The organism is Noviherbaspirillum agri (genome assembly GCF_054780595.1).
Genome location: NZ_BAAGWA010000003.1, coordinates 456701 through 569569 on the forward strand (window position 1 = coordinate 456701; position 112869 = coordinate 569569).

A 112869-nucleotide genomic window follows, 5' to 3' on the forward strand; every position below is an offset into this window, starting at 1 on the left:
CAGACCTCGTCAACACCATCAAGAAGGTGCATGCCAAGCTCAACCCTGACCTGAAAATCATCGGCCTGTTGCGCGTGATGTTCGACCCGCGCATGACGCTGTCGCAGCAGGTATCGGCGCAGCTCGAGCAGCACTTCGGCGACAAGGTCTTCAAGACCATCATCCCGCGCAACGTGCGCCTTGCCGAAGCGCCGTCCTACGGCATGCCCGGGGTGTCCTTCGATCCCGCATCGAAAGGCGCGCAAGCCTATATCTCGTTTGGTGCGGAGATGGTCGACCGCATCAAGTCAATGTAACCGGTAAAGAAGATGGTCACGAAAAAATCCAAGGGCCTCGGGCGCGGACTCGAGGCATTGCTCGGCGGCTCCTCTGACATCAATGAAGCGGTGCCGAGCGTACCTGGTGCGCCGTCATCGCTGAACGTCACGCAAATGCAGGCCGGTAAATACCAGCCGCGCACACGCATGGACGAAGGCGCACTGAACGAACTTGCGGCATCGATCAAGGCGCAAGGACTGATGCAACCGATCCTCGTGCGTCCCCTCGCAAATGGCGCCAACAAATACGAGATCATTGCCGGTGAGCGGCGTTTCCGTGCAGCCCAACTTGCCGGCCTGACCGAGGTCCCGGTATTGGTCAAGGATGTCGATGACCAGGCTGCTGCTGCGATGGCGCTGATCGAGAACATCCAGCGTGAAGACCTCAATCCGCTGGAAGAGGCGCAGGGTATCCAGCGCCTGATCACTGATTTCGACTTCACCCATGAACAGGCAGCCGGTGCTGTGGGCCGCTCACGCAGCGCCGTCTCCAATCTCCTTCGTCTGCTGAACCTCGCCAAGCCGGTGCAGACGATGCTGATGGCCGGCGACATCGACATGGGTCATGCCCGCAGCCTGCTCGCCGTCGATTCCGCGACACAGATCACGCTGGCCAACCAGATCGTCGCCAAGCGCATGTCCGTGCGCGAAGCGGAGAAACTGGTCGCCCGCGCGACGACGGAGCAAGCCTCCGGCAAACCGCGCGCCGGAAAAGAAAAGTCGCGCGATCTCACCCGCCTTGAAGAGGAGTTGTCCGACGCCCTCGCCACACAGGTCTCGATCAAGCTCGGTGCCAAGAACAAGGGCCAGCTCGTCATCGACTTTGCCGATCTCGATGCACTCGACGACCTGATCGCAAGGCTGCGCGCGGAAAGCTCTCCGGCGTAAACCTCACAAGATGAACCACACCATCCTTATCCTGCCCGGCCTCTACAACTCCGGCGAAGGCCATTGGCAGACGGTGTGGGAATCACTGCTTCCCAATGCACAACGCGTGCACCAAACGGACTGGAATACCCCGGATTGCGCACGCTGGGTCGCGACCCTCGATGCCATGATCGCTGCAGCCGACCGACCGGTTGTTCTTGCCGCCCACAGCCTCGGTTGCGCACTCACCGCGTGGTGGGCGAAGGAATGTGGCACCCGGCCTCATGCGGCAAAAGTGAAGGGTGCGCTCCTAGTCGCACCACCTGACGTCGAGCATCCTTCCTTCCCGGCGTTCGTCAGCGGTTTTGCTCCCATGCCGCGAGCGGAGCTTCCTTTCAGGTCCATCGTTGTCGCCTCCTCCAACGACCCCTGGTGCGTCCAATCGAAGGCGCAGCACTGGGCTGCCGAATGGGGCGCGCAGTTCAACGACATCGGCCCGCGCGGTCATATCAATGCCGACAGCGGACTTGAAAACTGGCCTCAGGGACTGCTCTGGATGAACGCATTGCAGGACGTCCTACCGTAGTTTTACCGTATGCCGTCAAGGGATTACGCGACCTGTCGGCGTTTGACGATGACTGTGGAAAACACTTATAATCCCGTGGTTTGACAAAACGCACCACCCTGAACACCGCGGCCCGTAGCGGGAGCCAAAAGCCCGACGGATTGCATGACTCTGGACCGATATGCTTCGCGTTGTCCTGCTGCAATTTACGACTACGGTGATTGCCGGCCTTATTGCTGGCTTGCTCGGTGGCGTTCATGCGCTGATATCAGCGCTTCTCGGTGGGCTGTGCTGTGTAGTGCCGAATGGCTTGTTTGCCTTGCGTCTGTTTGTAGGCGCGCGCAAGCCGGGCGCTATCAATCCGATGACGTTTTTCATCGGTGAATTTATCAAGATTGCATTAACGATTGCGCTTCTGGGCGCAGTGGTTTGGCTGTACCGCGATTTGAACTGGCTGGCGCTGATCGCCGCCTTCATCGTGGCGCTGAAGAGTTACATAATCTTATTATTTAGGCACTGACATGGCATCCACAGGACACGCTCCGACACCATCAGAATACATAGTCCACCACCTCGGACACTTCTCCACCAAGCACCAGGACAAGATCGTCGATTTTTCGATCATCAACATGGACACGGTTTTCTGGTCCGTCGCGATGGGCGTACTCGGCTGCTTCATCATGTGGCTCGCAGCACGCAAAGCGACCTCGGGTGTGCCGGGCCGTTTTCAGGCCTTCGTCGAAATGGTCGTCGAAATGGTCGAAGACCAGTCCAAGTCCATCGTGCATGGTGACCGCCGCTTCATCGCTCCACTGGCATTGACCGTGTTCGTGTGGGTTGCACTGATGAACTCGCTCGACTTCCTCCCGGTCGACATGTTCGCATCCCTGTTCGCGCTGCTCGGCCTCGAAAACGTCATCCCATATCACCGCGTCGTTCCGACCGCTGACCTCAACGGCACGCTCGGCATGTCGCTCGGCGTCCTCGCTGTCGTCATCTATTACAACCTGAAGATCAAGGGTGTTGGCGGCTGGCTGCACGAGTGGCTCGCAGCACCGTTCGGCATCTGGATGGCACCGTTCAACGTGCTGCTGAATGCAATCGAATATCTGGCACGTACCGTTTCCCTCGGCATGCGACTTTTCGGCAACATGTACGCCGGCGAACTGCTGTTCCTGCTGATCGCGCTGCTCGGCTCCATGGCGACGGCCTTCGGTTTCATTGGCCACGTGATCGCCGGTTCGATGTGGGCAATCTTCCACATCCTGATCGTATTGCTGCAAGCCTTTATTTTCATGATGCTGACCCTGGTGTACATCGGCCAGGCACATGAAGCTCACTAAGAGCACGAAAGAATCGAAAGATAGTAGTAGTAAAGAAGTTCGTTTTTAGCTTTTCAATTTTGTTTTAACTTAACCTTTTAAAGGAATTCAAATGACTGACGTATCTTTTGTTGCTCTGGCTTGCGGTTTGATCATCGGCCTCGGTGCTATCGGCGCATGTATCGGTATCGCATTGATGGGCGGTAAATACCTGGAAGCATCGGCACGTCAGCCTGAGCTGATGAACACGCTGCAAACCAAGATGTTCCTGCTGGCTGGTCTGATCGACGCGGCGTTCCTGATCGGTGTTGGTATCGCAATGTTGTTTGCATTCGCGAACCCGTTCGTTGCGGGGTAATTCGGCTCCTTAGCCGACTCTCAACTGCCGAACCTTCGTGTTCGGCATTCGTTACTCTGAGAAGGAAAACACCGTGAACTTAAATGCAACCTTGTTTGCGCAGTTCGTGGTCTTCTTCATCCTCGCCTGGTTCACGATGAAATTCGTGTGGCCACCGCTGATGAAGGCGCTCGACGAACGCGCCGAGAAGATCGCGAATGGACTGGCTGCCGCTGACCGGGGCAAAGCAGAAATGGCGGCCGCAGAAAAGCGCGCGCAAGCCGAACTGGCTTCCGCCCGCGACGAAGGCCAGAAGCGCATTGGCGACGCAGAAAAGCGCGCCGCAGCGATTATCGAAGAAGCCAAGAAAACTGCAGCTGACGAAGCCGCGCGCATTATCGCCGCCGCCAAAGCTGATGCAGAACAGCAAGTTACTCGTGCACGTGATGAACTGCGCGGCCAGGTCGCGAGCCTCGCGGTTCGTGGTGCCGAGCAGATCCTGAAGCGTGAGGTGAATGCAGCGGCACATGCCGACCTGCTGAACCAACTCAAGACCGAGCTGTAATCATGGCCGAACTCGCAACGATTGCTCGTCCTTACGCAGAAGCACTCTTCCGTGTCGCCAAGTCTGGCAATCTCGCTGCCTGGTCTGACCTCGTGTCGGAGATGGCAGCAGTTGCTGCCCTCCCTGACGTCAAGTCTTTCGCCAGCAATCCGAAGCTGACGGATAAGCAGGTTTCCGAAACGTTCCTGTCCCTGTTGAAGTCCAATGTCTCCCCCGAAGCGAAAAACTTCGTCGGGATGCTGGTCGAAAATGGCCGCCTGACTCTGTTGCCGGAAATCGGCAATCAATTCCACGCATTGAAGAATGCAGCGGAAGGCGCGGCGGATGCGGAAATCACGAGCGCGTTCGAGATGACCGACGCACAAGTGAAAGACCTGGTGGCGACGCTGGAAAAGAAATTTGGCCGCAAGCTCAATCCGACCGTGAAAGTGGATAACTCCCTGATCGGCGGCGTACGTGTCGCAGTCGGCGACGAAGTGCTCGACACTTCCGTCCGCGCCAAGCTGCAGAACATGTACGTTGCGCTCGCATCGTGATTGATGGCTACGCCAGCGTAAGCAGAGATTAAAAAATTTAGGAGTTAACATGCAACTCAACCCGTCTGAAATCAGCGAACTGATCAAGAGCCGGATTCAAGGCCTTGGTGAAGGCGCTGAGATTCGCAATCAAGGCACGGTTATTTCCGTGACCGACGGTATCTGCCGCATCCACGGTCTGTCCGACGCGATGCAAGGCGAGATGCTGGAATTCCCGGGCAACACCTTCGGCCTCGCTCTGAACCTCGAGCGTGACTCCGTTGGCGCCGTTATCCTGGGTGAATACGAGCACATTTCCGAAGGCGACACCGTCAAGTGCACCGGCCGCGTGCTGGAAGTGCCGGTTGGCCCGGAACTCGTTGGCCGCGTCGTCAACGCACTCGGCCAGCCGATCGACGGCAAAGGCCCGATCAATGCAAAACTGAGCGACGTGATCGAAAAGGTCGCACCGGGCGTTATTGCACGTCAGTCCGTGTCCCAGCCGATGCAAACTGGCCTCAAGGCAATTGACTCGATGGTGCCGATCGGCCGTGGCCAGCGTGAGCTGATCATTGGCGACCGCCAAACCGGTAAGTCGGCCGTCGCGGTTGATGCCATCATCAACCAAAAGGGCCAGAACATGACGTGTATCTACGTCGCGATCGGCCAGAAGGCATCCACCGTCAAGAACATCGTGCGCGCTCTTGAGCAGCACGGCGCGATGGAGTACACGATCGTCGTTGCCGCCACCGCATCCGAATCCGCAGCGATGCAATACATCGCCGCCTACTCCGGTTGCACGATGGGCGAATACTTCCGTGATCGTGGCCAAGACGCACTGATCATTTATGATGATCTGTCCAAGCAAGCTGTTGCATACCGTCAGGTTTCGCTGCTGCTGCGCCGTCCGCCGGGCCGTGAAGCGTATCCGGGCGACGTGTTCTATCTGCACTCCCGTCTGCTCGAGCGCGCAGCTCGCGTGAACCCCGACTATGTCGAAGCGTTCACCAAGGGTGAAGTCAAGGGCCAGACCGGTTCGCTGACCGCATTGCCGATCATCGAAACCCAGGCAGGTGACGTGTCCGCATTCGTTCCGACCAACGTGATTTCGATTACTGACGGCCAGATCTTCCTGGAAACTTCGCTGTTCAACGCCGGTATCCGTCCCGCGATTAACGCCGGTATCTCGGTGTCCCGCGTCGGTGGTGCAGCGCAGACCAAGGTCATCAAGGGCCTGTCCGGTGGTATTCGTACCGACCTCGCACAGTACCGTGAACTGGCAGCGTTTGCGCAGTTTGCTTCCGACCTCGACGAAGCAACCCGCAAGCAGCTCGACCGCGGTGCACGCGTGACTGAACTGCTGAAGCAGACCCAGTACTCGCCGCTGCCGATTTCGCTGATGGCTGTGTCGCTGTTCGCCGTGAACAAGGGTTACTTCGACAGCATCGACGTGAAGCAAGTGCTCGCCTTCGAATCCGGCCTGCATAACTTCATGAAGACCAGCCACGCCGCTCTGCTGCAGAAGATTGAAGATACCAAGCAACTCGATAAAGACGGCGAAGCAGCACTGGCCGCCGCGATTGCCGACTTCAAGAAAACCTTCTGATCACTGGAGCTAAAGGAGTAATTACTCATGGCTGCAGGTAAAGAGATACGCGGCAAGATCAAGAGCGTAGAGAATACGAAGAAGATCACCAAGGCGATGGAAATGGTCGCCGCATCCAAAATGCGCAAGGCGCAAGACCGGATGCGTTCGGCCCGTCCTTACAGTGACAAGATTCGTAATATCGCCGCTCACTTGTCGCAAGCCAATCCGGAGTACACGCATCCGTTCCTCGTCAAGCAGGACAGCGCAAAAACGGTGGGCGTCATCGTCGTTACGACCGACAAGGGTCTGTGCGGCGGTATGAACACCAACGTGCTGCGCCTGTTGACGAACAAGGTGCGTGAGCTCGAAGGGCAGGGCAAGAAGATTGAAGCAGTCGCAATCGGCAACAAGGGTCTCGGTTTCCTGAACCGCATCGGCGCCAAGGTCGTGTCGCAGGCAATCCAGCTTGGCGACACGCCGCATCTGGAAAAGCTGATCGGCCCGGTCAAGGTGCTGCTCGATGCATACCAGGAAGGCAAGCTCGACGCGGTCTATCTGTTCTATACCAAGTTCATCAACACGATGAAACAGGAACCGATGCTGGACCAGTTGCTGCCGTTGTCGTCTGACCGCATGGAAGCTGACAAGAACTCGCACTCGTGGGATTACATCTACGAGCCCGATGCTCAGTCCGTGATCGACGAACTGCTCGTGCGTTATGTCGAGGCACTGATCTACCAGGCGGTTGCAGAGAACATGGCGTCCGAGCAATCGGCGCGTATGGTTGCGATGAAGGCTGCTTCCGACAATGCCGGTAATGTGATCAGCGAGTTGAAGCTTGTGTACAACAAGACTCGTCAGGCTGCAATTACCAAGGAACTGTCCGAGATCGTCGCCGGCGCGGCTGCGGTTTAACTAAAAGAATCTACTTATATTGAGGGAACGAAAATGGCTGAAGGCAAAATCGTTCAGTGTATCGGCGCTGTGGTGGACGTGGAATTCCCCCGCAATGCGATGCCCAAGGTGTACGACGCCTTGAAAATGGAAGGCTCCGCGCTGACCCTGGAAGTGCAGCAGCAGCTGGGTGACGGCGTGGTCCGTACCATTGCGCTGGGCTCCTCCGACGGTCTGCGTCGCGGCATGCTGATCAAGAACACCGGCGCGCCGATCTCGGTGCCGGTTGGTCCGGCAACGCTGGGCCGCATCATGGACGTGCTGGGCAACCCGATCGACGAACGCGGTCCGGTCAACGCAGCAACGACCGCATCGATCCACCGCAAGGCTCCCGCGTACGACGAACTGTCGCCGTCGCAGGAACTGCTGGAAACCGGCATCAAGGTGATTGACCTGGTTTGCCCGTTTGCGAAGGGTGGTAAGGTCGGTCTGTTCGGCGGTGCAGGTGTGGGCAAGACCGTGAACATGATGGAACTGATCAACAACATCGCGAAGGCACACTCGGGTCTGTCCGTGTTTGCCGGCGTGGGTGAGCGTACCCGTGAAGGTAACGACTTCTACCACGAAATGGCGGATTCGAAGGTCGTTGACCTCGACAACCTGGCCAACTCGAAAGTGGCGATGGTGTACGGCCAGATGAACGAGCCGCCGGGCAACCGTCTGCGCGTGGCACTGACCGGTCTGACCATTGCGGAATCCTTCCGTGACGAAGGTCGTGACGTTCTGTTCTTCGTCGACAACATCTACCGTTACACGCTGGCCGGTACCGAAGTGTCCGCGCTGCTGGGCCGTATGCCTTCCGCGGTGGGTTACCAGCCGACGCTGGCCGAAGAAATGGGCCGCCTGCAAGAGCGTATTACGTCGACCAAGACCGGTTCGATTACGTCGATCCAGGCCGTGTACGTGCCAGCCGACGACTTGACCGACCCGTCCCCGGCAACCACCTTCGCGCACTTGGACTCCACCGTCGTTCTGTCGCGTGACATCGCTGCTCTGGGTATTTACCCTGCGGTTGACCCGCTCGACTCCACGTCGCGTCAGCTCGACCCGAACGTCGTCGGTGCAGAGCACTACGAGACCGCACGTGCCGTTCAGGGCACGCTGCAGCGCTACAAGGAACTGCGCGACATTATCGCGATTCTGGGCATGGACGAACTGGCACCGGAAGACAAGCTGGTCGTGGCACGCGCTCGTAAGATGCAGCGTTTCCTGTCGCAGCCGTTCCACGTTGCTGAAGTGTTTACCGGCTCGCCGGGCAAATACGTTTCGCTGAAGGACACGATCAAAGGCTTCAAGATGATCGCTTCGGGCGAACTCGATCACCTGCCGGAACAAGCGTTCTACATGGTCGGCACGATCGAAGAAGCAATCGAAAAAGCCAAGAAGATACAGTAATCGGGCGCGGCGCAGTGCGCCGCCGCAAGTCGCGCACAGTAGGATGTGCGTGGCCTGATAGCGGCGGCTGCATCCAAACGGTCTGGTCTTCAGACGAACAGCAAAGGTTCTAACATGGCACACACTATTCACGTAGACGTCGTCTCCGCCGAAGAAGAGATCTTCTCCGGCGAAGCCGAATTCGTCGCGTTGCCGGGTGAAGCAGGTGAGCTGGGTATCTATCCTCAGCACACGCCGCTGATCACGCGCATTCGTCCTGGTGCGGTACGCATCAAGGTGCCGGGCCAAGCCGAAGATGAATTCGTCTTCGTTGCGGGCGGTATCCTCGAAGTGCAACCGAACAATGTCACCGTGCTGGCCGATACCGCTATCCGCGGTCACGACCTGGACGAAGCGAAAGCGGCTGAAGCCAAGAAGTTGGCGGAAGAGGCGCTGGCGAACCGCGAATCGGAAATCGACTATGCAAAGGCACAGGCCGAGCTTGCGGCCGCCGTTGCACAGCTCGCAGCGATCGAAAAACTGCGCCGGAAACGCTAATTCGGTGCTGGCATTACAATGAAAAGGCAGCTTCGGCTGCCTTTTTTTCTTCGTAGTTCTCTGCAAGCGGAATTGCCATGATCCAAAAAGAAAAATCCATCCCGGACATCCTTGGCGAAAGCCGGACCATCGCCGTCATCGGTCTCTCTTCTCATCATGACCGCCCCAGCCATGAGGTAGCGGAGTATATGCAGCGCCACGGTTACCGCATCGTGCCGGTCAATCCGACCTACGCAGGTACCCATATTCTCGGTGAGCATTGTTATGCGACTTTGACCCAGGCCGCCGCAGCACTCGCCGAGACAGGGAGCAGTATTGATATCGTCGACTGCTTCCGGAAACCGGAACACATCCTGCCGGTTGTGGTCGAGGCCATCGCCATCAATGCACACTGCGTCTGGATGCAACTTGGCGTGGTTGATCATGCTGCCGCCGAGAAGGCAAGGACAGCCGGCCTTGCGGTGGTGATGGACAAATGCATCAAGATTGAGCACGCCGCGCTTCAAGCCTAGCAAGATCGATGTCACCCGCAGAGCGGGAAGCGGCATACGCAGCACGGCGCCCAGTCCATGTGCCAACAGATAGCGCGGCACCAGAACTGAGCGCAGCTCCAGTGTAACTAACAACAGAGCGTTGCTGCAGCCCGCCTTCTCCTCGGCGAAGCCATCGGCTCCCAGCCGTGCGCCCAGGACGCCACGCCGCCTTCGACGTGTTGTACAACCTTATTTCGCAAGTAACTATTTCGCCCGGAATCGCCCAGCCAGACCTGAAATTGTTCTTGCAAGACGATCTTCCTTTCATGCATACGCTCCATGCGTCATTACCTGCCTGAGCTCATCGCGATACCGCTACTCCCGTTTCTGATTGCGCAGGGAAAGTATGTACGTCGAGTCACCCCGCGCCTGCCGGAAGCCATGGGACCAACGACCGGAGTCGCCGGCGAACATCATCCGGGCCGTACGCTTTCCCTGCTCGCGGTAGGCGAATCACCGGTAGCGGGCGTCGGTGTCGATACGCACAACGACGCAATCACCGGGCAACTCGCTCATACGCTTGCAGTGATGCTGTCGCGACCTGTTGTGTGGCGAGCCTACGGCAAGAACGGTGCGACCGCTGCGGAAGTGCTGGAGGAGATTCTGCCGACAATTCCCACGCTGCCGGTCGATGTCGTGCTGGTCGCCCTTGGTGTCAATGACACGACGGCGTTTCGGACGATTACGCACTGGCGCACCGATCTGCATGCCGTGCTGGCTGCAGTCGCAGAACGTTGCACACCGCGACTCATCCTCGTGTCCGGTGTGCCGCCACTTGCGCATTTTCCGGCATTGCCGCAGCCGCTGCGCTGGGTCATGGGCCTTAAGGCACATTCGCTTGATATCGCGGCTGCCGAACTTGCTCTGAAGACGCCACGCACCGTCTATGTTCCCCTCGCGCTCGACACAAGTGATGCCACAATGATGGCGCGTGACGGCTACCATCCGTCCACAAAGGGCTGCACCGAGTGGGCGCGCCTGCTGGGTGACGCCTGTGCCAGCGCCCTTGAGCGTGCAGGACCGGATTCCGCCGTGGTCAGCGGAGCGTGTGATCTGGAACTGGGACAGCGCGACTGAAGTAAACGCCAGCCTGCGATACACAGCGATACGCAGCGATACGCCATAGCGGCATGCGGCAAGGAGGGTAGCGCGCACCCTTTACTAGGTCGTGTTTGACAAGCTACTGCGCGACCCGGATTGATGTCTGCGGTGCTCGGCGTACCAGTCGTACGCGTGCGCTCCTCGACACCACTCCGAACCGCTCGCTACACTTGTCAAACACAGCCTAGCGCGGTTTCGCCCTGACCTGCTCGCCGATGCCGGGCGCCTTACCTCCGTCACTACGTTGCGTGGGGGCCTCCGAGGCCTCCTTGTCATAGCCCGGAGGCACCGAGCCCGCTACGCCGCGTCGCCGCGCCTTGTTACGAAGGCAATCCGCCTCGGCTTCGTTTGAGCCAGTCAGGACGAAACCATTCTAATGCAGACGGATGCTTGTCGGGATGTGGCTTCAGGAACGGCGCATCGCGGTGTTGGAGGCCGCTTGCAGTATCCGTACTGTGAGCCGCGCCGATGGTTGGGCTACGGTAGCCACCGATGGGAGGCAGCCCCGCGCTGGCTCATGAAAGCTTCTGCGCACCGGCAACGGCGATGCCCGCAAAGAACTGTACGATAGCAAGAGCGCACCGGGAGGACGCTATGGAATTCATCATCAATCCTGCTTTCTGGGAAACCGCCAGCTTTGTCGTGACCGTGTTCGGCCTGCCGTTCGCGATCTTCCTTTTCCTGTACGAGCAGCGCAAGGAGCGCGACGCCGAGGATGAGGAGGCGTACCAGTTGCTGCAGAACGCCTATAACGATTTCCTGAAGATCGTCCTCGACAATCCTGACCTTCAGCTGCGCAGTACCGGAACGCGTCTCGACATGACCGACGAACAGCGTGAGCGCACGCTGATCATCTTCGAAATGCTGATTGCACTTTTCGAACGTGCATATATCGTTTCGTATGAGCCGGACCTCAAGGGCGTCGCACTACGCCGGTGGAATTCCTGGGATGACTACATGCGCGAATGGTGCCGCCGGGAGGACTTCTACTTTTTGCTGCCGCAACTCCTGCGCGGAGAGGACCCGGACTTCGCAGCCTACATTCGCCGTTTGGCCGATGAGGAACATCGGAATACCTTGCTTGCGGGGTAAGAAGGCACGCAGTAGGCGAACGTGCGCGAAAACAGAGCAGCGGCTGCTCCCGAGAGCGTCATGAATCGACGCCTCCCAAGCGCAACGTAATCTTCAGCGTTGTCGCTGACGACCACTGCGCAATCACGCTGCCCCGGCCAGCATCACCTCCCTGACCGGCACCATCCATTTCGTACTGCAAGGCTCGCCATGTTGTGCCGCCTGCGTCCTTGCAACCTCCCTGCAACGAAACAAGCGACGCAGGTCAATTTTGCAAACGTCTAGAATTCCGGAGCAAATTTTCCCGATTCAGACGCCGGAACGGCGAGGCAAGCCAAGGCACAGAAGCGACCACGAGTGCATGTCATCGGCGATAATGGCGGCTTACTGAAAGGCGATCCCCATTATGTCCAATCAATTTGCTCCCCTGAAGAACGATACCTTCCTGCGCGCCTTGCTGCGCCAGCCGACTGAATACACGCCGCTGTGGCTGATGCGCCAGGCCGGCCGCTATTTGCCGGAATACTGCGCCACCCGCAAGCGCGCCGGCTCCTTCATGGGACTGGCCAAGAGCCCCGATTTCGCCACCGAAGTCACGCTGCAGCCGCTGGACCGCTATGCGCTGGACGCGGCGATCCTGTTCTCCGACATCCTGACCGTGCCGGATGCGATGGGACTCGGCCTGTACTTCGCCGAAGGCGAGGGCCCGAAGTTCGAGCGCCCGCTGCAAGACGAAAAGGCAGTGATGGCACTGCAGCTGCCGCAACCGGGTTCGCTGCAGTACGTGTTCGATGCGGTCACGCAGATCCGCACCGAGCTCAACGGCCGCGTGCCGCTGATTGGCTTTTCCGGCAGTCCGTGGACGCTCGCCTGCTACATGGTCGAAGGCGGCGGTTCGGACGACTTCCGCCGCGTGAAGACCATGCTCTACAGCCGTCCGGACCTGATGCACCACATCCTCAAGACCAATGCCACCGCGGTCGCGCAATACCTGAATGCGCAGATCGACGCCGGTGCGCAGGCGGTGATGATCTTCGACACCTGGGGCGGGGTGCTGGCCGACGGCATCTACCAGCAGTTCTCGCTGGCGTACATGCGCGCGGTGGTCAGTCAGCTGAAGCGCGAGCACAACGGCGTGAAGATCCCGGCGATCGTGTTTACCAAGGGCGGCGGCCTGTGGCTGGAGCAGATTGCCGACATCGGCGCGGATGCGGTGGGATTGGACTGGACCGTGAACCTGGGCGAGGCGCGCAAGCGTGTCGGGCACAAGGTCGCATTGCAGGGCAACCTCGATCCGAACGTGCTGTTTGCCGGACCGGAGCAGATCCGTGCGGAAGCGACGAAGGTGCTGGAATCGTTCGGCAAGCCGTCTGCACACGCCGGCGGCAGCGGCCATGTGTTCAACCTCGGGCATGGGATTTCGCAATTCACACCGCCGGAAGCGGTGTCAGTGCTGGTCGAGACCGTGCACGAAGTCAGCGGAAAAATGCGCGCCGGCGGCTAATGGCAACACACGTCTTGTGACGCATGTGGAAATCTATCGCAGACGAAACACTTTCCGACGGACTTTACCCGCTTATTCACAATGATGGGCCAGCGGGAGAGAAGAAAAAAATTTATTCGTATAAATTTTTCTTCTCTCCAATGCTTTCGTAAGTCGTTGATTTTAAAGGGTCAAAAAACTGCTTTTCAATTTGGCAGTTTGTCGGAAGCCGCATGAAATCAGGGCTTTTACCGTGTCAAGAGGTGCTTGTCCACAAAGTTATCCACAGACTTTGTGGATAGGTAAAAAAGCACTTACAAATCGGGCATTTAGATCGAATTATTAAGAAATACATTAAGTTTGACATCTTGCATTGCAGGACATTTCTTGATCGACCGGCGCTTGACATTTGCTGCGATGTCAATGCATTCATTTCCATCTCTCAGCTGCTTGACAGAAAGTCAAGCGTTTGATCAAAAAATGGCTGAGTAGAAGGAACCATTTTTGATCCGCTACCCCAACTTATTCACAAAATCAAGTCGGATGGCAACTTGTGCAAAGCAGCAGATTTAGAGGAAAAAAATTTTTCCGAGCAACACTTCTAAAATATAAGCCATTGATTTAGAAGGAAAAGTTTTTTGCTTTTCTAAGCAGCAATTTGTTGAAAGCCGCATGGCGCTTGGGGTTTCTGCCTGTCAAGCGGTATTTCTCCACAAAGTTATCCACAGCTACTGTGGATAGCGAAAAAACTTCTTATGAATCGCGGCCTTAGCCAACTTTTTCAAGCATCACCTTAAGTTCTTGACATCCCGTTACCTGAAACTTGCACTCGATACGCCTCTTGACACCTGTTTCGACTATCGCTGGACGGACGGGGGAAACACGGCGCAAGAAGCGGCTGATCACGCTGTTAGTAATAATGAGCCGCAACCCGGCCAACTCGCGCTCGTACCATTCGGGCGCAGGGAAGTCATTGGGGTCATTGTCGGCGTCAGCGACCGTACCGATGTGCCCGCCGACAAGCTGAAGGATGTCATCGCTGTTCGGAGCCAGCTTGCACCGCTGTCGGACAAGTGGCTGGCGCTGTGCGCGTTCGCCGCAGACTACTACCAACGTCCGCTAGGCGAAGTGACTGTGCCTGCACTGCCCAAGAACCTGCGTGGGGAAAAAACGGTCGCACTCGAGCGAGCAATGAAGAAGCTCGCAAAGACCGACTTCACGCACGACGCCACACCGGCCGATGCGCCGACCCTGAACGCGGCACAGCGCCAGGCCGCGGATGCGATCGCTTCTGCCCAGGGGTTTGCGCCCACGCTGCTGTATGGCGTCACCGGCAGCGGGAAAACCGAAGTGTACCTGCAGGCTGCGGCACAGATTCTTGCGCAGGCGGACGCACGGCAGGAGAGGGCGCAGGTACTGATCCTGGTCCCCGAAATCAACCTCACGCCTCAGCTCGAAGGCAACATCCGTGCACGTTTTCCCGGCGTGGCACTGGCGACGCTGCACAGCGGCCTCGCGGAAGGCGAACGGCTGACAAACTGGCTCGCTGCCCACCTCGGCCATGCACGCATTATCCTCGGCACGCGCCTGGCGATCCTCGCATCGTTGCCGCACCTGAAGCTCATCATCATCGATGAGGAACACGATCCGTCCTACAAGCAGCAGGAAGGCTTGCGCTACTCGGCACGTGATCTCGCCGTATGGCGTGCGCGCCAGCTCGCGATCCCCATCGTGCTCGGCTCCGCGACACCTTCGCTCGAGACCTGGCAACACGCGCAGTCGGGACGCTACAAGAAGCTCGAGCTGCGCGAGCGCGCATCGAAGGATGCGGTGCTGCCGAAGGTGCGCCTGATCGACATGGAGCGCGACAAGCCGGCCGAAGGGATCACATCCACCCTGGTGTCGGCCATCAAGCGACGGCTCGCCTGCGGCGAACAGTCGCTGCTGTTCCTCAACCGGCGCGGCTATGCACCGGTGCTGGCCTGCGATGCCTGCGGCTGGATCAGCAATTGCCCGCGCTGCACCGCGTTCATGGTGCTGCACAAACCGGAGCACCGGCTGCGCTGCCACCACTGCAGCCTTGAAATGCGCATCCCGAGGTCCTGCCCGACCTGCGGCAACATCGACCTGCAGCCGCTGGGACGCGGCACGCAGCGCGTCGAGGAGGGCCTGCAGAACATCTTCCCGCAGGCGCGCATCAAGCGCATCGATGCCGACTCCACGCGACTGAAGGGCAGTGCGCAAGCGGCGTTCGATGCAGTGCACCGCGGCGACGTCGACATCCTGATCGGCACGCAGATGGTCGCCAAGGGCCACGACTTCCGTAACCTGACGCTGGTGGGCGTGCTCAATCCCGATACGGCGCTGTTCTCGCACGACTATCGCGCCAGCGAACGATTGTTTGCGCAGCTGATGCAGGTCGCCGGACGGGCCGGACGCGCTGGGCAGAAGGAGGGCGGCAATCCCAGCGAAGTGTGGATCCAGACACGTTATCCGCAGCACCCGCTGTACGCGGCGGTCATGGCGCACGACTACGACCGCTTCGCCGGTGAACTGCTGGAAGAGCGCCAGCAGGCGGGCATGCCGCCTTTCCTGTACCAGGCGCTGCTGCGTGCGGAAGCGCGCGAGCTGCAGATCGCCATCGACTTCCTGAAGCAGGCAAGCCAATGCCTGGACTCCCCCGGCATCACGATTAACGAACCGATCCCGATGACAATGACGCGCGTGGCAAATGTCGATCGCGCACAGCTGCTGGTCGAGTCGTCATCCAGGCCGGCGCTGCAGGCATTCCTGAAGGCGTGGATGGCGGAACTGCGGGCGATGAAGACGCGGGCGAAGTGGTCGCTGGAAGTCGATCCGGTGGACATCTGAGCATAGGTAGACCACGATCTCCGCGGCAGGCTGAACGTACCGCTGAAGTGGGCGCATACCCACCGTTGCCCGCGACCTCCGCTGCGCCCCGCCCGTCTCGGCAGACATTTCTTGATTGTAGGAAACCAAGTTGGAAATGTAGAATGGTCGAATGTTTCGCCGGATAAAATTCCAGATGCCGATTGCCTGGGCCGTGCTGTTCGCGGTCCTGTTCAATATCGCGCTGCCGACGCTGGCAGCGATCCAGGCGAACACGAGCGACACACCCTTCGTTACGGAGATCTGTACCGCCACCGGTACGAAAAAAGTCGTTGTATCCGGTGCATCGACGTCACCGGCCGACCCGACGAACCTGCTGCATGAAGGGCATTGCCAGCTTTGCCCTTCCGGCGTGGCTGCCAGCCCGGTTCCGGCAACAGCCATCGTGCTGCCGCTGGCATTCCAGCCGCCGCATCAATGGGCTCCGCTACCGCCCACACCCGTCAGCCAGCGTAACGGCTGTCCTCCTCCGCCTTCGCACGCACCTCCCGCTTTTTCCTGACCCGGCCCGTTGCGTCTGCAAGCCTGCCGCCAGCCTGTCCGGCTGCCTGCTCTTGCGTCGCCATTAACGACATGCGCGCATCGCCCTGCGGTGCGTGCCGGCGCCGACCGCATGGTGCGGCGCCTGCCCAACCAGGAAAAAAATGAAACGCCTTACCCTCACTCCCATCGCGTATGCGGCCAGCGCGCTGCTGCACGCCGCGTTTGCCCAAACCGTCCAGCCCGCTCCGGAGCAGCTCGCGCCGGACCAGCTTAAGCGTCTGCCCGACGTCGTCGTCACCGCCCCCCGGATGGAGGCACCGCTGACCGTGAGCACCGACCCGAAAGCGCCGCGCCAGCCAGTGCCCGCGCATGACGGCGCAGACTATCTCAAGACCATTCCCGGCTTTACCATGATCCGCAAGGGGGGAACGGACGGTGATCCTGTCCTGCGCGGCATGGCAGGCTCGCGCCTGAACATCCTGCTCGACGGCCAGCATATCCTCGGCGGCTGCGGCATGCGCATGGATCCACCGACCGCCTATGTCTTTCCCGAAATGTACGACAGCATCACGGTGCGCAAAGGGCCGCAGACGGTGCTGTACGGTCCGGTCGGTTCTGCCGGCACCGTGCTGTTCGAACGCAAAAACAGGCGCTTTGCCGAGCCAGCCGTCAAGTTCAATGGCAGCCTGACGGTCGGCAGCGCCGAGCGCTATGACGGCGTGGCCGATGTCACCTACGGCAACCCCAACCTCTATCTAGACGCCGTTGCCACCCACGCGCAATCGGACGACTACGAGGATGGCGACGGGCGCGAGGTGCACTCCCGCTACAAGCGCTGGAGCGGCAGCGCCGCGCTGGGCCTGACGCCGGACGACAACACGCTGCTGGAGCTGTCGATGATGCGCAGCGACGGTGAGGCCGCGTATGCGGACCGCGCGATGGACGGCGCGAAGTTCGCGCGCGAAAACGTCGGCTTCAAGTTCAGCAAGCGCAATGTCTCGCCGCTGGTCGAGAAGCTCGAAGCGCAGCTCTACCACAACACCATCGATCACGTGATGGACAACTTCAGCCTGCGCACCGCGACAGGCATGCGCATGCTGAACAATCCCGATCGCACGACAGCCGGCGGTCGCGCGGCTGCGACGATGCGGCTCGCCGACACCAGTACGCTCATCGTCGGCACCGATCTGGAGAAAAACGACCACACCCTGCGCAATGGCTTGAACTACCAGAGCCTTCCGCGTGTCGAGGATGCCAATTTCCGCAATGCCGGCGTATTCGGCGAACTCACGCACATGCTGAGCGATAGCGACCTGGTCGTTGCCGGCCTGCGCGCGGACCGCTGGCGTGCCGAGGACCCGCGTTCCTCGGTGCGGGTCACCACCACGACCGGCATGGCGGCGAATGTCGCCAACCCGACGGCTGGTGAAACGCGCAAGGAAACGCTGACCAGCGGCTTTGCGCGCTACGAGCGTGAACTCGGCACGACACCCGTCACTGTCTTTGCCGGACTGGGCCATAGCGAGCGCTTCCCGGACTACTGGGAAATGATCGCGAAGGAAAGCGCGACCAGCGCCAGCGCGTTCCATACCAAACCCGAAAAAACCAGCCAGCTGGACGTCGGCGCGATCTGGCAGAGCGACGCGCTGCATGTTTCCGTCTCCGGCTTCTACAACAAAATCGACGACTTCATCCTGATCCAGTCGATGGTGGCCAAGACGGGGCCGAACCGTAACGCCACCATCGCGCGCAACATCGACGCCACCACCTGGGGCGGAGAAATCGGGGTCGCCTACGCCCTCAATGCGAACTGGAAGGTGGACGGCTCGCTGGCCTATGTGCGCGGTGACAACGACACCGACGACACGGCGCTGGCGCAACTGCCGCCGCTGGAAACCCGCTTCGGTCTGAGCTACGACGACAGCACCTGGTCGGCCGGCGCACTCTTGCGCGTGGTGGCGGAGCAGGACCGGTTCGACACCAACAAGGGCAATGTTGTCGGGCAGGACATCGGCCGCACCGCCGGCTTCTCCGTGTTCTCCATCAACGGAGGATGGAAGCCCAAGAAAGGCGTGCAGCTCACCGCCGGCATCGACAACCTTTTCGACAAGACCTATGCAGAACACCTGAGCCGCAGCGGCGCGATGGTTGCGGGATACACCCGCACCACCCGCGTCAATGAGCCGGGCCGAACGCTCTGGCTGAAAGCACAGCTTGCGCTGGACTGATGTGCCTGAGACGTGCCCGGGCGGTCGCAACATCGCACAGGCGGGCTAATGCAGAAGATCCATTGTGAAAGGTCAACGCGATGCAAAGAACTGGAACAACAGCTTTTGAAGCAAGCCGGCTGCGGCCGGACCTACGGAGTTGCAACCGTGCCCCGCGCCGGGATGCAACATGGGCCTGGGTGGAGGAGAGCATCTGGACGGGGCGCATGCTGGCAGCGCTCGGCAACGGCCGTACACGGGCAAGATGGTACAGCCTGATCGACAAGGTCTACCGCGGCGCCACCCTGCGCGCCGCATGGCAACAGCTGAGGGGCAACCTGGTCAGTACAGACAGTCAAGGCGTGGCGGCATTCGATGCACACGCCGATACCAATCTCACCGAGCTGGAAGACGCGCTGCGCAGCGGCCGCTATCAGCCACCAGCCACCGAAGCCCTGGATATTCCGGGAATCAAGGACCGGATTGCACAGACAGCGCTGAAGATGGCCATCGAGCCGATCTTCGAAGCGATGTTTCTCAATACGAGTTACGGATATCGTCCGACGCGCGGCGCCAGCGAAGCCTTGCGCGATGCGGAGCGGATGTTCAGGGAAGGGCGGACACATGTGGCAGATCTCGACCTGACCAGCGCAGTTGCGCATCTGCCGCATGAGCAGGTCATCGAGCGCGTGCAGGAACGGATCAGCGACAGGCGTGTGCTGGCGCTGATCGACGCCTGGCTCCGCCAGGGCATCATGGCACGGCTGGCGAACGTGACGAATCCGGCGACCGCCGGCCAGCAGCATGGCGCAGTGCTTGCCCCGCTGCTGGCCAACGTGGTCCTGCATCCGCTCGATGTGCGGATGAAGGCGCGTGGTTGCCGGATGGTGCGTCATGCGGGCCACATGCTCATCCTGTGTAGGACCGCACAGGACGCACAGCATGCGCTGCGCGACGTGCATGCCTGGGCGGGGGAGCATGGGCTGGCCCTCGGTTCGGACAGCGCGCTTGTCCGGGACTGCCGGCGCGACGGGGAGGGCTTCCACTTCCTTGGGCAACAGTTTGCAGCGGGGATGGCACGGCTGCCCGTTCAGAACAGGCTCCTGCCTACCCATCCTTTTTTCGAGGGGGCGGATTTGTTCTGGCAGGCAAGGCTGCTTGCACAAGAAAAAGCGATGGCCCTGAACAGTTAGCGCATCTTTCCAGACCGTGGGCGCCTCGCCAGGCAGACGGATTCATCTGTTCCGATGTGCCGCCCCATGCCACGCGGGCAAACCGCTCGCGTGGCGGGTCCGCCTTCCGCACATGCCAACCGCCGGCTGCAATTTGCCGGCGCATCGACCGGAGGCGTCTATCCGTCGCCATCCGTGATCGCCAGTAACGTTGTCGTCTTGTTCACAACGATTCGACGAGATAGACTGCGTGACGGTTCATGGCAGTGCAACCGCATTCGCCATCGACCGCGTCCATTTCCCACGCAAGAAAACATGTTCCTGCTCCTTCTGCTCGTCACGTTTGCAATCGCCGCGGCGGTTTCCATTGCCGTCGCGCGGGCCTTCAACAAGCCGCTCGACAGCATCCTCAAACGCATCATCGCAGACGAGATCAGCACCGCATGGCTCAAGTACATGAAGTTCGCGACCCTGGTCGTTGGCATTTCGGCGGGTGTGCGCATCCATGAACTGGAAAAGTACATCACGCCGCAGCAGCGCTGGCAGAAGGATGCGCAGATCATCGAGCTCACGGCCGAGCGCTGGGTGCTGGAGATCTACCGCACCGTGATCGAAACGCTGCAAGGCATTGCCTGGATGCTGCTGGTGTTCTTCGTGTTCGCACTGATCGCGTATGTCGTCGTGCGCATTGCGGAAATGAAGCGTGCACAGTCGGTCGATCCATCCAGACAATAGCGGCCGGCACGTCGCCGGCTTGCCAACACTGACCAAGGAGGGCACATGATCGAAGTTGCCGGGTTCGACCACATCTACATCACAGTGTCTGACATGGCACGCGCGGAAGCCTTCTATGACCGCGTGATGCAAGTGCTCGGTTTTCGCAAGAACAGTTTCACCATTGGCGGCGATCCGCATATCCAGTACTTCAACCGCCATTTCGGCTTTGTGATCCGGCCCGCGCGCTCTGCCGCCCCGCACGACTCCTATGCACCGGGGCTGCATCATCTCTGCCTGCGCGTGGATTCCGTCGATGACGTGGTGCAGGCCGCAACGGCATTGCGCGCCGCTGGTATCGATGCCAGCGAGGCGAGGCTTTACAAAGAGTACGCGCCCGACTACTGGGCGACCTTCTTTTCTGATCCCGATAGCATTCGCCTTGAGATCACGAATTATCGACAGGAACGCCGTGACCGGCATGATCAGTGGGATCGCGCCTGACGCCATCCGTCATATGTCAGCGAACTCGCCTGCAAAGCGAAGAATGGGGAACCCATGACCGAACATCGCCTGCGCGTTCAGGAAATCCAGCGGACCCGATTAAAGCTGGAGCGAGACGGCTTTCCGCGTGTGCAGATGTTTTTGTTAGTGATGCTCACTGGTGCAGCGGGGTTCCTCGCGTCTTACCTGATGCTGCAGGCTGGCGTGCACCAGATGTGGCTGCGCTATCTCGGCGCAGTTTGCATCGCATACCTGGTTTTCCTTCTGCTGCTGTGGCTTTGGCTGCGCACCAGCGCGGAGGACTATGTCGACCTTTCCAATCTCGTGCCCAGCGGACCCGATTCAGGACAATGTCGTGCCACACGCGGCACGACGGAAACGCGCAGTGCGGACGATGTCCCGTTCAAGGGCAAGGGCGGTGAAGCCGACGGCGGTGGCGCCAGCGGCTGGTTCGATACGCAGGGCGATATGCCGATTGCGGACGACACATCCAATGTGGTGGGTGACGCGCTGGGTGCGGCAGCAGAAGCCGAAGAACTGGCGATTCCGCTCGTTGTCCTCGTGCTGGTTGGTGCGGCGCTGTTTTCCTCGTTGCTGGTGGTGTACTCCGCGCCGTTGCTGTTTGCCGAATTGCTGGTCGACGGCGTGCTGGCTACGAGCCTTTACAAGCGGCTGCGACGCATCGAACGGCGCCATTGGCTGCAGACGGCACTACGTCGCACGATGCTGCCGTTTGCGCTCACAGCAATGTTTGCCGCAGCGTCCGGATTTGCGATGGCACTGTATGCGCCAAATGCGGTGTCGATTGGCGGCGTATTCCATCCCCTTGCGTGGTGACGGGCACCTTGTTTCCGCCTCAACACCAGGCAGGTCGCCACGGACGGTGTGCGTATTTCTTCTCTTCACTTTGCCGTTTGATGTGCCTCAAGCGCGAATCACTCCGTTACACCATGGTGCCAGGCGCTACCTTCCGATACAAAACTGCCATTGAGTTCAACAGGTCGGCCGCGCTACGCTTGGCTGTATACGGCACTGGCCGGCTTTCATCGTAGGGGGATGCCATGCAGCACCGACAACACCGCAAGACTCTTCGTTCCATGCTTACTGTGTTTATCGCAATGGCATCGCTTGCCGTTTCCGGTGCGGCGGAGGCCGGCCCATTGCGGGAGCGCCTTGCCCAGGCTCGGCATGCAGCGGCACAAGCCGACGATGTCGGCATCGACGGCCAGGAGGAGAGTGCAGGAGATGCAGCACTGGCGCCCGATTTACAGGTGGTGCGTGATGTCGCGTATGGCGCAGACAATGAACAGCGCTTCGACGTGTATCTGCCCCGCACAGCGCAAGGACAAAACGCTCCCTTGATCCTCATGGTGCATGGCGGCGGCTGGCACCGCGGCGATAAGGCAATGAAATCGGTGGTCGAAAACAAGGCGAATTATTGGGTCGGCAAGGGATACATATTCATCTCGACCAACTACCGCCTTTTGCCGAAGGCGGCCCCCCTGGAGCAGGCGGAAGATGTGGCGCGCGCACTCGCCGTGGCACAGCGTCGCGCCACCTCCTGGGGAGGAGATCTGTCGCGATTCATCCTGATGGGACACTCGGCTGGGGCGCATTTGGTTGCGCTGCTGGCATCCGAACCGGAAAAGGCCCAGCGGCTCGGTGCACAAGCGTGGCTCGGCACGGTCATGCTCGACAGCGCCGCGCTCGATGTGGTGAAAGTGATGGAGCAACCGCATGCGAAGCTGTTCGACAATGCGTTCGGCAGTGACCCGCAGTACTGGCGTCGCGCATCCCCGTTTCACCAGCTCCGTGCCGGTGCTGCGCCGATGCTGATGGTGTGCTCGACGCAGCGACCGGCAGCCTGCCCGCAGGCGGATCAATTCGCCGCTCGCGCTGCCACGCTCGGCATCCGTGCGCACGTGTCCCGGCAGGACTTGTCGCACCGCGAAATCAACATGCTCCTCGGCGAGCCGGGCCGTTATACCGCTGCCGTGGACGCATTCATCCGCAGCATCCTGCCACGCTGAAGGTTTTCTGCAGCCGTGGGAGAATGGCGGCTTTCCATTTTGATATGACTGAAAACCGCCCATGATCATCGTCCATCATCTGAACAATTCGCGCTCGCAGCGCGTGCTCTGGCTGCTGGAAGAGCTCGGCCTCGACTATGAGGTGAAGCGCTACGAGCGCGACCCGAAGACCATGCTCGCTCCGGAGTCGCTGCGCAAAGTGCATCCACTCGGCAAATCGCCGGTGATCACCGATGGCGACCTGACCATTGCCGAATCAGGCGCCATCATCGAATACCTGGTGGAGCGCTACGGCAGGGACCGGCTAGCCCCGCAACCCGGCACACCGGAACGCCTGCGCTATACCTACTGGCTGCATTTCGCCGAAGGCAGCGCGATGCCGCCGTTGCTGATGAAGCTGGTGTTCGACCGCATCGAGAGCGGCCCGATGCCGTTCTTCGTCAAGCCGGTCGCCAAAGCCATCGCCGGCAAGGTGAAGAGTTCCTTCATCGCGCCTAATATCAAGCGCAACCTCGATTACATGGAGGCGGAGCTCGGCCAGCATGCCTGGTTTGCGGGCGACGCGTTCAGTGCAGCCGATATCCAGATGAGTTTTCCGCTGGAAGCAGCGGCGGCGCGCGGCGGGCTGGACGCGTCGTATCCGAAGCTCAAGCAGTTCCTTGAGCGCATCCACCAGCGCCCGGCTTACCAGCGTGCACTGGAGCGTGGCGGCAAGTACGATCTTTTGCGCTAACAGGCCGTTGAAAAACTACCGCGCAAGCCGGCCTCAGGGATTGCGGTGCTCTGCGTACTCACGTACGCGTGCGCTCCTCATCCCCGATCTCGGCTCGCTCGCGACGTTTTTCAGCAGCCTGCAAAGGCAATGTGTCGGCGACTTGCCGCTGCCACCTCACGAGCGTCTCGCCTACGTTTGGACCGTTGAACTAGTGCAACTGCCTTGCACCAGAAACTAACCCGGTAGCCACGCGTCGAATAGGAATTGCTGCATTTCTTTTCGACACGTGAGCGCACCACTACCAGAACAACATTCCGAGCTCCTTCCTGCATCCACCGGCCTGTTGCAGCCCGGGCGCAACTGTTGGCGCATCGAGCATGCCCACCGTTTTGCCATGCTGGTGGATGCCGACGTCTATTTCCGGGCGGTACGTGCGGCGATTCGCAACGCGCGCCACAGCGTCTTCATCCTGAGCTGGGACATCGACAGCCGTACGCGCCTCGTGCCCGAGGGCGCCAATGACGGCTATCCGGAGCCGCTGGGCGATTTCCTGCACGAAGTCGTCAAGTCGCGGCACGGCCTGCGCGCCTATGTGCTGAATTGGGACTTCGCGATGCTCTACGCACTCGAGCGCGAGTGGTTGCCGGTCTATAAGCTGGATTGGCGCACGCATCGGCGTCTCGCTTTCCGCATGGATGCGAAGCATCCGATCGGCGGGTCGCACCATCAGAAAGTCGTGGTGGTGGACGACTGTGTCGCCTTTGTCGGCGGCCTCGACCTGACCAAGGCGCGCTGGGACACGCCGGCACATGCGGCCAACGAACCGCTGCGCTGCGACAGCGAGGGCAAGCCGCATGCGCCGTTCCACGATGTGCAGGCGATGGTGGACGGGCCCGCTGCGCGCGCGCTCGGCGAACTGGCAAGGGCGCGCTGGAAGCGTGCCACGTCGCAAGCGCCGGCGGCATTGTGCAACACCACGCACGACCCGTGGCCGGAGGATGTCGTGCCCGACCTGACCGACGTCGACATTGCAATTTCGCGCACCGAACCGGTCTTTAACGGCAACCCCGGCGTGCATGAAGTGCGGCAACTGCATCTCGATGCCATTGCCGCCGCGCGCAACCATCTCTTCTTCGAGAACCAGTACTTCACCTCAGGGATGATCGCCGATGCACTTTCGGTGCGTCTGGATGAGCCCGACGGGCCTGAAGTGGCGATCATTTCGCCCAGGACGCAAAGCGGCTGGCTGGAAGAGGCAACGATGGGGGTGCTGCGTGCCCGCGTGCACCGCCGGCTGAAGGCGGCCGACCGGTACGGCCGCTACCGGATGTATTGCCCGCATCTTCCCGGCCTCAACGGCCATTGCCTGAACGTGCACAGCAAGGTGTTTGCGGTTGATGACGAATTGTTCTCCGTGGGCTCGGCCAACCTGTCCAGCCGCTCGATGGCGCTCGACACGGAATGCAACATCACCATCGAGGCGTGCGGCGACGAGCGCATCCGCGCTGCAATTGCGCGTTTGCGCAGTCGGCTGCTGGCAGAGCATCTTGGCACCGAGCCGCATATCGTCGATGCCGAAGTCCGCCGTTGCGACAGCCTGCACCAGGCGGTTGCAGCATTGCGGCAACCGGACCGGTATCTGGAGGTGATGGAGCCGGTCACCACGCCGGAGCTGGATGCACTGATTCCGGAGCAGGCCTTGTTCGACCCGGAGACGCCGATCGATCCGGATGAGCTGGTCAACCAGTTCGTGCCGAGCGACGCGCGCAAGCCGATGCCGCGCCGGCTGATCGGCCTTGGCATGCTGGCCGTCGCGTTGGCATTGCTCGCTGTCGCATGGCGCTGGACGCCGTTGCGCGAGTGGATCAACCTGCCGGCACTGATCGGGTTTGCAGAAAACCTGGATGCATTGCCGTTTACGCCGGTGGCTGTCGTGTTGAGCTACATGGTGGCAGGTTTACTTATGGTGCCGGTGACCTTGCTGATTGCCGTGACCGGCATCGTCTTCGGGCCGGCGCAGGGGACCCTGTTTGCGATGGGCGGCGCGTTGCTCAGTGCATCCGCCAGCTATGGCCTCGGGCACTGGCTGGGCAAGGAAACCGTGCAGCGCATGCTCGGTCCGCGCATCAGCAGATTGTCCAAACGTATTGCCAAGCGCGGCATTCTTGCGATGGTGGTGGTCCGCCTGCTGCCGATTGCGCCATTTACCGTGGTGAATGTGGTGGCCGGTGCATCGCATATCCGGTTTCGCGATTACCTCGTCGGTACGGCGCTCGGCATGTTGCCGGGTATCGTGATGACGGTTACTTTCGTGCATCACCTTGCCGAGGCAGTGCGCAACCCGAGCGTGGGCACGGTGGCGGTGCTGGCAATCGTCGCGGCACTGGTCATCGGGCTGGCCATCGGTTTGCAGCGGCTCCTGCGGCCCAAAGAGGACACTCCGGCGTAATGAATGATGTCATCGCACCCAACTCGTCCCTGCTCACCAGCGATCAGCCCGACCTCGATCCCTGGCCGCTGACGATTGCCACCTACAACATCCATGGCGCCGTCGGCTGCGACGGCAAGTTTTCGCCGGGACGGGTGGCCGACGTGCTGCGCGAGATGTCAGCCGACATCATCGCCTTGCAGGAAGTGCCGCTGGGCGGCACCAAGACGCCGAATGTACTGGCGCAGCTGCAGGAAGCGACGGGATTCGTTGCGGCGGAAGGCCCTGCCTGTGTCCGTCCTGAACGGCGCTACGGCAATGCGGTGCTGAGCCGCTATCCGATCGTGTCGATGCGTACCATCGACCTGTCATTCGGCAGCCGTGAACCGCGCGGCGCGCTCGATGCCGATGTCGACTGCCACGGCCATCTGCTGCGTGTCGTCGCGACCCATCTCGGACTGCGCCCGGCAGAGCGGCGCGACCAGATCCGGCGCCTGCTGCAGGTTTTCGATACCGAAGAAATGCCGGTGATCCTGCTCGGCGATATCAATGAATGGTTCGTCTGGGGCCGCTCTCTGCGCTGGCTGGTCGACCATTTCCAGGCGGTGCCGGCGCCGCGCACGTTTCCGTCGCGGCGTCCGCTGTTTGCGCTCGACCGGATCTGGATCCGGCCGCGGCACCGGCTTGTGCATGTCGAGGTGCATGCGACGAAGCTTGCGCGCATCGCATCGGATCATCTGCCATTAATTGCGCATATTGACGGTTAGAGCATTCTTCTCCTAACCGTACGCGCCTCGCCGGCCGCAACCAGTCTCGAGCCTGCGATGCTCGCCTTATCTCATGTATGGCTGCGCTTCTCGGACTCGGCGTCCACGCCGACCGTGCCTCGCACACAGTCAGGCTAAATCGAGGGCAGTGCTCACACGCGCCGTGCGGGCGCGGGCGCCTGCGGCAGGTCCGGCGGCGGTTGTAGCAACACCGGCGTGGACAGCGGATCGAAGTCCGTCCAGTCGCCATCCTGGATGGTTCCGTCCGCGCGTTCGATGTCGTCTGCGCCGAGCGAGCGCAAGAGCTGGATGGCGTGATCCTCGTTATCGTGGTCGCTGACCGAGACGGCGAGCATCATTCCCGATTTACGCAGCGGAGTCGCATTGTCTGCATCTTCACCGTGTTCGCCGGTTTCACCGCGCTCCTTCATCTCCGACAGGCTTCCAACGAGGCCGCCAACATGGGCGCCGAGCAGGGCGCCGGTCACGGTACCTACCGGCCCGAGGAACGAAGTTGCCGCAGCGCCGACCACTGCGCCGGTGGCCCCGCCTTTCACAATACCTTTACCGGAAGCATGTGCACCCTGCGACTCGGCATGGTCGCCGCCGATGGGATAGGCATCGTGCTGCCCGGCAGGATTGACAAAGAACGAAGCAATGCATTCGCGCGCAAACCCGGCACGCACCAGTTCCTCGGTTGCTTCCTCTACAGATTCCTGCTGCTGAAACCGGCCTGCAATAATCGTACTCACTGCTGCCTCCATGACGAAAAGATGGTTATGAGTAAGAGCCTGAGGCAGTCCAAATAGTTCGTGCGCGTTCGCCATGTAATCTTTTCCCCATGGCGGTAAAAACGGGCAAGGGAGGCAGTCACGCGGCCTGTCACACGGTGCCGGCGCTTCCGCACTGCGCTTCAGGCGTGCTAATTGCATGCCGCCCCATCCTTTGATCCGAATGGAGCGGTTCGCCATGGCGCATGCTACTGAAGGCTCCAATGATGCAGGCCGCCTGGTAGGCGCGCGGGTCGTCGATGCACAAGGACACCAGGCCAGTGTCGTATCGATCCAGCAGATACCGGATGAGCCTGATGCCCATGCCTGGGTACGGCTTGATGATGGCGCGCAGGTGCTCGTTCCTGTGGGCTTGCTGGCACCTGATGCGGAGGGCGCCTATCGCCTGCCTTTCTCCATCGATTCTTCCACGGTTCAGCGCCCGGTGCAGATGACTTTTCCAGTGATGGAAGAGGAGCTGCAGGTGGGCAAGCGCACTGTTGATACCGGCCGTGGCGTACGCATCCACAAGACCGTCTCGGAACGTCAGCAGGTCGTGGACGAGCCGCTGCTGCGTGAGGAGCTCGTGGTGGAGCATGTCCCCGTCGGGCGCGTGGTAGCCGACACCGACCCGCCGCAGACGCGCTATGAGGGCAATACCTTGGTCGTGCCGGTGCTCGAGGAAGTGCTGGTGGTGCAGAAGCAGTTGCTGTTGAAGGAAGAACTCCGCATTACTCGTCAGCAGCACCGCGAAGCAACGCCACGCACCGTCTCACTGCGCGCAGAAGAAGTGACCTTGGAACGTTTCGATGAAGGAAAGGATCGGCAGGCATGACTTATGCGTTCGCCGTACCGCTCTACACGGTCCCGGGGAACCTGCCAGATTTATCCGCACACAGTTCCTGCAGACAGTCCCCGCAGGCGTAGTCCCTTAACTTAGGAGAGAACGATCATGGAAAACACCGTCATTGGCGTATATGACAGCTATGCACAGGCGCAGAATGCAATGAATGAACTGGCATCCTGCGGTTTCTCCCGTAACGACATGCAACTGAATCCCGAATCGGATACCACGACGACTGCGGCCGGCAGCGACACGGGGGACACGGGCGGCGGCATCGGCAATTTCTTCCGCTCCCTGTTCGGCATGGATGACAAATCCGAATACCGCGAGCATGGCGACATCTATTCGGAAGCGGTGCGGCGCGGCAGCTGCGTGCTGACCGTGTATGCCGACAGCGACGAAGAGCGCGAGCGTGCAATCGATGTGATGAACCGCTACGATCCGGTCGATATCGACGAGCGCTCCACGCAATGGCGCAGCCAGGGGTGGACCGGCTACGACGAAAGTGCACCGATGTACAGCGCCGACGAGATCGAGCGCGAGCGCGGTCTGTATGCACAGGGCCGCACCGATACCGGCATGGATCTGTCCGGCCAGAGCGCCGGCACGAGTGCCACGCAAAACCTGCAGCAGGGCGAAGGCAAGACCCGCATCCCGGTGGTCGAGGAAGAACTGCGCGTCGGCAAGCGGGAAGTGCAGCGCGGCGGCGTGCGCGTCTTCCAGCGCATACGCGAGCAACCCGTGAATGAGTCGGTGCAGCTGCGCGAAGAGCACGTGAAGGTCGAGCGCCATGCGGTCGACAAGCCGGCAAGCGAAGCCGACATGGCCGCATTCAAGGAAGGTTCGATCGAGCTGCGCGAGACTGCTGAAGAGGCCATCGTGTCGAAGTCCGCCCGCGTGGTCGAGGAAGTGGAAGTCAGCAAGGAAGTCGGGCAGCGCACCGAGGAAATCAAGGATACCGTGCGCCGCACCGATGTCGAAGTCGAACAGCTCGGCGCAGCCGGCAATGCGGCCCGCACGACGGCAGGCACAACAACGGGCACGACAGCAGGCTCGACCGCCAGTGCCACGCGCGGCACCGACTACGCGGACACGATGGCAACCGGGGATGACTCCGACTACCGTACCCACTGGCAGAGCGCCTATGGCAGCGCGGGCGGGCGCTACGAGGATTACGATTCTGCCTATCGCTACGGCTCCACGATGGCCGGCAGCGACCGGTTCAAGAACTATGAATGGACCGACGTCGAGCCGCAGTTGCGCAGCGACTGGGAAGCCAATCATCCCGAGAGTACCTGGGACAAGGTCAAGGATGCGGTGCGCTATGGCGCAGAGCGCGTGAGCGGTCGTTCGCAGCGGCATTAAACCGTGAAAGCGTGAAAGGCATGGAGGCGGCGGCTTGACCGTTTCCATGCCTTGAGCGCAGCACAGCGTCACCGCAAACGAGGCACCCAGCGCACTCCGCACATCCCGCACATTTCGCAGAACATTCCGCTCACCCCGGGCGTCCTCGCAAGGGATGCCCGTTTTCTTTCCTGGCGCTTCTTCAGTCGCCGAGCCGTCCCGATTCCGCCATCTGCCGTATGGTGCGGATGGTATCGATGTCCGACTCCTGATAGGCGGAGCGCTTGAATTCGTTGTAGAAGGCTTCCTCGGAGCCGGCCGCCTCGCTGGACTCGTCTTCGTACTCAAAGCGCACGAAGAAAATTTCGGGCTGCGGTTCCTCGATCGTCATCGTCAGCTGCGACGCAGGAATTTCCTTTTGCTGCGGCACGTGATACACGATTCGTTGCTGCGGCTGAAAGGTCACATGGTCGCGCACAACCAGGTCGCCGTAGTGCAGTTCGCGCGAGATCACCAGTGCCGATCGCTCCAGAATCTCGCAGCGGTCGAGGTAGGGGACGAAATCGGTGGGCGTTTCCGCACGCAACACGAGGCCGCGCCACAACTGCTCGCGCGACAGGCTTTCGATCAGCGGGTTGCGCGGATCGTTGATTTCAACCAGATGGGAAAATTTCATGATGCATTACACCGGTCAGACAATCGCCTAGTGTAACGCTGTAACGTGCCGGGTGCGGTCAATACGAGCGAGCCGAGGAAGGCAACTGCCGCATCGGCATTGACCGGTGCAATGGTGTTGCGCCACTGCACCGGTCCACCGGGATCAGCGATGGCATCAGAAGAAGTGTGACCACTCCTCGATCCATTCCGGCACCGCATCGTGCTCCATCGGCTTGGCGATGTAATAGCCTTGCGCATAGTTGCAGCCCAGGTCGCGCAGCAGGTCCCAGTCCTCGCGGGTTTCCACGCCGACGGCCACCGAGTTGCGTCCCAGCTTCGTTGCCAATTCCAGTGCGGATTGCAACGCGATCCGCGTGTGTTCATCCTTGGACGCACCCGCAACGAAGCTGCGGTCGAGCTTCAGGTCCTGGAACGGAATGCGCAGCAGCTGCTGCACGTTCGAATGCGCGGTGCCGTAGTCGCCGATCGACAGCCCGAAGCCCTTCATGCGCAGCCGCGCAAGATTCTCGAGGCAGATCGGCACGTCGGTCATTGCCATCATTTCGCTGATCTCGAACATGACGTACTGGCAGTCGATCTTGTGCTGCTGGATATGCTTCTGGATCTTGTCGGCAAGCCCCGGTTCTGCCAGCGACGTGACCGACAGGTTGATCGATACCGACAGCATCAGTCCGCTGTCGTGCCATTTGCGGCACGCGGCCACGGCACGCTCGATCATCGCCCAGTTCAGTTCATCCATTTGGCCACTGGCTTCCAGTTGCGGGAAGAATGCCGCCGGTTGTACCAGGCCGTATTCCGGATGGCGCCAGCGTACGAAGACTTCCACCAGGCGCACCTTGCCGGTCGCCAGTTCCACCTGCGGCTGGAAGAAGGGCTCGAACTGCCCCGCCTGGATGCCTTCATGGATGTCCTGCAGCGTGAATGCCGGCGGCGCTTTCGTGCCGGCGTTGCGCGCATGCGGCGGTACGTACTTCGAGATCAGGTCCGTCAGCAGTTCCGGCGTCGCAGGCTTCTCGAAGGTGCCGAGCAGGTCAAGGCCGTAGGCTTTTGACATCGTTTCCACCGACAGCAGAAGGGCAGAGCCGAGGGCGCTGGTGAGCACGATGGATGTGGTGTGTTCGTCATTGGCCAGATGGCGCACCAGCTCGATGCCATCCATATCGGGCATGTTGAGGTCGACGAAGCTGATGTCGATCGGAGGCGTCCTGCTTTGCAGGATGTTCAGCGCTACGCGGCCGTCTTCCGCTTCGACGATATGCTGCGCCCCCAGCTTGGCCAGCATGACAGCCAGCCAGTGGCGCTGGAATTCGTCATCTTCCGCGATCAGGAAATGCAAGTCTCCAATGGATACCAGTTCGTCTTTTTTCATGACGTCTTTTTTCAAAATGACAAGGCGGATAGGGAAATTTTCCGCGAAGTAATTATGACGTCACTTTGTCTTGCGGAGAAAGCAGTTTATGTGCGCGTTGCGGGAATCGCACTGCCCGCTTGTGGTCAACGCAAGAGGCACTGCTTCACTGCCCCATTTTTTTATTTGCAGGAGCAACAATTGAACAGAACAACCGCATCATGGTTGGCGTCGCTTTCGTTCGTGCTGGCAGCATGCGGCGGAGGTGACGGCGCATCGGAATCCACCCCCTCTCCCCAGCCGGAACAGGCACCGTCGAATACGCCCAGCCAGTCCGCTGCACCAGCGCCCGGCCCCGCCGATTCGACGTCACCCACTGCGCCTGTCACCGCAGGAGGGCTGCCCGCAGACAAGACCTGCGGCATCCCCGGCTTCCAGCAGCAAATCGTCACGCTCATTAACCAGGCACGCGCCTCCGCCCGCACCTGCGGCAGCACCTCCTATCCTGCCGTGGCCGCGATGGGATGGAACAGCAAGCTGTTCGATGCCGCCGCCGCACACGCGCTCGACATGGCAAGCAACAACTACTTCTCGCACGACAGCAGGGATGGCCGCAGTTTCAGCGACCGCATTACCGCTGCCGGCTACACCTGGTCCGCCGCCGGTGAAAACATCGCCGCCGGTTATGCGAATGCCGAGGGCGTGATGCAGGGCTGGCTCGACAGCCCGGGACACTGCGCGAACATCATGAGCGGCAATTTCACCGAAGTTGCCGTCTCGTGCGTGCGCAATGACAGCGCCGCGTATCGTTACTACTGGGCGATGGAGCTGGCGCATCCACGGTGAGCAGATGCCTTGAACGAAGGAGCACACCATGCGGCACCTCATGAGACCATTCTTCTGCATGCTCGCGCTGCTGCCGATGCCGGCACTGGCCGGCGGCTCCAATTACACGGTCGCGCCCGACGTATCGCAGCCGGCGGGCAAGGTAACGGAATGGGCGGTGCCCACACCGAAGTTTGCGCGTGACCCCGCTCCCGCGCCGGACGGCAGGATCTACATCGCCGTCATGCAAGGCAACAAGCTCGCGCGTTTCGATCCGGAGACGCAACAGTTTGAGGAATGGGACCTGCCGCCGGGGACGCGCCCGCATGGATTGGTCGTCGATGAGAAAGGCACGGTCTGGATGACGGGGAACGGCAATGGCACGCTGCTCGAGATCCCTTTTCGCGACGGCAAGCCGGGCACGATGGTGGCGCACAAGGTGCCCTCCGGCGGGAGCCCGCACACGATCATCTTCGATGGTCGCGATGCGCTGTGGTTCACCAACCAGTCGGCCGACAAGGTCACGCGCTTTGAACGCACAAGCCGGAAGATGACGGAGTTCGATACCCGCGACGGCCCCTACGGCCTGGCGATGGACAGGCAGGGTAACGTCTGGTTCTGCCAGGCTAGCGGCCAGCGCGTCGGGCGCATCGACGCTGCGACGGGACAGGTGAGCGAGATCGACCTCGGCGACGGTTCCCTGCCGCGCCGCATTGCTGCCGCGCCGGACGGCTCGCTGTGGGTGGTGCGTTACGGTGACGGCAAGTTGTCGCGCATCGACGCCAAGAGTGCAAGGCTGGTCAAAAGCTACGACATGCCGGCCGGTGAATCAGGCCGGCCCTATGCCGTAACGGTCGATGGTGCCGGCAAGGTGTGGGCGAACGAGATCCGCACCGACACCGTCACGCTGTTCGATCCGGCCACCGAGAAATTCCGCGTGTTTCCGCTGCCCACCGAGAATGAGGGCATCCGCAAGATGATTGTCGATGCCAAGGGTCGCCTCTGGTACATGGGCAGCCACAGCGGCAAGCTAGGCGTCGTCGAGTGACTGCATGACGCATTGATCGGCGCCCGCCTGCCGCACGCGACCGCGGAGTACTACAGCTTCGCCAGGTCCAGCTGCGCGCGACTGCCCGCCCATGCCTTGTCGAGCAGTTCCTGCGCCGCTGCGGCGCGTTGCGTATCGCCGCGCTGCTTGTACACCTGCGTCAGCCCGTACAGCGCCCAGCCGTTGTTCGGCGTACGCGCCAGGCTGGCGCGGAAGGCCTGTTCCGCTGCATCCAGCTCACCCTTCTGCAGCAGCACCGCGCCCAGCGACTGGCGCACCGGGTAGTACCAGTACGGCGGCTCCATGTAGGCGAGCTTGTCCTCCAGCACGGCAGCTTTCTCGAAGTTCTCCACCGCCTCGTCGAGGTCGCCGTTTGCCTGCGCCATGCGCGCATTGAGGACATTGCTCGCGATCTGCAGCACGTCATCCGCCGGGATGCCGGCGGTCTTCAGGTTGTCGAATTCGCCTGATGTCATGAGCTGGTCGATCGCCTGCTGCTCCTTGCGGGCGCTGTCCATATTGCCTTTCCCGATAAAGGCGATGCCGCGCGCGTAGTGCCACAAGCCTTCCACATACGGCAGGCCGTCGCCCGGCCGGGGAATCGCGAGAATGGTTTCCGGACGGCTGAACTGTGCATGCGCAAAGTAGGGTGCAACCTTCACCGGCTGCGCGATCGCAATGGCGCGCGCGGTGTCGTCGCCAACGAGGCCGGCCAGCTTGTCGGCCGCCGTGATTGCCGTATCGCCGTCGCCGGCCATCTGCGCGGATACCAGCACGAAATGCACATTGTGCGGGTAATACGCGAGCGGATAGACGCCGGTCGGCTTCTGGTCGGCGATGTAGGCTTCATCCACCGCGACCGCCTGCTTGTTGGCAGCGAGGGAATCCTTGTAGCGCCCGACCCGATAGTAGATATGCGAGGGCATGTGCACCAGGTGCCCCGCCGCCGGCATCAGTTTGCCGAGACGCTCCGCATACGGTTCTGCACGCTTTGGATCGGTCGACGCTTCGACGGTGTGTATGTAGTAGTGGATCGCACCGGGATGCTCGGGATTGTCTTTCAGCACGCGCTCTAGCGTGGCTACAAGGTCGGCGGTACGGCCCTTCGGCTTCGCGCCGCCTGCTTCCCAGTAATCCCATGGCGACAGGTTCATCAACGCCTCCGCATACAGCACGCCGATGTCCTGGTCGTTCGGGAAGCGCGATGCAACCGTGCGCATCGCGTCTGCATAGGCGGCGTCGAGCGTCGGGCGCTCCGCTGTCGGGTCCGGCGAATAGCGTAAGGCCAGCGCATCGATCAGTGCCTGCTCACGCGGGCTGGCCTGCTTCTTCAGCGCCACAGCCTTGTTGCTGGCGGCAAGCGCCGATCCATTTGCCTGCGGATCCATCGGCATGTTGATGTTGGGCCCGAGCACCAGCGCCTCGCCCCAGAAGCACATCGCACAGCCTGGATCGAGCTTTTGCGCCATGCGGAAGGCGCGCGCCGACTCGGCATGATTGAATCCATACGCGAGCCGCAGTCCCTGGTCGAAGAAACGCTGCGCCAGCGGATTGCGGGTGGTGATCCGGTACGAATGCGTGCCAAGTTCCGCCATCAGCGGCGGGTCTTCGGTTGCAGTGCCGTCTGGCTGTTGTTGCGCCTTCTGCTCGTCCTGCGGCAGCGTGCCGTAGGGTTTCAGTTCGTTCTTCTGCTTATCCTTCTGGTTGGCCGCGATCTTGTAGAGCCACCGCGCGTTACTGCGCACCGTGTTGCCCGCAGCTTGCGTGCACACAGTGCCGTCGATGCCGAGGATCGTCCTCGCATCGGGCATGCGGTCGGCGCGCATGCCATCGCCCAATGCGCTGCTGGCGACAATGCTGGTACCAAACAAGGCAAGCGCAGGAATTTTTCTGCTGAACATGACTGCCTCCTTTGCGCATTTCCGGTATGCCGGAAGACAACAGGCAGGCAGCCGTTACGCGCTGATAAACCAAGAACCGTCAGGTACAGCGTAATGGCCGCGACACAGGTTAAAAGAGCAGGTTGGCCATTTGATTGAGCGGCCTCAAGCTGCATTCGACGAAGAAAAAGGGCGGCAGGGCAGCCATCCCTTTCAGCGAAGCATTCCGCTTTGTGCAGGGAAAGAATTCCCGGCTGCTATGCGCGTTTTGCGTACACCGGTTTCCGTTCAAGTGCATCATGTACCAGCGTGCCGAGCGTGCGCACAGCGCTTTCGACTTCCTTGCCCCACACATGGCCGCAATTGAGGCGCATGCAGTTGCCAAACTTGCCGGATGCAGAGAACAGCTGTCCCGGCATGTACGCGATATGCCGCTCGATCGCGCGCTGATGCAGGGCCAGCGCATCGACTTCGTGCGGCATCTGCACCCACAGCACAAAGCCGCCCTGCGGTGCCGATACCGAGCATTCCGCCGGAAAGAACTCCGACACCGCATCCGCCATGCGCGCAATGCGCTGCGCCATCGCACGCCGCATCTTGCGCACCTGGTTGTCGTAACTGCTGCTGCTGACAAACTCGGCCAGCACCGCCTGGAAGAAATGATTGGTGCCACCGCTGGCGACGTTCTTCAGGAAGGCCACCTGTTCCGCATAGCGCCCGGCGACGATATAACCGACGCGCGCTGACGGGCTGATGACCTTCGAGAACGATGAGCACAACAGCACATGACCGCTGGCGTCATAGGCTTTCACCGGCCACGGCCGTTCCGCGGAAAAGCACAGGTCGCCGTACACATCGTCCTCGATCATCGGGACGTCATATTGCGTCAGCAAGCTGGCAAGGCGTTTCTTGTTCTCCTCCGGCATGATGCAGCCGAGCGGGTTGTTCGCATTGGGCACGAACAGGCAGGCTTGCACCAGTCCTTCGCGCACTGCCAGTTCCAGCGCATCGACCGACAGCCCGGTCTTGGGATCGGTCGGAATCTCCAGCGCCTTCATGCCGAGGCTCTCGATCAGCTGCAGCAGCACGAAATACGTCGGCGATTCGATGGCAATGGTGTCGCCCGGCTTGGCGACGGCGCGCAGCGCAAGGCTCATTGCCTCGGTGCAGGAATTGGTCGCGATGATCTCGCGCGGATTGATGCGCCCCCAGTCCACGGCGCGGCGGATCACCTGACGCACGAAGTTCGGCTCGTTGGTGTCGAAGCAGCCATCCTGCGTCAGCATCTCGGGGCGATGGCGCGCGACGCTGCTCATGATCTGTTGCATGCGCCTGACCGGCATCAGGTCATCCGGCGGCCACGATAACGCCAGTTGCATGACGCCGGGCGACTTGTTGGCGCGCAGCACGCGCATGAGCAGGTTATGGATACCGACATAGGTCGGTTCTTCGAGGCATTGCGAGTCGCAGGCCACCAGGTTACGCGCCCGATGGCGCACATAGAAACCGGCCTGCGGCCGCGCATCCACCAACCCGCGATCCTCGAGAACCCGTAGCGCCTGCATCACCGTGCTGATCGACAGCCGCTTCTGCTGCGCGAGGTGGCGAATCGACGGCAGCCGGTCGCCGGGGGCAAACACGCGGCTGGCAATCAGTGCGCCGAGTTCATCGGCCAGGTGTTCGTAAAGGTTGAGCTGGGAGGACATGGTTCGATTGTGGCGCTGCGCCGTGGCGCGACAAAGACACAGTCGCATGGTTTTTTGACCATAACAGTTTAATGCGGCCGTGACTGTGACCATCACAATTTCGATTTGCTGCGCCTGTTTTCCGTTTGGTGTTGCACGTACTGTATGGCTTCAGAGGCGAAAGCGTCAAAAGACGAAAGGAGCGATGCAATGAAACCGAAAGCAATGGAACCCAAAGTACTGGCGGCAAGTTACAGCCGGGTCGAGTGCAGGCTGGTGGAAAACCTCCCGCTGCGGCTGGTCGGCGCCAAGGGGCGGCGGGTACAGTGCGTGAGCGGCGTGGCATGGATCACTGCCTGCGGCCAGCCGACCGATGTCTTCCTGCGGCCGGGACGCGTGTACGAGATCCCGAATGGCGGCCTGGTGCTGGCGGAAGCCGTCGGCGACTGTACGATTCGCGTCGACCTGCCGCGTTCGTTCGACTATGCGCGCCTTGGCCCTGCCATGCCGGTGGCAGTTGTGCGGCTGCTGCAATCGGTGCTGCACCTTGTGCTTCCCCGGCGCAAGCCGGGCGTTTAAGCCAACGCCTGCCGATGCGCCTGGTCGCCGACAGCAAATGCATCATCGGCACACCTTTGGCGCAATCGCTGTTTTGGCGAACCATGCCGCTGTAATTTCGTCCAAAGAGTTTCCGGTTCGACAGCTCATCCCGCCGACTGTTGGCCAAATCAATCACCCGTGTGACCGAACCGGCCAATTTGGTGACTTATGCGGACAACCTGTTAGCACCTGCTTGCCTGTACATAGGGCGGTCACTAGCATGCGCTGAAATCGGCGAGGACTTTGCCGACCCTGGTTCAACAAAACAACGAGAGCGAGACAAGATGGAAAAGGTTTGGCTGAAGTCGTATCCCAAGGGCGTTCCCGCCGAAATCGATTACACGCAGTACGAATCCCTGGCACAGCTCCTCGAAGACGCCTACAAGAAGTATGCAAGCCGCAACGCATACGTGTGCATGGACAAGTTCCTGACCTATGCAGAAGTCGATGCGCTCTCCAAGAAGCTGGGTGCCTGGCTGCAAGGCAAGGGCCTCCACAAGGGCGACCGCGTGGCGCTGATGATGCCGAACGTGCTGCAGTATCCGGTCGCAATCGCCGCCGTGCTGCGCGCCGGCTACACCGTCGTCAACGTCAACCCGCTGTACACGCCGCGCGAGCTGTCGCACCAGTTAAATGACTCTGGCGCCAAGGCCATCATCCTGCTCGAAAACTTTGCCACCACGCTGCAGCAGGTGATCGGCAAGACCCGTGTCAAGCACGTCATCGTTGCCAGCATGGGTGATTTGTTGGGCGGCTTCAAGGGCACGCTGGTCAACTTCGTCGTGCGCAAAGTGAAGAAAATGGTGCCCGAGTATTCGCTCCCGGGCGCGGTGCCGTTCAAGAAAGTCATCGCCGAAGGCGGCCGCATGAGCTTCAAGCGCGTAAAGCTCGACCATGACGATATCGCCTTCCTGCAATATACCGGCGGCACCACGGGTGTATCGAAGGGCGCGACGCTCACGCATCGCAACGTCCTCGCCAACGTGCTGCAGGCCGATGCCTGGATGCGCCCGGCGCTGGAAGCGGAACCGAAGATTGAACCGATGACCATCGTCAGCGCGCTGCCGCTGTACCACATCTTCGCGCTGACCGCCTGCAACCTGATGGGTACCCGTTGGGGCGCACTGAACCTGCTGATCCCGAACCCGCGCGATATCCCGGGCTTTATCAAGGACCTGCAGAAGCACAAGTTCAATATGCTGCCTGCCGTGAATACGCTCTACAACGGCTTGCTGAACAACCCCGATTTCGCCAAGCTGGATTTCTCCGGACTCAAGATCGCCCTCGGTGGCGGCATGGCGGTGCAGCAGGCCGTCAACGATCGGTGGTTGAAGGTGACCGGACGCCCGATCCTCGAAGCGTACGGCCTGTCCGAGACCTCACCGGCCGCGACCATCAACCCTGCGGACTCCACCACCTTCAACGGCACCATCGGCGTGCCGATTTCGTCGACGGAAGTGGCCATCCTGGATGACAACGACAAGCCGGTGCCGATCGGCGAGTCGGGCGAGATCGCGATCCGCGGCCCGCAAGTCATGATCGGCTACTGGAATCGTCCGGACGAGACGGCAAAGGTCATGACCGCCGACGGCTTCTTCAAGACCGGCGACGTCGGCATCATGGACGAGCGCGGTTTCGTGCGCATCGTCGACCGCAAGAAGGACATGATCCTGGTGTCCGGCTTCAACGTGTATCCGAACGAAGTCGAAGGCGTGGTCGCAGCGCACCCGGGCGTACTGGAATGCGCCTGCGTCGGCGTGCCGGACGAGCATTCCGGCGAAGCGGTGAAGCTGTTTGTTGTGCGCAAGGATCCGACGCTGACGGCAGAGGCACTGATGGCTTTCTGCAAGGAGCAGTTCACCGGCTACAAGAAGCCGAAGTACATCGAGTTCCGCGATGAGCTGCCCAAGACCAACGTCGGCAAGATCCTGCGCCGCGAGCTGCGCGACGAGAAAAAGGCGGCCTGACGTATAGTCCCGCTTGCCGCACCGAAGAAAAGCCGCCTGCTTGTCAGGCGGCTTTTTCGTTTGGGCGGTATTCAGGGCGCATTTCCTTCCCGGGATGCACCTTTAATAACATTTTTGCCATGCTGCAACGTTGACCGTGGACTGTATTAAGATTGCACCCGGCGTCAATTGGAGGGGCAATGAGCGAATGGACAACATCGGCGTCCTGGGTCAGGGGCATCGTGGAAAGGCTGAAGAGCGTCGGGCTCGACGTGCACGCCTTGTTCGACGAGGCGCAGCTGGACATGTCGGTGCTCGATCATCCGGACACCCGCTATGCGACGGAAAAGATCAGCCGCTTGTGGGAGCTTGCCGTCGCCCGGTCCGGGGATGCAGCGCTTGGGCTGGCGACGCAGGATACGATGCAGCCCGCCGGTTTCGATGTGGTTGCCTACGCGATGATGACCTGCCCCAACATGCAGGCGGGCCTCAACTTCCTTGTACGCTACCAGCGCATTGTCAGTGACGCCGTCAGCATCAAGCTCGACGAGGACCATGTCGGCAACTGGGTGCGCGTCGATCTGTCCGGCGGCAGGCGTCCGGTGCCGCGACAGCGCATCGAGTTCGTGCTCGCGACATTGCTGACCTTCTTCCGCTGGACCACCGGCCGTCACTTGCATCCGCTTGCAGTGGAGTTTGCCAATCCCGAGCCGGCGAATCCGCAGGCGTATCAGGCAGCTTTCGAATGCCCGGTGCACTTCAATGCGCCGGCCGACCGTTTCCTCCTGTCGCATGCCGATCTTGCCTTGCCCTTGCAGGCATCCAATCCTGTCCTCGCCGAGCTGCACGACCGTTATGCGGGAGAACGCCTGGCACGACTGGATGAAACCAGGATCACTGCGCGCACGCGCGAGCTGATCATTCGCCGCCTTCCCAACGGCGATCCGCTACGCAAGGATATTGCCGGCGCCATGTACATGAGCGAACGCACGCTGCAGCGCCGTTTGCACGACGAAGGCACATCGTTCCATGAGATCGTCGATGACACGCGGCGCGAACTGGCACAACGCTACCTTGGACAGGACCGCCTCGCGCTGTCACAGGCAGCCTGCCTGCTCGGCTTTACCGATCGCAGCACCTTCAGCCGCGCCTGCAAGCGCTGGTTCGACCTCACACCGAGTGAATACCGCACGCGGTGTTCCCCGAACAGACGCAAGGCCTGAGGGCAACGGCGAAGCGAATGCTTACGCCGCCGGGCAATGCGGCACGTGCGGCGGAAAACTCTCCTCGGCCCTTCGCGTAGCGAACTGGCAACGATGCCGTGAAAAGCGTTTTGCACTGCTACAATCGTTCGCTTTTGCCTCTCCCGCTTCCGCATGTCACACGCTCCCCATCACGCAACGCAAGGCATGAATCGCCCGCAGAGCGAAGCCGTCAATTACATGGATGGTCCCTGCCTGGTGCTCGCCGGCGCCGGCTCCGGGAAGACGCGCGTGATCACGACCAAGATCGCGCATCTGGTCGAGAACTGCGGCTACGAGACACGCAATATCGCGGCGGTGACCTTCACCAACAAGGCCGCGCTCGAAATGCAGGAGCGCATCGCCAAGCTGCTGAAAAATCCCAAGGAAGCCAAGCACCTGACCGTCTGTACCTTCCATTCGCTCGGCGTGCAGATCCTGCGCCGCGAAGCGAAGGAACTCGGCCTGAAGGACCGCTTCTCCATCCTCGACAGCGACGACTGCTATTCGCTGGTGCAGGATCTTGCAATGACGACCGACAAGCAGGAAATCCGCCGCATCCAGAATGCGATGTCGCTGTGGAAGAACGGCCTCGTCGATCCGGAGATGGCGCTCAAGCAGGCGGTCACGGAAGACGAAGCGCAGGCGGCGCGCATCTACCGCAACTATGTCGCCACGCTGTCGTCGTACCAGGCGGTCGACTTCGACGACCTGATCCGCCTGCCGGTCGAACTGTTCCGCAGCAATGAAGCGGTGCGTGACCGCTGGCAGCGCAAGCTGCGCTACCTGCTGGTCGACGAATACCAGGACACCAACACCTGCCAGTACGAGCTGGTGAAGCTGCTCGTCACCGGCCTTGGCAAGAAGCCGATGTTTACCGCAGTGGGCGACGACGACCAGGCTATCTATGCATGGCGCGGCGCCACGATTGAAAACCTCAAGCAGTTGCAGGTGGACTTTCCCGACCTGAAGGTGATCAAGCTGGAACAGAACTACCGCTCCAGCACGCGCATCCTGCAGGCAGCGAACGCCGTCATCGGCAATAACCCGAAGCTGTTTGAGAAGCAGCTATGGTCGGAGCATGGCCTGGGTGATCCGGTGAAGGTGCTCGCGATGGCTGACGACGAGCAGGAAGCGGAGCAGGTCGCGATCATGATCTCCGCGCACAAGTTCGAGCGCCGCGCGAAGTTTTCGGATTACGCGATCCTCTATCGCGGCAACCACCAGGCGCGTGTGATCGAACAGGCGCTGCGCAAGGAGCGTATCCCGTACACGATCTCCGGCGGACAGAGCTTCTTCGACCGCGCCGAGATCAAGGACATCATCAGCTACCTGCGCCTGATTGCGAATACCGACGACGATCCGGCATTCATTCGCGCCGTTACTACACCGCGACGCGGTGTTGGCCAGACGACGCTGGAAGCACTCGGCGCATTTGCCGGCCAATGGCAATGTTCGCTGTTCGAAGCAGTGTTCAAGGGCGGCATCGAGTCGAAGCTGAATGACCGCCAGCTGCATCCGCTGCGCGACTTCTGCAACTTCATCAACAACCTCGAGGCACGCGCCGCCAAGCGCGGCGAAAGTGCGGCCGAGCTGCTCGACGAGATGATGAAGGAGATCAATTACGAGTACTACCTGTACGACACCTTCGACGAGCGCCAGGCGCAAGGCAAGTGGCAGAACGTGATCGACTTCACCTCGTGGCTGAAGGAGAAGGGTACCGGCGGCAAGGACGGCAGCGGCGAAGAGAAAAGCCTGCTCGAGCTGACGCAGATGGTCGCGCTGATGACCATGCTTGAAGGGAAAGATGAAGAACCGGATGCCGTGCGCATGTCCACACTGCACGCCTCCAAGGGGCTGGAGTTCCCGCACGTGTTCCTGGTCGGCGTGGAAGAGGGCATCCTGCCGCACAAGGGCGACCCGGACGCACCGATCGAAACGCTCGGTGCGCGCATCGAAGAAGAGCGGCGCCTGATGTATGTCGGCATCACGCGTGCGCAGCGCAGCCTGCACGTCACCTGGTGCAAGAAGCGCAAGCGAGCACGCGAAAGCGTGAACTGCGACATGTCGCGCTTCATCAAGGAGATGAAGCTCGATGAAGGCGATGCGGTGCCGAAGGAAGATGAAGTGATTACACCGCAAGACCGTCTTGCGAACCTGAAGGCGTTGCTGTCGAGGCCAAAGACTGCATAACGATGGCTGCTCTCTCCAGCAGCGTGTCGAATGTATTCCACCTTTTCTTGTCCTGCGCTGCTGTTCGGCAGCGCAACGTTTCTTCACTTTTTCACCTTATAAGTTTCTTCCTTGCCGGCGTGAGCAAGAAACCGTTTCACCGGTTCTCCCCGTTTGCTATTTCCACACGGAATTGCATTTCGCCCTTTATTTGCAGGGTGGATATTGAATTTCTGAAAGCTGTGGCGTGCATGCGTCAGAAGATTTCCGCAGTTATACAAACCATAACGTCAGGCTTGACGCGTGTGGCAGAGCGTCATGACAATGAGTCGTCAGTCTTCAGTTCGCTTGCGACAATAACGCGCAGCCTTTGAAGGCCGCGCGGGTATGCATCGGCTCCGTCCGGAGCGGTAGTTCCAGGTTTGGTTAATCAACTATTGGAAGGTCAAAAATGAAAAAATCACTTCTCGCACTTGCTGTACTGGGCGCATTCGCGGGTACAGCTTCCGCACAAACTGCTGTCACGATTTATGGCGTTGTTGACGCCGGCTATCGATTTGAGAAAAACACTCTCGGAACGGACGGCGAAAAACTGCATCGTCTTCAGAGCGGCCAACAGTCTGGCAGCCGTCTGGGTTTCAAGGGTACTGAGGATTTAGGCGGTGGATTACAGGGAATCTTCACCCTTGAGAATGGTTTTTCCATTGACGACGGCAGACTAGGACAAGGTAGTCGACTGTTCGGCCGTCAGGCATGGGTCGGACTCAATGGGGGATTTGGCTCGGTCAAACTTGGCCGTCAGCAAACACCGTTGTATTACGCACTCAACGCAGTTGATCCTTTTGGCATCAACCTTGCTGGTAACGCACAAAACTTCTTCGCTTATGGTTTATACGCACTGGATCCATTGAGCCGTACTGACAACACCATCAACTATACAACCCCGAACTTGGGCGGCTTTACGGGCACGGTCTCTTATGGTTTCGGTGAGGTGGCAGGTGACACAACGGCTCGCCGTCAGACTGCTGCCGGCTTAGCCTATGTAAACGGTCCGCTTAACGTTCAGGTCGCCTACCACAAAGCTAACGATGCTGATTTGACCAGCGCTACGGATACTGCGATTGGCGCAGTCCGTGGAGTATTTGGTGCCACGCCTGATGTGCGAACGGCATTTGTTGGCGCAACGTTCGACTTTGGCGTGGCGAAGGCTCATGCCGCATACGCGGACAGCAAAGCGGAAACTACTGCTGAAATCGACAACCGTAACTTGATGCTCGGTGTCTCCGCACCGATCGGGCCTGGCACGGTAATGGCCTCATATAATCGCAATGACTTGCGCGACATTGACGAGGGCGCTACTGACCACTATGCAATTGGTTATAGTCATGCTGTATCCAAGCGAACGAACCTATACACTTCGTTCGGCTATACGAAGAATGATGATGGGGTAGCTTTGAATGCGTACCGGGCAGGCGAAAGCAGCCGCCTGTTCAATGTCGGTGTTCGCCACACCTTCTAACAACCGGCACCAGCGTCTTCATCCGTAACGGTAAAAGGCGCGCCATCCAAGGCGCGCCTTTTACTTTGATGCAGCGACTCCGCAGTTATTTGTCCTCGCTACCACGCTTTCCCAGCTGCTTCTCAAACGCAGCATCGTGTTTGCTGATCTTCGCTTTTTTCTGCGGACCGGTCTGGTTGACCAGTTCCACAAATTCATCCAGCGGCAGATCAGCGCTGATTTTTTCCGGCCGGCTTCCCGGTGCAATGCGCAGGAGATGAAACAGGCCGCTTGCACCGATTCCAAGCGAATATCGATAGCTGCTGTCACGCGTATTGAGTCGTGCGATCGCGGCACTGGCTTTGGTAGATCTCATGGCGATTCCTTGTCGAAGCTGTGCGGCCCGGGTTTCGGGCGTATGCACTCATCATAGTGCAGCAGGGATCGGCCTGCATCGGCTGCTTGCGTTGCATTCATCCCTTAAGCGAAATGCGCCCGACGCAGGCAAGACCCAGTTTGCATCGAAGTCAGTATGCGTCACCCGCATGCCGGTATCCGTTGCTGCCGCAGCGGAGCCGTTGGGGCGGCCGCGATAGAAGAAGGTCATCGCGCAGTTCCACACGAGCGCACCATGGGCCCGCATGCGTGACTGCAAGTCCAGCTGGCAACGATCCCTCGCCACGGTTTGTACATTGGTGCCGCGTCGCGCTCTGGCCGTACAATAGCGCCTGCCTTGCCGGCGCCCGATTGCCGTTCCGCGCGGACAGTACAGGCGATACCGGAAAAGAAAAACCTACCTGACCAGGAAGACAATGACCGCACTGGACCTGACCGGCAAACGCGTGCTCGTGACGCAAGCCGCCACCTTCATGGGCCCCGCCTTGTGTGAGGTCTTCACCGAACTCGGCGCCGACGTCATTGCCGACGAAAGGGAACTCACCGATCCGGCGTTGCCGGAAGCGATCGTGAAAGCGGCCGGCCATGTCGATGCCTTGCTGATCAATCTCGCCATCCCTGCACCGACGACACCCGCTGCGCAGGTAGCCGACGACGAATGGCGCATGGCTTTCGAACATATGGTCGATCCGCTGCCGCGCCTGGTGCGCGCCGTGCTGCCGCAGATGGTGCAGCGGCGCTCCGGCAAGATCCTGCTGCTTGGGAGTGCTTCCGCCCTGCGCGGCATGAAGCGCACCTCCACTTACAGTGCAGCCCGCGGTGCGCAGCTTGCGTACATCCAGTCCGTCGGCGTGGAAGTCGCGCAGCACAATGTGCAGGTCAATGCGATTGCGCAGAATTTCGTCGAGAATCCGACCTACTTTCCGCCCGAAGTGCAGGCCAATCCCGCCTTCCAGGAACGCCTCAAGCGCGAGGTGCCGCTGGGCCGGCTGGTCGCACAGCGCGAAGATGCGATGTTCGCCGCCTACCTGTGCAGCGACGCAGCGAACTGCTTCGTCGGACAGGTATTTCCTGTCTGCGGCGGCTGGGTCGCGCGCTAACACACTTGAAAGGGAGCACAGATGACACATGATGATCGGCTGGTTGATATCGAGATCAAGATCGCGCGCCAGGAAGACCTGGTCGACACACTGAACCGCACGCTGTACGAGCAGCAGAAAAAAATCGACGAGCTCGAAGCGCTTTGCACCGCTTTGGCGCGTCATATCAAGGAAATGCGGGAAGCCTCCACCGAGCGCGGTCCCGCCAACGAAAAACCGCCACACTATTGAACCGATGAACGAGAACTACGAAGAAGGCGATCTGCTCCGCGCCAAACTGAACGGAGAAACCTCGCGCCTGCCATGGAAAGAACTGGAACGCTTTTTCGCCGCGGGTATCATCATCGCGGTCCGCAACGAACTGGACCTGGTGGAAGTCGCCACCCGCATTGCCTCCGATGACAAGAACGCCGTCGCGCAATGGCTTGCCGACGGCAGCATCAGCCGGGTCAATGATGAACAGGCGCTTGCCTGGCATGATGCCGATGCGTCGCTGTGGACCGTCGTCGTCAAGCCTTGGATCCTGGTGCAGCAGGAAAAGACACCGGCCGCACCGAGAAACATGCATTAAGGTTGCCAGCATAGCGTTGCCGAAAGCTGACAAGCCACGTGCTTGCACCGGCTTTTTGCGCAAGCGTGTCGAGCGCCGGCATGCACGCCGTTAGAATGGTGCCTCCGCATCACATCACACCGCCATGTCAACACGAAACTCCCGCGACCGCTGGTCTGCCTTCACTGTTGGTGCCGCGTTGGTCATCCTTGCCGTGGGCTTTGCCTTGGCCTGGTTTTACATGCAATACCGGGAAAGACTGAGCGCGGAAGTGAGCTTCCTGATGCTGCCGCCGATTGCCATCAGCCATAGCGGGCACTCGATGTCGGCTACCGTCGCCGTGCAGACCAGCGCTGCAGATGCCGGCTGGGCCGCGGACAACAAGCGTGTGCTGGAACAGGTGGTCAAGCGGGTACTGATGGATGCCGACCCGCAGAAAGTCGCCGGTGCGCCGACCGCGCCGGCAGGCTTGGACGCGCTCCAGAAAACCTTGCGCGACGCGAGCAATGCCGAGCTGCAGACGACCCGGGTGCAGGACATGCTGCTGACGGAATTCCTCGTCTCCGAAGGTGATTTTTAATCAATCCTTCTACATTCGCAGCCGATTGTGAATGGCGGTTGCCGCGACCGCCGCTTGTCCCATGGCGACGGCGATCTGGTTCAGCCCGGCCACCACGTCACCCGCGGCATACAAGCCATCCACCGCTGTCTGCTGGTGGGCGTCGACCAGCAGGTCGCCCTTGTCGCCGCATGCTGCACCCAGTTTTCGCGCCAGCCCGGAATTGACTTGCGTGCCCAGCGCGAAGTACACCACATCAAACCTCAGACGGTTCCCGTCGCGCAGTTGCAGGTACATGGTCTCGTCGCTATCGTAGGCCAGCAGCGCGACCGGCTCGGCGACGACGTCGATGCGCGCGGCGCGCATCTTCTCCTGTTCGTCCGCCGTGAGGCGGATCGGTTCTTCGATCGACAGCAGGCTCAGCGAATCGGCGAAATGCCTTACGAACAAGGCTTCGCCCATGCCACCCTTGCCCCAGCCAACGACCGCCACCCGCTTGCCGATCGCCTCGAAGCCGTCGCACACCGGGCAATAGCGCACACATCCGGCAGCGACTGCACGTTTCAGGTCGGGAAAGAGCGGGGCGATATCCACGACGCCGGTGGCGAGGATGACGGAGCGCGCATGCCATTGCATCAGGCCCGACACCGCGACGAAGGTGCCGTCGGCCAGCTTGTCGATCCGGTCGACGGTGCAGGTGGCAATGTCAGCGCCGTAGCGTGCTGCCTGTTCGCGCAGGCGCACCAGGAGGTCTTCGCCATGCACGCCCCCCGCAAAGCCGGGAAAGTTGTGCGAGGTGGGAATCCACAGCATGCGGCTGGCGCCGGCATCGAGCACCTGTATCTGCCGCCGGAAGCGCGCAAGGTAAGTTGCAGCGGTGAGGCCTGCCGCACCCGCCCCGATGATCACGCAGTCAAGAAGGGGAGAGGGGGCAGGCAAGCGGACTCCTTTCGTTCAGCGGCTTTTTCGTTGCGCACGAGTCGGGGAGAAAGTCAGCGACGGGACTGATTTCGGTTGGGATGACGCGTGCGCGGCGACAGTTCATCCCGCATGCCGTAGTCGGGCATGCCTTCATCGTCGGCATACATTTGGTCGATGCGGTCGACATCGATGTCTGCGCCCATTTCGATGTCCGAGTCGCGGCCGGCTGTGCCCACTTCGCCGGTGCCGCGGGCATCGGTATCGCTGTCGAGCTCCGCGTCGCCAATGTCCGGGCCAGCGCTGCGGTCGCGGCGCCCGCTGTCCGGGTCTTCATTCGTGCCCTTGTCGAGGCCGATGTCGGCTTCGGACGCCCACCGCAGCCCACCCTGCACATCGCTGCCGGTGTCGGAAATGTCGCTCGGCCCGAGTGCGTCGGTGCCATGTCCCTGGGTAAGCTTGCGATCCGGTTCCGGAATGTTTTCCGGATCCAAAGTACTTGTCATGATGTACTCCTGAAACACTGTTGAAGAAGGTGCAATCCCCGATGGTCATGCCGAGCTGCGGCAGTGCCCATCCTGACAACCGGCAGCAATATCCGTGCCGCCAACGATGGCAGGGAAATGCCATGGCAGAAGGGCTTGTTTTGTAAATTCTCCTGCGGCTGCGGCAAAACTTGCGTAGCGCCGACTTGCACGCGGACATACAGGTCCAGCGCGCCGTACAATGCCTGCTTCCCTGTTTTGTTGTTGCTGTCGTGAGCGTGCCGCTTCGAAAAATCATCCATTGCGACTGCGATTGCTTTTATGCAGCAGTGGAAATGCGCGACGATCCCAGCCTGCGCGGGCGACCGCTGGCCGTTGGCGGCCGCCCCGACCAGCGCGGCGTGGTCGCCACCTGCAACTACGAGGCGCGGCGCTACGGCATACGCTCGGCCATGGCCACATCGCAGGCGCTGCAGCGTTGCCCCGATCTGATCGTGCTGCCGCCGGCAATGGACAAGTACCGCGCGGCGTCGAAGCAGATTCTCGCGATTTACCGCGACTACACCGATCTCGTCGAGCCGCTGTCGCTGGACGAGGCTTATCTCGATGTCACCGATTCTCCGCACTGCAAGGGTAGTGCAACGCTGATCGCGCAGGAGATCCGCACGCGTATTGCCGACACGGTCGGCATCACCGCGTCGGCCGGCATCGCGCCGAACAAGTTCCTTGCCAAGATTGCCAGCGACTGGAACAAGCCCAACGGCCAGTTCGTGATCCGTCCGCAGGACGTCGACGCGTTTGTCGCCGAACTGCCGGTTGACAAGTTGTTCGGCGTCGGCAAGGTCACCGCGAAGAAACTCAACAAGCTCGGTGCGTTTATCTGCGCCGATCTGCGCCAGTGGAGCATTCCGGAGCTGCAGCATCACTTCGGCAAATTCGGCGGCGAGCTCTATGGTTTGTGTCGCGGCATCGACCGCCGTATGGTGAGCCCCAGTCGTGAACGCAAATCGGTCAGCGTCGAAGAAACCTATGTCACCGACCTGCCCGACCTTGCGGCCTGCCTGCGCGAGCTGCCGCCGCTGATCGACTACCTGAAGCAGCGCATCGCCCGCGCGCAGGCGGAACGCCACATCCGCAAGCTGTTCGTAAAGATCCGCTTCGACGATTTCCGGCGCACCACCGCCGAGTGCGTGAGCGCGACGCTCGACGAAACACTGTGCCGCACCCTGCTGGAAGCTGCGCATCGCCGCAGTGGGCGCCCGGTGCGGCTGCTTGGCGTCGGCGTACGTGTGGAAGACGAGGAGGATGTCAACCAGCTTGGGCTGTTTGGTGAGGAAACAACAGTTGTATCAGGCTGAAACTCGGCACTGACGCTGCACATCACGGCAGGTAAAATGGCGCCTCGCATTTTTTCAGGGGCGCAATATGTGGTTCAAGAATCTCCAGATCTATCGTCTCACCGCGCCGTGGACGATGACTTCCGAACAACTCGAAGCCAGTCTCGCGCCGCAGGCGTTTGCTGCGTGCGGCAATCTCGACATGCAGACACAGGGCTGGGTTCCGCCGCGTCCGTACAAGGACGGTACCGGCCCGCTGGTGCACACCGTCAACCGCCAGTTGCTGCTGCAGCTGTCCACCGAAAAGAAACTGCTGCCGTCGACCGTCATCAACCAGGTCACGAAGGCGCGCGCCGCCGAGATCGAGGAGCAGCAGGGCTTCAAGCCCGGCCGCAAGCAGATGAAGGAACTCAAGGAGCAGGTCACGGACGAACTGCTGCCGCGCGCATTCAGCGTCCAGCGCAGCACGCGCGTGTGGATCGATCCGGTCAACGGCTGGCTGGTCGTCGATGCCGCCAGCCCGGCAAAAGCCGATGAAGTGTTCAAGCTGCTGCTGAAATCGCTTGAGACGCTGCCGTTTGCATCGCTGCACACCGAGCGCTCGCCGCAGTCGGCCATGACCGATTGGCTCGCCGCCGACGAGGCGCCAGCGGGCTTCACCGTCGACCAGGACACCGAGCTGCGCGCCACGGGCGAGGGCAAGGCGACCGTGCGCTATGTGCGCCACACGCTGGAACCGGAAGACGTGCGTCGCCATATCGAATCCGGCAAGCAGTGCACGCGCCTGGCGATGACGTGGAGTGACCGCGTGTCCTTCGTGCTGACAGAAACGCTCGCGGTCAAGCGCGTCGCGCCGCTGGATGTGCTGAAGGAAAACACCGATTCGACCATGCAGAACGAGGACGAGCGTTTCGATGGCGACTTCGCACTGATGACCGGCGAACTGGCCAAGCTGATCGGCGACCTCGTGCAGGCGCTGGGCGGGGAAGAGCAGCAGAAGAAGGCTGCCTGATACAAGAGAGGGAAGCGGTCGCTGCGGCGGCTGCTTCCAGTTGTTCCGGGTACGTCGGAACGTACAGGCGAAAAAAAAGACGAGCCAAACGGTTCGTCTTTTTTGTTTTGGCGGAGCGGACGGGGCTCGAACCCGCGACCCCCGGCGTGACAGGCCGGTATTCTAACCAACTGAACTACCGCTCCAAAACCGGTAATGCGCGACGTTTGTCACAACGTCTGAAGGGGGCGAAGTCTACAGGAAATTTTTGCGTTTGGCTAGTGCGGAGCGTGTTATGCACTCCAGAAGGTGCTGGAAGCCGCCATAATAGGCCGTCTGCTGCGTTGTGACTCCTTGTCGTAACCGGTTACTGCCGCGTCGTCATGCCTTGCATCTGGCCCATTCTGACGACTACCAGGTGCCTCCTGGAGTCCAGAACACTCTCCTGGCTCAAAATGGCTACGTGCACACCCTCTAAGCTACCGCGATGACCGACCTGATAACCGAACTCAAGCTGTTCCCGCCGATCGAGCCCTACCGCCACGGCATGTTGCCGCTCGACGCCATCCACACGATGTACTGGGAGGAATGCGGCAATCCGGATGGCGTGCCGGTGCTGTTCCTGCATGGCGGCCCGGGTGGTGGCTTGTCGCCACGGCATCGGCGTTTTTTCGACCCGGCGTATTACCGTATCGTGCTGTTCGACCAGCGCGGCGCCGGCCAGTCGACGCCGCTCGGTGAATACCACAACAACACGACGCAACTGCTGATCGACGACATCGAGCGCCTGCGTGAGCTGTTGAATATCGAGCAATGGCTGGTGTTTGGCGGTTCCTGGGGCTCGACGCTGGCGCTGGCCTATGGGCAGGCGCATCCGCACCGCTGCCTTGGCTTCATCCTGCGCGGCATCTTCCTGTGCACGCCGGCCGAGATCGACTGGTTCCTGCATGGCATACGCTGGTTTTTCCCGGAAGCCCATGACGATTTCCTCGCGCCGATTCCGCTCGAGGAGCGCCGTGATCTGCTGCACGCCTATGCGCGGCGTCTGTTCAGCGACGATCCGGAAGTCTATTTGCCCGCCGCACGCAGCTGGAGCCGCTACGAGGGCCGCTGCCTGTTCCTCGAGCCGGATCCGGAGGCGATCGACGACTTCAGCAGCGATGCCGTCAGCCTTGGCATCGGCCGGCTGGAGGCGCATTACTTCCTGCATGAAGGTTTCCTGCCCAACGACCGGCTGATCTGCAACATCGACCGCATCCGTCACCTGCCTGCCATCATCGTGCAGGGGCGCTACGACGTGGTGTGCCCGCCGGCGACCGCATTCCGTCTCCATGCGGCATGGCCCGAGGCGCGGCTGCAGGTCATCGGCGATGCGGGGCACTCTGCTGCCGAGCCGGGCATTGCTACGGCGCTGGTGGCAGCGACGGAGCAATTCAGGGTGCATCGCCGCTTTGACTGAGTGTGCGGCGCTGCCTCGCTTCAAGCTAATGCACGTTGCGCCGCTCGATTTCCCGTATCACTGCTTCGACCATGCTCTTCACATTGGCCTGGATGAGCGCATCGCCGACGATGGGCGGCAGCGGGAAATCCGGTTCCATCGCGCCGAGCAGCGCAATGCGCGTGCCTTCGTCGCCCGGCTGCGCCACCGGCTCCAATTCCCATCGCGCCCGGTAATGCCGCATGTCGCCGGACAGCCGTTCGACGTTCAACATGGAATAGGGCTGCTCTTCGATGCGCACCACCATGCGCACCGTATGCACGAGGAACAGGACGGCTGTCTGGCTTTTCTGCTCGATGATCGCTTCATTCGTGTCGCGCGACAGAATCTTCGATGACACCAGGTCCGGCACGAATTCATCCAGCCTCTCGTAATCCGTCAGCACATTCCACGCCTGCTGCAGCGTGGCACGCGCGATTCCCGCAGCCTGCACTTCGAAGAACGACTGGCCGTTTTTCCGGACACGGCTGGCGGCGGCATGGACATGCCGGTGATTGGTGCTTCCTCGCAAGTGCATGGGACGGCTCCATGAAATACAACATTGATAACGACAGGACAGGAAAACGCATTTCTGTAGGTTAGAAGAGACACGTGCGGATGCAAGGTTGAGGTTTGTTTGTAACGGTGAGTAAGATTGCTTCTCGGCATGAATCCTGCAAATTATGTTGGTAGCGGGAAGTTGCCCATAGGAAATTCTTATTCTGCATGGACGTCGTTGTTTCTTGGGATGTCCAGCCAATTCAACGGAGACCTTCATCATGTACATCAGAATCGCAGCACTTGCGGTGGCAGCAGCAGGCATTCTTGCGGGCTGTGCAACGCGCACTGCCGATACGCCAGTCGAGAAACCGGTGGAAAAAACCGCCAAGTCAAAAGTCGAACTGCCGACCGGGCCGCTGTCCAGCGCCAAGAGCCTGGACGACTACAAGCGCGAGCTCGCCCTGCGTATCTCGTCGGTGAACTCGAAAAAGGTGTACCCGGGACGTCCGCAGGCGCTGCTGCGTTCGGTCGTGGTGCTGCGTTATTCCATCGATGAGGGCGGCAACCTGGTTCGCAGCGAAATCATGCGCTCCAACCGCGATTCGGAAACCGAATCGATCGCATTGGCCAGCCTGCGCAGCGCAGCGCCGTTCCCGCGGCCGGCTTCGCATCTCGTGCGCGGCGGCCGGCTCGAAGTTTCCGAGACCTGGCTGTTCAACAATGACGGGCGCTTCCAGCTGCGCACGATCGCGCAACCGCAGATGGATCGATAACAGGCCGCAAACGCTACAGCGCCCAAGGCTCAGCCTGCGGCGCTTGCTACCTCTTCAGGCGCCCGCAAGCGGGCGCCTTTTCATTACCGCAGGAACCGTCCGTCCTTCGAAATCACGGTCAGCTCGATGTAGCGATGGCCGAGGTGGCTGGTCTTCGAGAAGTTGAGCGCCACACCGTCGTAGTCGATCCGGCCCATCGTCTCGAAGGCGTCGATCAGCTTTTCACGTGACAGGTCGCGCCCGGCGCGCCGGAGACCGTCGACGAAAACCTTCGCATTGATGAAGCCGAGTATCGAGGCGAACGACCAGTTCTTCACGCCCATTTCCTTCGTCACCTTCTGATACTCCTGCACCACGCGGTTGGTGGCAGAGAACGGGAATGGCGCGGTCTGCGACACCACCACGCCGACACCTTCCGGCCCGAGCGCCTTGACCGCGGCCTGCGACGCCATCACGGACAAGGCAAAGTACTGCATGCCCACTGCGCGCTTGTTGTAGGCCTTGATGAAATCGGATGAAGACTTGCCCGCCGTGATCAGCAGGATCGCCTGCGGAGCCGCCTTGAGCAGCGCATCGGCGGCCTTGTCGGCATCGACGCCGGTGCTCTCGATGCTGGCGGTGCCGACAAGGTTCATCTTGCGCGCCGCAGTCAGACGTTCCAGGTTGGCGGCGCCTTCCTTGCCGAAGGCATTGTTCTGGTACACCGCCGCCACTTTCATCAGGCCGCGCACATGCAGGTGCTCCAGGATCTTGTCGATCTCGTCCGCATAGCTCGGGGTGATGTTGAACACGAGTCGGTTGAACGGCACGCGCACCATGTCCGAGCCGGTAATCGGCGCGAAGTTCGGCACGCGTGCCGACTCGATGATCGGCATGATCGCCACATTGGCCGGTGTGCCGAGCACGCCGAACAGCGACAGCACCTGCTCCTTCTGGATCAGGTGCTTCACGTTCTCGACCGCCTTTTCGGTGTTGTAACCGTCGTCCAGCGTGACCAGCCTGATCTTGCGGCCATGCACGCCGCCATGCAGGTTCACGTAGTCGAAGTAGGCTTTCGAACCGGTCGATACCTCCTGCCCGAGCTCTGCCAGCGGGCCGGTCAGTGCGGCGGACTGGCCGAGAACAATCTCGGTGGGAGTGACGCCTTGTGCGTGAACATGAATTTGCAGCGCCAGCCCGGCAAGCAGCGCGGCCATACGAAAAATGCGTCTTGGTTCCAAGATCAGTGCCTCATTGTGTTGTTGTTTAAAAAGATGCCGGCCGAGTATGAAAACTTGTTGTCGTCAAGGAAAGTACAATGTTGCCCAAAGACAACGACTGGCTAATCGCGAAAGTGATCTGCAGAGGCGGGAAAACGGCGACAGGGAGAAGGCGAGGCGGCGCGGGCCGTGGCGCACCGGCGGTAGGCGGGGATTTCGACTGCTACTGTGCCGCTTACACTTTATTACATTGTCAATTCGCTTGAGATTCAAGGGCTTGTCGAGTTTTCAATCTTCTGCGGCCTCATATTGGCCAGCTTTGCTGAACATGCTGGTCTGCTTTGCGTCCAAGCTTCTGCATGTTTTTCACTCAAGGAGTTTGTGATGACGTTGAAATCTACAGTGCGAGCCTTGTCTTTCCTCATGGTCGCGTCGGTATCTTCGGTTGCCTTCGCCCAAGGCTCCGGATCAGTCAACAGCGCCACCTCGGCTTCCCAGCCCATGCCGCAGGATCAGGGAAGCGCAATGCCTTCCGGCAAAGCCGGCCCAGTCGACACCTCGCCCGCAGCCAGCACCGACTTGCCATCGGGCGCGACACGTTCGGGCGCCAGTCCCTCTGCCGTCTCCACACCAACCGATACCTCCGGCTCGTCGACCTCCGGAAGTAGCGCATCCGACGGCTCTTCCGATGCTGGCAGCACCGGCGCTTCAGGTTCGGATCCGGCTGCCGCCGCCTCCGGCGCCTCACCTGCGCCGACGCCTGCCGGCTCCGATGCGAGCCCGGAGAACAAGCCAAAAGCCAGCCAGTCCGGCACGTCGTCCGACGATACATCGGGATCGTCGACGAGTAGCGGTGCTTCCGGCGATACAGCCTCGCCTTCATCGAGCGGCAAGTAAGAAAGTCACTGAGTAAACAACGGTGCGACACGGCGGCCTGTGGGCCGCTGTTTTTTTGCCTTCGTGCTGCGCGGTGAGGCGAGGCGATGAACCGCCGTCATCAAAGCAGTAGCACTTTTGCTTCTGTAAAGGCGCAAGTTGCAAGAACATTACGCACATTAATTGCGTCGATTGTTGGATTGCTGAAACACTTTTAGACAAAATGAGGCATCGGTCGGCGAATGTAAGTCATGCGACAGTGTTGCTTCCTAGAATTCACTAGGATCAAGGAGCGGAAATACGACGCTGCGAGCATCCACCAGATGCAGTGCAGGGCAGACGCTGCTCCGCCTGTTTTCCTGTGAATGCCCACGGAGCTCAATCATGTCGATTCGTATTTCCTTGTTCAAGCTGCATCGCTTCACGCAGTTCGCTACTGCCCTGTTGTTTTCTGCATCCACGTTCACCGCCGCCCATGCGGAAAGCGGCGTCACCGCCGATGAAATTGTGCTTGGCCAGACCAGTGCGCTGACCGGTCCGCTCGGTGAACTCGGTTCGGACTCCGCAACCGCGTCGAAAGCTTACTTCGAGTACATCAACGCCCAAGGCGGTGTTCATGGCCGCAAGATTCGGCTGATTACGCTGGATGACGGTTATGACACCGACAAGGCGATCGCCAATGCACAGCAGCTGATCGAGAAAGACGCCGTATTTGCGCTGTTCAATGTGTTCGGTACGCCGGCCAATACCGCGCTGCTGCCGGCCATCACCAAAGCTGGTATTCCCAGTATTGCTCCGTATACCGGCTCGGATGCGGTACGCAAGCCCATGAACCGCTACGTGTTCAACGTGCGTGCCAGTTACGCCGATGAAACCCACGAGATCATTCAACACCTTGGCGTACGCGGCATCGATCGCGTCGCGATCGTGTACCAGAATAATGGCTTCGGCAAGGATGGACTCGCCTCTGCCGAAGCTGCCCTCGCCAAGCGCAAGCTGCAGCCGCATGCTGTGGCTACCATCGAGAACGATGCCTCGGATGCGGCGCAGGCGGCCGCAACCCTGGCTGCATCGTCACCGCAGGCGGTGTTGATGATCACGGCAGGCAAGCCTTCTGCGGAATTCATCAAGGCGTACAAGAAGCTCGCCTTCGGCATGCAGTTTTTCACGCTATCCGTGATGGGCACGCAGACTTCGGTGACCGCACTCGGCAAGGAGGGGATCGGCGTCGTGGTGTCGCAGGTTGTGCCATTCCCGTTCTCCGCCACCAGCGGCATCGTGCGCGAGTACCAGCAGATCATGACCAAAATGGGCGTGAAGAACTGGTCCTTCGCATCGATGGAAGGTTTCCTGAATGCGAAGGTGACGGTTGAGGCATTGAAGCGCACCGGCCGTGACCTCACCCGTGAACGCTTCATCACGGCGCTTGAATCGATGGGCAAGGTCGATTTCGAAGGCTACATGGTCAACTTCAGTCGCAACAATCATCAGGGTTCGCACAACGTCGAACTGACGGTCATCTCGCGCGACGGTCGTTTCCTGCGTTAATCGTGCATCTTGCTGCTGCGGCGCCCGCCGCAGCAGCGCGACACCGGCGCCTGATCTGAGTCAAAGAACCCAGTTCTCGAAAGGCAACGGTGCGTCCTCTACCTGCCGAAGCCTTTACATTTCGTAAATTACCTGAGATAAATAAGCCATATCCTATTCGCAGCCGCACACGTTTTCGTGTGCGGTTCGCTATCACAGTGCTAATTTCTTCAGGAGCTTCTCATGATGAGCAATAACATCAAAACCGTTAGAAACGACATGAACACACTGGTCAAGGACGCGCAGGAACTGTTCCGTGAAGCCTCGCAGGCAACCGGTGAAAGAGCCGAAGAATTGCGAGCCAAAGGCCTGGTGATGCTGGAGAAAGCCGTTGAACGTGCACACGAACTGCAGGCTGTCGCGGTTGAAAAAGGCAAGGCTGCCGCGCGTACCACTGACGAGTTCGTGCATGAGAATCCATGGAAGGCCGTCGGTATCGCAGCCGGCGCAGGCTTGCTGATCGGTATGCTGATCTCCCGCAAGTAAATCGCGCATGGTGGAACCTCAAGAAGCGCAAGCAGAGTACGAGCGGCCCGGCCTGATCGCCGGGCTGGCCGGCGTCGCCAAGAATCTGCTCGGTCTGGTGATGAACCGGATCGAGCTCGCCGCACTCGAGCTCGGCGAAGTCCGCGACAACGCCGCAAAGCTGCTGCTGATCGGCGCGCTGGGTGTCGTCGCAGTCTGCTTCGCGCTGGGCTGCTGGACTGTATTGCTGGTGGTGCTGACCTGGGAGGCGCTGGGCTGGAAGATATTGCTGCTGGTCGCGGCATTCTATTCAGTGCTGGCCATTGGCATCCTGCTGTATGCGCGGTCCATGCTGACCCAGGACAAATTGTCGCTGACGGCAACCATGGCGGAACTGCGCAAGGACCGCGATGCACTGCTTTGATCGGGACTAACGGATAGCGCAAGCCTAGGAGTTGCACAATGAACCGAGCAGAACGCAAGCAGCAACTGATCTCGCAAGGTGCGCTCTACCGGGCGCAGGTTGTCGTCGCCCGGCAGTTTGTGCACGACGGGCTGGAGCCGCGCACGCTGGCAAAGGGCGCGCTGCAACAGCTTGCAATGGCAGCATTCTCTGCGATCGGCGCACGTGGTATACGTAACGGGAGTGGCCTTGCCGGCCTGAACCTCCAGGCAATCCTGCCTGTCGCAACCGGCCTGGTTTCCGCACTGTCAAAAAGGAAGTCACTGGTGAAGGGTGCGCTGCGAGGTTTTATCGTCGCAGGTTCCGTTGCCGGGCTGGTGGCATTCATGGCGCGCAAGAGACGCGCGAACTGGGAAGCTTCGCTTTACGATTCCGACGACATCGCCGACTACGGCGTTTGAGTCCGGTCTTTGACCATTCCGGCAAATTTCTCCAAATTTATCCATTTGTAAATTGCCGAACTCGCATTACCTTCGCCTGTCAAAATGACATTTGATCAATACGAAGGAATGCATGATGCGCAAGCAACTTACAGTCAGCACGCTCGCCGCCGTTCTGGTGCTGGGCGGCTGCGCCAACATGAATGAAGTGGAGCGCGGTACTGCCACCGGAGCAGGCATTGGCGCGGGTGTGGGGGCGGTGCTCGGTGGCGTTACCGGGCCGGGCGGCGGACGCAGGGCCGCGACGGGCGCGGTGCTCGGCGGCGCCGCTGGTGCGGTAATCGGCAATATCTGGTCCAGCCGCATGGAACAGCAGAAGCGGCAGATGGAGGCCGCTACCGCAGGCACCGGCGTTCAGGTTTCGCAAACACCGGACAACCGGCTGAAGCTCGACATCCCGACCGATATTTCCTTCGATACCAATCGCTCCGACATCAAGCCGAACTTCCGTCCGATCCTCGACAAGTTCGCCGCCACGCTGGTCGAAAACCCGTACAGCAAGGTGAGCATCATCGGCCATACCGACAGCACCGGCAACGACGCGATCAACAACCCGCTGTCTGTCAACCGCGCCGCACAGACGCGCGAATACCTGGTCTCGCGTGGCGTCGCTTCCAACCGGATCAACATCGACGGCCGCGGTTCGCGGGAACCGGTCGCATCCAACGACACGGAGGCCAACCGTGCGCGCAATCGCCGTGTCGAGATTTTCGTCGCCGAGCCGCAGGCCACTGCGCAGGCGCCGCAACCGGGGCAACAGCCGATGCCGATGATGCAGCCACAGCGCTGAACATATGGCGTCGCCATGAAGTGCATGGCGATACCTGAAACAGGGAAGTAAAGGCCGGTAAAAGGGCCGATAAAAAAGCCGACCCGCGGGTCGGCTTTTTGTCTTGTGTGACCGCTTCGGCTTACTTGGCAGCGGCAGTCATGTAATCCACGGCTGCCTTGACCTCTTCGTCAGAGGCGCTGGAGCCACCTTTCGGAGGCATCGCATTCTTGCCCTTGATTGCGCTGTTGTACAGGGTTTCATTGCCTTGCTTGATGCGCGGCGCCCATGCTGCCTTGTCACCGAACTTCGGAGCGCCGGCTGCGCCTGTGGCGTGGCATGCGGCACAAGCGGTTTCATACACCTTCTTGCCATCCGGCTTGCTTGCACCGCCGGTGACATCTTTGACTTGCTGCGACGGCGAGGAGGCGACGGGTTCGGTAGCGGAAGCAACTGGTGCGCCGGCATCTTGTGCTGGAGCGGTCGCAGTTGCGCCGTCCTTGGCTGCCGGTTCCTTCAGCTTGCCGCCAGACTGGTTGGCCATGTAGACCACCGCACGCTCGACTTCGATGTCAGCTAGGTCCGGGTTGCCGCCCTTGGCCGGCATGCCGCGGATGCCCTTGATGGCGTTGGTCACCAGTGTGGACTGGCCTTGCGCAATGCGAGCGGACCAGGCACCGGCGTCGCCGGTCTTCGGTGCGCCTGCAACGCCTGTGCCGTGGCATGCAACGCAAACTGCCTGGTACACCGCGTCGCCAGCTTTCAGTTCCTTCGCTCCACCGCTGGCGCCCTGGAAGGTAAATCCTTGATCAGCGACCGGACGCAGGCGGTCAGCGATCGCTTCATCGCTCATCGCGTTCGAGCCGGCACCGACCTTGTCGGAATTGGAGACATACTGCACCAGCAGCACGATGACAATGATCGGTACCAGAAAGCCGGCAGCCACTGCAGCTACAAGCTGCTTCGGTGTCTTGATTCCGGATTGGTGTTCGTTATGTGCGTCGCTCATTTTTCCCTCAATGCAATATAAAAGCCGGCGGGGCGGGTATGCGGAGCGGGCCGGCGGCCTCTGGTGTGTTGCAGCGCAATACCTCGCAAAACCCTTGATTATAGTCGGAAAGATAGGGGTTTGGAACGCAAGCGCCCTGCTTGCATGGACGTGCAACGAGAAAAACGGTATGCTTCAGGCCTCTTCACCGTTCCTCCTACGCGGCTGTAGCTCAGTGGATAGAGTATTGGCCTCCGAAGCCAAGGGTCGTGGGTTCGATCCCCGCCAGCCGCGCCATCATTCCTTAGAAAATCCAAGCAGTGCCTGACCAGCGTCATGAAATGGCGGCATCCGCCAACTCATTGCTTCAGCCGCTTCCTTCTCGGAATTTTGTGCCATGCCGGCGCAGCATGGCCGGCATTGAGAACCTTGCTCTCATTGCCATGCCGCTGTTTTACGCTGCCCGCTGCTGACTTCCCTTAAAAACAATCATTGCATAACGCTTTTAAGCTACTGCATCGGCATGATGTTGTTGTAGTTGCAATTCCTTTCCAGGTACTTGGCCAAAATCCTCTAACGCCTTTCCATGCGAGCCCGTGTCGACATTGCTGGTGTTCGCGTAAGTCGCCCACTCTTGTGAACAGATGGGGCGTGAAGGCGGTTCAGTGCCGGGAAGCAATTCAGGCAGGCGCCGACTATCGTTTTTCGACCGATGCCGCAAACGAATTAAAGGATAGATTAAAGACGATTAAGCGTCTGGAAAAGTCATTTAAGTCTTTGAAATAAAAGGAAATATGCGATCTCTCCGCACGCTTGGAATACGTCGTTGCCGCGCTCGGCATACGATTCTGACGCGCTTCGCATACGTGCCTGTCTCTCTGGAAAAACGATGATCCACGCCCGAATGACGATGGGTGTCCACGCGTGGAAAACGATAGTTTCCGGTGCTTTTTTGTCAGGATGCTGCTCTATATCGCTCCAAAAACGATATTTCATGTGCCTGAAACGGGAAAATCTCGCTGGAAAGACGATAGCAAGGCTTCTCCACGCTCCAGATACGCGCCGCGCGGCGGTAAAACAGAGAATCCGCGCGCCTGGATAGGCTTTTTCCCCAGTATGAGACCACGCTCGAGCGACGAATCCTGCATCAACTCGCCTGGAACGCGGGGCGCAACGCTCGAAATACGTTATCTGCCAGTACTTCCCGGCGTCGGACACGGCCTCTTTTGCTTGCTGCAGGGAAAAACTGCAACGTCCACCCCGCTCGCACCACGCTCGAAATACGAATTTCGTGCCTGAATTTGCGGGAACGCTTCTGTCCACGCTCGAAATACGCGTCGAGCGGTACATGGAAATCGATTTTGGTTCCGTGCCCCTCGCTCGACAAACGTGTGTCCACGCTCCAACAACGCGGCCCCACGCTCAAAAGACGAGTCTTGCCATGATACCTTTGCCACCCGTCAACAAATCTGCTGGAACCAGACATGTCCGCAACGACCGCCAAGCCCAAGTCGCTCAGCGAAGTGCTGCTCAAGATCGAGGCAACGATCGCCAACAACAAGAAGAAAAAAACCGCAGCCGGGCAGTCGGAAATGGCGTTTGGCGACGGCCTGATGGCGGCGGACAGCGTACCGCGCGAGGTTGAGGATGCGCTCAACATCATCCAGCTGCCGCTGTGGGAAAACCAGGTGCGCGGCCTGCCGAATCCGCTGGCGCGTTCGGCTCTGTTCTCCGTGGCGCGCCAGAACGAACCGCGTCAGCACCTGAAGGAGCGGCCGATCACTTCGGTCAAGGGTGTCGAGATTTTCTATACCGGGGAAGAGCTGCGGCAGGACGACGAAGACGTGTTCCTGAACCTGGTGCATCTGGCGCGCAGCCAGCCGCTCGGGCATGAAGTTTCATTTACCGCCTACTCGATGCTCAAGTCGATGGGCTGGCCGACCTCATCGCCGTCTTACGAAAGGCTGCGCCTGTGCATCCTGCGCCTGACCGCGAACGCGGTCGAGATCCGGTTCGACGCCGGGTCTGGCAAGCGCGGCTATGGCGGCACGCTGGTGCAGGAATTCACCTTCAAGGACGAGGAAGACCGCCACTGGAAAGTGCGCCTGAATCCGAAGCTGATCACGCTGTTTGCATCCGACGCCTATACCCAGCTCGACTGGCGTCAGCGCCTGAAATTGCGCTCGCCGCTGGCCAAGTGGCTGCATGGCTTCTACTTCACGCATCGTGAGCCGTTCGGCTACAAGGTCGAAACGCTCAAGGGACTGTGCGGCTCATCCGCGCACCAGCTTTATCACTTTCGCAATGGCTTGAAAAAGGCGCTGGACCTGCTGGTGGAAGAGGGTTTTTTGAAATCCTGGCGCATCGATCCGGTCACCGATGTCGTCACCGTCCTGCGCGCCAGCCGAACGCAGGTGCTGCAATAACGGCGGCCGCACGCGCTGTGCCAATTCGTTGACCGCATCTGTCAGTGCCTGCGACCGGATGGTGCATGGTGCTGCAGACAGACGCCTATCCCGCGCTCGGACAATCTCCTGAAATTCCGGATCGGCTGTGCAATCCTGCAATCGTCCGGGAGTTCGGGCGGCGGGTTGTTCCTTCACTATTTGTACGCCTTGCGGCCGTGAGGGCAGAAAACCCTCGTTGTGCGGCGCGGTACAATTCACGCCCTTTGATCTGCCACGCGCGTTCCGCCATCACTGTGCACCCATGAGTCCGTTCTCGATCCAGATGTATCCCGCCGAGGTTGTCTATCTCGCCATCGTCCTCGCGCTACTCGTTATTCCGAAGATACTGCAGCGCTTTCGCATCCCGGCGCCGCTGACCGCGTTTGCGTTCGGGATCATCGGCGGCCTGCTGGTGGACGGCATCGGCAAGGATCCGACCTTGGCGCTGCTGGCGACGCTGGGCATTTCCTCACTGTTCCTGTTTGCCGGACTGGAAATCGAGCTGGATGTTTTTCACAGCGTGCGCTGGCCGCTGCTCGGACATTTGCTGCTGCGTGCGGCGGCGCTGGCTGCCGTATCGTGGGGCACTCTGCAGTTCCTGGACGTGCCATGGCAGGCGGCTTGTCTTCTGGGCCTGGCCTTGCTGACGCCATCGACCGGATTCATCCTCGATACGCTGGGACAGCAAGGCTTGAATGACAACGAGCGCTTCTGGGTCGCGGCGAAGGCTGTTGCGGGCGAGATCCTCGCGCTGCTCGTCTTATTCTTCGTCCTCCAGTCTGGCTCGGCGATGAACCTGGTCATCTCTACAGTCGCACTCGCTGCGATGATGGCCTTGCTGCCCGTACTTTTCATCCTGTTCGGCCGCTTCGTCCTGCCGCACGCGGCCGGGTCGGAATTTTCGCTGCTGGTGCTGGTGGGGCTGATTGCCGCCTACATCACCAAGCAGCTGGGCGTGTATTACCTGGTTGGCGCCTTCCTGACTGGCCTGGTCGCGCGCTTGCTGCGCGAACGCATGCCGTTGCTCGCATCGGACGACAACCTGCGCGCGGTGCGCCTGTTCGCCTCATTTTTCGTGCCGTTTTACTTTTTCTACAGCGGCACGCGGATTCCTTCGGAAGCTTTCCAGTGGCAGTCGCTTGCACTCGGTCTGGCGATCTCGGCGATCGTGCTTCCCGCCCGCATCGGCGTGCAATGGCTGCACCGCCGCTTTACATTCGACGAAAGCGCGCAGAGCAGCCTGAAGGTGTCCGTCACGCTTGCACCGACGCTGATCTTTACGCTGGTGCTGGCGGGCATCCTGCGCGATCGCTACGGCATTCCCGAAACCCTGTACGGCGCGCTGCTGGTCTACGCCTGCCTGAGCACTGCGCTGCCGTCGGTGATGAAGGGCAAAACGGTGGACTTTGACCCGGCCCAGCGGGTGTAGGCGAGTTTCCCGATGTGGGCAGAGCCCTCCGCGCAACGCGATGCTCAGCGTTGAGGGCAGGGCACAATACAGGTTCTTCCGCGGCGCCCCGCTTTATCCGCGGGAAGCACAATGGCAGGGGCAAAAACAAAAAGGCACCGCAGTTTCTTGCGGTGCCTTTTTGCACTTCTGGCCTTCAATCTTCTTCTATCGGGATGGGCGTTGCGCCTCATTTCCCCGTCAAAGCCGACCGCCTTTTCAGCCGCCCAGCAGCTTCTGCTTCAGTGCCGCATCGGCCGGCTTGTCGCCCAGCCAGATGCGCAGGAATGCATTGGCGAACTCGATGCCTTGCAGCGTGTCGCCAACCTTCTTGTCATTCACCAGAATGTTCAGGCCGGTGCCCGGGATCCAGTCTGCGGTCACGGTGTCTCCCTTGTTCAGCGAAGGAATGGACGCGAAGATCTCGCCCATCTTGACCGTCTGGTTCACGAATTTCGCCTTTTCGGCCTTGTCGGAGTTGGCATTCAGGCCGTCCATGAAGGCCTGGCCGAAGTCCTCGCTGCTGACTTCGCGCAGCAGCACCAGCCTCAGGCGGCGCGGCCCTTGCGTGGCGAGCACGTCGGCGGCGGTGGTTTTCTTTTCCTGCAGGTACAGGCCCGCGACGTAGACCTTGAACATCAGGCGGGTACGGATGCCCGCGCCGTTGAGCTTGAGCTCCTTGCCTGCAACCTTGACCGTTTCGTCGAGCTTGACGCCGGCGACTTCCGTGGCCTGCGCCGTCTGCGCCAGGCCGAACATCATTGCTGCGACTACCAGGAAACGATTGATTTGCACGTTGAACTTCACTTTGCCTCCAGAGGATGATGTTTGCTTGTGCTTGGGCGTGCGCCCAAGCTGCTCACCGTTTCAAACACGTTGCGGTGAAATGTTAAGGCCACGCTGAACAAGTATACGTGCCATCGCGGCACTTGTTCAGCGTAGCCTTTTTGGTCCGCTTCAGAACTCTTCCCAGTCGTCATTGCCCGACACACCGGTGCGTGCCACCTGCCTGCTGTTGGCGGGAGAGGGCGCGAGCCGGACCGCAGCCGATTTGTGTTCCTTCGGCGGCAGGGATGGTTGTTCATTCAGCGGATGGGTTTGGGTCTTGTCCGGCGCGGCAGATGCCACGGCGGCGTAAGCGGTGCCGAGCTTGAATACGCTGACCACGCGCGCCAGGTTGGCTGCCTGGGTCTGCATCGTTTCTGCAGAAGCAGCGGCTTCTTCGACTAGCGCGGCATTCTGCTGCGTGACGCCGTCCATTTCGCTGATCGCATGATTGACGTGTTCGATGCCGGTGCTTTGTTCCTGGCTGGCGGCGGTGATCTCGCCCATGATGTCGGTGACGCGCTTGACGCTGGCGACCACCTCGTCCATCGTGGCGCCGGCCTGGCCGACCAGCTTGCTGCCGGCGGCCACCTTTTCCACCGAGTCGTCAATCAACGCCTTGATTTCCTTGGCGGCAGCGGCAGAACGTTGCGCAAGATTGCGCACCTCCGCCGCGACGACGGCAAAACCGCGGCCCTGTTCGCCCGCACGTGCCGCTTCCACTGCCGCATTCAACGCCAGGATGTTGGTCTGGAACGCGATGCCATCGATGACGCCGATAATGTCGACAATCTTCTTCGACGAGTCGTTGATCGCACCCATCGTCTCCACCACCTGCGACACGACCGCGCCGCCCTTGATCGCGACATCGGTCGCCGAGGCGACCAGTTGATCGGCCTGACGGGCATTGTCGGCGTTCTGCCTGACGGTGGAAGTGAGCTCTTCGATCGTCGATGCGGTTTCCTCCAGCGAACTCGCCTGCTGCTCGGTGCGGGTCGACAGCTCGAGGTTGCCGGCGGCGAGTTCACGCGATGTGGAGGTGATGGTGTCGGTGCCCTGGCGTACTTCACCGACGAGCCTGGACAGGCTGTCATTCATATGCTGCAGCGCGAGCATCAGCGCACCGGTCTCGTCCCGGGTCTTGACCTGGATATCGCTGGTCAGGTCGCCGTCGGCGACGCGCTGGGCGACTGCAACCGCTTCATTGAGCGGGCCGGTGATCTTGCGCGTGGTGATGAAGGCCACGGCAGCACTCAATACGCTCGCGGCAAGCGCAAGCATCAGGATGAAGACGCCGGTGCGTTCCGCAACCTCGACCGAATCGGCTCCGGCCTGCGCCATCTGGCTGTCCTGATGGTGGATGAAGGCATCGAGTTGCGCAAAGTATTTCGCCTGCAGCGGCCGCACGGAGAACATGAATTTCACCAAGGCCTCATCCTTGCGGTCTTCGTTGACGAGGGCGATGAACTTGTCCTCGTTGGGCCGGAATTTGTCGCGGAACTCGGTGATCGCCTTCAGGTGCTCGCGACCCTTGTCATCGGTGATGATCTTGTCCAGCTTCGCAATCGCCTCGTCGGTGCTCCGATTCTTGTCCGGGATGTTGGCGAGTTCCTTCTTGATCTGTTCGGCGTCGTTCATCACGAGAACGTTGAGCATGTTGCGCGAGATTTCGTTGAGGTCGGCCTTGATCTGGTTGGCGATGACCGTTTTCGGGTAGCGGTCCTTCACCATCAGGTTGATCTCGTTGCTCAGTCCCCCAATGCGGATGGTGGACAGGACGGCCAGCGTGATCAGTAATGCAATGACAACGCCGAAACCGAGTGCGAGCCGTTTACCGATGGTGGTCTTCTTGTGAATCATTCTTGTCTCCCTCTTTACAACCCTCCCCCGGCGAGCAGGCGGTCGATTTGTAAATAAAGCAAACGCGTGACTCATTTGCGTTTCTTCGTGTTTTTTTGATGGTATTGCATGGTGGCAACGTTCTGCAAGCAGCATTCGCCGAATAGAAGCAGTTGTCTAGAAAGCGTCTGACAAGCAGGGTTCGTGGCGGTGCCGATTGCAGGCAGCATCGCCGTTCTCTTATGGTGCCAAAGATGCAAGGTCAACCGCGCTGTTTTGGATCTCCATCACATGAAAGGCGCGGTTGGCGTGCTCATGCTCGTCCATGAGGGTTTGCCGATGCTTTTTGCTCCAGGAGGTTTGTTTTTGCTTCGCCATGCATCGCACCGTGGTGATGGCAAGATTGCGGTCTTGCATGACTCGGACATCACGCAAATTGACATGCAAATTGAAGCGCATAGCGAAGCTGCTCAGCCTGACGTCTGCGAAGCGTTTGGAGCAAAGGCATCAACAAAAAACATCAGCGCGCATTGGCACCGGACAACGCATACGAAAGGACAAGGGAAAAACAATGCAGAATTTGCATGTTTGCCTCTTTCAGGCAGTTTCATGGGGGGCGAAGTATGCTGTAATCAGCAGCGCTGTCCCGTGTTTTGCCATCCGTCCGTTTTCGTTTGCACTTACTTATCAGGAGAAGAAGATGAACAAGTTTGCAGGTGCATTGCTGTTGGTATTGCCGGTATTGTTGAACCCTGCATTCGCTGCGACCGAGCAGCAGAACAGAATGACCATGTGTAACAAGGAAGCCGGCGACAGGAAAGGCGACGAGCGCAAGGCATTCATGAAGGAGTGCTTGAGCAAGCCTAAGGCCAGCGCCGCGCAGAAGGCGCAGCAGGAGCGGATGAAGGCCTGCAATGCCGAGGCTAAAGACATGAAAGGCGACGAGCGCAAGAAATTCATGAGCGAGTGCCTGAAGAAAAAGAGCTGACCTCCTTCGTATCCATTACCGAGCCCGCACAAGCGGGCTTTTTTCTTGCTTGCAGTTTCAGCACGAGACCGTCGATCCTCCCGGATTCATCAGAATTTCTATAATGGCGTATGGGCATCTTCACTTTTAATTTTCCGCCGGAAATCGCGTTTCTTGCGATCCTCGCCGCAACGGTCTTTTTATATGGCAATGTCAGGACGGCGCCGTGGCGACAGCTTGCCGGACCGGGTGCTTTTTCTGCCTGGTGTGCGCTCATCATCGCGTTGCCGCTGTTATGGCGTTTTGACATTCCCATTGCGCAGGGAATGGCACTGCACATGCTCGGCATGCCGCTGTTCGTGCTCATGTACGGACGGCAGCTGGCGATGGCAGGCATCGCCATTTCCGCGTTGGCATTTACGGTGCTGGAAAATGGCTTGTGGAGCAATCTCGGCATGAACCTGCTGCTGCTCGCGGTGTTACCGGCTTACTGCGGCGATGTGGTGATGCGGCTGACGGAAAAGTACTTCCCGCGCAATGTGTTTGTGTACTTGCTTGGCAATGGATTTTTCGGCACCGTCCTGATGCTCGCGACGATCGGCCTGATGTCGCTCGGTGTGCACCGCATGTGGATCACCGGTACGCCTCCCGGCGGCGACGTGATTGCCTACATGCTGCTGCTCTCCTGGGGTGAGGCTTTCCTGACCGGCTTCCTGCTCACCATCTTCACCGTGTACCGGCCGGAGTGGGTGCTGACCTTCGACGACGAAGTGTATTTGCGGGGCAAGTAGTTCCTGCCCATATGAATTATCGAGGTGTCCTTGCCTTGATAAATTCGCCTGCGTTCTCGATCAGCCGTTGCGGTTGATCCCGGTGCGGCGAATGGCCACATTCGGCCAGCGGTAACGCCTGTGCGCCGGGGACCCGGCGGGCGATGCCGAAGATCTGCTCCAGCGTCCCGTATTCATCGCCTTCACCTTGTATCGCCAGTACCGGACAGGTAATGGCGTGCAGCTCTTCCTCGATGTTCCAGCTGCGGAAGTCCGGCTTCAGCCAGGTATCGTTCCAGCCGCGGAAGACGGCATCGACATCCTTGTGGTGGCGTCCGAGCCGGCTGCGCAGGTCGGTGCTCCGATACGCTTCGCGTGCATCAGCAATGCCGGCGATCGTGATGTCTTCCACGAAGATATGCGGTGCCACCACGACGATGCCGCTCGCCTCTTGCGGAAACCGCGCCGCATACAGCAGCGCGATCGATCCGCCATCGCTGTGGCCGAACAGCCAGGGGCTTTGCACGCCCAGTTTCTCCAGCAGGGCCGGCAGTGCAACATGTGCCTGTTCGTGCAGGTAATCGACCGCCACTTCCTCGCCGGGCAGGCGCGGTGTGGAACGACCGTAGCCATAGCGCGAGAACACCAGCCCGCGGAAGCCATGCTCCGCGCAGAAGCGGTGTGGAAAATCGCGCCACATGCTGATCGAACCCAGTCCTTCATGCAGGAATACCACAGGCGGATACGATGAATCCGCATCTCCCACCCATTGGTATTCCAATTGGATGATCCGGTTTTTCCACGGCAGTTCGGCAAACTGGGTGTCGGCAGTGTTCAATCTCGCTCCTTGGCGGTTTGTGGAAAAGATGGCTCAGGCGTAGGCTCCCAAATCGACGCGCGTGCAGCAGGCAAGGCATGTTCGTCCTTGCGCTATTCGGCAGATGAAAATTCCGCTGCTGCCTTCGCTGTCCACAAAGCCTTGTTATAGCTCTCGAATGGCTCGTCGTATCCATCGACCTGTCCATTCTCGCCGACGAATTGCGTCCACCATCCGGAGGCATCCTGCACGATGGCAATATCGCCGGCACTACAGTGTGCAGCGATAGTTTCCCCCGGTTCCAGGGTGACGATATTGATGCGCCGATGGGTAATCACGGTCGGCATATGCGCTCCTTATTGAAGAAATAACAGATTGCAACGGCTCCCTGCGTCCTCCGTTCGATCACTATAGCGCTCGAATATCGCAATTGAATGCCTGTTATTTAAGCTTGCTTGCCACATGGTTCACGAACTGAAAAAAGATGTATCGCATGCCTAAAATACTTGCGGCGTATAAAATCGAGCGCTATATTGAAGCCAAGCGCTCGCAAATGCGAGTGTGAATACGAGAGCAGATTCATCACTGGGGCCACTCTCCAGATAGGTTAGGGCTTCAGGAATCTACTCCCGTATTAGGAAGGATCTGCCCGCGCAAGCGGGCTTTTTTTTCGTCATGCCTTTGCCGGTTGGTTTGCGGTCCATAGGGCAGGGTGCGCATAGCGAGGGCAAACGGCGCATCTTGTCCCTGCACTAACGTTCGGCTATCATGCGCGCACAAAGCAGCATGAAGAAATCCACGACAGGACGTGGGATGGAGATACAAGGCCCGCTCGGCAATTGCCCCGCGGGCTTTTCTATTGCGTGAAGACTATGCGATGCACGTGTTGTCTCTCGGTTCGAACAGATAAAAAAGTGCGGGGGCTCTTCGAAGCGTTGGCTCCATTGTTATAAATAAAGCGTATAACGGGTATCACGACAATAAAGCAGACGACATTTCATGGCAGCGCTATAGTTCACCTGTCTCCTCCAACTCTCCTAGAATTGGATTCGCCCGCTAACCGCAAGGTCAGCGGGTTTTTTTTTGCCGAAGCAGCATGTCTTGCCGATATGGCAGCAGCAACATACAACAGTGGCTCATCTGGTGCTGTGCGGAAAAGTCGCTCAGGGTGTAAGCTTCCGGTCCGCCTGTCGTGCAGGACCGCAACAAAATGTGTTCCGTACTGACACGGCGTATGTTCGGTCAAACCCGTTGCCAGTGCTGGTTTTGCGCGTCGGAATGTGACGACTGGACACAATCAATAGGAATTTCGACAGATCCATCCCCTATATCTAGTTGTTTTGGTGCGGATTTGTTGGTATTCTGAAACCGCTTTTGAGACACCCTGTCGCCAGTGCGATTGATCCTCATCAGAGGAAAGCGATTCTGGAGCTCGACAGGACGACCGCCGGGCAGCCATCGCAGAACTGACTGACCCACGCACTTACTAACAAGACAAGAACCGCGAGTGACACCATGAATGCGACCCAGCTTTCTGTTTCCGTTTTGTCTTGGCAAGTGCATCGTTTCACCCGACCACAGCCTTAACCGGGCTGGCCGCCGCGTCATCAGTGTCTCAAAACCGGAGTTTCCCGTTTTTCTGCCTATTATTCTTATAGATCCGCCGGCGTGCGCGCCGGCTTCAAGGAGCCATGAATGCATAAACTAGAAAGCGCCGCCATTGCGCTCGCGCAGCCCCAGGAGATCTCCACCGAAGTGCTGATCGAAAAGTACGCCAAGGGCGACGAAACCACCGTCGAACAGGTACAGGAGCGCGTAGCCAAGGGCCTTGCAGAAGTCGAGCCGCAAAAGACTCGCAAGAAACACACGGAAGATTTCGTGTGGGCGCTTCAACATGGCTTTATTCCGGCCGGACGCGTCTCGTCCGCCGCAGGCACCGGCCTGCAGACCACGCTGATCAACTGCTTCGTGCAGCCGGTCGGTGACTCCATCACCGAAGACCACGCCGGCAAGCCGGGCATTTACACCGCGCTGGCACAAGCGGCCGAAACCATGCGTCGTGGTGGCGGCGTTGGCTACAACTTCTCCGCGATCCGTCCGAAGGGCGCACGCGTCAAGGGCACCGGCAGCAGCGCCTCCGGCCCGATTTCCTACATGAAAGTGTTCGACCGTTCCTGCGAAACCGTCGAATCCGCTGGCGCACGCCGTGGCGCGCAGATGGCGGTGCTCAACGTCGACCATCCGGACGTTATCGACTTCATTACCGTTAAGCAGGAAAAAGGTCAGCTCAACAACTTCAACGTCTCCGTCGGCGTGACTGACGAGTTCATGCGCGCTGTCGATACCGACGGCGAGTTCGAGCTCGTGCACGCCACCGAACCCAACGCCGACTTCAAGAAGAAGGGCGCTTACCAGCGCGAAGACGGCAAGTGGGTCTACAAGAAGGTCAAGGCGCGCGAAGTCTGGGACCTGATCATGAAGAGCACCTACAACGCCGCAGAACCCGGCGTGCTGTTCATGGACCGCATCAACCAGGAAAATAACCTCGCCTACTGCGAGAAGATCGAAGCGACCAACCCCTGCGGCGAACAGCCGCTGCCCGACTACGGCTGCTGCTGCCTCGGCTCGCTCAACCTGAACGCCTACGTCACCGACCCGTTCACCGAAAACGCCAAGTTCGACTTCGAGCTGTTCGCCAAGGTCACCAAGATCGCCGTGCGCATGCTCGACAACGTACTGATCGCGACCAAGTGGCCGCTGCCTGAGCAGGCACGCGAAGCCGACGCCAAGCGCCGCCTCGGCCTCGGCTACACCGGCATGGGCGACGCGCTGATCATGCTCGGCCTGCGCTACGACTCCGATGCCGGCCGCGCACTCGCTGCCAAGATCTCCGAAGTGATGCGCAATGCCTCCTATGAAAGCTCGGTCGAGCTGGCACAAGAGCGCGGCGCATTCCCGCTGTTCGACGCCGACAAGTACCTGTCCGCCGGTTTCGCCTCGCGCCTGCCGGAAGAACTCAAGGCCAAGATCCGCAAGCACGGCATCCGCAATTCGCACCTGACCTCGATCGCGCCGACCGGCACCATCTCGCTCGCCTTCGCGGACAACGCCTCCAACGGTATCGAACCGGCATTCTCATGGTTCTACAACCGCACCAAGCGCATGCCCGACGGCACCAAGAAGGACTACACCGTCGAAGACCACGCCTACCGCGTCTATCGCGCGCTCGGCCACGACACCAACAAGCTGCCGGAAGCCTTCGTCTCCGCTCTCGACATCTCCGCACGTGATCACATGCTGATGGTCGCCAGCGTCGCGCCTTACATCGATGCCGCCATCTCCAAGACCGTCAACGTGCCGGAAGACTACCCGTACGAGGACTTCAAGGGCCTCTACATGGAAGCCTGGCGCCAGGGCTTGAAGGGCATCACCACCTACCGCCCGAACAACGTGCTCGGCGCCGTGCTGTCTGTCACGCCGACGACCACGACCGACAATGCACCGCAACCGATGACGCTGTCCGAGCAGGACAAGCGCCTGGTGCTGAAGGAACTTGCAATGACCCCGGTACTCGCATCGCTGCGCTGGCCGTCGCGCCCGGGACTGCCGGCCGGCTCCAACGCCTGGATCAGCGAAATGATCGAAACCCCGCAAGGCGACTTCGCCGTTGCGGTCTCCGACAAGGGCGAGGTGCCGTTCGAAGTCTGGGTGCTCGGCGGCCAGCCGCCGCGCGGCCTCGACGCCATCGCCAAGACCCTGTCCACCGACATGCGCGCCAACGACCGCGGCTGGATGCGCCGCCGCCTGTCGCTGCTGTCCGGCGCCTACGGCGACCCGTTCGAAATGCCGATGCCGCCTAACGGCCAGATGGTGCAGGTGCCCAGCGCCACCGCCGCATTCGCCAAGCTCGTCGAGTACCGTTACAACGAACTCCACGCGCTCGACGAGCAGGAAAATGAACCGACCCCGGTACTCGACGCGCTGTTCGCACCGCATGAGCCCAAGACCGGCACCGATGGCACGCTGGCATGGGTCGCCGACGTGCGCAACCCGGCCACCGAAGACGACTTCGTGCTGATGCTCAAAGAGCTGCAGATGCCCGACGGCACCCGCCGCCCGTACAGCATGTGGTTGACCGGCGGCCACCCGCACACCCTCGACGGCCTGTGCAAGCTGCTGAGTCATGACATGCGCGTGGTCGACCCGGCCTGGATCGGCATGAAGCTGCGCAAGCTGCTCAACTACGCCGAGCCGCGCGGCGACTTCCTCGCCCGCGTCCCCGGCAGCGAGAAGCAAGCCAGCTACCCGTCCACCGTCGCCTACATCGCGCAACTGGTGATTCACCGTTACGCAATGCTTGGCATCCTGACGGAAGAAGGTTTGCCGGTGAAGTCGATGGGTGTGGTGACCGACGAGCCGACCACCCATCCGGCAAAAGCTGCGCCGACCATGCACGGCAAGGTGTGCAAGGAGTGCGGGAACGCGGCGGTGATCAAGAAGGATGGGTGTGAGTTTTGTACTTCGTGCGGGGCGATTGGCGCTTGCGGTTGATGTGCCAGCGATAGCAAGATGAATAAGGGCTCCGAATGGAGCCCTTATTTTTTAGAGCGGATTCCGGATTAGTGTAGGGGGCGCGCAACCCCGGGAAGCGGTTGAATGCTAGGCGCGGTGACGCGTCGTAGCGGTGCTACGGCAAGGAGCCGCAACAACGCAGGCGGCTGCTTCCCGGGGTTGCCCGGAGGGTTCGTGCGAGAAGGGCGCCGCGCCTTGCACTGCGCCCTTCTCGCACGAACGCGCCCCCTACACTAATCCGGAATCCGCTCTAGATCTTGGCAAGCGTGGGTTGCGGTTCAAACATTGCTCCGTGATTACGCCACCTTGCGCGCGTCTATGGTTCAACATCTCCACATATGGGATTTGCGATGGAAGCAACTTCTTGACCCTGGAAATCGGCGCGTCAGCCATCTCCTCTTCCACGGAAACCGAAGCTCTCGATCGGTGGTAAAGTGAGTCCCCTCATTCTCGCCATGCCGAACTAGAGCATTTTTTTCCTGACCGTACGCGCCTCGCCGGCCGCAGCCAATCTCGAACCTGCGATGCTCACCGTACCTCACGTACGGCTGCGCTTCTCGGTCCGACCTTGACTCGCGCACAGTCAGGCCAAAAACGCTTTAATCCGCCGGAGCCAGTCTCCCGGCGCACGGGCGCCACCGCAACCAGGCTTTCCATCATGAGCAACATCCCCGAGATCAAACCCGGCCAGTCGGTCGAGCTGCTGAAAGAACTCCATATCCTGACCCGCGACGGCAAGCTGAACCAGGACAGCCGCCGCAAGCTCAAGCAGGTCTATCACCTGTACCAGTTCATCGAGCCGCTGCTGCAGGAAGCCAGGCAGGACCATGCGGATATCAGCCTCGTGGACCATGGCGCTGGCAAGTCCTATCTCGGTTTTATCCTCTATGACCTGTTCTTCAAAAACCTGAACGACAAGTCGCACATCTACGGCATAGAGACGCGCGACGAGCTGGTGAAGAAATCGCAGGAACTGGCGCAGCGCTTGAACTTTCCCGGCATGTCGTTCCTGAACCTGTCGGTGGCGGAGTCGATCAGTTCGACGCAGTTGCCGGCGACGGTCGATGTCGTCACGGCGCTGCATGCCTGCAATACCGCGACCGATGATGCCATCCGTTTCGCGCTGAAGAAGAAGGCGAAGTTCATTGTGCTGGTACCGTGCTGCCAGGCAGAGGTGGCTTCTGTGCTGAAGAAGAACAAGGGGAAGTCACTGGGCCGCGACGCATTGACTGAGATCTGGCGTCATCCAATCCACACGCGCGAGTTCGGCAGCCAGGTGACCAATGTTTTGCGCTGTCTGCAACTGGAAGCGCACGGCTATCAGGTCAATGTGACCGAGCTGGTGGGATGGGAACACTCCATGAAGAATGAATTGATCATCGCCAGCTACAAGGGCTTGCCAAGCGAGCGACCGAGCAAGCGCCTGCAGCAAGTGCTGCAGGAACTGGGCCTGGAAGAAATGGGTGAACGGTTTTTTACCCCTGAGCTTGCGGGGTAATCCGCAGCACAGTAACTATGCAAACGAGGAATGGGGTCAGCACGGTAGGGCAATGGGATGGACTCCTCCTTTGTGAGCTGAAATATTTGTCGATACTTCAGCTTGGCACTTTAGATGCCGTGGAGGGAGGAGTCCATCCCATTGCCTGCCGCGCTGCCCCTTTTCTGGAAGTACGTATTGCGAATTAACTTGGTACCGGCAAGGATGACCAATTACCGAATGCGTTGATTAATAATTGTTCGGGTATCAATTTTTATTTGTGTTGGCTCTTTTATTCCACAAGCTGCATGCATGATGCTTCGTTTTGCATCAATTGAGTTTTGGACTTGCTTATAAGAGCCAGCTTCAAACTCGTAGTCACGCTTGGCTTGTTGGCAGGCGAATGATCCACCTTTTTCGGAACTGAGATCAGCCTCTGTCCTTCCGAGAACAGGCCTCGGTTGTCTATCCTTCTTAGCCGAGGCTATCCATTCCCAGTGTTGGGCAGTCATGGCCAAGCTCTCCGCGTGATTTAGATCACCATTCGAAATCGCTCTTCTTACAGCGTTATCTAATTGGCGAGAAAGCGGTGACTCCGTTGATACTGGCGGAAGAGTTGAGGACGTCGGAATGTCCGTTCTGGTTTGATTGCCATTGGAAGTGCACGGGTTGTCTGAATAAATGGTGCTCCCTTTTTCATCTTTGCATTTATAAACTTGTGCGCCTGCTTGACCAGCACTGGCTATTAATACTGCAAATATTAGAATCTGATAACGCATCCCACTTTCTCCAAAGCTGAAACACAGAAATACTCGCCTGCATAACAATTGACTACACTTTACTCTCGTGGCGGAACTGCCCGCTTGATCTGCTGATCATGCGGACATTCTTTGACATGTGAGGAACGCTCCAAGGGCCTTCTTAGCGCTTTCCGGCATAAGCGAAATTTGCTCGTAAACTTCATAGTCCAGAAGACTCATTCGAAGTAGGCGCTCATTGTCCCGGTCCATCCAATTAATGGGAAGACCGAGCAGCTGTTCTATACGTCTGGCCATGCTGTCTGTAATCTCCTTTTCGCCTTGCCCCATTTTGATTAAAGTGGTCTGGTTTATTACCGAGTCGAGTGCCTCTGTAACACCGCGCAACATTCCACCAAAAAGGCTACGAGCCAAAATTAAGTTTTTGCTACGGATGCTATTCATTTAGTTTTTCTCCATTTGGCTTGGTTTGAAAAACGTCCTGCCTATTTCGATAGGGCCGGTTGGCAAGCAATGATTTCTCAGGCGAACTGCGGCATGGCGATATATTTGTCTTCCCGCCTTAACTCCTACGCCGCGTTTATCCATAACTGATAGTCGTTGTAATCCTCATGAATGGTCTTCGCGTTTGTTAGAGCACGCTCATGTAACGCAAGAAACTCAAGCTCAGTTTTTGCTGCACCGACGCCGAGAGTCATCGCCTTTTCTAGGTACCGTCTTGCTGCAATTGGGTTCGGTGGAAGGAAGAGCTGAGCGCCATACTTCAGCACTAGGCCTTTAAGGAAAAATGCTGCAGGTGCCTTTCGCTCATTTACAAGAAAGTCGATTGTCTGCTGCACAAATCCAGTGTCCGGTACCACCTCCACAGAAGTGGTTTCCGTTCGCCCACCGACATAAGACACCAAAACTAAGCCAAGCAACGTCTCAGTCTGTACATGCTCGAGGGTGGGTACGGAAATATGTGGAATGAGGCCAGATCGAACGTAGTGATAGAACGGTGTCTTACATTCAGCGTCTCGCACAATATGCCAGTGGCGGCTTAACACCGCTTTCAGTAGTTGCCGTGCACGCTCGTACTGTCGTTGATAGGACAACTCCTGCTTATACGGTGAAGTCATCATTAGATCAGCTTTGAGCTGAATCCACTCGTACTCAAGGTCTTCAACCGTCATCGTGTACGGATCTTTGAACATACTGTTCAAAATCGATTGAAAGAAAGCCATAATTGCCTCTCAGATTGTGGTGCAGGTCCGACATGTTTACCATTGAATCAAAGTACTGCTAACGTCCCCATCGCCCGCTCCAATTTCTCCGCAAGCACAGACGCCTCCCCGTGCGTCATCACAAGCTCATGCGTCGCGCGTGTCATCGCCACATAAAGCAACCGCGCCTCATCTTGCAAGTCATCATCCTTCGCCAGCTCGCCGATCCCCGGAATACACACAAACGGGAACTCCAGCCCTTTACTGCTGTGCATGGTGACCAGCTTCACGCTGTCGTGTAGCGGATCGTAGGAGTGCTTCTTGTCCTGCTGCCATTGAAAGGGAATGCCCTTGCGCGTCAGTGCTTCAGTGAGTTCTTTTCCGACGCCGTAGCGGCGATAGATGACTGCCATGTCGTTCCACCGCGTACCCATCTTGTTCGCCTCCTTGAGTTTGTCTGCGATGTAAGCCGCTTCTTCCTTCAGCGTGGGTAGCTTGATCAAGAGCGGCTTGGGGCCATGTCGTCCCGCGCTCATCGGCTGCACGGTTGGCGCCTGATCTTCTTCGGTATGGCTGTCGGTGAGCAGGTCATCCGCGAAGGCGCGTGCAACGGAGAGGATCTCTGCGGTGTTGCGGTAGTTGAGCTTGAGGATGGTGGTGCGGCCTTGTGCCTGGATACCGACGCTGGAAAAAGAAAACCGCAGCTTCTTCGGGCCGTTGTAGATCGACTGCGCGTCGTCGTACAGAACGAGCAGCGAGTTGGTGTCGGGATGGATCATCTGCACGACGAGCTTGAACCATTCCGGCTTGAAGTCGTGGCCTTCGTCGATTAGCACCGCGTCGTATTGTGCAGAGGGGATGAGCTTGTTGTCGACGGAGCGGATGACGCGCTCGACGCAGGCTTGGAAATACGCATCCAGGTTCTTGTCATAAGGCGGTTTACCGGCGTTGTACGTGTCCAGCTGCCGCATGCACCACGCATGGAAGTTCACGACGTTGACCTTGTCCTGTATGCCCTTGGCTTCCATGATGCTGGCCAGTTTGGTGGCGAGTGTCTTGTTGTAGCAGAGGACGAGGATAGGGCGCTGGCACATCTTCGCCAGATGCTCGGCACGGTAACCGAGGATCAGCGTCTTGCCGGAGCCCGCCACGCCGTGAATGACGCGGTGACCTTCGCCGAGGCTGCGTGCCAGTTGCTCCTGCTGCAGGTCCATCACGCGCAGCACATCCGGGATTTCGATCTGCTGCTGGCCCGGTTCGTCGAACAGGTTCTGCTGCGCGGGTATCCGGATCTCCGGAAATATGTGCCAGCGGATGCGGTCGATTTGCGGAAGCGAGAGCGGCATCTTGAACTTGTACGGAAACATGTTCCACAGGCGCTGTTGAAATGCTTCCGCATCCACGCTCTCGGTCATTTCGTCTTGGCAGATCACCAGATGCGACGGCAGCACCTCGCCCATGCTGGCCGTGTCGAACTGCTTGCGGCTGATATTGGTGAGCACGACGCCGTGCCCGTAGGCGATGAAGGGCTTGCCTTTCAGTGAGCCGCTGGGAAAGACCAGTTGCGGATCGCGCTCGAGCCGGTTGGTTATCAGGTACAGATACTGACGTGCCTGTTCCAGCGGGTTGGCGACTTTCTTGAGGTCGCCGTGGACAAGGATCGTGGCCTGCTGCTTGTCCATGCTGTGGATGGTGTCGAGCTTCCAGTCTTTTACTTCCAGCACCAGCAGGCCGCGGCTGGGATGGAAAACGACGAAGTCGGGATGCTGCGTGCGCTCGCCGATGGAGACGTCATACCAGCACAGGTAGTCGTCTTCGAGTTTGTCTTCCAGACGGTATGCGAAGCGCTTTTCGCCCGATGTCATGCGCGACACGCATGCGCCGATCGCCGGTATCAGCGTGGCCATAGCCACCCCTCCATCGTTTATAGTGACTGAATATTACCGTAATGCAATACTTCTGGTCACCTGTCAGTTTTAGCGGAAAGCGCTTCTACCAAGTGCAATGGGCGCTGACGGGCATGTCGTCCGATCGGCAATTTGGAATGCTGCGGCTGTTCCTCAGTCAGGACGGTGTTTGGCCGGGATGTGGACGGTGATGCGGAAATGATTGCTGCCTATCGCGGTATCGACAGCACGTCATCGTTGTGATCGCCCTGCGGAGATACGAAGATATGTGGAGTCAGACTCGCTCACACCCGTCTCCAGCCGAGTCCCATATGCCACACTATATGCCCGGTGAAAGCCTGAACTGCGCGACCTGCGTTCGCCAAAATCCATCAAAAATATTGCGCCTGTGGCGCGTGAAAAAAGAGAGAAGAAAAACATGACAACAACGAGAACACGTTGGATCGCCGGGGGGGCGGTCGCTCTGGCTCTGTTCGCCGGTGCCCAGGCACATGCGCAAGCACTGCATCCCGCCGACCGCTGGGAGTTCGCGCTGGAGGCGGGCTACCTGGCCAAGGTTCGCAATAATTCCCCGCACGAGTACCGGATCGCACCGGTGAACCTAGCCTTGCGCAGCCCTGCGACGCGGGATCTCTGGCACTCGCCGAGTGGCGGTCGGCTCGTCCTGCGCCACCGCTTCGGCCTCGTGGCCGAGTCGATCGTGCGCGGTCCGGAGAGTCGCTATGTCGCGATCAACGGGGCACCATCGTTCGAGCTGTGGTCGGCCGACCGCAAGACTGCCGGGTTCTTCGAAATCGGCGGCGGTATCGGTTTCATCGATTCCCGGGGCGTGACGGGCGGCCAGGGTCAGGACCTCACATTCAACTGGTACACGCAGGGCGGGGTGCGGCGCCAGCTTGACGAGAACGTCGCCCTCACGGCCTCGCTGTACTTCACCCACCACTCCAACTTGGGCATGACCGATCCAAACCCCGGGATCGATGTGCTGGGGCTGAACTTCGGGGTGGTCTGGGGCTTTCGCTAGGTGAACGCGGTCGGCACTGGTTTTGGTGTCAATGGGACCGCCCTCGAGTCAAGCGGAGCAGTTGCCGTCTGTTCTCCATCGTCGGGGGAACAACTCGCTTCGAAAGGTATCCAATGAGTGTTGGCCTTTTGAAAGGATTTGCCATGAACAAGGACCAGATGAAGGGTAGCGTCAAGCAGACTGCCGGGAAAGTGCAGGAAAAGGCAGGAGAGGTGATGGACAGCAGGAAACACCAGCGTGAAGGCGTACAAAAGCAGGCCGAGGGCAAGACCCAGAAGACCGTCGGCAACGTGAAGGACACATTCGACAAATAGTTGCTCTGTGCGAACCAAACGCCCGCACGCCCGCCGATGCGGGCGTTTTCTTTTTCCTTCTGCGTGGGAAGCAGCATGCGTGGAGGTCTTCTCACGCTGCGGGCACCGGACTATCCGCGTGAGCCAATGCGCGCGATGGGCCGACATGGGCAGCATCGCATCAAAGCACAGGTAACGCCGCTATCAACCGCCCTTCAATTCTCGTAGCGGTCTTTCAGCCAGTCGCGCACGCCCAGGCCTGCGTGACGGCCGGTCGCGAAGCAGGCATTGAGCAGGTAGCCGCCGGTGGGCGCCTCCCAGTCGATCATTTCGCCCGCGACAAACACGCCGGGCAGGGCATTGAGCATGAAGTGCTGGTCAATGCTCTCGAAACGTACACCGCCGGCAGTGCTGATCGCTTCTGCAATCGGGCGGGTGGCGTGCACCGTGATCGGCAAGGCCTTGATCGTTTTCGCCAGAATCGCCGTGTCGGCAAGCTGTTCCCTGGTGAGCACTTCATGCAGCAAGGCGACCTTGACGCCGGTAATGCCGACGCGGCTTTGCAAGTGACTGGATAGGGAGCGTGCGCCACGGGGATGGCTCACTTCACGCAGCACCCGCTCCGCGTCGCGTCCCGGCACCAGGTCAAGCGTGAAGGTGGCGCTGCCGTGCACGTTGAGATAGTCGCGCAGCCGCTGCGAAAACGCGTAAATCAGGCTGCCTTCCACGCCGTGCGCGCTGATCGCCAGTTCGCCCTGCCGCTGTTCGGTGCGGCCGTGCACGTCGGTAAATGTCAGCGCCACCGACTTGAGCGGCGCGCCGGCAAACTTGTCTCGTATATGCGCGCTCCACGGCACCTCGAAGCCGCAATTGGCGCTTTGCAGCGGGGCGATTTCCACGCCCCGGTCTTGCAGCCATGGTACCCAGGCGCCGTCCGACCCCAGCGTCGGCCAACTGGCGCCGCCCAAGGCCAGCACGGTAGCCTGCGGCTTGATCACGATCTCTCCGTCCGGGTTGGCTAGGCGCAATGCACCTTCGGCATTCCAACCCAGCCAGCGATGGCGTACGTGCAGGCGCACGCCGGCGCTGCGCAGGCGGCGCAGCCACGCCCGTAGCAGCGGTGCCGCTTTCATCTCCGTGGGAAACACGCGCCCGGAGCTGCCGACAAAGGTATCGATACCCAAGTCGTGTACCCATGCCCGCAAGGCGTCGGGCGGCAGTCCGTCCAGCGCAGCTTGCAGCTGCTGCCGACGATCACCGTAGCGCGCGCAGAAGGCGTCGTACGCTTCGCTGTGGGTGATATTCAAACCGCCGATGCCAGCCAACAAAAACTTGCGGCCGAGGGAGGGCATGGCGTCGTACACGTCAACCTGTATGCCTGCAAGACCCAGCACTTCGGCGGCCATCAACCCGGCTGGTCCTCCGCCGATGATGGCAACGTGCGGGGCGGCGTATTCAGACATTGGTGGGCTGGAAGACGATTGGGAAAGCGTGCATTTTAAGCGCTGCGGGATGGCTGCGTGGTTGTGCTGGAGTGGCGATGGAAGATTTCGCGCAGGCGCCAGAAATGAAACGGAATCACGACAGGTCGAGTTGCGCCAAGCCGGACGCATTGTCAGTCGAGCAAAAACAGTATTTAACGCGCTTGCCGTACAGCGGAAAGTCGCAGAACCTGAGCGTGAGCAAAAACAAGAAACGCTGCAGCGGGTTGCACGCGCACCCCCGTCTAGACGAAACGAATATCAGCGAAATAGCTGCATATAAACGGTGACAGACCACGTTGTTCATCGTGGTCTGTCCGTTATTACCACTTATTTCTAGCTACTACTTATGCGTGCGTATATTCAGATAACGTCAGTGTAGGTCAGGGTCTATTCGCTTCCATGCGGCTGGCCATAACCCTGAAGCCCCCTTTACATGCAATAAGCGTCAAATTGGTACGACAATGGAACCACTCGCCTTGTCCAGAACCATCAATGCCTGTGGGCTCTAGCCAAATCTGTGAAGTCTGATACCGGTCCATCAATGCCTGAATCGCGGCACCATCGTTTGCGAGACGAGCCGAAAGTGTTTCGTCGTCCAACTCATACAACGCACGCAGCGGTGCTGGATCAACGAATGGAAGTTCGCTTGGCAGAATAATCACACTTGGACGATAGTTCCGAGGCGGAATTGCGCCAATTAATGGAGGTTGAGGCTCATTTACCAAGCGCCATTCACGAGTTGCCATCACCTCGACTGCCGAGCCAGATGCACCGGGAGGTGCATCATATGCAAGAATACGTGCCGCAAGGACACCGTTGACCATCGAACGCGTGTCAAGGTGTAGTACCGCCACTGTGTCATTGACTATGTTAAAGCGGGCTATTACAGGCCCCGAGCTATCTGGCGGGACGAGTTCAACATTACGTATGCCCGTGCCCCTGACTTCGAGAGTAACTACATCGAATAACCCCGCATCCTGACTAGGCGCCATAGTCAAGTAGGCAGTAAATGCTACAGGTTGAGGCTCGTTTGTCGGCTGCTCCTGTGGGGGCTCGGATGGAGGGGTCTGTGGCGGGGAAGCTGGTGGTGATTCTTGGCTAGGGGACGGGCTTTGGGTGCTGGGGCCTTGAGCTGGACTGGAAACAGATCCATCGCTTGTAGGAGGCGAGCTCGGAGTCGAGACAGGAACTTGGTTTAATACCGGTGCCGGCGCATCACCACTTTGATTTCCTCCCGAGGTGTTCTCGGTCGCAACCTGAGTAGTTCCCTTTCCACCTCCGCCACCACAGGCGGCGACCATCACAGAAAACAGCGCAACAGTAACTGACTTCACGAAAAATTTTGTCATCAGGGCAGCTCTTCTTCTTAGTGATAGCCCCCTGATGATTATTCCGCTTCTACTGAGCGATTTGCTCATCATGTCGAAAATATGCCGGTTACATTTTGATGTAAATCCAAGCCTTAGGTATGGATAGCGGAACCTGAGTGACAAAAATTTGAGCTTGAAGTGGTTCTTGTTACTAGCATTTTTGCTTAGCTATGAACATTTATAAGTTGCATTTCGTTAGGAGGAAATACTGCTCATTTGCATCAATGCAGTTGGCATTGATTTGTCATGATTCGAGCCCATGAACTTATGTTTCTGTTCATCGTTCCAAAGTTCAGACGGAGGAAGAATTCGATGACAGAACGCAGCTTGGAGGAGGGTAGGCATCCGGAAACACAAGAGCTGCGCGCCACAGCGGCGTTGCCTGGTGTGCCGGAGACGCACGCGACGAGCGATGCGACGCCAGTTCGCACGATCCTTCACCAGCTTGCTGCAACGGCGGCCGGCATTGGCGTGTGGGAAAGCGAGATTGCGACCAACAGCGTCATCGTCTGTCCGGTCTTTGCCCAAATGCTCGAGCTGCCGGCCGAGTACCACAGCCTGACTGAAGATGAATGGCAACATATCCTGACCAAGGAAGACATCGCCAGGACGAAACAAGCGATAAAGATCGCCGCAGAAGCCAGCAAGCCCTTTAACGTCGAATACCGCATCACGCTTCCCTCCGGGGCGATCGTGTGGTTGCTGGTGCAAGGGACAATTACAAAGGATGCATCGGGAAATCCCGAGCAACTCACCGGGATTGTGATGGACATTAGCGAGCGGAAAGGGATCGAAGACGCGCTTCGTGCCAGTGAAGAGCGCTTTCGATTATTAACCGAGGTCAGCCCTGACGGTATCCTCGTACTGGTCGATGGCAAGTTTGTTTACGCCAACCGCTCCATCATGAAGATGCTTGGCGTAACGGACGCGAGCGAAATCATCGGTCATTCGCCGAGCGATTTTCTCGATCCGGCATCGTGGCAGACCATGCGCACCAGAATCGTGCAGGCACTCGAGCGAGGCGGCCCCAATCCTCCGCACACTTGGCATGTTCGCCGTGTCGATGGCGGCATGGTCTATCTGCAGGGAATTTCCGGCAAGGCAACATGGAACGGACAGCCGGCCATTCAAGTCCTCGTGCGCGACCTGACGCAGAAGATGGCGGACGAGGAGCGATTTCGGCTGATGAACGAGCGCCTGAAACTGGCGCTGGAAGGCACGGGTGAGGGCGTGTGGGATTGGGATATCGATCGCAACACGTATAGCCTTTCCGAAGGGCTCAAGAAAATACTCGGCTTCCAAAAAACCGACCGCGTTGACGGTGAAGTGAGATTCCGCGAATTCGTGCATCGGGACGATCAGGCCCGACGGCAAGAGGCTCTGCGTGCGACGCTTGACGGCACCGCGCCTGTCTATGAATGCGAATACCGCATCCGGTGTGCGGATCACCGCTGGAAATGGGTGATCTCCCGCGGCGTTGTCGTGTCTCGTGACGAGAGGGGGCGGCCACTGGCGATGACGGGAATTGTCACTGACATCACGGCAAGAAAAGAATCGGAGGAGATGGTCTGGCGGCATGCCAACCTGGATCCGCTGACCGGCCTTCCTAACCGACGGCATTTCCTTCATGAAGTCCAAGACGAGCTACGCAAGGCACGGCGTACAGGGAACAAGGCGGCCTTGCTCTTTATTGATCTCGATGGGTTCAAGCAGGTGAATGACATCTACGGGCATGAAGCTGGCGACATGCTCCTGATCGAGGCCGCACATCGCATCAAGCGCTGTACCCGTTCAACCGATATGCTGGGACGCCTGGGCGGCGATGAATTCATCGTGCTGCTGAGAGACCTGCATGAGCCGGGGCACGTGGAATACGTGTGCCAGGAAATCCTTTCCTCCCTGGCGCAACCGTTCAGCGCAGGGAAAGAGCTTGCACAGGTCACGGCAAGCATGGGCGTCGCGCTCTACCCATTGGATGCCGACGGAATCGACGATCTGCTGCGCAAGGCCGATCAGGCGATGTACAACGCGAAGGCGACTGGTAAAAATCAGTTCAGCTATTTCACGCAAGAGATGGATGACCGCGCGCATGCGCGCCTGCGCGTATCAACAGAGCTGCGCCGGGCGATCTCTTCTCAGCAACTGTCCCTCGCCTTCCAGCCCGTGATCGATATGCGTGGCGGGCACATCGCTAAAGTCGAAGCACTGCTGCGTTGGGAGCATCCCAAGCTTGGCAAGGTGGCGCCTTCGGTTTTCATTCCGATTGCTGAAGAAGCAGGACTGATGGGAGATATCGGTAACTGGGTGTTCCACGAAGCCGCGACCTGCCTGAAACGATGGAGCGAGCGGACCGGCATGACGATCAAGATTGCCGTCAACAAGTCGCCATCGCAGTTCAACCGGCGCCATCTGGAGCATGACTGGCTGCAGTATCTGCAAGACCTCGGGATCTCGCCGTCGAATATTGTTGTGGAGATTACGGAAGGTCTGCTGCTCGATGCGTCTTCACAGGTGAGCGACAAGTTGCTGGAATACCGCGATGCAGGTATCCAGGTCGCTATCGATGACTTCGGGACGGGCTATTCTTCCATGGCGTATCTGCAAAAATTCGATATCGATTACCTGAAAATCGACCAGTCCTTTGTCAGAGGCATCCCGGCCCATCAAGGTAACTGCACGATCGCGGAAACGATGATCGTCATGGCGCACAAACTCGGGCTCAAGGTGATCGCGGAAGGCATAGAAACACAGGAGCAGCACGACTTCCTGACGCAAGCCGGATGCGACTATGGACAGGGGTTTTTCTATTCCGGCCCATTGCCATCCGATCGGGTTGAACACCTGCTGTCCGGGCGGTTTCATTAATCCGCCGCGCTGCGTCCTGAGTATGCATGGGCATAGGTTGGCCAAATGATTTAAGTCGCGCGAACTGCTGCCACAACTTGTCCTGCGTAACCTATCGAATAAACCGCCGATGCACTTCCCGAAACAGCGGCGCATCTGCGCTTTCAAGCCATTCGAACGCAACCATCTCGCGGCTCACGATCTCTGCTCCGTTCTGCTGCATTCTTCTTAGCGCGAGTTCCTTGTCGCGCGCACGACGGGAGCCGACGGCTTCGTCCACAACGAATACGCTGCGCCCCGCAGCCAGCAGATCAAGCACGGTCTGCTGGACGCACACATGGGCTTCGGTTCCTGCGACTATCCACTGCGGCCGGCTGGCTGCAGCGGCCTGAAGCAACGCGCCTTCGGTAACGGCTGAAAAATGGGTCTTCTCCACAATGCACTCAGGTTGGAGCTTCGCACGCAGCTCCGGAGCCGTCAGGCCGATGCGCTCGGGACAATGCTCATTTGCCAGCACAGGAACGCCAAGCGTTTGTGCGACATCGACCAGCCAGCCCGCCTGGGACAGGACGGCGTCTCCGCCATCTATCGCAGGCAACAGGCGGCCCTGGAGATCGACGATAAGCAGTACGGATTCGGATGCCTTCATGCGCATGGTGGGGCTTTCTGAATGAGTGTTATCGATAGGGGACATGCATGCGCCGATCCACCTACCACGCCCCGACCAGCGACAAACTGCTGAGGGTCAGGTGCGATACCGCCCCATCGTTGCCCGTCATTGTTGCCTGGCGGGGGATGTCCTTCGGGGGCTTCCTGTACCAGTGCGCGCACGTCTGCACGAGGTCGTTGTTGCGTTCATTGGCAAAGAACTCGCTCAGCACTCTGCTCGTCAGGTCCACATTGGGAAGCATGTGGAAGTCGCCGGGATTGCGCATCAGCAGCGGCGAATCCGACATTGCACTACGCGGTTTCTGGAACATCTTCCTGGAACAGCTTCCTGAAAGGCCCATTGCTTGCAGCGATTCGCGGAAGAGCGGGGCCATGAAGTCGATGATGTAGTCCTCGCACAGGATCCAGCAGTGGAATCCTCTGTCCGAGCTGAGATCCTCGTGATCCTTGTCTGCGAAGGACAGAACAGTCCCGGCGTCGTCGTCAACGCGGAAGAAGGCGGCGCCGGCGACAGGCTGGCAGCGCTTCTTGTAAAGCTGCTGGACGAGGAACGCGCCGGCCATGCTGAAAAAGACGTCGGGGTGCGCGGGGGCGGCATCTGCACTGTCGAGGACGGTCTTCAGGACGCGAAAGATGCGCTGGTAGTCGGCGAGCGGGAGTGGCGGGCGGGCTGTGGGCATACGGTGATTGATGTGGTGTTGAAGGTGTGCGCAGTCGTTGCAAGTCGTTGCGGTCGTTGCCGTTGTGGATCAATGGCTGGTCGGCGCGTTGGCTCGATGCCATCGTGCCGCCGAAACTCCGACAAGTGAATTGCCGCCGACGATACCAGATATCTCGCGGCGGAGAAATGCGGGAAGTGCACTCCGCCGCCGGGCATGGTTGCGCCGCGCAGTGAGAACGCTTTTCTCTCAGCTGCCAGATTCACGGTGACCGACCGCAAGATGCACGCGGTGCCACTCTCTCCATTTCTCACGCGGCTACGTTTCCAGGGAAAACATGGTCGGCGGAAAAATTTGCTTTCCTTGACCGCGCTTAAAACTTCCATGCGCGGTTATTGTCCGCGGCGCTGAACCGGCGCACATTGCATTCCGATCCATAGCGCCTGCTGTGTGCTTCGGAAGAGGCTTGGCATGTGATGACGCCTCTGCCGAAAACTCTTTCGGAATCCATGACAGGCTCTTTGCAGAACCGCCTCTTTCCTCACTCAAGGAGAATCCATGACAGCGAAGATGATGAAGGCCGCCGTATTTGTCGAACCCGGACGCATCGAACTTACCGACAAGCCGATTCCCGATGTGGGCCCGAACGATGCGCTGGTGCGCATCACGACCACGACGATCTGCGGCACGGACGTGCATATCCTCAAGGGCGAGTACCCGGTTGCCAAGGGGCTGACCATCGGCCATGAGCCGGTCGGTGTGATCGAAAAGCTGGGCAGCGCGGTCACCGGCTACAAGGAAGGCCAGCGCGTGATCGCCGGTGCGATTTGCCCGAGCTTCAACTCCTATGCGGCGCAGGACGGCTTTCCGTCGCAGGACGGCAGCTACCTGATCCCGAGCGGCCGCTGCGGCTGCCACGGCTACAAGGCGACCGCCGGCTGGCGCTTCGGCAACATGATCGACGGCACGCAGGCGGAGTATGTGCTGGTGCCCGATGCGCAGGCCAATCTTGCACCGATTCCGGATGGGCTGACCGACGAACAGGTGCTGATGTGCCCGGATATCATGTCGACCGGCTTCAAGGGCGCGGAGAACGCCAACATCAAGATCGGCGACACGGTCGTCGTGTTCGCGCAGGGGCCGATCGGCCTGTGCGCAACCGCGGGTGCACGCCTGCTCGGCGCGACGACGATCATTGCGGTCGACGGCAACGACCATCGTCTCGGCATCTCGAAGAAGATGGGTGCGGACGTGACGCTCAACTTCAAGAACTGCGATGTGGTCGATGAAGTGATGAAGCTGACCGGCGGACGCGGCGCGGATTCGGCGATCGAGGCGCTGGGCACGCAGGCAACCTTCGAGTCGTCATTGCGGGTGCTCAAGCCGGGCGGCACGCTGTCGAGCCTGGGCGTGTATTCGACCGACCTGACGATTCCAGTGTCGGCCTTTGCCGCCGGCCTTGGCGACCATCGGATCAACACCGCGTTGTGCCCCGGCGGCAAGGAGCGCATGCGTCGCCTGATGGCGGTGATCGAATCCAACCGCATGGATCTCGGCGTGATGGTCACGCACCGCTACAAGCTCGACGACATTGTCTCCGCCTACGACTTGTTCGCGAACCAGCGCGACGGCGTGCTGAAAGTGGCGATCAAGCCGGAGTGATGGTTGGCCGCGCATGTCCCTGCATTGCGCAGGGGCATGTGTCGTTTGTTTTGCGGCTGCCGCTGATGAATTTATCCCCTCCTATAAGCTGACTCCGGTCAGGGTTTTTCCATTTCAGCGCTGCGCACATGGGATCTGCCGTGGTATCGTCGAGCGCAACGGGGTTTGCGCCCATGGACTACCCGTCCATACGCAGCGGCCTCGATGTCGCCACAAGCGCTGCAATTCTCATCCCAGATATCAAATTGTTATTTCTCCCGGAGTAATTCATGCAGTTCAGCAGCAAAATGATTCCCTTGGTGGGCGCACTGGCGCTTGCATTTGCGGGCGCGGCATCGGCGCAGGAACAGGTGGTCAGGATCGGCCACGTCGGCGCAACGTCGGGTTCCGCCGCACACCTGGGCAAGGACAATGAAAACGGCGCGCGCATGGCAATTGACGAGCTCAATGCCAAGGGCGTGACCATCGGCGGCAAGAAGATCAAGTTCGAATTGCAGGCCGAGGACGACGCAGGCGATCCGCGCCAGGGTACGGCGGCAGCGCAAAAGCTGGTCGACGCCAAGGTCAGCGGCGTGATCGGCCATCTCAATTCCGGCACCACGATCCCGGCCTCGAAGATCTACAGCGACGCAGGCATTCCGCAGATCTCGCCGTCGGCGACCAATCCGAAGTACACGCAGCAAGGCTTCAAGACCACCTTCCGCGTCGTGGCCAACGACGGCCAGCTCGGCGGCACGCTCGGACGTTATGCGATCGACACCCTGAAGGCGAAGAAGGTGGCGGTGATCGATGACCGCACCGCCTACGGACAAGGCGTGGCAGCCGAATTCACGAAGAGCGTGAAAGCCAAGGGCGCACAAGTCGTGGCGCAGCAGTACACCAATGACAAGGCGACCGACTTCAACGCCATCCTCACCGCCATCAAGGCCAAGCAACCGGATGTGATTTTCTTCGGCGGCATGGATGCCGTGGCCGGCCCGATGTTGCGCCAGATGAAGGCGCTGGGCATCGACGCCAAGTTCATGGCGGGCGACGGCGTCTGCACCGAGAACCTGATCAAGCTCGCCGGCGATGCACTCGGCGAAGGCAAGGTGTTCTGCGCGGAAGCGGGCGGTGTCGACGAATCCGAGAAGAAGGGCATGGACGATTTCCGCGCCGCCTTCAAGAAAAAGTTCGGTATCGACGTGGCACTGTATGCGCCGTACACCTACGACGCCGTGATGCTGATGGTCGAAGCAATGAAGCGGGCCGGCTCCACCGATCCGGCGAAGTACCTGCCGGAGATGGCCAAGACCAACTATAACGGCGTGACCGGCAAGATCGCGTTCGACAGCAAGGGCGACATCAAGAACGGCGCATTGACGCTGTACACCTACAAGAATGCGCAGCGTACGCGCATTGGCGTGGTGCGCTGAGACCCTGGTCCGGCGCTAAGGGATGTGCGGCGAAGCAACGCCGCGCATCCCCTCGATACGATTCGACATATCACCGACAAGCCTCCTATACATCCTCCTATACATCCTCCTATACATCCTCCTATACATCCTCCTATACATCCTCCTATACATCCTCCTATACATCCTCCTATACATCCTCCTATACATCCTCCTATACATCCCGCACGTACCATGCATGGAATCGCGGCATGCCGTGTCACCCCGTAACACCGTGCGTAGAAAATTCCCCTGGCAGCGCACACGCCGGTGCAATGACAGTGTGCGCAAAGAAGCAGACAGGGGATGAGTATGAGCGCCATCAATTTCCATCAGGAGTGGTTTCAGCTGCGGTGAGCCGCTTTATTCCCGGCTGAAGTCGTAACATCTCTTTAGAGCCTGTTTGAAAACTTACTGCGCAGCCCGATTTTGGCTCTGCGATGCTCGTCGTACCTCACGTACGACTGCGCTTCTCCAACCAAACTCGGACCGCTCGCTACAGTTTTCAAACAGGCTCTTAGCACAGTGCCAGCCCGACTTTAGTGTGGGTGCCTGCCGCCTCGCTCGCGGCACGGCGTTGCGTGGGGTCGCTGCGGCCTCCTTGCCGTGATTCTGGAGCGGGACTACGCAGAGCGCCGCAGACCATCCGGTCGGCCCACACAGCAGTATTTCAACGTTGACGAGATGGGTATGCTCTTACGCCATACCGCACGGCCGACTTATTGTCCTTGGAGACACTTCACCATCCCCTGTTGACGAAAATTAATAAACTGGCATTTTCCCGGCATAAGATTGCCGGTCGACAGATAAGAAAGGGAGACTGGAAAATGACCTTGCTGCGCCTGCGTACCTTGGGAGGGCTGATTGCGGTGTCGCTCGCGTTGGCTGGTTGCGGTGCGGCGAAGAAGAACGAATACGCCGAACCCAAATTGCCCGGCGAGCTGCATTTCTCCGAACTGAGTGCGCCGGTGAGTATTCGCCGCGATTACCTCGGCATCCCGTTTGTCGAAGCGAAGAACAACGAAGACCTGTATTTTGCGCTGGGCTACATTGCCGCCAGCGACCGCCTGTCGCAGATGGTCAGCACCAAGCTGACGGCGGAAGGGCGGATGGCCGAATGGCTGGGTGAATCCGCGCTGGAACTCGACCGCTACATGCGCGTCATGAACCTGAAGCAGGCGGCGCAGAACTACTGGAAAGCCGCGTCGCCCGAACAGAAAGCCCTGCTGCAACGCTATGCAGACGGCGTAAATGCCTATATCAACACGGGCAACCTGCCGGACAGCATGCGCATGGCCGGCTACTACCCGGATACCTGGCGTCCTGCCGACTCGCTGGCGATCATCGCGCTCTACCACCTGGTGCTGTCGACCAACCTGCAGGAAGAGATCGCCTACCTCAAGCTCGCGCAGGCCGTCGGCCTCGACAAAGCCGCATGGCTGATCCCGGTCTATCCCGACCAGCCACTGCCGATGGACGAGGCGCGCAAGCTGTATGGCATCGCGCTGACCGGCATCGACGAGCCGCTGGACCGCCTGCTGCTGGCGCAGGACCTGCAGACCGGCATTGGACTGGGCGGCATGGCCGCGTCCAACAACTGGGCGGTGCACAAGTCGCGTACCAAGGGTGGCGCGAGCATCCTGTCCAGCGATCCGCATCTGCCGGTAGCCATGCCTTCCGTCTGGCATTTCGTGCATGCGCGGACGCCTGACGCGCAGTGGGCCGGTGTCTCGCTGGCCGGCATGCCCGGCCCCATCATGGGCTACAACGGCCACATCGCCTGGGGCGGCACGATGGTGATGGGCGACAGCCAGGACATCTTCCTTGAAAAGCTGCACATCTTTTGGGGCAACAAGCTGCATTACTTCTACAAGAATGAATGGATCCCCGTTTCGGAGCGCAAGGAAGTCTTCCACATCAAGGATCGCAGCCCCGAGGTGCAGACCTACTACACGACGCGGCACGGCACGCTGCTGAACAGCCTGCTGCAGCGACCGGCAAAGAACGGCGAGCTGCCGCTGAACATCAAGCTGAACTACGGCCTCGCTTTTCAGAACGCGATCCCGGAGCTGGGCGGCAATCCGCTCGTGTTCGGCGATATTGCCCGTGCGAAGACCGTGGAGGAGGCAACGCCGCTGATGAAGCAGTTGCGCGGGCTGCCGTTCAACATGGTGTACGGCGACCGAGACAATATCGCATGGCAGGTGACCGGCACGTTCCCGATCCGCAAGGCCGGCCGGGGACTGGTGCCGTCGCCGGGCTGGACCGGCGATTATGACTGGACCGGTTATCTCGACCCCGAGCAGCATCCGGCCGCGCTGAATCCCGAGGAGGGCTTTATCGGCACTGCCAACCACCGCACGGTGGCGCCGGACTTTGCCCATGTGCTGAGTTCATCCTGGTTCTATCCGGAACGCTTTGAGCGGATCAGGCAACTGCTGTCGGAGAACAGTCAGCATACGGCGGAAGACAGCATCAGGATGCAGCTCGACCAGCATTCTCTGCTGGTACCCAAGGTGCAGGCCTGGCTGAAAACCGACGCGAACAAGGAGGCGCTGGAGGCTGCCATCAGTGCGCTTCCAAAGCTGCGGCAGGCCCAAGCGCGCGAGGCACTGGCAGAGCTGCTGATCCTGGACGGCGACCTGCGGCCCGATTCGCAGGAAGTGGCGGTCTACGGCGCATTCCTGCACAGCTTTACGCGGCGCACCTTCCTCGACGAGCTGGGCCCGGCCAGCGGCGAAAACTGGAAAGCCTTCGTCAGGATCGCCAACCTCAGTTACTCGGCGCCGATGGACCACCTGCTGGTGCGCGAGGCCGATAGCCCGTTCTGGGACGATGTGACGACGTCGAAGAAGGAAACCAAGGCAGACATCATCGCCGAGTCGCTGGCCGACGCCATCGTCCACCTGGAGAAGACGCTGGGCCGCTACCGGACCGCCTGGAGCTGGGGCAAGCTGCACACCTATCACTGGAAGACCGACGGCACCGTCATGGCGCCCAAGAAGACGATCAAGCAAAAGCTCGGGTTGGAGAAGATGGCAAAGGTGCTGGCTCGCGGCCCGTTCCCGGCCGGCGGCGACCACACCACGCTCAACATCTCGTCGTATAACCTCGGCGCCGACTTCGACACATGGATGATCCCGTCGATGCGCATGATCGTCGACTTCTCCCGCGACGAACCGATGATGGCGATGAACAGCACCGGCCAGTCCGCACATCCGACCAGCCGCCATTACGACGACACCCTCAAGCGCTATCTCGGCGGCGAGTATCACACCTTCCCGTTCAAGCAGGAGAACATCGACCAGCTGTACGGGAAGCCGCTGGTGCTGCAGCCGCTGAAGTAGGGAAGAAGTAGGAGGGGAGGCAGGAGGGATTCGGGAACAGTTGCGTGTTCAGAAAATCATCGATGTGTCCTTTGGTTGAGTGATGCAACCTCCCATCCTGAATCTCGCCGTGCCCGGCCGAGGGAGAAGGTCAGGATGGGTCTAGTGTCAGGCATCGGTCCGACGTGCAAATCAGCCGAACCACATCAGCCGGTATTTAAAGCGTACCCACAACCGCACCCGCAGCCGTAGTCAGAACCGCCCCCTGACGCGCACTTGAAATCGACCTTTCCGGAGCCGTCGCACATAATCGCCGCACGGACCGCCACGCGCATCGGAACGGTGACCCCAGCACGCGCCGATTCCGTGTACCATCCTTGCCTCACCTGGCAACACATCCCTTCGATGAATTCCACCCCCAACCGGGCGTTGGCCTATGGCTGCCTCGCCCTTTCCATGTCGCTGGTCGGTAGTTATGTCGCCCTGTCCAAACCGCTGGCGATCGTCTTCCCGGTTTTCCTGCTTGCCTGGCTGCGCTTCGGCATTGGCGGGCTGGCGATGGTGCACTGGCTGAAGAAGCCGCCAACCGAGCAGCCGCTGTCGTGGCAGATAAAGAAGCTGCTCTTCCTCGAATCCTTCCTTGGCAACTTCCTGTTCACCCTCTGCATGATTACCGGCGTGTCGATGACCAGCGCGGTCTCGGCCGGCGTGATCATGGCGTCCATTCCGGCGGTGATTGCGGTGATGAGCTGGATCTTCCTGAAGGAGCGCATCAGCCTGCGGGTCTGGGCGGCGGTAGCGTGTGGCGCGCTGGGCATCGGCCTGCTGTCGCTGGCGAAATCACCGCATGCCGCAGCGGGCGCAGTGCAGGAAAAAGCGTGGATCGGCAACCTGCTGGTCTTTGCCGCCGTCGTATGCGAGGCATCGTACGCGGTGATCGGCAAGAAGCTGACGACGGTGATGAATCCCAAGCGCATCAGCTCGGTCATCAACCTGTGGGGCTTTCTCCTGATGACGCCGCTGGGCCTGTATGCGATGCAAGGATTCGATTTCACCTCCGTGACGTCCGGAATGTGGATGCTGCTGGTGTTTTATGCGCTGGCCGCGAGCGTCTGGTCGGTGTGGCTGTGGATGACCGGGCTGGAGTTCGTGCCTGCTGCGCAGGCCGGCGTGTTTACCGTGATGCTTCCGGTCAGCGCCGCCGTGGTCGGTGTGGTGGTGCTCGGCGAAAGCCTGAGCGGTATACAGATGGTCGCCTTTGCCGTGTCGCTCGCCGGCATTCTGCTGGCAACCGTCCCGGGCCGGAGCGCGGGTTTTGCAGGCTCGCGCCGGAAGCACTAACCCGTTGTTGGCTGGCCGGGCACGGTTCTGCCTGAAAAGCGTTCGTTCTACAGCCGTATCGACTGCGCATAGGCGTGTATCGACCTGATGCACGCTCAATGCAGGTGGCGATTGCATCTTGCTGGCGCTGCGAGCCAATCCGGTCTGGGTGCCGGTATGCCGTGCCCCTGCCGAGTGTGGAACGCTGTTCGGGCGCCTGTAAGACGTTCTCCTACCATGAATATGGTATTGCGGCTGACGTGCCGCATCGGGTGTTCATGGAGGCGCGCAATATCCTGTCGGAGCAGGTGCTCCAAAGGGGGGGAAAGCTGCTATTCTTCCGCCTTTCACTGGGAGGTCAAGGCGCTTCGACTCGCGTTCCCGCCAGCATCGGCGCCTTGTAAAAGTCTTTGCATTCCCGTATAGAAAAGCACTGCGCATTTGTTCGCCCGCTGCGCCGCATTCTTCGGGAAACAACACCACAACTCGCAGGGAGCCGGAGGCTTCGGTACGCCACAAGCGACAAGGGCAAGCCGCACCTGTAATGAGTGAGGATAATTAAATGAAGACTCAGGAGACAACCGGGGATGAGCGGCGATTCAATGCATTGGTCATTGAAGACAACCGGGATTATGCAAAACTGTTCTGCGACCTGCTGAACGTGCTCGGGGGCAGCGCAGAAATCGCGTCCAGCGCACAGGCCGGCATGGAGAAGGCGGCAGCCATGCCGCCCGATATCGTGTTTTGCGATATCGGCCTGCCGGGCGACAAGAGCGGCGTCGACTTTGCGCGCGCGTTCCGGCAGGACGGGCGTTTCGGAAAGATTCCTGTGATTGCGGTGACCGGCCTGAATTATACGGACGGCCAGGGCCATGACCTGCGCGCCGACTTCCACGACGTTTTCGAAAAACCGGTCAAGTTCGGCCAGCTCTTCCGCGTCCTGCGCAACCTCCAGCTCTGCTGAACCCGGTGCCCGGCTGAAAGCATGGTGCATCCTGCCCGTATCCGCACCGCCCGCTGCATCTCGCGGCATTTCTCATTCGCCTGCTGAACTGGTGCACGCAGCAAGACACCAAACCGGTGCTCAGAATCAACGCTTAAAACAAGCGCTTAAAACAAGCGTTCAAGACAACTACTCAGACACACAGCAGGCTGTAAACCTTCTTCGTAAAATCGGCCAGGTCGAATGGCTTGATCATGACCTCCGCGCCCCTTGCCTGCAGGCTGCTGCCGGCGGCGGCCTTGTCCGCATATCCGGTGATGAACATGACCTTCAGACCCGACCGCTGGGCGCGTGCCGTGTCCGCCAGCTGGACGCCGTTCATGCTGCCGGGCAGGCCGACATCGGTGACGAGCAGGTCGATGTCCTCCGCGGACTCGACGATCTTCAGCCCGGCCGGGACGTCCGCAGCCTGCAGCACGCGGTAGCCGAGCTCGGACAGCATCTCGGACAGCAGGTCGCGCAATGCCATTTCGTCTTCCACCAGCAGGATGGTTGCCTTCGTTGCGGGAATGGGCGGCTCCAGCGGCGCGGGCGGCGCCTTCTCGGCGGCCGCCTTTTCCATCGTCATCGGCAAATAGATCTGCACGCTAGTGCCTACGCCTGGTTCGGAGTCGATCCGGATGCCGCCCTCCGACTGCTTCGCGAATCCGTAGACCATCGACAGGCCGAGGCCGGTGCCCTGGCCGATCGGTTTGGTGGTGAAGAACGGGTCGAATGCGCGCTGGACCACATGGGGCGGCATGCCGGTGCCGCTGTCGCTCACGCGGATCGCGACATAGTGTCCGGCAGGCACGCCTGCGGCGCGTGCCTCTTCAGCGGCGAGTGCGGTATTGACGGTTGCGAATACCAGCTTGCCGCCCTGGGGCATCGCGTCGCGTGCGTTGATGGCGAGGTTGAGCAGGGCGGTTTCCAGCTGGTTCGGATCGCACCGCGTATTCCAGATATCCGGTGACAGCGACAGCTGCACACGAATGGCCGGGCCCACGGTGCGCTGGATCAGTTCCTGCATCGACGCGACGCGCTCGTTGACGTTGGTCACCTTCGGGCTCAGGGCCTGCCGGCGCGAAAAGGCCAGCAGGCGCTGCGTCATGGCCGTGGCCTTGTCTGAGACTGATGAGGCGGCGCTGATATGCCGTGCGATGTCCTCGGTCTTGCCTTGCGCGAGACGAATGCGCATCAGCTGCAGGTGGCCGACGATACCGGCGAGCAGGTTGTTGAAGTCATGCGCGATGCCGCCCGCCAGATGGCCGATCGCCTCCATTTTCTGCCCCTGACGCAGTGCTTCCTCGGCCTCTTCCCGACGTGTGATTTCGTTTTCCAGCTTGCGCGCGGTCGCACGCCAGCGCTGGCTCGTCGCGCGCTGCCGGTAGGCCTGCCGGACGACGACCAGCCACAACGCCACCAGCGCGGCGGCGGCGATGCTCGCCCACATCAGCACCGGCACGATCTTGCTACGCCATCTCTGCAATGCGGTGTCGATCTCGATGCTGTAGCTGACGTAGAGCGGATAGTCGTGGATCTGGCTGTAGGCATTCATCCGTTCGATGCCGTCCACCAGCGATACCGCGGTGTACACGCCGCGCGGCTGGCGGCGCACATGCGTCATGAAGGGGCCGTTCGGCTCCAGGCGGTCGGGATTGCCGACCGCCGGATAGCGCGCCAGCAGCACGCCGTCGTCGCGCATCAGCGGGATCAGGTAGCCGCTGGAGGGCACGAACTGTCTCCAGAAGCGGGTGAAGTAATCCAGCGGCACGGCCGCATAGATCACGCCATCAAAGGCACCGGCCGGGGTGGTGCGCGCGATGCTGATGGCGAACTGGCGAATGCCGTTGAGGCGGCCGGTGAAGGGTTGGCTGAAGAACATGCCGCGTGCGGTGCCGTTGGCATGCGCCAGGAAGTAGTCGCGGTCCGCCGAGTGTGTGCCTGGCGCGGGCTGGCCGATGCTGCTCGCGATCACTCGCCCGTCCGCATCGGTGATGCCCAGGATGGACACCTGCCGGAAATCGTTTGCCAGCGCGGCGAGCGTCTGCTGCAGTCGCTTGTCGGTGCGGATCTGAGCGGAAGTGCGGCCCTCGGTCATGCTTGCAATCTGTTGCAGGATCAGCGCGTGTGTCTGCAACACGTTGGCTGCGTGCGCTTCCAGTGCGACGACGGACCGGCGTGCATTGTCGGCGACGTCTTCGAGCACCACGGTGCGCTGATACCAGGCAAACCATGCGGCAAGAAAAAGAGGAAGCAGCAGCGCCAGCGCCAGCAGTGCCCGCAGCGACCACGAGGTCGCACGAAGGACGGCCCGCAGCGTCGGCTGGTCGTGCATGTCGCTTCCGTGTTCCAGGTCACTCATGGTCGTGTCGATAGGGAAGGGCCTGCCTGCGGCGCCGGCCGGCCCGCCTGCATTGCGCTGGTGCAGTGCTGCAAGCTTACGCCGGAGAAAACGCAAGGATAGCGGCCTTCGGGCGGGAACGATACCAGTTTTCTCAATCCGGTGTTGAGTTTTGGTGAAGGGCGCCGGCCGGCTCAGTGAGCACGATCAAAGGGCCGGGACGCCGGGGGAGCTTTTCCGAAAAAAGCGATCAAACGTGACAGTGACGACCGGATGAATGAACTGACGAATGAACTGACGATTGAACTAACGCACGCTGACAGAGCGGAAATGGAGTCAATGATGAAATCAACCTTCCATGAAGTCGAGCTGGGCAAGGCCGTGGTGCAGAACGCAACCGAGAGCGGGACGGAACAGCTGATCGTCACTCTGAATCCGGACCACAAGTTTCCGGTCCAGTTGCAGATCCGGCAGAACACCGGCAACAGCAGCGAGGCATCACCGCCGATTGCGATCGACCAGCATGGACTTCAGCAGTTGTTCCAGTGGCTGCGCGAGGAGGATGCGCTGCCGTAGTGCGCTTGCCGTTCCCGCGCGTGTTCCGCGTGCGCGGCACCCGGGGCAGGGGTGATGGAGATTCAATCCTTCTTCGCGACAAGCTGTTCAACCTTCTGACCAGCCTTGCCGAGCGCTTCGCCGGTTTTTTCGCCGGCCTTGTTGAGAGCTTCACCGGTTTTCTGCATTGCCTTGCCGATGCCTTCGCCCGCCTTCTTTGCCGCATGATCAACGGCACGGCCGGCACGCTGCATCGGGCCATCTTCAGCATGCGCAGCCGGCATGCCGAGCGCTAGCACGCCGACGGTCAGCGCCGTGGAAAAAAGCTTGTAAGCGTTTTTCATTTTTTCGCATGGTTGAGGGGAAATCGATGAAAAGATTCTACCCACCGGACCGGGCGACACGATTGGTTTGACTCCCACAATTTCGTATCAAATTGCAACAGCTGCAGTGGTCTCTATCAGCCAACAGCCGGCAGCGGACAGTACAGCCGGCGCACCTCCAAGGCTTCGCGGGCCATTTTCGCGCAGCAAATTTTCTGATCTGGCGCACCATTCTTGCCGGAACTTAACCGGAATTCACAGGCACCTGCGCACCTACGCGTTGTAAAACTGTCCAATGTCTTGGTATCCAAGGCATGCGACATCTCATGAGCGAAAACCTACAGGCGCATATTGATGCTCTCGCAGCGGAGGTCGAGCGGCTGAACCAGGAGCTTGCCCATAGCAAACAGGTGGAAGATGCCCTGCGCAAAAGCGAGCGCCGTTACCAGTCGATCTTCGAACACACGGCGGTTGGCTTGGCGCAGGTAAGCCCGGATGGCAGCTTCATCGAAGCGAACCGGCCGTTTTGCGAGCTGTTGGGATACAGCCACGACGAGTTGCTGCAAAAAACCTATACCGACCTGAACCATCCCGACGACCGGGAGGCGGAGCAGCTCGCAACGATGCAGGCGCGGGCCAGCGAGATGCCGTCCTTTCACCGCGAAAAGCGCTGCCTGCGCAAGGACGGCAGCGTCGTCTGGGTCAAATTCAGCCTTTCCACGATGCCATCGACGGAAGGGGATCGCCCCTACATGCTGGTGGCGATTGAAAACATCAGCGAGCGCAAGACCTTGCAGGACTCGCTGCAGCGCATTGCCAACGATCTCGCTAAAGTGGACGCCATTGCGCCGGTCGGTTCATGGAAATGGAACCTGCGCACCAACGAAATCACCGGCTCAACTGAGCTGTCGCAGATTTACGGCTTGCCTGCAAGGAAGCCCTTGCCGGTGGCCGCCATCCTGGATCGCATTCTTCCAGAGGACAGGGAGAAAGTGCGGGCGGCGATGCTGACCGCTGTCGACGAACAGAAGCCCTACCAGATCGAATACCGCGTGCAGCTACCGGACGGCACAACGCGGCTGGTCTCCTCCAACGGCGAGGTGTACCGGCGTGATGCGCAGGGAAAGCCGCAGGTCGTCATCGGCATGGTGCAGGACATCACGCAGCGCAAGGACGCAGAGCGCGCACTGCGGGAGAGCGAACGGCGCTTTCAGCAACTGTTCGACAATGCCGGCGACGGCATCTTCATCGCGAACCAGGATGGGGTGTATATCGATGTCAACCGCAATGCCTGCCGCATGCTGGGATATGCCCGTGATGAACTGGTCGGCAAGCACATCACTGACCTGATTGCGAGCGAGGATGTGGAGCGGCTGAGGCAGTCCAAGCTGGCGTTCCAACAGGATGTCGAGCATGTGCAAGTCGCGGAATGGAACTTGAAGCGCAAGGACGGCAGCTTCCTGCCGACGGAGATCAGTGCGCGCTTTCTGCCGGACGGACGCTGGATGGCGATCGTGCGCGACATCAGCGAGCGCCAGCGCATGCAGCTGCAGCTGGAGCGGCATACCGCCGAGATCAACGATCTCTACGAGAATGCACCCTGCGGCTACCACTCGGTCGACCGCGACCTCGTCATCGTCAGGATCAACAAGACCGAGCTGGACTGGCTCGGCTATACGCGGGAAGAACTGGTGGGCAAGAAAAAAATCGCCGACCTGCAGACACCAAAAAGCCGCATCACCTACCTGAAAAAGGTGAAAGAGCTTGCCGAGAAGGGTGAGTTGCGCAATCTTGAGCTGGAACTGGTGCGCAAGGACGGCAGCGTGATGCCGGCGCTGATGAATTCCACGGCGATCTACGACGAGAAGGGCGACTTCGCCTCCAGCCGCACCACGGTATTCGACGTGACGAAGCTCGTGCAGGCGCAAAAGGAGTTGCGGCGCGCCGCCACCGTCTTCGAGCACACGAAGGATGCGATCGTGGTGGCTGATGGCAGCGGCACCATCCTCGCTGTGAACAAAGCCTTTACCGAGATAACGGGCTACCGGCCGGAAGAAGTGCTCGGCAAGAATCCACGCCTGCTCAAATCCGGCCGGCAGGATGCGGCCTTTTATGAAAAGCTGTGGAACACGCTGAAAACGAGCGGCAACTGGCAGGGCGAGATCTGGGACCGCCGCAAGTCCGGCGACATCTTCCCCACCTGGCAGAGCATCACCGCAGTGAAGGATGAAAATGGCCGTGTCACCGACTACATCTCGGTGTTTTCCGATATCACCACGATCAAGAACACGGAAGAGCAGCTGACACAGCTTGCCTACCATGACACATTGACCGGCCTGCCCAACCGTCTCCTGTATAACGACAGGCTGGACCACGCGCTGCAGCATGCGCGTCGCCACAAGCGGCGCGTCGGGCTGCTGCTGCTCGACCTCGACCGCTTCAAGCTGATCAACGACACCCTCGGCCATTCCGCCGGCGACAAGTTGCTGGAGATCGTCGCCGACCGCCTGCGGGTGAGCGTGCGCGGCGAGGATACCGTGGCCCGGCTGAGCGGCGACGAGTTTGCCATCGTCATGGGCGAACTGACGCGCACCGAAGATGCCGCCGCGCTGGCGCGCAAGATCATCGACGCCATGTCGGAGCCGCTGCAGCTTGGCGAACACACGCTGACGACCTCAGTCAGCATCGGCATCAGCATCTTTCCCGACGATGCGCAAGACAAGGAAACCCTGTGCAAGTCGGGCGACGTGGCCCTGTACGCGGCCAAGGAAAAGGGCCGCAACTGCTACGAGTTCTACACGCCGTCGATGACGCAGCGTGCGACCGAAGTGCTCGCCATCAACCGCGGCTTGCGGCATGCGGTCAGTCATAACGAGCTGGTGCTGTACTACCAGCCGCAGATCAGCCTGGCCACCGGCCGCATCGCCGGCATCGAAGTGCTGGTGCGCTGGAATTCGCCGCAGCGCGGCATGCAGTCGCCGGCGCGCTTCATCCCGGTGGCGGAGGAGAGCAACCTGATCGAGCTGCTCGGCGACTGGGTCTTCGACCGCGCCTGCGTGCAATTGCAGGAGTGGCGCCAGGCCGGCATTCCGCCGGTGCGGCTGGCACTAAACCTGTCGGGCCGCCAGTTGCGGCAGCCCGGCTTTGTCGACGCGATCCGCGAGAAGCTGCATGCATGGCCGCCGATGAACGGCTACGGCATCGATCTTGAAGTGACGGAGACCGCGCTGCAAACGCATCCCGACATCATTACCGCGCTGCGGGAACTCAAGCCGCTCGGCTTTCGCGTGGCGGTCGACGACTTCGGCACCGGCTATTCGTCATTGCATTCCCTCAAGCACCTGCCGGCCGACATCCTGAAGATCGATCGTGCCTTCATCCATGGCATTCCCGGTGATCCCGACGACAAGGCGATCACGTCCGCGATCATCGCGATGGGCCATTCGCTTGGCATGACCATCATTGCGGAAGGCATCGAAACCCAGGAGCAGCTGCAGTTCCTCGCCAGCGAGCATTGCGACGAGGTGCAGGGTTTCCTGTTCTCTCCGCCGGTGTCGGCCACCGAGTGCGAGCAGATGCTGATCGCCAGCAGCCAGGCGTCGCTGTTCGACGTCACGGGCGCGCCGTGGGGGAGAGGTTCGATGTCGACGACGCATCCGCACTGAGCCGCGGTCCATCATCCACCGGCAATGAAAATTTGAAACTAATCTGCCCTCGCCGATCTCATAGTGAGAAGCAAGTGATTTTCCTTCGTGACTCATCATTCAGGAGGCAACATGGAATTACTGTGGTTGATACTGATCGGCTTGATTGCCGGATGGCTGGCCAGCGCCGTGGTCGGCGGCGGATTCGGCATTGTGGGTGACATCGTCGTCGGCATCGTCGGCGCCTTCATCGGTGCCTTTGTCTTCGATGCACTCGACATTTCCGCCGGCGGCGGGCTGCTGGGAAGGATCATCGTCGCCACCGTCGGCGCCATCGTCCTGCTGTTGCTGCTGAGGCTGGTGCGCAGGATGCGTTAGGTCGTCCAGTCCAATGCCCTAGGCTGACAAGTGTAGCGATCGGTTCGGAGTGGTGTCGAGGAGCGCACACGTACGACTGATACGCCGAGCACCGCAGACATCAATCCGAGCCGTGCAGTAGCTTGTCAAACACGGCCTAGTACTTCAGTGCTTCACTGCCCCGGTGCCCCGGCGGCACCGTGGGCTGCGACGACTCGTCGCATCCTTCCCTCTGTAGCATCATCACCGCTTTGCTACGACCGCTTTTGACGACGCGGGCGACACGCGGCGAGCATCACAGGGCGTGGACAAAAATGCCAGCTCATCCTTGGTAAGAAAGAGGAAGGGAACTCTCTCGCCTTTCTACCGATCAATAAGCGATTCACCTCGTCCTCGCACACCCGATTCCTCCTCTTGTCGCTGCACGCTGTCACTGTTACCTCGACCACGCTTGTCATCCTGTGCCGCAAGGCCTTCGCTCCCGCTGACCCCGATGTCGCCACTGTCCCGCTGTACCCGTGACAGGAAGCAGCCAGCCAGAAGCCCGGCTACTCGTGCCCCTGGCGAAAGCGCAAATGAAAACCGCATGAATACCTATCTCATTGTCAAAACACTGCATATCCTGTCCTCCGTGCTGATGGTCGGCACCGGCTTCGGCACCGCGTTCTACCTGTTCTTCGCAAACCGCAGCAATTCGGTGGAGACGATGTCGGTCGTCTCGCGCCTGGTGTGCCGCGCCGACTGGTGGTTCACGACGCCGGCGGTGATCTTCCAGCCGTTGTCGGGGTTGTGGCTGGCGCACACTGCGGGCTTCTCGTGGACGGCGCCGTGGCTGCTGGTGTCGTTCGGCCTGTATGCGCTGGCAGGCGTGTGCTGGCTGCCCGTGGTCTGGCTGCAGCTGCGGATGGCACGCATGGCGGCGGGCGCGGCAGCCTCCGGGCAGCCGGTGCCGGAACGCTACTGGCACTATGCAAAACGCTGGGAGCTGCTCGGCTATCCGGCCTTCATCGCGATGGCAGTCGTGTACTTCCTGATGGTGGCGAAGCCGGGCTTGGGATAAAGACAAGTAGCGCGGCTGTGCGTCGTGCCATTGCGACAGTTATTCACTCTCGGAATAAGTCACATCGCCAATCGAAATTGGACTACGGCAAATAGTTCTTTACACTTGTTGCGGTACAGCATAAACCTGGTTGTCCGTCTGCCGCGTGCCAAAAGCACAAGGCGGGCGGGGCCGCAAATGGAGTGAACATGATGGATACGATGCCCAAGCTGCTGCCATGGCTGGCACGTAAAGCAGGCATATCAAACGAGCAAGCGCAGATGTTGTGGCGCGATGCTTTCGCCGACGGTCGCTTGCGCAACCAGTGCGCCAGCAATCCCGACCTCTTTTACCGCACCGTGATCGAGTATTTCCAGCGCGTTGGTGCTGCCCGCGCACGCATCCCGTCCGTCGTGCCCGAAGGGATGTACGCACAGTTGGCCATCGCCTGAGGATGGCTTGACGCAGAACGGGTCGGTCGCCAATGCCGGCCGATGACAATCGATCACGACCGACTGTCTGGTCACTTCCCGTTTTTCCTGTCAGCGCCGTTTGCCGGCGCTGTTTGTTTTTGGGGCGTCACTGAGGGCAGGGTAATCTCGCGGTACTCGCGCAGGATGCCTCCGCTCTCGACACTGCCGCTGTTTTCCCCTTCTCCGAGTGCGCGCCGCCGGCACAGTTCGCGCTCTTCCACCGGCAAGGCTTCACACCGGGCCACTGCGTTCTCTTCATACATGCCAGGCGTATCATCGAGCTGTCCGCGCAGTGCGGCAGCCCGCGCATTGATCGCCTCGTGCAGGCAGGCGTCGCGGTCCTGGCTGGTGCGCCCGCTTTCGCAGGCGGCGCGCTCGGCCTGGTAGCGTTCCTCGATCGCTTTCAACGCCTCCGCGTCGCGTTCTGCGGCCGCCGTGTACACGGACGCGCCTGTGATACAGAGCGCAACAAAGACCTGCCTGATTCCAAATGTGGTTGTGCCGGGCATCGTGACCTCCATGAAATACCGTGTGGCTCCCTGAAGCCGCATTGCCATTATCCGCCTGCCTGCAGGGGCGACAGTGCGTATCTGGCCGCAAGCAGAGAATCTTTGATCCAAGGCATTTGGCTGAAATCTTCCGTGGCGAGGAGCCTTATCGGGGGATGCCGCGATATGTCCTCGATACTCCGCATTCCGAATGCAAACTCGTTTGCGTCCTGTGCCAGTAGGCCCGCACGAGTATCCGAGAGTTTCGTCATTGATTCTCATCAAAACTTTTCTCGACTGAAGGTACGCCGCAAGGAAAGTCAGGCATCGCTTTTTATTTCATTGACCCGAGTCAAGTACAGCTGGTGATTCGCCAAACCCGTTCAGGTACTCTGAAATCGCGAGTTGGTGTTTCAGTACCCGCATCAGACCAGAAATCAGACCAGAAGCTGGATCGAGAAATGCCATGCAGTCCGGGAAGGACGCACCGGCAGGAAGCGGCAAATCGGCCCGGCCATATGCACCGTCTCACGGAAATGGGATTACGAGTCATGCTGACGACCACTTATTCCTTCGTCGTGTTCTCGAGCGAGCTGCTGAATGCGCGACGCCTTCTGCAGAAGCTCGAACACCGTCCCTACAAGGCGGCTCATCATGGGCCGGCCGCAGCGCAGGGAATCGACCTGGCCTGGCTTGACGCGGTATTCAACGACATTGTGCAGATCGACAAATACTGCCATGCGCGCAAGGTCGAGATCTATGTGATCCCGCTGCTGCGCCGGGCGCTGGTCGAGCCGCACGCACTCCTCGACCGGCTCGATGCGCTCAGCGCCGAAACCGTGCGCCTGCTGCGCGCCGCCTGCGAACAGGCGCAGCGCTTGCTCGATGGCGCGCAGGCCGATGCCGCCGCACTGGTGTCGGCGATCGACAGGTATTGCGCAACGATGCTGGAGCGCCTGCAGCTGGAAGAGACAGAACTGCTGCCGGCCGCACACCTGTGGCTGTCAGCCGACGACTGGTTTCGTATCGCGGCACAGCTGCTGTCGGACGGAAAGCCGCAGCAGGCGCCGGCGATGCCGATCCCGTTTGGCAGCATTCCGTGCGGGCAGCGCCAGTTGCCGCTGTATGCAGTGACTTAGGGCTACGCTGAACAAGTACACGTGCGCCACAGCCAAGGCGGTTTGCGCTGCCAGCGGCATTCGATGAGGCGCTCCTATCCACAAAGGAAAAATCATGAAAACAGGGCATACGCAAGGATCGGCGTTCCATCCGGGACGCCACCGCCAGATCTACGATGATGCAATGCACGATCCCTATCTGGACGCACACAAGCCGGCCGGCACCGCCGTGTGCGACGGCTGCGGCGCCGCATACCGGGAGGGGGCATGGCATTGGGAAGTACGCGCATCGGATGCGGCCATCACCAGCTGTCCCGCCTGCCGCAGGGTACGGGACAAGCGGCCTGCCGGTTACGTGACCGTTGCAGGCCGCTTCCTCGTCGAGCACCACGACGACCTGGTCAACCTGATCCGCCGCGTCGAAGCCCGCGAGAAGGCGGAGCATCCGTTGAAGCGGATCATGGCGATCAGGGTCGAAAACAATACACTGCTGATCGAGACCACCGATGCGCACCTCGCGCGCGGCATCGGCGAGGCGCTGGAACGCGCCTACAAGGGCGACTTGCGCTTCCATTACAACAAGGGTGACCAGATATTGCGTGTGGAATGGGCGCGTTGATTTCCGGAAGGACAAGCCGGCGGTGACGGGCAATGGGCAATGGGCAACGGATGAAGAGTGACAGCCAAGGAACTCCTGTTCCATGGCGCTGCAGACTGCCCCATCGATCGCGAGCCTCCTCCTGTCGACCGGCTGCATCGTGGTCGAGCACACGCCGGCAGCGACCGCCAACATGAGCGCCTGAGGCGTTGTGCCTGTGCGGAAGGAGAGTGCAGCATGTATGAGCTGAGACGTAATCCGAGCTACCTGAGATTCGGCATGGTCGGCGTCCTCGTTGCCTGCCTGTTCCTTTTCGCAAGCATGGCATCCGCGGAGCAGGCCGGGGAAACGACAGCTGGCGGCAACACTTATCTCGCCGGCAGCGACCTCAGGATCGTGGTGCCGGTTGCGGCCGACCTGATGGCGGCCGGCGGGCGTGTCAGCGTCGAACGCGACATTGGCGCCGATGCCACCGTCGCCGGCGGCTCCGTCGATATCCGCGCGCCGGTCATGCAGGACCTGCGCGTGGCCGGAGGAAAGGTCACCGTGCAGCAGAGCGTCGGCGGTGAACTGGTGGCAACCGGAGGCTCGGTGCACATCGACCGCACGGCGCAGGTTGCCGGCTCGGCACTGCTTGGCGGCGGCGAAGTGGACGTGGCCGGCGACATCGGCAAAGGGGCGAGGATTTATGGCGGCAAGATCACGCTCTCCGGCCACATCGGCGGCGATGCCCGCCTGTATGGCAAGGAGATCCTGCTGACGCCGGAAGCACGTATCGACGGCAACCTCACCTATGCAAGCCCGAACGAATTGCCCGCGGCGCAGCGCGCACAGGTCAGCGGCACCGTCACGCGGATGGAAACACCGGAGGGCTGGCAGGTAGAAGTCGAGAAGTCCGGCGTCTGGTCGTGGTTCCATCCGTTCATCCTTGTGAGCATGCTGGTTGCCGGCATGCTGCTGTACCTGCTCTTTCCGCGTGCCGTCGGCGGCACGCAGCACGCAATCGCACAGTACCCGCTGCGCAGCCTGCTGCTGGGACTGGGGCTACTGTTTGCGGTGCCACCGGTGGCGATCCTGTTCATGGCCACCGTGATTGGCCTGCCGATCGGGCTGGCGCTGATGCTGCTGTACCCGCTGAGCCTGCTGCTGGGTTACCTCGCCACCGCATTTTTCGTCGGCCACCGGCTCGCAGCGGCAGTGAAGGCGGCCGAGCCGCTTTCGTTCGGCAAGCAGATGCTCTATCTCGTGCTGGCGTTGCTGTTGCTCAGCGTCTTGTTCGCGATTCCTTTCCTTGGCGGCTTCCTGTTGATCCTCGCCATCGTCGCCGGCCTCGGCGGGTGGGCGGTGTGGGCGCAGATGCAGTACAGGACGGGCAGGGAGCACGAGGCGGTTGGCCGCGGCGATGCCTGAGCGGAAGTTGACGGCTTTCAGCGCCAGCGCAACAGGCATGCGCTGCCGCACGGGCAAAATATGGGCGTATCCTCTCCATTCGGGTTGAAACACGGGTTTCGCCCGCTGATTCTGGAGAATGCGTTGTCTGAGCAACCGAACCGACAGCCGAAGGAAACCAATGCCGACCGGCTTTCCCGCTTCATCGTGGCGGTGGTGACTTGCCTGGGCGCACTCGGGCTGGTTGCGTTGCTGTACTTCCCGTTGCATTACCTGAAGTAGCACGCAACCGAATCCGAGTAGCGAACCGGCATTTACCGCCATTAACTGCCGCCATCAACCCGCAAAGGAAGAACATGGCTGATTTCGTTCTTGTGCATGGCGCCTGGCATGGCGCATGGTGCTGGAAGAAGATCTTGCCCGGCCTGTGGTCGGCGGGGCACCGCGCCTTTCCCGTCACGCTGACCGGCACCGGCGAGCGCGCCCACCAGTTGTCGCGCGACATCACCCTGCGCACCCATGCCGACGATGTGGCTGCCGTGATCGAAGCGGAGGAATTGCAGCGGGCAATCGTGGTCGGCCATAGTTACGGCGGCATGGTGATCACCGCCGTCGCCGACCGCATGCCGGATCGCATTGCGCGCCTCGTCTATCTCGACGCCGTCGTGCCGCTGCCCGGCGAATCCTGGTCCAGCACGCACGCGGAACAGACGCGCACGCAACGCCGCCACGCGATCGCCGACACGGGATGCATACCGCCGGCCGATCCGTCGATGTTCGGCCTGGCCGGCGAAGACGCCGCCTGGGTCATGCGCCGCCAGACGCCGCAGCCGGGCGGCGTCTATGACGATCCGCTGGATTTCGACCCGGCGCGCTTGGCGGCGCTGCCGCGCACGTTCATCGATTGCAACGCGCCTGCGCTGGGGACGATCACCGTCATGCGCGGTCGGGTGCGCGAACAGCCGGGCTGGGACGTGCATGAGATCGCCACCGGCCACGACGCGATGATCAGCGCGCCGCAGGAACTGTTACGCGTGTTGCTGGCAATGGCTTGAGATTGACTTACCCCTGTTGCGCGTCGGCAGCCCAGATGCACGGGATCGCATCCTCTTCCGCCATCATGAGCCGCATATCGGTGTCGTTGTAGATGATGGTGAGCTTGCGGAAGGTCTGCAGCGCCTTGTCGAATTCAAAAGTCGCGACACCATCGATCACCGCCACCTTGCCGCAGGTGGTGAGGAAGGTATAACTGAACTGGATCGTGAGCGCAGCCGGATTCTTGCGGCGGCGGATCACGTTGGGCAGGTTGGCGGAGGCCTTCTTCGTGTAGGAGAAAAGATAGGTGTGGAATCTGGCCACATCCATCGTGCCGGTGATCGGCGCGGTAACGGTGGCGTCAGGCGTAAAGAGTGCAAGGATGCCCGGCAAGTCGTTCCGGCTCAGGGCATCCTCGTACTTCTTGCAGAGCGCGTGCAGGGTGGAATCCATGTTCTCGATAGGGCAAGGCAGCAAACAGCGTTGGTGGTCGGGGCCAGCCGCCGCAGGGCTGCTGGCAAAACCCGAACAGTGCAAACGGCAAGGTATCCGGATCTTGAGCGGCAGTGAATGTAACACCAGTTCTGCCCGCAGGGGCTGACAAAGGTTTCCAAGTAAGTCCTAACATTGTCCGTTACGGCGAGAGCGCCATCGCCGCCGTCTGTCATTTCCGACGGACGGCCTCGGTATCGTGCAGCAGAATTACGGTTGTTGCGTAGAGCGGATAGATACGCCGCCGATTGCTTCCTTCAACGGCGCAGGAAGAAGACAGTTGCGAAAAGGGGTGACGCGGGCAAGCGAAACAACGTGATTCGGGCCAACGAGGGAAGATTCACGCCCGTGTTTTCCAGTGGATTTGGAGACAGATTTGGAGACAGAAATGCGGCGGATGGCAATACGTGTTTTGCACGATGTTGGATTCCGTTCACGCCGCCGACAGTGTCGCCATCCCCACGCGCCCGACGCTACAATTGCTGCATGAAATCCTCTGTCGCAGCGCTCGCTTTATCCCTCCCGATTTCCGCTTTTTCCCACCCGGTTGTTGGCATCAATGATGGCGAAACCCTGACCTTGCTGGTCGATGAAAAGCCGCTGAAGGTCAAGCTTGCCGGCATCGATGCGCCGGAGAAGCGCCAGCCCTACGCCCGCGATGCGCGCCAGTCGCTCGCCGACCTGTGCCTTGGCAAGAACGCAACCTTCCGCACCCAGGAGACGGACACTTACGGCACGCCGTTCGCGGTTGTGTCCTGCAATGGCGTCGAGGTCAACCGCGTACAGATCGAGCGCGGCATGGCATGGGTCTTCGACCGTACCAACCGCGACTTCACGCTGCCGGCGCTGCAATTGATGGCAAGGCGCGACCGCAAGGGACTGTGGGCGGATGCGAACCCGGTGCCGCCATGGGAATTCCGCCGGCCGACAGTGAAGAAAGCCACCGCCGCGCCGTCGGCAGCACAGAGCGACCCGGCGATCTGCTTTGTCGACCGCCGCGGCGAGTACCGCTACATCGACGGCGTCAAGCGTTACGGCTGTTGAGGCTGGATGACGATCTGCTGCGGTTTTCAAATACCCTGCAAGCGCATCCCACCCGACTTTCATCCGCACCTCACCCGCACCTCAGCGGCGGAAGATCCACAGCAGGATCGTGACCACGATCGAAACGACGATGGACGTCACGATCGGGAAGTGAAAGCTGAATCCCTCACGCACAACATGAATGTCGCCGGGCAGGCGGCCGAATGGCAGCTTCGACAGCCACGGCCACGCAAGGCCGGCCACGACCAGCACGAGCCCGGCAATAATCAGAAAGCGCTGCATCACTGAACCCGTTTCAGGAACAAAAGAAGTGTGGGCAATTCATTGCCGTGATTTGACTGCGATGACGTCCGCCGATTCCCCGCCGGGAGTTTTTTGCCTTCCATCATGCGTGATGAACCTGCGAGCGACGCGGCTTTCGAAGAATTGTGCCGGTTTTCCATGGGCGCGATCAACCGGCACGCCAGCCAGCCCCAACAGGCGCCGACGAGGCAATAGAATAAGCACAGGCAAGATTTCATTTTCGATGCGCAAGCATGGGGGCAATGCGATGGAGCGACAGACAAAGTTCAACCTCTGGTATCTGGCCTTTGCCCTGTTCGGCATCATGCTGCTGCGCGACGCGTGGGTGCTGTATCAGGTCGCGCCGCTGCCGTACAGCACCTTCCTGCAGGAGCTGAAAGCCGGCAATGTCGAGGAAATCGCGATCGATTCCAGCCAGATCCGCGGCACCCTGCGCAACGCGCAGGCCGACGGCAAGAAGCAGTTCGTCACCACCCGCGTCGAGCCCGATCTGGCGCGCGATCTCGCACAGTACAACGTGCGCTTTACCGGCGTGCTCGAAAACACTTTCTTCTCGCAACTGCTCGGCTGGATCGTGCCCGCCGCGATCTTCTTCGCGCTGTGGATGTTTTTCTTCCGCAAGATGGCGGAGAAGGGCGGCATGGGCGGCGGCTTCCTTTCCATCGGCAAGAGCAAGGCCAAGGTTTATGTCGAAACCGACGTAAAGGTCACCTTCGACGATGTGGCCGGCGTGGACGAGT

General features: G+C 60.1%; 107 protein-coding genes and 2 tRNA genes (2 of these 109 only partly in view). 77 read left to right on the forward strand and 32 right to left on the reverse strand.

Annotated elements, in window-relative coordinates; translation table 11 throughout:
* The 27 genes from ACYVIA_RS07565 to ACYVIA_RS07695 all read left to right on the forward strand — a co-directional run.
* Nucleotides 1-296: the final stretch of a ParA family protein gene (locus ACYVIA_RS07565; RefSeq protein WP_460839467.1), read on the forward strand. Its footprint begins 475 nt before the window's first position; the window shows 296 of its 771 coding nt (coding positions 476-771); its start codon lies off the left edge, out of view; the stop codon is at nucleotides 294-296.
* A 12-nt stretch (nucleotides 297-308) separates the two neighbouring features.
* A complete protein-coding gene (locus ACYVIA_RS07570) occupies nucleotides 309-1205 on the forward strand; it encodes a ParB/RepB/Spo0J family partition protein (RefSeq protein ID WP_460839468.1) in 897 nt (298 codons plus the stop codon).
* Between the two features lie 10 nt (nucleotides 1206-1215).
* Entirely contained in the window at nucleotides 1216-1770 is a 555-nt protein-coding gene (locus tag ACYVIA_RS07575; protein WP_460839470.1) for an RBBP9/YdeN family alpha/beta hydrolase, read from the forward strand.
* A gap of 160 nt (nucleotides 1771-1930) precedes the next feature.
* Nucleotides 1931-2269, forward strand: coding sequence for an ATP synthase subunit I (locus tag ACYVIA_RS07580; RefSeq protein ID WP_460839472.1), 339 nt, complete (start codon nucleotides 1931-1933; stop codon nucleotides 2267-2269).
* 1 nt (nucleotide 2270) lies between these two features.
* On the forward strand, nucleotides 2271-3092 hold the full coding sequence (gene atpB / locus ACYVIA_RS07585; RefSeq protein WP_460839474.1) for a F0F1 ATP synthase subunit A: 822 nt from the start codon (nucleotides 2271-2273) through the stop codon (nucleotides 3090-3092).
* A 91-nt stretch (nucleotides 3093-3183) separates the two neighbouring features.
* Nucleotides 3184-3429, forward strand: coding sequence for a F0F1 ATP synthase subunit C (gene atpE, locus ACYVIA_RS07590; protein WP_019139942.1), 246 nt, complete (start codon nucleotides 3184-3186; stop codon nucleotides 3427-3429).
* Between the two features lie 73 nt (nucleotides 3430-3502).
* Entirely contained in the window at nucleotides 3503-3973 is a 471-nt protein-coding gene (locus ACYVIA_RS07595; RefSeq protein WP_460839477.1) for a F0F1 ATP synthase subunit B, read from the forward strand.
* A gap of 2 nt (nucleotides 3974-3975) precedes the next feature.
* Nucleotides 3976-4509, forward strand: coding sequence for a F0F1 ATP synthase subunit delta (locus ACYVIA_RS07600; protein ID WP_460839478.1), 534 nt, complete (start codon nucleotides 3976-3978; stop codon nucleotides 4507-4509).
* Nucleotides 4510-4558: 49 nt separating this feature from the next.
* Complete coding sequence (gene atpA / locus ACYVIA_RS07605) at nucleotides 4559-6094, forward strand: F0F1 ATP synthase subunit alpha (protein ID WP_460839480.1); 1536 nt, start codon at nucleotides 4559-4561, stop codon at nucleotides 6092-6094.
* Nucleotides 6095-6121: 27 nt separating this feature from the next.
* A complete protein-coding gene (atpG, locus tag ACYVIA_RS07610; protein WP_460839482.1) occupies nucleotides 6122-6991 on the forward strand; it encodes a F0F1 ATP synthase subunit gamma in 870 nt (289 codons plus the stop codon).
* A 33-nt stretch (nucleotides 6992-7024) separates the two neighbouring features.
* The gene (gene atpD, locus ACYVIA_RS07615) at nucleotides 7025-8425 is read left to right on the forward strand and encodes a F0F1 ATP synthase subunit beta (protein WP_460839484.1); all 1401 of its coding nucleotides are present in this window, start codon (nucleotides 7025-7027) and stop codon (nucleotides 8423-8425) included.
* Nucleotides 8426-8539: 114 nt separating this feature from the next.
* Nucleotides 8540-8962 (forward strand): F0F1 ATP synthase subunit epsilon, encoded by a 423-nt coding sequence (locus ACYVIA_RS07620; RefSeq protein ID WP_460839486.1) that lies wholly within the window; start codon nucleotides 8540-8542, stop codon nucleotides 8960-8962.
* 77 nt (nucleotides 8963-9039) lie between these two features.
* Nucleotides 9040-9474 (forward strand): CoA-binding protein, encoded by a 435-nt coding sequence (locus ACYVIA_RS07625; RefSeq protein ID WP_460839488.1) that lies wholly within the window; start codon nucleotides 9040-9042, stop codon nucleotides 9472-9474.
* Nucleotides 9475-9774: 300 nt separating this feature from the next.
* Nucleotides 9775-10572 carry an SGNH/GDSL hydrolase family protein gene (locus tag ACYVIA_RS07630; RefSeq protein ID WP_460839490.1) on the forward strand — a complete coding sequence of 266 codons (798 nt, stop codon included), beginning with the start codon at nucleotides 9775-9777 and terminating at the stop codon, nucleotides 10570-10572.
* 618 nt (nucleotides 10573-11190) lie between these two features.
* Nucleotides 11191-11688 carry a hypothetical protein gene (locus ACYVIA_RS07635; RefSeq protein WP_460839492.1) on the forward strand — a complete coding sequence of 166 codons (498 nt, stop codon included), beginning with the start codon at nucleotides 11191-11193 and terminating at the stop codon, nucleotides 11686-11688.
* Between the two features lie 385 nt (nucleotides 11689-12073).
* Complete coding sequence (hemE, locus tag ACYVIA_RS07640) at nucleotides 12074-13171, forward strand: uroporphyrinogen decarboxylase (protein ID WP_460839494.1); 1098 nt, start codon at nucleotides 12074-12076, stop codon at nucleotides 13169-13171.
* 780 nt (nucleotides 13172-13951) lie between these two features.
* On the forward strand, nucleotides 13952-16021 hold the full coding sequence (locus tag ACYVIA_RS07645; RefSeq protein WP_460839496.1) for a primosomal protein N': 2070 nt from the start codon (nucleotides 13952-13954) through the stop codon (nucleotides 16019-16021).
* Between the two features lie 151 nt (nucleotides 16022-16172).
* Nucleotides 16173-16562: a DUF2946 family protein gene (locus ACYVIA_RS07650; protein ID WP_460839497.1), complete on the forward strand. Its 390-nt coding sequence runs from the start codon at nucleotides 16173-16175 to the stop codon at nucleotides 16560-16562.
* 142 nt (nucleotides 16563-16704) lie between these two features.
* Nucleotides 16705-18771, forward strand: coding sequence for a TonB-dependent copper receptor (locus tag ACYVIA_RS07655; RefSeq protein ID WP_460839498.1), 2067 nt, complete (start codon nucleotides 16705-16707; stop codon nucleotides 18769-18771).
* A 206-nt stretch (nucleotides 18772-18977) separates the two neighbouring features.
* Nucleotides 18978-19943 (forward strand): reverse transcriptase domain-containing protein, encoded by a 966-nt coding sequence (locus tag ACYVIA_RS07660; RefSeq protein ID WP_460839500.1) that lies wholly within the window; start codon nucleotides 18978-18980, stop codon nucleotides 19941-19943.
* Between the two features lie 294 nt (nucleotides 19944-20237).
* A complete protein-coding gene (locus tag ACYVIA_RS07665; protein ID WP_460839502.1) occupies nucleotides 20238-20657 on the forward strand; it encodes a hypothetical protein in 420 nt (139 codons plus the stop codon).
* Nucleotides 20658-20702: 45 nt separating this feature from the next.
* Entirely contained in the window at nucleotides 20703-21140 is a 438-nt protein-coding gene (locus ACYVIA_RS07670) for a VOC family protein (protein WP_460839503.1), read from the forward strand.
* Between the two features lie 54 nt (nucleotides 21141-21194).
* Nucleotides 21195-21977, forward strand: coding sequence for a hypothetical protein (locus ACYVIA_RS07675; protein WP_460839505.1), 783 nt, complete (start codon nucleotides 21195-21197; stop codon nucleotides 21975-21977).
* Nucleotides 21978-22237: 260 nt separating this feature from the next.
* A complete protein-coding gene (locus tag ACYVIA_RS07680; RefSeq protein ID WP_460839507.1) occupies nucleotides 22238-23170 on the forward strand; it encodes an alpha/beta hydrolase in 933 nt (310 codons plus the stop codon).
* A gap of 61 nt (nucleotides 23171-23231) precedes the next feature.
* The gene (locus ACYVIA_RS07685) at nucleotides 23232-23903 is read left to right on the forward strand and encodes a glutathione S-transferase family protein (RefSeq protein ID WP_460839509.1); all 672 of its coding nucleotides are present in this window, start codon (nucleotides 23232-23234) and stop codon (nucleotides 23901-23903) included.
* A gap of 376 nt (nucleotides 23904-24279) precedes the next feature.
* Entirely contained in the window at nucleotides 24280-26334 is a 2055-nt protein-coding gene (locus ACYVIA_RS07690; protein ID WP_460839728.1) for a VTT domain-containing protein, read from the forward strand.
* Complete coding sequence (locus ACYVIA_RS07695) at nucleotides 26334-27080, forward strand: endonuclease/exonuclease/phosphatase family protein (protein ID WP_460839512.1); 747 nt, start codon at nucleotides 26334-26336, stop codon at nucleotides 27078-27080. Before ACYVIA_RS07690 ends, ACYVIA_RS07695 begins: the two co-directional genes overlap by 1 nt.
* Before the next feature lie 152 nt (nucleotides 27081-27232).
* Here the strand turns inward: ACYVIA_RS07695 and ACYVIA_RS07700 are convergent, their stop codons facing one another.
* On the reverse strand, nucleotides 27233-27832 hold the full coding sequence (locus ACYVIA_RS07700; protein WP_460839514.1) for a hypothetical protein: 600 nt from the start codon (nucleotides 27830-27832) through the stop codon (nucleotides 27233-27235).
* 217 nt (nucleotides 27833-28049) lie between these two features.
* On the opposite strand from ACYVIA_RS07700, the gene ACYVIA_RS07705 reads away from it, so the two are divergent.
* Both ACYVIA_RS07705 and ACYVIA_RS07710 read left to right on the forward strand, forming a co-directional pair.
* Nucleotides 28050-28685, forward strand: coding sequence for a YsnF/AvaK domain-containing protein (locus ACYVIA_RS07705; protein ID WP_460839515.1), 636 nt, complete (start codon nucleotides 28050-28052; stop codon nucleotides 28683-28685).
* A gap of 117 nt (nucleotides 28686-28802) precedes the next feature.
* Nucleotides 28803-30059, forward strand: a complete 1257-nt coding sequence (locus ACYVIA_RS07710; protein ID WP_460839517.1) for a YsnF/AvaK domain-containing protein — start codon at nucleotides 28803-28805, stop codon at nucleotides 30057-30059.
* 181 nt (nucleotides 30060-30240) lie between these two features.
* On the opposite strand, the gene ACYVIA_RS07715 is transcribed toward ACYVIA_RS07710, so the two are convergent.
* Together ACYVIA_RS07715 and ACYVIA_RS07720 are read right to left on the reverse strand one after the other, a co-directional pair.
* Complete coding sequence (locus ACYVIA_RS07715; protein WP_460839519.1) at nucleotides 30241-30714, reverse strand: SRPBCC family protein; 474 nt, start codon at nucleotides 30712-30714, stop codon at nucleotides 30241-30243.
* 156 nt (nucleotides 30715-30870) lie between these two features.
* Nucleotides 30871-32085 (reverse strand): EAL domain-containing response regulator, encoded by a 1215-nt coding sequence (locus ACYVIA_RS07720; protein ID WP_460839521.1) that lies wholly within the window; start codon nucleotides 32083-32085, stop codon nucleotides 30871-30873.
* A gap of 180 nt (nucleotides 32086-32265) precedes the next feature.
* On the opposite strand from ACYVIA_RS07720, the gene ACYVIA_RS07725 reads away from it, so the two are divergent.
* Both ACYVIA_RS07725 and ACYVIA_RS07730 read left to right on the forward strand, forming a co-directional pair.
* Nucleotides 32266-32910 carry a CAP domain-containing protein gene (locus tag ACYVIA_RS07725; protein ID WP_460839523.1) on the forward strand — a complete coding sequence of 215 codons (645 nt, stop codon included), beginning with the start codon at nucleotides 32266-32268 and terminating at the stop codon, nucleotides 32908-32910.
* 28 nt (nucleotides 32911-32938) lie between these two features.
* A complete protein-coding gene (locus ACYVIA_RS07730) occupies nucleotides 32939-33937 on the forward strand; it encodes a Vgb family protein (protein WP_460839524.1) in 999 nt (332 codons plus the stop codon).
* A gap of 50 nt (nucleotides 33938-33987) precedes the next feature.
* Here ACYVIA_RS07730 and ACYVIA_RS07735 read toward each other — a convergent pair whose 3' ends face one another.
* A complete protein-coding gene (locus ACYVIA_RS07735) occupies nucleotides 33988-35838 on the reverse strand; it encodes a tetratricopeptide repeat protein (protein WP_460839526.1) in 1851 nt (616 codons plus the stop codon).
* A gap of 236 nt (nucleotides 35839-36074) precedes the next feature.
* Nucleotides 36075-37523 (reverse strand): aminotransferase-like domain-containing protein, encoded by a 1449-nt coding sequence (locus ACYVIA_RS07740; protein WP_460839528.1) that lies wholly within the window; start codon nucleotides 37521-37523, stop codon nucleotides 36075-36077.
* Between the two features lie 189 nt (nucleotides 37524-37712).
* Here ACYVIA_RS07740 and ACYVIA_RS07745 point away from each other — a divergent pair, with 189 nt between their 5' ends.
* The 5 genes from ACYVIA_RS07745 (at nucleotide 37713) to ACYVIA_RS07765 (ending at nucleotide 44980) form a co-directional block, all read left to right on the forward strand.
* The gene (locus ACYVIA_RS07745) at nucleotides 37713-38081 is read left to right on the forward strand and encodes a DUF2917 domain-containing protein (RefSeq protein WP_460839530.1); all 369 of its coding nucleotides are present in this window, start codon (nucleotides 37713-37715) and stop codon (nucleotides 38079-38081) included.
* Between the two features lie 305 nt (nucleotides 38082-38386).
* On the forward strand, nucleotides 38387-40069 hold the full coding sequence (locus ACYVIA_RS07750) for a long-chain-fatty-acid--CoA ligase (protein WP_460839531.1): 1683 nt from the start codon (nucleotides 38387-38389) through the stop codon (nucleotides 40067-40069).
* 179 nt (nucleotides 40070-40248) lie between these two features.
* Nucleotides 40249-41271 (forward strand): AraC family transcriptional regulator, encoded by a 1023-nt coding sequence (locus ACYVIA_RS07755; RefSeq protein ID WP_460839532.1) that lies wholly within the window; start codon nucleotides 40249-40251, stop codon nucleotides 41269-41271.
* Nucleotides 41272-41457: 186 nt separating this feature from the next.
* On the forward strand, nucleotides 41458-43482 hold the full coding sequence (locus ACYVIA_RS07760; protein WP_460839534.1) for a UvrD-helicase domain-containing protein: 2025 nt from the start codon (nucleotides 41458-41460) through the stop codon (nucleotides 43480-43482).
* Between the two features lie 430 nt (nucleotides 43483-43912).
* A complete protein-coding gene (locus ACYVIA_RS07765; protein ID WP_460839536.1) occupies nucleotides 43913-44980 on the forward strand; it encodes a porin in 1068 nt (355 codons plus the stop codon).
* Nucleotides 44981-45065: 85 nt separating this feature from the next.
* Here ACYVIA_RS07765 and ACYVIA_RS07770 read toward each other — a convergent pair whose 3' ends face one another.
* On the reverse strand, nucleotides 45066-45335 hold the full coding sequence (locus tag ACYVIA_RS07770) for a hypothetical protein (RefSeq protein WP_460839538.1): 270 nt from the start codon (nucleotides 45333-45335) through the stop codon (nucleotides 45066-45068).
* Nucleotides 45336-45771: 436 nt separating this feature from the next.
* On the opposite strand from ACYVIA_RS07770, the gene ACYVIA_RS07775 reads away from it, so the two are divergent.
* From ACYVIA_RS07775 to ACYVIA_RS07790, 4 genes are all read left to right on the forward strand, one after another.
* Nucleotides 45772-46455: an SDR family oxidoreductase gene (locus tag ACYVIA_RS07775; protein ID WP_460839540.1), complete on the forward strand. Its 684-nt coding sequence runs from the start codon at nucleotides 45772-45774 to the stop codon at nucleotides 46453-46455.
* A gap of 21 nt (nucleotides 46456-46476) precedes the next feature.
* A complete protein-coding gene (locus tag ACYVIA_RS07780) occupies nucleotides 46477-46686 on the forward strand; it encodes a SlyX family protein (protein ID WP_460839542.1) in 210 nt (69 codons plus the stop codon).
* 4 nt (nucleotides 46687-46690) lie between these two features.
* A complete protein-coding gene (locus ACYVIA_RS07785) occupies nucleotides 46691-47026 on the forward strand; it encodes a DUF2288 domain-containing protein (protein WP_460839544.1) in 336 nt (111 codons plus the stop codon).
* A 124-nt stretch (nucleotides 47027-47150) separates the two neighbouring features.
* Nucleotides 47151-47585 carry a hypothetical protein gene (locus ACYVIA_RS07790; protein ID WP_460839546.1) on the forward strand — a complete coding sequence of 145 codons (435 nt, stop codon included), beginning with the start codon at nucleotides 47151-47153 and terminating at the stop codon, nucleotides 47583-47585.
* Nucleotides 47586-47594: 9 nt separating this feature from the next.
* Here the strand turns inward: ACYVIA_RS07790 and ACYVIA_RS07795 are convergent, their stop codons facing one another.
* From ACYVIA_RS07795 to ACYVIA_RS07805, 3 genes are read right to left on the reverse strand one after another with little or no spacing between them, the layout of a single operon-like run.
* A complete protein-coding gene (locus ACYVIA_RS07795) occupies nucleotides 47595-48503 on the reverse strand; it encodes an NAD(P)/FAD-dependent oxidoreductase (protein WP_460839548.1) in 909 nt (302 codons plus the stop codon).
* A gap of 53 nt (nucleotides 48504-48556) precedes the next feature.
* Complete coding sequence (locus ACYVIA_RS07800) at nucleotides 48557-48988, reverse strand: hypothetical protein (RefSeq protein WP_460839550.1); 432 nt, start codon at nucleotides 48986-48988, stop codon at nucleotides 48557-48559.
* Nucleotides 48985-49269, reverse strand: coding sequence for a hypothetical protein (locus tag ACYVIA_RS07805; protein ID WP_460839732.1), 285 nt, complete (start codon nucleotides 49267-49269; stop codon nucleotides 48985-48987). Before ACYVIA_RS07805 ends, ACYVIA_RS07800 begins: the two co-directional genes overlap by 4 nt.
* Between ACYVIA_RS07805 and dinB the strand changes: the two genes are divergently transcribed.
* Nucleotides 49240-50325, forward strand: coding sequence for a DNA polymerase IV (dinB, locus tag ACYVIA_RS07810; protein WP_460839552.1), 1086 nt, complete (start codon nucleotides 49240-49242; stop codon nucleotides 50323-50325). The two genes, ACYVIA_RS07805 and dinB, sit on opposite strands and share 30 nt — an antisense overlap.
* Nucleotides 50326-50392: 67 nt before the next feature.
* Complete coding sequence (locus ACYVIA_RS07815; protein WP_460839553.1) at nucleotides 50393-51316, forward strand: recombination-associated protein RdgC; 924 nt, start codon at nucleotides 50393-50395, stop codon at nucleotides 51314-51316.
* A 108-nt stretch (nucleotides 51317-51424) separates the two neighbouring features.
* Here ACYVIA_RS07815 and ACYVIA_RS07820 read toward each other — a convergent pair.
* Nucleotides 51425-51501, reverse strand: a tRNA-Asp gene (locus ACYVIA_RS07820).
* A gap of 281 nt (nucleotides 51502-51782) precedes the next feature.
* Here ACYVIA_RS07820 and pip point away from each other — a divergent pair.
* Nucleotides 51783-52754 (forward strand): prolyl aminopeptidase, encoded by a 972-nt coding sequence (gene pip / locus ACYVIA_RS07825; RefSeq protein WP_460839554.1) that lies wholly within the window; start codon nucleotides 51783-51785, stop codon nucleotides 52752-52754.
* 25 nt (nucleotides 52755-52779) lie between these two features.
* Here pip and ACYVIA_RS07830 read toward each other — a convergent pair whose 3' ends face one another.
* Nucleotides 52780-53310 carry an SRPBCC family protein gene (locus ACYVIA_RS07830; RefSeq protein ID WP_460839556.1) on the reverse strand — a complete coding sequence of 177 codons (531 nt, stop codon included), beginning with the start codon at nucleotides 53308-53310 and terminating at the stop codon, nucleotides 52780-52782.
* 238 nt (nucleotides 53311-53548) lie between these two features.
* Between ACYVIA_RS07830 and ACYVIA_RS07835 the strand changes: the two genes are divergently transcribed.
* A complete protein-coding gene (locus ACYVIA_RS07835; RefSeq protein WP_460839730.1) occupies nucleotides 53549-54046 on the forward strand; it encodes an energy transducer TonB in 498 nt (165 codons plus the stop codon).
* A gap of 83 nt (nucleotides 54047-54129) precedes the next feature.
* On the opposite strand, the gene ACYVIA_RS07840 is transcribed toward ACYVIA_RS07835, so the two are convergent.
* From ACYVIA_RS07840 to ACYVIA_RS07850, 3 genes are all read right to left on the reverse strand, one after another.
* A complete protein-coding gene (locus ACYVIA_RS07840) occupies nucleotides 54130-55242 on the reverse strand; it encodes an ABC transporter substrate-binding protein (protein ID WP_460839558.1) in 1113 nt (370 codons plus the stop codon).
* A gap of 272 nt (nucleotides 55243-55514) precedes the next feature.
* Nucleotides 55515-55748, reverse strand: coding sequence for a hypothetical protein (locus ACYVIA_RS07845; protein ID WP_460839559.1), 234 nt, complete (start codon nucleotides 55746-55748; stop codon nucleotides 55515-55517).
* A 9-nt stretch (nucleotides 55749-55757) separates the two neighbouring features.
* Nucleotides 55758-56138 (reverse strand): hypothetical protein, encoded by a 381-nt coding sequence (locus ACYVIA_RS07850; RefSeq protein WP_460839561.1) that lies wholly within the window; start codon nucleotides 56136-56138, stop codon nucleotides 55758-55760.
* 367 nt (nucleotides 56139-56505) lie between these two features.
* On the opposite strand from ACYVIA_RS07850, the gene ACYVIA_RS07855 reads away from it, so the two are divergent.
* The 5 genes from ACYVIA_RS07855 (at nucleotide 56506) to ACYVIA_RS07875 (ending at nucleotide 59866) form a co-directional block, all read left to right on the forward strand.
* The gene (locus ACYVIA_RS07855; protein ID WP_460839562.1) at nucleotides 56506-57669 is read left to right on the forward strand and encodes an ABC transporter substrate-binding protein; all 1164 of its coding nucleotides are present in this window, start codon (nucleotides 56506-56508) and stop codon (nucleotides 57667-57669) included.
* Between the two features lie 222 nt (nucleotides 57670-57891).
* Nucleotides 57892-58194 carry an ElaB/YgaM/YqjD family protein gene (locus tag ACYVIA_RS07860; protein WP_460839564.1) on the forward strand — a complete coding sequence of 101 codons (303 nt, stop codon included), beginning with the start codon at nucleotides 57892-57894 and terminating at the stop codon, nucleotides 58192-58194.
* 7 nt (nucleotides 58195-58201) lie between these two features.
* Nucleotides 58202-58597: a phage holin family protein gene (locus ACYVIA_RS07865; protein ID WP_460839566.1), complete on the forward strand. Its 396-nt coding sequence runs from the start codon at nucleotides 58202-58204 to the stop codon at nucleotides 58595-58597.
* Between the two features lie 38 nt (nucleotides 58598-58635).
* On the forward strand, nucleotides 58636-59037 hold the full coding sequence (locus ACYVIA_RS07870) for a hypothetical protein (protein ID WP_460839568.1): 402 nt from the start codon (nucleotides 58636-58638) through the stop codon (nucleotides 59035-59037).
* A 112-nt stretch (nucleotides 59038-59149) separates the two neighbouring features.
* Nucleotides 59150-59866 (forward strand): OmpA family protein, encoded by a 717-nt coding sequence (locus ACYVIA_RS07875; protein WP_460839569.1) that lies wholly within the window; start codon nucleotides 59150-59152, stop codon nucleotides 59864-59866.
* A 121-nt stretch (nucleotides 59867-59987) separates the two neighbouring features.
* On the opposite strand, the gene ACYVIA_RS07880 is transcribed toward ACYVIA_RS07875, so the two are convergent.
* Nucleotides 59988-60854 (reverse strand): c-type cytochrome, encoded by an 867-nt coding sequence (locus ACYVIA_RS07880; protein ID WP_460839571.1) that lies wholly within the window; start codon nucleotides 60852-60854, stop codon nucleotides 59988-59990.
* Nucleotides 60855-61054: 200 nt separating this feature from the next.
* Between ACYVIA_RS07880 and ACYVIA_RS07885 the strand changes: the two genes are divergently transcribed.
* The 3 genes from ACYVIA_RS07885 (at nucleotide 61055) to ACYVIA_RS07895 (ending at nucleotide 64709) form a co-directional block, all read left to right on the forward strand.
* Nucleotides 61055-61130 (forward strand) — tRNA-Arg (locus ACYVIA_RS07885).
* 1187 nt (nucleotides 61131-62317) lie between these two features.
* Nucleotides 62318-63259 carry a plasmid replication initiator TrfA gene (gene trfA, locus ACYVIA_RS07890; RefSeq protein WP_460839573.1) on the forward strand — a complete coding sequence of 314 codons (942 nt, stop codon included), beginning with the start codon at nucleotides 62318-62320 and terminating at the stop codon, nucleotides 63257-63259.
* Between the two features lie 283 nt (nucleotides 63260-63542).
* Entirely contained in the window at nucleotides 63543-64709 is a 1167-nt protein-coding gene (locus ACYVIA_RS07895; RefSeq protein WP_460839575.1) for a cation:proton antiporter, read from the forward strand.
* A gap of 237 nt (nucleotides 64710-64946) precedes the next feature.
* Here ACYVIA_RS07895 and ACYVIA_RS07900 read toward each other — a convergent pair whose 3' ends face one another.
* Together ACYVIA_RS07900 and ACYVIA_RS07905 are read right to left on the reverse strand one after the other, a co-directional pair.
* On the reverse strand, nucleotides 64947-65534 hold the full coding sequence (locus ACYVIA_RS07900) for a chalcone isomerase family protein (protein WP_460839577.1): 588 nt from the start codon (nucleotides 65532-65534) through the stop codon (nucleotides 64947-64949).
* A 150-nt stretch (nucleotides 65535-65684) separates the two neighbouring features.
* On the reverse strand, nucleotides 65685-67412 hold the full coding sequence (locus ACYVIA_RS07905) for a methyl-accepting chemotaxis protein (protein WP_460839578.1): 1728 nt from the start codon (nucleotides 67410-67412) through the stop codon (nucleotides 65685-65687).
* A gap of 183 nt (nucleotides 67413-67595) precedes the next feature.
* On the opposite strand from ACYVIA_RS07905, the gene ACYVIA_RS07910 reads away from it, so the two are divergent.
* From ACYVIA_RS07910 to ACYVIA_RS07920, 3 genes are all read left to right on the forward strand, one after another.
* Nucleotides 67596-68189 carry a hypothetical protein gene (locus ACYVIA_RS07910; protein ID WP_460839580.1) on the forward strand — a complete coding sequence of 198 codons (594 nt, stop codon included), beginning with the start codon at nucleotides 67596-67598 and terminating at the stop codon, nucleotides 68187-68189.
* Nucleotides 68176-68379: a PsiF family protein gene (locus tag ACYVIA_RS07915; RefSeq protein ID WP_460839581.1), complete on the forward strand. Its 204-nt coding sequence runs from the start codon at nucleotides 68176-68178 to the stop codon at nucleotides 68377-68379. Before ACYVIA_RS07910 ends, ACYVIA_RS07915 begins: the two co-directional genes overlap by 14 nt.
* A gap of 110 nt (nucleotides 68380-68489) precedes the next feature.
* Nucleotides 68490-69149 carry an energy-coupling factor ABC transporter permease gene (locus tag ACYVIA_RS07920; protein WP_460839583.1) on the forward strand — a complete coding sequence of 220 codons (660 nt, stop codon included), beginning with the start codon at nucleotides 68490-68492 and terminating at the stop codon, nucleotides 69147-69149.
* Nucleotides 69150-69165: 16 nt separating this feature from the next.
* On the opposite strand, the gene ACYVIA_RS07925 is transcribed toward ACYVIA_RS07920, so the two are convergent.
* The gene (locus ACYVIA_RS07925) at nucleotides 69166-69966 is read right to left on the reverse strand and encodes an alpha/beta fold hydrolase (RefSeq protein ID WP_460839584.1); all 801 of its coding nucleotides are present in this window, start codon (nucleotides 69964-69966) and stop codon (nucleotides 69166-69168) included.
* 92 nt (nucleotides 69967-70058) lie between these two features.
* The gene (locus tag ACYVIA_RS07930; protein ID WP_460839586.1) at nucleotides 70059-70292 is read right to left on the reverse strand and encodes a hypothetical protein; all 234 of its coding nucleotides are present in this window, start codon (nucleotides 70290-70292) and stop codon (nucleotides 70059-70061) included.
* A 1348-nt stretch (nucleotides 70293-71640) separates the two neighbouring features.
* Here ACYVIA_RS07930 and ACYVIA_RS07935 point away from each other — a divergent pair.
* Together ACYVIA_RS07935 and ACYVIA_RS07940 are read left to right on the forward strand one after the other, a co-directional pair.
* Nucleotides 71641-74496 carry an adenosylcobalamin-dependent ribonucleoside-diphosphate reductase gene (locus ACYVIA_RS07935; protein ID WP_460839588.1) on the forward strand — a complete coding sequence of 952 codons (2856 nt, stop codon included), beginning with the start codon at nucleotides 71641-71643 and terminating at the stop codon, nucleotides 74494-74496.
* Between the two features lie 679 nt (nucleotides 74497-75175).
* Complete coding sequence (locus ACYVIA_RS07940) at nucleotides 75176-76015, forward strand: class I SAM-dependent methyltransferase (protein ID WP_460839590.1); 840 nt, start codon at nucleotides 75176-75178, stop codon at nucleotides 76013-76015.
* Nucleotides 76016-76227: 212 nt separating this feature from the next.
* Here the strand turns inward: ACYVIA_RS07940 and ACYVIA_RS07945 are convergent, their stop codons facing one another.
* The 4 genes from ACYVIA_RS07945 to ACYVIA_RS07960 form a co-directional block, all read right to left on the reverse strand.
* The gene (locus ACYVIA_RS07945) at nucleotides 76228-76773 is read right to left on the reverse strand and encodes a DUF4124 domain-containing protein (RefSeq protein ID WP_460839592.1); all 546 of its coding nucleotides are present in this window, start codon (nucleotides 76771-76773) and stop codon (nucleotides 76228-76230) included.
* 96 nt (nucleotides 76774-76869) lie between these two features.
* The gene (locus ACYVIA_RS07950) at nucleotides 76870-77196 is read right to left on the reverse strand and encodes a hypothetical protein (protein WP_460839593.1); all 327 of its coding nucleotides are present in this window, start codon (nucleotides 77194-77196) and stop codon (nucleotides 76870-76872) included.
* A gap of 125 nt (nucleotides 77197-77321) precedes the next feature.
* On the reverse strand, nucleotides 77322-77975 hold the full coding sequence (locus ACYVIA_RS07955; protein WP_460839595.1) for a hypothetical protein: 654 nt from the start codon (nucleotides 77973-77975) through the stop codon (nucleotides 77322-77324).
* Between the two features lie 47 nt (nucleotides 77976-78022).
* Nucleotides 78023-79861, reverse strand: coding sequence for a DEAD/DEAH box helicase (locus tag ACYVIA_RS07960; RefSeq protein ID WP_460839597.1), 1839 nt, complete (start codon nucleotides 79859-79861; stop codon nucleotides 78023-78025).
* A 418-nt stretch (nucleotides 79862-80279) separates the two neighbouring features.
* On the opposite strand from ACYVIA_RS07960, the gene ACYVIA_RS07965 reads away from it, so the two are divergent.
* Nucleotides 80280-80885 carry an acyloxyacyl hydrolase gene (locus ACYVIA_RS07965; protein WP_460839599.1) on the forward strand — a complete coding sequence of 202 codons (606 nt, stop codon included), beginning with the start codon at nucleotides 80280-80282 and terminating at the stop codon, nucleotides 80883-80885.
* 143 nt (nucleotides 80886-81028) lie between these two features.
* Nucleotides 81029-81199 carry a CsbD family protein gene (locus ACYVIA_RS07970; protein WP_460839600.1) on the forward strand — a complete coding sequence of 57 codons (171 nt, stop codon included), beginning with the start codon at nucleotides 81029-81031 and terminating at the stop codon, nucleotides 81197-81199.
* A 194-nt stretch (nucleotides 81200-81393) separates the two neighbouring features.
* On the opposite strand, the gene ACYVIA_RS07975 is transcribed toward ACYVIA_RS07970, so the two are convergent.
* Both ACYVIA_RS07975 and ACYVIA_RS07980 read right to left on the reverse strand, forming a co-directional pair.
* A complete protein-coding gene (locus ACYVIA_RS07975; protein WP_460839602.1) occupies nucleotides 81394-82641 on the reverse strand; it encodes a TIGR03862 family flavoprotein in 1248 nt (415 codons plus the stop codon).
* Between the two features lie 401 nt (nucleotides 82642-83042).
* Complete coding sequence (locus tag ACYVIA_RS07980; RefSeq protein ID WP_460839604.1) at nucleotides 83043-83486, reverse strand: hypothetical protein; 444 nt, start codon at nucleotides 83484-83486, stop codon at nucleotides 83043-83045.
* An 858-nt stretch (nucleotides 83487-84344) separates the two neighbouring features.
* On the opposite strand from ACYVIA_RS07980, the gene ACYVIA_RS07985 reads away from it, so the two are divergent.
* Nucleotides 84345-86897 (forward strand): sensor domain-containing protein, encoded by a 2553-nt coding sequence (locus ACYVIA_RS07985; RefSeq protein WP_460839605.1) that lies wholly within the window; start codon nucleotides 84345-84347, stop codon nucleotides 86895-86897.
* A 91-nt stretch (nucleotides 86898-86988) separates the two neighbouring features.
* On the opposite strand, the gene ACYVIA_RS07990 is transcribed toward ACYVIA_RS07985, so the two are convergent.
* Entirely contained in the window at nucleotides 86989-87531 is a 543-nt protein-coding gene (locus tag ACYVIA_RS07990) for an isochorismatase family protein (protein WP_460839607.1), read from the reverse strand.
* 55 nt (nucleotides 87532-87586) lie between these two features.
* On the reverse strand, nucleotides 87587-88225 hold the full coding sequence (locus tag ACYVIA_RS07995) for a DUF2026 family protein (RefSeq protein WP_460839608.1): 639 nt from the start codon (nucleotides 88223-88225) through the stop codon (nucleotides 87587-87589).
* A gap of 537 nt (nucleotides 88226-88762) precedes the next feature.
* Between ACYVIA_RS07995 and ACYVIA_RS08000 the strand changes: the two genes are divergently transcribed.
* From ACYVIA_RS08000 to ACYVIA_RS08020, 5 genes are all read left to right on the forward strand, one after another.
* Nucleotides 88763-89866, forward strand: coding sequence for an NAD(P)-dependent alcohol dehydrogenase (locus tag ACYVIA_RS08000; protein ID WP_460839611.1), 1104 nt, complete (start codon nucleotides 88763-88765; stop codon nucleotides 89864-89866).
* Between the two features lie 269 nt (nucleotides 89867-90135).
* Nucleotides 90136-91281: a branched-chain amino acid ABC transporter substrate-binding protein gene (locus tag ACYVIA_RS08005; protein ID WP_460839612.1), complete on the forward strand. Its 1146-nt coding sequence runs from the start codon at nucleotides 90136-90138 to the stop codon at nucleotides 91279-91281.
* A gap of 845 nt (nucleotides 91282-92126) precedes the next feature.
* Nucleotides 92127-94646, forward strand: coding sequence for a penicillin acylase family protein (locus tag ACYVIA_RS08010; RefSeq protein WP_460839614.1), 2520 nt, complete (start codon nucleotides 92127-92129; stop codon nucleotides 94644-94646).
* A 384-nt stretch (nucleotides 94647-95030) separates the two neighbouring features.
* Nucleotides 95031-95966, forward strand: a complete 936-nt coding sequence (locus ACYVIA_RS08015; RefSeq protein ID WP_460839616.1) for a DMT family transporter — start codon at nucleotides 95031-95033, stop codon at nucleotides 95964-95966.
* A 541-nt stretch (nucleotides 95967-96507) separates the two neighbouring features.
* The gene (locus ACYVIA_RS08020; protein ID WP_460839617.1) at nucleotides 96508-96909 is read left to right on the forward strand and encodes a response regulator; all 402 of its coding nucleotides are present in this window, start codon (nucleotides 96508-96510) and stop codon (nucleotides 96907-96909) included.
* Between the two features lie 172 nt (nucleotides 96910-97081).
* Here the strand turns inward: ACYVIA_RS08020 and ACYVIA_RS08025 are convergent, their stop codons facing one another.
* Entirely contained in the window at nucleotides 97082-99292 is a 2211-nt protein-coding gene (locus ACYVIA_RS08025) for a hybrid sensor histidine kinase/response regulator (protein ID WP_460839619.1), read from the reverse strand.
* Between the two features lie 318 nt (nucleotides 99293-99610).
* On the opposite strand from ACYVIA_RS08025, the gene ACYVIA_RS08030 reads away from it, so the two are divergent.
* Nucleotides 99611-99847 carry a hypothetical protein gene (locus ACYVIA_RS08030; RefSeq protein WP_460839621.1) on the forward strand — a complete coding sequence of 79 codons (237 nt, stop codon included), beginning with the start codon at nucleotides 99611-99613 and terminating at the stop codon, nucleotides 99845-99847.
* A gap of 62 nt (nucleotides 99848-99909) precedes the next feature.
* On the opposite strand, the gene ACYVIA_RS08035 is transcribed toward ACYVIA_RS08030, so the two are convergent.
* The gene (locus ACYVIA_RS08035) at nucleotides 99910-100170 is read right to left on the reverse strand and encodes a hypothetical protein (RefSeq protein WP_460839622.1); all 261 of its coding nucleotides are present in this window, start codon (nucleotides 100168-100170) and stop codon (nucleotides 99910-99912) included.
* Between the two features lie 305 nt (nucleotides 100171-100475).
* Between ACYVIA_RS08035 and ACYVIA_RS08040 the strand changes: the two genes are divergently transcribed.
* The 4 genes from ACYVIA_RS08040 (at nucleotide 100476) to ACYVIA_RS08055 (ending at nucleotide 105641) form a co-directional block, all read left to right on the forward strand.
* Nucleotides 100476-103814 carry a PAS domain S-box protein gene (locus tag ACYVIA_RS08040; protein ID WP_460839623.1) on the forward strand — a complete coding sequence of 1113 codons (3339 nt, stop codon included), beginning with the start codon at nucleotides 100476-100478 and terminating at the stop codon, nucleotides 103812-103814.
* A gap of 111 nt (nucleotides 103815-103925) precedes the next feature.
* A complete protein-coding gene (locus ACYVIA_RS08045) occupies nucleotides 103926-104171 on the forward strand; it encodes a GlsB/YeaQ/YmgE family stress response membrane protein (protein WP_460839626.1) in 246 nt (81 codons plus the stop codon).
* Between the two features lie 565 nt (nucleotides 104172-104736).
* Nucleotides 104737-105210 (forward strand): DUF2269 family protein, encoded by a 474-nt coding sequence (locus ACYVIA_RS08050; RefSeq protein WP_460839628.1) that lies wholly within the window; start codon nucleotides 104737-104739, stop codon nucleotides 105208-105210.
* Between the two features lie 188 nt (nucleotides 105211-105398).
* The gene (locus ACYVIA_RS08055; protein WP_460839629.1) at nucleotides 105399-105641 is read left to right on the forward strand and encodes a hypothetical protein; all 243 of its coding nucleotides are present in this window, start codon (nucleotides 105399-105401) and stop codon (nucleotides 105639-105641) included.
* A gap of 71 nt (nucleotides 105642-105712) precedes the next feature.
* On the opposite strand, the gene ACYVIA_RS08060 is transcribed toward ACYVIA_RS08055, so the two are convergent.
* Nucleotides 105713-106105 (reverse strand): hypothetical protein, encoded by a 393-nt coding sequence (locus ACYVIA_RS08060; protein ID WP_460839630.1) that lies wholly within the window; start codon nucleotides 106103-106105, stop codon nucleotides 105713-105715.
* Nucleotides 106106-106701: 596 nt separating this feature from the next.
* Here ACYVIA_RS08060 and ACYVIA_RS08065 point away from each other — a divergent pair.
* The 5 genes from ACYVIA_RS08065 (at nucleotide 106702) to ACYVIA_RS08085 (ending at nucleotide 110310) form a co-directional block, all read left to right on the forward strand.
* Nucleotides 106702-107289 carry a hypothetical protein gene (locus tag ACYVIA_RS08065; protein ID WP_460839633.1) on the forward strand — a complete coding sequence of 196 codons (588 nt, stop codon included), beginning with the start codon at nucleotides 106702-106704 and terminating at the stop codon, nucleotides 107287-107289.
* Between the two features lie 94 nt (nucleotides 107290-107383).
* Complete coding sequence (locus tag ACYVIA_RS08070; RefSeq protein ID WP_460839635.1) at nucleotides 107384-107887, forward strand: BCAM0308 family protein; 504 nt, start codon at nucleotides 107384-107386, stop codon at nucleotides 107885-107887.
* A gap of 216 nt (nucleotides 107888-108103) precedes the next feature.
* On the forward strand, nucleotides 108104-109276 hold the full coding sequence (locus tag ACYVIA_RS08075; RefSeq protein ID WP_460839637.1) for a bactofilin family protein: 1173 nt from the start codon (nucleotides 108104-108106) through the stop codon (nucleotides 109274-109276).
* A gap of 123 nt (nucleotides 109277-109399) precedes the next feature.
* A complete protein-coding gene (locus ACYVIA_RS08080) occupies nucleotides 109400-109537 on the forward strand; it encodes a hypothetical protein (protein WP_460839640.1) in 138 nt (45 codons plus the stop codon).
* 74 nt (nucleotides 109538-109611) lie between these two features.
* The gene (locus ACYVIA_RS08085; RefSeq protein ID WP_460839641.1) at nucleotides 109612-110310 is read left to right on the forward strand and encodes an alpha/beta fold hydrolase; all 699 of its coding nucleotides are present in this window, start codon (nucleotides 109612-109614) and stop codon (nucleotides 110308-110310) included.
* A 7-nt stretch (nucleotides 110311-110317) separates the two neighbouring features.
* On the opposite strand, the gene ACYVIA_RS08090 is transcribed toward ACYVIA_RS08085, so the two are convergent.
* A complete protein-coding gene (locus ACYVIA_RS08090; protein WP_460839643.1) occupies nucleotides 110318-110743 on the reverse strand; it encodes a nuclear transport factor 2 family protein in 426 nt (141 codons plus the stop codon).
* Between the two features lie 525 nt (nucleotides 110744-111268).
* Here ACYVIA_RS08090 and ACYVIA_RS08095 point away from each other — a divergent pair.
* A complete protein-coding gene (locus ACYVIA_RS08095; RefSeq protein WP_460839644.1) occupies nucleotides 111269-111826 on the forward strand; it encodes a thermonuclease family protein in 558 nt (185 codons plus the stop codon).
* Nucleotides 111827-111907: 81 nt separating this feature from the next.
* On the opposite strand, the gene ACYVIA_RS08100 is transcribed toward ACYVIA_RS08095, so the two are convergent.
* A complete protein-coding gene (locus ACYVIA_RS08100) occupies nucleotides 111908-112108 on the reverse strand; it encodes a DUF2905 domain-containing protein (RefSeq protein WP_460839646.1) in 201 nt (66 codons plus the stop codon).
* 268 nt (nucleotides 112109-112376) lie between these two features.
* On the opposite strand from ACYVIA_RS08100, the gene ftsH reads away from it, so the two are divergent.
* Nucleotides 112377-112869 carry the 5' portion of an ATP-dependent zinc metalloprotease FtsH gene (gene ftsH, locus ACYVIA_RS08105; protein WP_460839648.1) on the forward strand. 1325 nt of this gene lie beyond the right edge of the window, so 493 of the gene's 1818 nt are visible here — the first part of the coding sequence; its start codon is at nucleotides 112377-112379; its stop codon lies beyond the right edge, outside the window.

Excerpts from the sequence above, each read along its gene's own strand:
- ACYVIA_RS07570 (WP_460839468.1), top strand. The coding sequence starts at position 309 with ATGGTCACGAAAAAATCCAAGGGCCTCGGGCGCGGACTCGAGGCATTG.
- ACYVIA_RS07575 (WP_460839470.1), top strand. The coding sequence starts at position 1,216 with ATGAACCACACCATCCTTATCCTGCCCGGCCTCTACAACTCCGGCGAA.
- ACYVIA_RS07580 (WP_460839472.1), top strand. The coding sequence starts at position 1,931 with ATGCTTCGCGTTGTCCTGCTGCAATTTACGACTACGGTGATTGCCGGC.
- atpB (WP_460839474.1), top strand. The coding sequence starts at position 2,271 with ATGGCATCCACAGGACACGCTCCGACACCATCAGAATACATAGTCCAC.
- atpE (WP_019139942.1), top strand. The coding sequence starts at position 3,184 with ATGACTGACGTATCTTTTGTTGCTCTGGCTTGCGGTTTGATCATCGGC.
- ACYVIA_RS07600 (WP_460839478.1), top strand. The coding sequence starts at position 3,976 with ATGGCCGAACTCGCAACGATTGCTCGTCCTTACGCAGAAGCACTCTTC.
- atpA (WP_460839480.1), top strand. The coding sequence starts at position 4,559 with ATGCAACTCAACCCGTCTGAAATCAGCGAACTGATCAAGAGCCGGATT.
- atpG (WP_460839482.1), top strand. The coding sequence starts at position 6,122 with ATGGCTGCAGGTAAAGAGATACGCGGCAAGATCAAGAGCGTAGAGAAT.
- atpD (WP_460839484.1), top strand. The coding sequence starts at position 7,025 with ATGGCTGAAGGCAAAATCGTTCAGTGTATCGGCGCTGTGGTGGACGTG.
- ACYVIA_RS07620 (WP_460839486.1), top strand. The coding sequence starts at position 8,540 with ATGGCACACACTATTCACGTAGACGTCGTCTCCGCCGAAGAAGAGATC.
- ACYVIA_RS07625 (WP_460839488.1), top strand. The coding sequence starts at position 9,040 with ATGATCCAAAAAGAAAAATCCATCCCGGACATCCTTGGCGAAAGCCGG.
- ACYVIA_RS07630 (WP_460839490.1), top strand. The coding sequence starts at position 9,775 with ATGCGTCATTACCTGCCTGAGCTCATCGCGATACCGCTACTCCCGTTT.
- ACYVIA_RS07635 (WP_460839492.1), top strand. The coding sequence starts at position 11,191 with ATGGAATTCATCATCAATCCTGCTTTCTGGGAAACCGCCAGCTTTGTC.
- hemE (WP_460839494.1), top strand. The coding sequence starts at position 12,074 with ATGTCCAATCAATTTGCTCCCCTGAAGAACGATACCTTCCTGCGCGCC.
- ACYVIA_RS07650 (WP_460839497.1), top strand. The coding sequence starts at position 16,173 with ATGTTTCGCCGGATAAAATTCCAGATGCCGATTGCCTGGGCCGTGCTG.
- ACYVIA_RS07655 (WP_460839498.1), top strand. The coding sequence starts at position 16,705 with ATGAAACGCCTTACCCTCACTCCCATCGCGTATGCGGCCAGCGCGCTG.
- ACYVIA_RS07660 (WP_460839500.1), top strand. The coding sequence starts at position 18,978 with ATGCTGGCAGCGCTCGGCAACGGCCGTACACGGGCAAGATGGTACAGC.
- ACYVIA_RS07665 (WP_460839502.1), top strand. The coding sequence starts at position 20,238 with ATGTTCCTGCTCCTTCTGCTCGTCACGTTTGCAATCGCCGCGGCGGTT.
- ACYVIA_RS07670 (WP_460839503.1), top strand. The coding sequence starts at position 20,703 with ATGATCGAAGTTGCCGGGTTCGACCACATCTACATCACAGTGTCTGAC.
- ACYVIA_RS07675 (WP_460839505.1), top strand. The coding sequence starts at position 21,195 with ATGACCGAACATCGCCTGCGCGTTCAGGAAATCCAGCGGACCCGATTA.
- ACYVIA_RS07680 (WP_460839507.1), top strand. The coding sequence starts at position 22,238 with ATGCTTACTGTGTTTATCGCAATGGCATCGCTTGCCGTTTCCGGTGCG.
- ACYVIA_RS07685 (WP_460839509.1), top strand. The coding sequence starts at position 23,232 with ATGATCATCGTCCATCATCTGAACAATTCGCGCTCGCAGCGCGTGCTC.
- ACYVIA_RS07690 (WP_460839728.1), top strand. The coding sequence starts at position 24,280 with ATGCTGGTGGATGCCGACGTCTATTTCCGGGCGGTACGTGCGGCGATT.
- ACYVIA_RS07695 (WP_460839512.1), top strand. The coding sequence starts at position 26,334 with ATGAATGATGTCATCGCACCCAACTCGTCCCTGCTCACCAGCGATCAG.
- ACYVIA_RS07705 (WP_460839515.1), top strand. The coding sequence starts at position 28,050 with ATGGCGCATGCTACTGAAGGCTCCAATGATGCAGGCCGCCTGGTAGGC.
- ACYVIA_RS07710 (WP_460839517.1), top strand. The coding sequence starts at position 28,803 with ATGGAAAACACCGTCATTGGCGTATATGACAGCTATGCACAGGCGCAG.
- ACYVIA_RS07715 (WP_460839519.1), bottom strand. The coding sequence starts at position 30,714 with ATGAAATTTTCCCATCTGGTTGAAATCAACGATCCGCGCAACCCGCTG.
- ACYVIA_RS07720 (WP_460839521.1), bottom strand. The coding sequence starts at position 32,085 with ATGAAAAAAGACGAACTGGTATCCATTGGAGACTTGCATTTCCTGATC.
- ACYVIA_RS07730 (WP_460839524.1), top strand. The coding sequence starts at position 32,939 with ATGCGGCACCTCATGAGACCATTCTTCTGCATGCTCGCGCTGCTGCCG.
- ACYVIA_RS07735 (WP_460839526.1), bottom strand. The coding sequence starts at position 35,838 with ATGTTCAGCAGAAAAATTCCTGCGCTTGCCTTGTTTGGTACCAGCATT.
- ACYVIA_RS07740 (WP_460839528.1), bottom strand. The coding sequence starts at position 37,523 with ATGTCCTCCCAGCTCAACCTTTACGAACACCTGGCCGATGAACTCGGC.
- ACYVIA_RS07745 (WP_460839530.1), top strand. The coding sequence starts at position 37,713 with ATGAAACCGAAAGCAATGGAACCCAAAGTACTGGCGGCAAGTTACAGC.
- ACYVIA_RS07750 (WP_460839531.1), top strand. The coding sequence starts at position 38,387 with ATGGAAAAGGTTTGGCTGAAGTCGTATCCCAAGGGCGTTCCCGCCGAA.
- ACYVIA_RS07755 (WP_460839532.1), top strand. The coding sequence starts at position 40,249 with ATGAGCGAATGGACAACATCGGCGTCCTGGGTCAGGGGCATCGTGGAA.
- ACYVIA_RS07760 (WP_460839534.1), top strand. The coding sequence starts at position 41,458 with ATGAATCGCCCGCAGAGCGAAGCCGTCAATTACATGGATGGTCCCTGC.
- ACYVIA_RS07765 (WP_460839536.1), top strand. The coding sequence starts at position 43,913 with ATGAAAAAATCACTTCTCGCACTTGCTGTACTGGGCGCATTCGCGGGT.
- ACYVIA_RS07770 (WP_460839538.1), bottom strand. The coding sequence starts at position 45,335 with ATGAGATCTACCAAAGCCAGTGCCGCGATCGCACGACTCAATACGCGT.
- ACYVIA_RS07775 (WP_460839540.1), top strand. The coding sequence starts at position 45,772 with ATGACCGCACTGGACCTGACCGGCAAACGCGTGCTCGTGACGCAAGCC.
- ACYVIA_RS07780 (WP_460839542.1), top strand. The coding sequence starts at position 46,477 with ATGACACATGATGATCGGCTGGTTGATATCGAGATCAAGATCGCGCGC.
- ACYVIA_RS07785 (WP_460839544.1), top strand. The coding sequence starts at position 46,691 with ATGAACGAGAACTACGAAGAAGGCGATCTGCTCCGCGCCAAACTGAAC.
- ACYVIA_RS07790 (WP_460839546.1), top strand. The coding sequence starts at position 47,151 with ATGTCAACACGAAACTCCCGCGACCGCTGGTCTGCCTTCACTGTTGGT.
- ACYVIA_RS07800 (WP_460839550.1), bottom strand. The coding sequence starts at position 48,988 with ATGACAAGTACTTTGGATCCGGAAAACATTCCGGAACCGGATCGCAAG.
- ACYVIA_RS07805 (WP_460839732.1), bottom strand. The coding sequence starts at position 49,269 with ATGGATGATTTTTCGAAGCGGCACGCTCACGACAGCAACAACAAAACA.
- ACYVIA_RS07815 (WP_460839553.1), top strand. The coding sequence starts at position 50,393 with ATGTGGTTCAAGAATCTCCAGATCTATCGTCTCACCGCGCCGTGGACG.
- pip (WP_460839554.1), top strand. The coding sequence starts at position 51,783 with ATGACCGACCTGATAACCGAACTCAAGCTGTTCCCGCCGATCGAGCCC.
- ACYVIA_RS07830 (WP_460839556.1), bottom strand. The coding sequence starts at position 53,310 with ATGCACTTGCGAGGAAGCACCAATCACCGGCATGTCCATGCCGCCGCC.
- ACYVIA_RS07840 (WP_460839558.1), bottom strand. The coding sequence starts at position 55,242 with ATGGCCGCGCTGCTTGCCGGGCTGGCGCTGCAAATTCATGTTCACGCA.
- ACYVIA_RS07845 (WP_460839559.1), bottom strand. The coding sequence starts at position 55,748 with ATGGGCTGGGAAGCCGAGGTGGCGCTGTTGACTGATCCGGAGCCTTGG.
- ACYVIA_RS07855 (WP_460839562.1), top strand. The coding sequence starts at position 56,506 with ATGTCGATTCGTATTTCCTTGTTCAAGCTGCATCGCTTCACGCAGTTC.
- ACYVIA_RS07860 (WP_460839564.1), top strand. The coding sequence starts at position 57,892 with ATGATGAGCAATAACATCAAAACCGTTAGAAACGACATGAACACACTG.
- ACYVIA_RS07865 (WP_460839566.1), top strand. The coding sequence starts at position 58,202 with ATGGTGGAACCTCAAGAAGCGCAAGCAGAGTACGAGCGGCCCGGCCTG.
- ACYVIA_RS07870 (WP_460839568.1), top strand. The coding sequence starts at position 58,636 with ATGAACCGAGCAGAACGCAAGCAGCAACTGATCTCGCAAGGTGCGCTC.
- ACYVIA_RS07875 (WP_460839569.1), top strand. The coding sequence starts at position 59,150 with ATGATGCGCAAGCAACTTACAGTCAGCACGCTCGCCGCCGTTCTGGTG.
- ACYVIA_RS07880 (WP_460839571.1), bottom strand. The coding sequence starts at position 60,854 with ATGAGCGACGCACATAACGAACACCAATCCGGAATCAAGACACCGAAG.
- trfA (WP_460839573.1), top strand. The coding sequence starts at position 62,318 with ATGTCCGCAACGACCGCCAAGCCCAAGTCGCTCAGCGAAGTGCTGCTC.
- ACYVIA_RS07895 (WP_460839575.1), top strand. The coding sequence starts at position 63,543 with ATGAGTCCGTTCTCGATCCAGATGTATCCCGCCGAGGTTGTCTATCTC.
- ACYVIA_RS07905 (WP_460839578.1), bottom strand. The coding sequence starts at position 67,412 with ATGATTCACAAGAAGACCACCATCGGTAAACGGCTCGCACTCGGTTTC.
- ACYVIA_RS07915 (WP_460839581.1), top strand. The coding sequence starts at position 68,176 with ATGACCATGTGTAACAAGGAAGCCGGCGACAGGAAAGGCGACGAGCGC.
- ACYVIA_RS07920 (WP_460839583.1), top strand. The coding sequence starts at position 68,490 with ATGGGCATCTTCACTTTTAATTTTCCGCCGGAAATCGCGTTTCTTGCG.
- ACYVIA_RS07930 (WP_460839586.1), bottom strand. The coding sequence starts at position 70,292 with ATGCCGACCGTGATTACCCATCGGCGCATCAATATCGTCACCCTGGAA.
- ACYVIA_RS07935 (WP_460839588.1), top strand. The coding sequence starts at position 71,641 with ATGCATAAACTAGAAAGCGCCGCCATTGCGCTCGCGCAGCCCCAGGAG.
- ACYVIA_RS07940 (WP_460839590.1), top strand. The coding sequence starts at position 75,176 with ATGAGCAACATCCCCGAGATCAAACCCGGCCAGTCGGTCGAGCTGCTG.
- ACYVIA_RS07945 (WP_460839592.1), bottom strand. The coding sequence starts at position 76,773 with ATGCGTTATCAGATTCTAATATTTGCAGTATTAATAGCCAGTGCTGGT.
- ACYVIA_RS07950 (WP_460839593.1), bottom strand. The coding sequence starts at position 77,196 with ATGAATAGCATCCGTAGCAAAAACTTAATTTTGGCTCGTAGCCTTTTT.
- ACYVIA_RS07955 (WP_460839595.1), bottom strand. The coding sequence starts at position 77,975 with ATGGCTTTCTTTCAATCGATTTTGAACAGTATGTTCAAAGATCCGTAC.
- ACYVIA_RS07960 (WP_460839597.1), bottom strand. The coding sequence starts at position 79,861 with ATGGCCACGCTGATACCGGCGATCGGCGCATGCGTGTCGCGCATGACA.
- ACYVIA_RS07965 (WP_460839599.1), top strand. The coding sequence starts at position 80,280 with ATGACAACAACGAGAACACGTTGGATCGCCGGGGGGGCGGTCGCTCTG.
- ACYVIA_RS07970 (WP_460839600.1), top strand. The coding sequence starts at position 81,029 with ATGAACAAGGACCAGATGAAGGGTAGCGTCAAGCAGACTGCCGGGAAA.
- ACYVIA_RS07975 (WP_460839602.1), bottom strand. The coding sequence starts at position 82,641 with ATGTCTGAATACGCCGCCCCGCACGTTGCCATCATCGGCGGAGGACCA.
- ACYVIA_RS07980 (WP_460839604.1), bottom strand. The coding sequence starts at position 83,486 with ATGGTCAACGGTGTCCTTGCGGCACGTATTCTTGCATATGATGCACCT.
- ACYVIA_RS07985 (WP_460839605.1), top strand. The coding sequence starts at position 84,345 with ATGACAGAACGCAGCTTGGAGGAGGGTAGGCATCCGGAAACACAAGAG.
- ACYVIA_RS07990 (WP_460839607.1), bottom strand. The coding sequence starts at position 87,531 with ATGCGCATGAAGGCATCCGAATCCGTACTGCTTATCGTCGATCTCCAG.
- ACYVIA_RS07995 (WP_460839608.1), bottom strand. The coding sequence starts at position 88,225 with ATGCCCACAGCCCGCCCGCCACTCCCGCTCGCCGACTACCAGCGCATC.
- ACYVIA_RS08000 (WP_460839611.1), top strand. The coding sequence starts at position 88,763 with ATGACAGCGAAGATGATGAAGGCCGCCGTATTTGTCGAACCCGGACGC.
- ACYVIA_RS08005 (WP_460839612.1), top strand. The coding sequence starts at position 90,136 with ATGCAGTTCAGCAGCAAAATGATTCCCTTGGTGGGCGCACTGGCGCTT.
- ACYVIA_RS08010 (WP_460839614.1), top strand. The coding sequence starts at position 92,127 with ATGACCTTGCTGCGCCTGCGTACCTTGGGAGGGCTGATTGCGGTGTCG.
- ACYVIA_RS08015 (WP_460839616.1), top strand. The coding sequence starts at position 95,031 with ATGAATTCCACCCCCAACCGGGCGTTGGCCTATGGCTGCCTCGCCCTT.
- ACYVIA_RS08020 (WP_460839617.1), top strand. The coding sequence starts at position 96,508 with ATGAAGACTCAGGAGACAACCGGGGATGAGCGGCGATTCAATGCATTG.
- ACYVIA_RS08025 (WP_460839619.1), bottom strand. The coding sequence starts at position 99,292 with ATGAGTGACCTGGAACACGGAAGCGACATGCACGACCAGCCGACGCTG.
- ACYVIA_RS08030 (WP_460839621.1), top strand. The coding sequence starts at position 99,611 with ATGATGAAATCAACCTTCCATGAAGTCGAGCTGGGCAAGGCCGTGGTG.
- ACYVIA_RS08035 (WP_460839622.1), bottom strand. The coding sequence starts at position 100,170 with ATGAAAAACGCTTACAAGCTTTTTTCCACGGCGCTGACCGTCGGCGTG.
- ACYVIA_RS08040 (WP_460839623.1), top strand. The coding sequence starts at position 100,476 with ATGAGCGAAAACCTACAGGCGCATATTGATGCTCTCGCAGCGGAGGTC.
- ACYVIA_RS08045 (WP_460839626.1), top strand. The coding sequence starts at position 103,926 with ATGGAATTACTGTGGTTGATACTGATCGGCTTGATTGCCGGATGGCTG.
- ACYVIA_RS08050 (WP_460839628.1), top strand. The coding sequence starts at position 104,737 with ATGAATACCTATCTCATTGTCAAAACACTGCATATCCTGTCCTCCGTG.
- ACYVIA_RS08055 (WP_460839629.1), top strand. The coding sequence starts at position 105,399 with ATGATGGATACGATGCCCAAGCTGCTGCCATGGCTGGCACGTAAAGCA.
- ACYVIA_RS08065 (WP_460839633.1), top strand. The coding sequence starts at position 106,702 with ATGCTGACGACCACTTATTCCTTCGTCGTGTTCTCGAGCGAGCTGCTG.
- ACYVIA_RS08070 (WP_460839635.1), top strand. The coding sequence starts at position 107,384 with ATGAAAACAGGGCATACGCAAGGATCGGCGTTCCATCCGGGACGCCAC.
- ACYVIA_RS08075 (WP_460839637.1), top strand. The coding sequence starts at position 108,104 with ATGTATGAGCTGAGACGTAATCCGAGCTACCTGAGATTCGGCATGGTC.
- ACYVIA_RS08085 (WP_460839641.1), top strand. The coding sequence starts at position 109,612 with ATGGCTGATTTCGTTCTTGTGCATGGCGCCTGGCATGGCGCATGGTGC.
- ACYVIA_RS08090 (WP_460839643.1), bottom strand. The coding sequence starts at position 110,743 with ATGGATTCCACCCTGCACGCGCTCTGCAAGAAGTACGAGGATGCCCTG.
- ACYVIA_RS08095 (WP_460839644.1), top strand. The coding sequence starts at position 111,269 with ATGAAATCCTCTGTCGCAGCGCTCGCTTTATCCCTCCCGATTTCCGCT.
- ACYVIA_RS08100 (WP_460839646.1), bottom strand. The coding sequence starts at position 112,108 with ATGCAGCGCTTTCTGATTATTGCCGGGCTCGTGCTGGTCGTGGCCGGC.